The sequence below is a fragment of the Peribacillus frigoritolerans genome (genome assembly GCF_004358755.1).
GTDB lineage: Bacteria > Bacillota > Bacilli > Bacillales > Bacillaceae > Bacillus_P.
This window is the reverse complement of sequence record NZ_SMZY01000004.1, coordinates 173,015-288,357: the sequence shown is the minus strand read 5'-3', so window position 1 is coordinate 288,357 and position 115,343 is coordinate 173,015. Positions and strand designations below refer to the sequence as shown.

Annotated in this window: 114 protein-coding genes and 3 pseudogenes (2 of these 117 running past the window's edge); 94 read left to right on the top strand and 23 right to left on the bottom strand. The window is 41.6% G+C overall.

All coding sequences use genetic code 11. The features are described from left to right. Positions 1-1,262 carry the 5' portion of a sensor histidine kinase gene (locus E2R53_RS19090; RefSeq protein WP_165971040.1) on the bottom strand. 439 nt of this gene lie to the left of the window's left edge, so only the first 1,262 of its 1,701 coding nucleotides appear in the window; the start codon lies at positions 1,260-1,262; the stop codon falls past the left edge of the window. Between the two features lie 243 nt (positions 1,263-1,505). Between E2R53_RS19090 and E2R53_RS19085 the strand changes: the two genes are divergently transcribed. The 12 genes from E2R53_RS19085 to E2R53_RS19030 all read left to right on the top strand — a co-directional run bounded on the left by E2R53_RS19085 (position 1,506) and on the right by E2R53_RS19030 (position 14,654). After that, complete coding sequence (locus E2R53_RS19085) at positions 1,506-2,474, top strand: ABC transporter permease (RefSeq protein WP_286166308.1); 969 nt, start codon at positions 1,506-1,508, stop codon at positions 2,472-2,474. A gap of 15 nt (positions 2,475-2,489) precedes the next feature. After that, positions 2,490-3,401 (top strand): carbohydrate ABC transporter permease, encoded by a 912-nt coding sequence (locus E2R53_RS19080; RefSeq protein WP_286166307.1) that lies wholly within the window; start codon positions 2,490-2,492, stop codon positions 3,399-3,401. A 20-nt stretch (positions 3,402-3,421) separates the two neighbouring features. Then, complete coding sequence (locus E2R53_RS19075; RefSeq protein ID WP_133313339.1) at positions 3,422-4,960, top strand: extracellular solute-binding protein; 1,539 nt, start codon at positions 3,422-3,424, stop codon at positions 4,958-4,960. A 103-nt stretch (positions 4,961-5,063) separates the two neighbouring features. Then, complete coding sequence (locus E2R53_RS19070; RefSeq protein ID WP_133313338.1) at positions 5,064-5,696, top strand: YesL family protein; 633 nt, start codon at positions 5,064-5,066, stop codon at positions 5,694-5,696. Between the two features lie 87 nt (positions 5,697-5,783). After that, complete coding sequence (locus E2R53_RS19065; RefSeq protein WP_435796803.1) at positions 5,784-6,509, top strand: ThuA domain-containing protein; 726 nt, start codon at positions 5,784-5,786, stop codon at positions 6,507-6,509. Between the two features lie 196 nt (positions 6,510-6,705). After that, entirely contained in the window at positions 6,706-7,641 is a 936-nt protein-coding gene (locus E2R53_RS19060; protein ID WP_133313336.1) for a glycerophosphodiester phosphodiesterase, read from the top strand. Positions 7,642-7,724: 83 nt separating this feature from the next. Beyond that, positions 7,725-8,015 carry an Asp-tRNA(Asn)/Glu-tRNA(Gln) amidotransferase subunit GatC gene (gene gatC, locus E2R53_RS19055; protein WP_133313335.1) on the top strand — a complete coding sequence of 97 codons (291 nt, stop codon included), beginning with the start codon at positions 7,725-7,727 and terminating at the stop codon, positions 8,013-8,015. A 16-nt stretch (positions 8,016-8,031) separates the two neighbouring features. After that, positions 8,032-9,489 (top strand): Asp-tRNA(Asn)/Glu-tRNA(Gln) amidotransferase subunit GatA, encoded by a 1,458-nt coding sequence (gatA, locus tag E2R53_RS19050; RefSeq protein WP_133313334.1) that lies wholly within the window; start codon positions 8,032-8,034, stop codon positions 9,487-9,489. A gap of 11 nt (positions 9,490-9,500) precedes the next feature. After that, positions 9,501-10,931 (top strand): Asp-tRNA(Asn)/Glu-tRNA(Gln) amidotransferase subunit GatB, encoded by a 1,431-nt coding sequence (gatB, locus tag E2R53_RS19045; RefSeq protein WP_133313333.1) that lies wholly within the window; start codon positions 9,501-9,503, stop codon positions 10,929-10,931. Between the two features lie 174 nt (positions 10,932-11,105). Then, on the top strand, positions 11,106-12,017 hold the full coding sequence (locus E2R53_RS19040; protein ID WP_133313332.1) for a diacylglycerol kinase: 912 nt from the start codon (positions 11,106-11,108) through the stop codon (positions 12,015-12,017). A gap of 83 nt (positions 12,018-12,100) precedes the next feature. After that, positions 12,101-13,480 (top strand): 23S rRNA (uracil(1939)-C(5))-methyltransferase RlmD, encoded by a 1,380-nt coding sequence (rlmD, locus tag E2R53_RS19035; protein ID WP_133313331.1) that lies wholly within the window; start codon positions 12,101-12,103, stop codon positions 13,478-13,480. A gap of 166 nt (positions 13,481-13,646) precedes the next feature. Next, positions 13,647-14,654: a tRNA dihydrouridine synthase gene (locus E2R53_RS19030; RefSeq protein WP_165971039.1), complete on the top strand. Its 1,008-nt coding sequence runs from the start codon at positions 13,647-13,649 to the stop codon at positions 14,652-14,654. A gap of 219 nt (positions 14,655-14,873) precedes the next feature. Here the strand turns inward: E2R53_RS19030 and E2R53_RS19025 are convergent, their stop codons facing one another. Continuing rightward, complete coding sequence (locus tag E2R53_RS19025) at positions 14,874-15,836, bottom strand: helix-turn-helix transcriptional regulator (protein ID WP_133313329.1); 963 nt, start codon at positions 15,834-15,836, stop codon at positions 14,874-14,876. A gap of 106 nt (positions 15,837-15,942) precedes the next feature. On the opposite strand from E2R53_RS19025, the gene E2R53_RS19020 reads away from it, so the two are divergent. Then, positions 15,943-16,422: a GyrI-like domain-containing protein gene (locus tag E2R53_RS19020; protein ID WP_133313328.1), complete on the top strand. Its 480-nt coding sequence runs from the start codon at positions 15,943-15,945 to the stop codon at positions 16,420-16,422. 18 nt (positions 16,423-16,440) lie between these two features. Continuing rightward, positions 16,441-16,905 carry a phage tail protein gene (locus E2R53_RS19015; protein WP_133313327.1) on the top strand — a complete coding sequence of 155 codons (465 nt, stop codon included), beginning with the start codon at positions 16,441-16,443 and terminating at the stop codon, positions 16,903-16,905. A gap of 447 nt (positions 16,906-17,352) precedes the next feature. Here E2R53_RS19015 and E2R53_RS19010 read toward each other — a convergent pair whose 3' ends face one another. Continuing rightward, positions 17,353-18,243, bottom strand: a complete 891-nt coding sequence (locus tag E2R53_RS19010) for a manganese catalase family protein (protein ID WP_133313326.1) — start codon at positions 18,241-18,243, stop codon at positions 17,353-17,355. Between the two features lie 24 nt (positions 18,244-18,267). Further along, a complete protein-coding gene (locus tag E2R53_RS19005) occupies positions 18,268-18,477 on the bottom strand; it encodes a YuzF family protein (RefSeq protein ID WP_070879510.1) in 210 nt (69 codons plus the stop codon). 919 nt (positions 18,478-19,396) lie between these two features. Between E2R53_RS19005 and E2R53_RS18995 the strand changes: the two genes are divergently transcribed. After that, positions 19,397-19,792, top strand: a complete 396-nt coding sequence (locus E2R53_RS18995) for a VOC family protein (protein WP_133313325.1) — start codon at positions 19,397-19,399, stop codon at positions 19,790-19,792. A gap of 63 nt (positions 19,793-19,855) precedes the next feature. On the opposite strand, the gene helD is transcribed toward E2R53_RS18995, so the two are convergent. Further along, complete coding sequence (gene helD / locus E2R53_RS18990) at positions 19,856-22,195, bottom strand: RNA polymerase recycling motor HelD (RefSeq protein ID WP_133313324.1); 2,340 nt, start codon at positions 22,193-22,195, stop codon at positions 19,856-19,858. A 382-nt stretch (positions 22,196-22,577) separates the two neighbouring features. Next, positions 22,578-24,065: a DHA2 family efflux MFS transporter permease subunit gene (locus E2R53_RS18985; RefSeq protein ID WP_286166305.1), complete on the bottom strand. Its 1,488-nt coding sequence runs from the start codon at positions 24,063-24,065 to the stop codon at positions 22,578-22,580. 959 nt (positions 24,066-25,024) lie between these two features. Between E2R53_RS18985 and abc-f the strand changes: the two genes are divergently transcribed. Both abc-f and E2R53_RS18975 read left to right on the top strand, forming a co-directional pair. Continuing rightward, positions 25,025-26,923, top strand: coding sequence for a ribosomal protection-like ABC-F family protein (abc-f, locus tag E2R53_RS18980; protein WP_133313323.1), 1,899 nt, complete (start codon positions 25,025-25,027; stop codon positions 26,921-26,923). Positions 26,924-27,059: 136 nt separating this feature from the next. Continuing rightward, positions 27,060-27,500 carry a cell wall hydrolase gene (locus E2R53_RS18975; RefSeq protein WP_133313322.1) on the top strand — a complete coding sequence of 147 codons (441 nt, stop codon included), beginning with the start codon at positions 27,060-27,062 and terminating at the stop codon, positions 27,498-27,500. A 246-nt stretch (positions 27,501-27,746) separates the two neighbouring features. On the opposite strand, the gene E2R53_RS18970 is transcribed toward E2R53_RS18975, so the two are convergent. The 3 genes from E2R53_RS18970 to cidR form a co-directional block, all read right to left on the bottom strand. Beyond that, entirely contained in the window at positions 27,747-28,121 is a 375-nt protein-coding gene (locus E2R53_RS18970) for a hypothetical protein (RefSeq protein WP_286166304.1), read from the bottom strand. An 11-nt stretch (positions 28,122-28,132) separates the two neighbouring features. After that, positions 28,133-28,651 (bottom strand): acyl-CoA thioesterase, encoded by a 519-nt coding sequence (locus tag E2R53_RS18965; protein WP_133313321.1) that lies wholly within the window; start codon positions 28,649-28,651, stop codon positions 28,133-28,135. Between the two features lie 249 nt (positions 28,652-28,900). Next, entirely contained in the window at positions 28,901-29,797 is an 897-nt protein-coding gene (cidR, locus tag E2R53_RS18960) for a cidABC operon transcriptional activator CidR (RefSeq protein WP_070879518.1), read from the bottom strand. 226 nt (positions 29,798-30,023) lie between these two features. Between cidR and E2R53_RS18955 the strand changes: the two genes are divergently transcribed. Both E2R53_RS18955 and E2R53_RS18950 read left to right on the top strand, forming a co-directional pair. Further along, positions 30,024-30,536, top strand: a complete 513-nt coding sequence (locus tag E2R53_RS18955; RefSeq protein ID WP_133313320.1) for a DUF1456 family protein — start codon at positions 30,024-30,026, stop codon at positions 30,534-30,536. 6 nt (positions 30,537-30,542) lie between these two features. Further along, positions 30,543-31,250 (top strand): M48 family metallopeptidase, encoded by a 708-nt coding sequence (locus E2R53_RS18950; protein ID WP_133313319.1) that lies wholly within the window; start codon positions 30,543-30,545, stop codon positions 31,248-31,250. A 123-nt stretch (positions 31,251-31,373) separates the two neighbouring features. Here the strand turns inward: E2R53_RS18950 and E2R53_RS18945 are convergent, their stop codons facing one another. Both E2R53_RS18945 and E2R53_RS18940 read right to left on the bottom strand, forming a co-directional pair. Further along, positions 31,374-32,285: an endonuclease/exonuclease/phosphatase family protein gene (locus tag E2R53_RS18945; protein ID WP_133313318.1), complete on the bottom strand. Its 912-nt coding sequence runs from the start codon at positions 32,283-32,285 to the stop codon at positions 31,374-31,376. A gap of 422 nt (positions 32,286-32,707) precedes the next feature. Beyond that, the gene (locus E2R53_RS18940; protein WP_133313317.1) at positions 32,708-33,370 is read right to left on the bottom strand and encodes a YesL family protein; all 663 of its coding nucleotides are present in this window, start codon (positions 33,368-33,370) and stop codon (positions 32,708-32,710) included. A 335-nt stretch (positions 33,371-33,705) separates the two neighbouring features. Between E2R53_RS18940 and E2R53_RS18935 the strand changes: the two genes are divergently transcribed. From E2R53_RS18935 to E2R53_RS18885, 11 genes are all read left to right on the top strand, one after another. Then, the gene (locus E2R53_RS18935) at positions 33,706-35,280 is read left to right on the top strand and encodes a vanadium-dependent haloperoxidase (protein ID WP_133313316.1); all 1,575 of its coding nucleotides are present in this window, start codon (positions 33,706-33,708) and stop codon (positions 35,278-35,280) included. 148 nt (positions 35,281-35,428) lie between these two features. Further along, positions 35,429-36,358 (top strand): ABC transporter ATP-binding protein, encoded by a 930-nt coding sequence (locus E2R53_RS18930; RefSeq protein ID WP_133313315.1) that lies wholly within the window; start codon positions 35,429-35,431, stop codon positions 36,356-36,358. After that, positions 36,355-37,443, top strand: coding sequence for an ABC transporter permease (locus E2R53_RS18925; RefSeq protein ID WP_133313314.1), 1,089 nt, complete (start codon positions 36,355-36,357; stop codon positions 37,441-37,443). Before E2R53_RS18930 ends, E2R53_RS18925 begins: the two co-directional genes overlap by 4 nt. Positions 37,444-37,475: 32 nt before the next feature. Beyond that, positions 37,476-38,138 (top strand): O-methyltransferase, encoded by a 663-nt coding sequence (locus E2R53_RS18920; RefSeq protein ID WP_133313313.1) that lies wholly within the window; start codon positions 37,476-37,478, stop codon positions 38,136-38,138. A 217-nt stretch (positions 38,139-38,355) separates the two neighbouring features. Continuing rightward, entirely contained in the window at positions 38,356-39,435 is a 1,080-nt protein-coding gene (locus tag E2R53_RS18915) for a cyanophycinase (protein ID WP_133313312.1), read from the top strand. Between the two features lie 137 nt (positions 39,436-39,572). Continuing rightward, the gene (locus E2R53_RS18910) at positions 39,573-40,007 is read left to right on the top strand and encodes a GNAT family N-acetyltransferase (protein ID WP_133313311.1); all 435 of its coding nucleotides are present in this window, start codon (positions 39,573-39,575) and stop codon (positions 40,005-40,007) included. A gap of 225 nt (positions 40,008-40,232) precedes the next feature. Next, complete coding sequence (locus E2R53_RS18905; RefSeq protein WP_133313310.1) at positions 40,233-41,651, top strand: sucrose-specific PTS transporter subunit IIBC; 1,419 nt, start codon at positions 40,233-40,235, stop codon at positions 41,649-41,651. A 13-nt stretch (positions 41,652-41,664) separates the two neighbouring features. Next, positions 41,665-43,131 (top strand): glycoside hydrolase family 32 protein, encoded by a 1,467-nt coding sequence (locus E2R53_RS18900; protein ID WP_133313309.1) that lies wholly within the window; start codon positions 41,665-41,667, stop codon positions 43,129-43,131. Positions 43,132-43,181: 50 nt separating this feature from the next. Further along, positions 43,182-44,192, top strand: coding sequence for a LacI family DNA-binding transcriptional regulator (locus E2R53_RS18895; RefSeq protein ID WP_133313308.1), 1,011 nt, complete (start codon positions 43,182-43,184; stop codon positions 44,190-44,192). Between the two features lie 80 nt (positions 44,193-44,272). Next, entirely contained in the window at positions 44,273-45,967 is a 1,695-nt protein-coding gene (locus E2R53_RS18890; protein ID WP_133313307.1) for a glycoside hydrolase family 13 protein, read from the top strand. A 144-nt stretch (positions 45,968-46,111) separates the two neighbouring features. Further along, positions 46,112-46,534: a DUF1801 domain-containing protein gene (locus E2R53_RS18885; protein ID WP_133313306.1), complete on the top strand. Its 423-nt coding sequence runs from the start codon at positions 46,112-46,114 to the stop codon at positions 46,532-46,534. A 38-nt stretch (positions 46,535-46,572) separates the two neighbouring features. Here the strand turns inward: E2R53_RS18885 and E2R53_RS23380 are convergent, their stop codons facing one another. Then, on the bottom strand, positions 46,573-46,749 hold the full coding sequence (locus tag E2R53_RS23380) for a hypothetical protein (RefSeq protein ID WP_165971038.1): 177 nt from the start codon (positions 46,747-46,749) through the stop codon (positions 46,573-46,575). A 105-nt stretch (positions 46,750-46,854) separates the two neighbouring features. On the opposite strand from E2R53_RS23380, the gene E2R53_RS23375 reads away from it, so the two are divergent. The 8 genes and pseudogenes from E2R53_RS23375 (at position 46,855) to E2R53_RS18845 (ending at position 53,826) form a co-directional block, all read left to right on the top strand. Continuing rightward, entirely contained in the window at positions 46,855-47,001 is a 147-nt protein-coding gene (locus tag E2R53_RS23375; protein WP_165971037.1) for a hypothetical protein, read from the top strand. A 101-nt stretch (positions 47,002-47,102) separates the two neighbouring features. After that, positions 47,103-47,630: a signal peptidase I gene (gene lepB / locus E2R53_RS18880; RefSeq protein ID WP_133313305.1), complete on the top strand. Its 528-nt coding sequence runs from the start codon at positions 47,103-47,105 to the stop codon at positions 47,628-47,630. A 402-nt stretch (positions 47,631-48,032) separates the two neighbouring features. After that, the gene (locus E2R53_RS18870; protein ID WP_133313304.1) at positions 48,033-48,497 is read left to right on the top strand and encodes a DUF2243 domain-containing protein; all 465 of its coding nucleotides are present in this window, start codon (positions 48,033-48,035) and stop codon (positions 48,495-48,497) included. Beyond that, positions 48,490-49,281 (top strand): cytochrome c oxidase assembly protein, encoded by a 792-nt coding sequence (locus E2R53_RS18865; RefSeq protein WP_133313303.1) that lies wholly within the window; start codon positions 48,490-48,492, stop codon positions 49,279-49,281. The genes E2R53_RS18870 and E2R53_RS18865 overlap by 8 nt, the downstream gene beginning before the upstream one ends. A gap of 16 nt (positions 49,282-49,297) precedes the next feature. Further along, positions 49,298-50,107: pseudogene (locus E2R53_RS18860) on the top strand (NAD(P)H-hydrate dehydratase). A gap of 425 nt (positions 50,108-50,532) precedes the next feature. Then, the gene (gene proC / locus E2R53_RS18855) at positions 50,533-51,375 is read left to right on the top strand and encodes a pyrroline-5-carboxylate reductase (RefSeq protein ID WP_133313302.1); all 843 of its coding nucleotides are present in this window, start codon (positions 50,533-50,535) and stop codon (positions 51,373-51,375) included. 48 nt (positions 51,376-51,423) lie between these two features. Further along, on the top strand, positions 51,424-52,539 hold the full coding sequence (proB, locus tag E2R53_RS18850) for a glutamate 5-kinase (protein WP_133313301.1): 1,116 nt from the start codon (positions 51,424-51,426) through the stop codon (positions 52,537-52,539). A gap of 18 nt (positions 52,540-52,557) precedes the next feature. Further along, a complete protein-coding gene (locus E2R53_RS18845) occupies positions 52,558-53,826 on the top strand; it encodes a glutamate-5-semialdehyde dehydrogenase (protein ID WP_133313300.1) in 1,269 nt (422 codons plus the stop codon). 233 nt (positions 53,827-54,059) lie between these two features. On the opposite strand, the gene E2R53_RS18840 is transcribed toward E2R53_RS18845, so the two are convergent. From E2R53_RS18840 to E2R53_RS18830, 3 genes are all read right to left on the bottom strand, one after another. Next, the gene (locus E2R53_RS18840; protein WP_133313299.1) at positions 54,060-54,674 is read right to left on the bottom strand and encodes a TasA family protein; all 615 of its coding nucleotides are present in this window, start codon (positions 54,672-54,674) and stop codon (positions 54,060-54,062) included. 71 nt (positions 54,675-54,745) lie between these two features. Further along, positions 54,746-55,291, bottom strand: a complete 546-nt coding sequence (sipW, locus tag E2R53_RS18835; protein WP_133313298.1) for a signal peptidase I SipW — start codon at positions 55,289-55,291, stop codon at positions 54,746-54,748. After that, on the bottom strand, positions 55,260-55,832 hold the full coding sequence (locus tag E2R53_RS18830; RefSeq protein ID WP_165971036.1) for a DUF4047 domain-containing protein: 573 nt from the start codon (positions 55,830-55,832) through the stop codon (positions 55,260-55,262). Before E2R53_RS18830 ends, sipW begins: the two co-directional genes overlap by 32 nt. A gap of 234 nt (positions 55,833-56,066) precedes the next feature. Between E2R53_RS18830 and E2R53_RS18825 the strand changes: the two genes are divergently transcribed. The 24 genes and pseudogenes from E2R53_RS18825 (at position 56,067) to E2R53_RS18715 (ending at position 74,717) form a co-directional block, all read left to right on the top strand. Beyond that, positions 56,067-57,779 (top strand): M4 family metallopeptidase, encoded by a 1,713-nt coding sequence (locus E2R53_RS18825; RefSeq protein WP_133313296.1) that lies wholly within the window; start codon positions 56,067-56,069, stop codon positions 57,777-57,779. Positions 57,780-57,971: 192 nt separating this feature from the next. Further along, positions 57,972-59,219, top strand: coding sequence for a helix-turn-helix domain-containing protein (locus E2R53_RS18820; protein ID WP_165971035.1), 1,248 nt, complete (start codon positions 57,972-57,974; stop codon positions 59,217-59,219). A gap of 138 nt (positions 59,220-59,357) precedes the next feature. Further along, on the top strand, positions 59,358-61,787 hold the full coding sequence (locus E2R53_RS18815) for a carbohydrate binding domain-containing protein (RefSeq protein ID WP_133313294.1): 2,430 nt from the start codon (positions 59,358-59,360) through the stop codon (positions 61,785-61,787). A 355-nt stretch (positions 61,788-62,142) separates the two neighbouring features. Next, complete coding sequence (locus tag E2R53_RS18810; protein WP_133313293.1) at positions 62,143-62,463, top strand: WXG100 family type VII secretion target; 321 nt, start codon at positions 62,143-62,145, stop codon at positions 62,461-62,463. 46 nt (positions 62,464-62,509) lie between these two features. Next, positions 62,510-62,668, top strand: a complete 159-nt coding sequence (locus tag E2R53_RS23370) for a hypothetical protein (protein ID WP_165971034.1) — start codon at positions 62,510-62,512, stop codon at positions 62,666-62,668. Positions 62,669-62,695: 27 nt separating this feature from the next. Then, a complete protein-coding gene (locus tag E2R53_RS18805) occupies positions 62,696-63,943 on the top strand; it encodes a hypothetical protein (RefSeq protein WP_133313292.1) in 1,248 nt (415 codons plus the stop codon). A gap of 18 nt (positions 63,944-63,961) precedes the next feature. Continuing rightward, positions 63,962-64,759 (top strand): hypothetical protein, encoded by a 798-nt coding sequence (locus E2R53_RS18800; protein ID WP_133313291.1) that lies wholly within the window; start codon positions 63,962-63,964, stop codon positions 64,757-64,759. 14 nt (positions 64,760-64,773) lie between these two features. Next, positions 64,774-65,325, top strand: a complete 552-nt coding sequence (locus E2R53_RS18795) for a DUF5381 family protein (RefSeq protein ID WP_206197408.1) — start codon at positions 64,774-64,776, stop codon at positions 65,323-65,325. A 508-nt stretch (positions 65,326-65,833) separates the two neighbouring features. Beyond that, entirely contained in the window at positions 65,834-66,103 is a 270-nt protein-coding gene (gene gvpA / locus E2R53_RS18790) for a gas vesicle structural protein GvpA (protein ID WP_070879557.1), read from the top strand. Positions 66,104-66,143: 40 nt separating this feature from the next. Next, positions 66,144-66,629 carry a GvpT/GvpP family gas vesicle accessory protein gene (gvpT, locus tag E2R53_RS18785; protein WP_286166299.1) on the top strand — a complete coding sequence of 162 codons (486 nt, stop codon included), beginning with the start codon at positions 66,144-66,146 and terminating at the stop codon, positions 66,627-66,629. A 27-nt stretch (positions 66,630-66,656) separates the two neighbouring features. Further along, on the top strand, positions 66,657-67,124 hold the full coding sequence (gene gvpQ / locus E2R53_RS18780; RefSeq protein WP_133313290.1) for a gas vesicle protein GvpQ: 468 nt from the start codon (positions 66,657-66,659) through the stop codon (positions 67,122-67,124). A gap of 19 nt (positions 67,125-67,143) precedes the next feature. After that, a complete protein-coding gene (gvpJ, locus tag E2R53_RS18775; RefSeq protein WP_133313289.1) occupies positions 67,144-67,404 on the top strand; it encodes a gas vesicle protein GvpJ in 261 nt (86 codons plus the stop codon). A gap of 85 nt (positions 67,405-67,489) precedes the next feature. Then, entirely contained in the window at positions 67,490-67,753 is a 264-nt protein-coding gene (gvpO, locus tag E2R53_RS18770; RefSeq protein ID WP_133313393.1) for a gas vesicle protein GvpO, read from the top strand. A 28-nt stretch (positions 67,754-67,781) separates the two neighbouring features. Next, a complete protein-coding gene (gene gvpN / locus E2R53_RS18765; RefSeq protein WP_133313288.1) occupies positions 67,782-68,705 on the top strand; it encodes a gas vesicle protein GvpN in 924 nt (307 codons plus the stop codon). A gap of 14 nt (positions 68,706-68,719) precedes the next feature. Further along, positions 68,720-69,484, top strand: coding sequence for a GvpL/GvpF family gas vesicle protein (locus tag E2R53_RS18760; protein ID WP_133313287.1), 765 nt, complete (start codon positions 68,720-68,722; stop codon positions 69,482-69,484). Between the two features lies 1 nt (position 69,485). Continuing rightward, complete coding sequence (locus E2R53_RS18755; protein ID WP_133313286.1) at positions 69,486-69,749, top strand: gas vesicle protein GvpG; 264 nt, start codon at positions 69,486-69,488, stop codon at positions 69,747-69,749. A 4-nt stretch (positions 69,750-69,753) separates the two neighbouring features. Then, the gene (locus E2R53_RS18750; protein WP_133313285.1) at positions 69,754-70,563 is read left to right on the top strand and encodes a GvpL/GvpF family gas vesicle protein; all 810 of its coding nucleotides are present in this window, start codon (positions 69,754-69,756) and stop codon (positions 70,561-70,563) included. 18 nt (positions 70,564-70,581) lie between these two features. After that, complete coding sequence (locus E2R53_RS18745) at positions 70,582-70,851, top strand: gas vesicle protein (RefSeq protein WP_101568588.1); 270 nt, start codon at positions 70,582-70,584, stop codon at positions 70,849-70,851. Then, the gene (locus E2R53_RS18740; protein ID WP_133313284.1) at positions 70,823-71,107 is read left to right on the top strand and encodes a gas vesicle protein K; all 285 of its coding nucleotides are present in this window, start codon (positions 70,823-70,825) and stop codon (positions 71,105-71,107) included. Before E2R53_RS18745 ends, E2R53_RS18740 begins: the two co-directional genes overlap by 29 nt. Positions 71,108-71,136: 29 nt before the next feature. Beyond that, complete coding sequence (locus E2R53_RS18735; RefSeq protein WP_070879567.1) at positions 71,137-71,469, top strand: gas vesicle protein; 333 nt, start codon at positions 71,137-71,139, stop codon at positions 71,467-71,469. Then, positions 71,469-71,972 (top strand): annotated as a pseudogene (gvpT, locus tag E2R53_RS23865) (GvpT/GvpP family gas vesicle accessory protein); the annotation flags it as partial. The gene E2R53_RS18735 and the pseudogene gvpT (E2R53_RS23865), both read left to right, overlap by 1 nt. A gap of 366 nt (positions 71,973-72,338) precedes the next feature. Beyond that, a complete protein-coding gene (gvpU, locus tag E2R53_RS18725) occupies positions 72,339-72,752 on the top strand; it encodes a gas vesicle accessory protein GvpU (protein WP_133313282.1) in 414 nt (137 codons plus the stop codon). 259 nt (positions 72,753-73,011) lie between these two features. Beyond that, the gene (locus E2R53_RS18720; protein ID WP_286166298.1) at positions 73,012-73,671 is read left to right on the top strand and encodes a 5-bromo-4-chloroindolyl phosphate hydrolysis family protein; all 660 of its coding nucleotides are present in this window, start codon (positions 73,012-73,014) and stop codon (positions 73,669-73,671) included. Continuing rightward, positions 73,668-74,717, top strand: a complete 1,050-nt coding sequence (locus E2R53_RS18715) for a toxic anion resistance protein (RefSeq protein ID WP_133313281.1) — start codon at positions 73,668-73,670, stop codon at positions 74,715-74,717. The genes E2R53_RS18720 and E2R53_RS18715 overlap by 4 nt, the downstream gene beginning before the upstream one ends. A 33-nt stretch (positions 74,718-74,750) precedes the next feature. Here E2R53_RS18715 and E2R53_RS23365 read toward each other — a convergent pair whose 3' ends face one another. The 7 genes and pseudogenes from E2R53_RS23365 to E2R53_RS18685 all read right to left on the bottom strand — a co-directional run bounded on the left by E2R53_RS23365 (position 74,751) and on the right by E2R53_RS18685 (position 82,168). Beyond that, a complete protein-coding gene (locus tag E2R53_RS23365; protein WP_165971033.1) occupies positions 74,751-74,900 on the bottom strand; it encodes a hypothetical protein in 150 nt (49 codons plus the stop codon). Continuing rightward, positions 74,900-76,351, bottom strand: a complete 1,452-nt coding sequence (locus E2R53_RS18710) for a carbon starvation CstA family protein (RefSeq protein WP_133313280.1) — start codon at positions 76,349-76,351, stop codon at positions 74,900-74,902. The genes E2R53_RS23365 and E2R53_RS18710 overlap by 1 nt, the downstream gene beginning before the upstream one ends. A 174-nt stretch (positions 76,352-76,525) precedes the next feature. Next, complete coding sequence (locus E2R53_RS18705; RefSeq protein WP_133313279.1) at positions 76,526-77,254, bottom strand: LytR/AlgR family response regulator transcription factor; 729 nt, start codon at positions 77,252-77,254, stop codon at positions 76,526-76,528. Beyond that, positions 77,241-78,991: pseudogene (locus tag E2R53_RS18700) on the bottom strand (LytS/YhcK type 5TM receptor domain-containing protein). Before E2R53_RS18700 ends, E2R53_RS18705 begins: the two are co-directional and overlap by 14 nt. 115 nt (positions 78,992-79,106) lie before the next feature. Beyond that, a complete protein-coding gene (locus E2R53_RS18695; protein ID WP_133313278.1) occupies positions 79,107-79,481 on the bottom strand; it encodes a hypothetical protein in 375 nt (124 codons plus the stop codon). 121 nt (positions 79,482-79,602) lie between these two features. Beyond that, the gene (locus E2R53_RS18690) at positions 79,603-81,117 is read right to left on the bottom strand and encodes a UDP-N-acetylmuramoyl-L-alanyl-D-glutamate--2,6-diaminopimelate ligase (protein WP_133313277.1); all 1,515 of its coding nucleotides are present in this window, start codon (positions 81,115-81,117) and stop codon (positions 79,603-79,605) included. 88 nt (positions 81,118-81,205) lie between these two features. Continuing rightward, a complete protein-coding gene (locus E2R53_RS18685) occupies positions 81,206-82,168 on the bottom strand; it encodes a D-2-hydroxyacid dehydrogenase (RefSeq protein WP_133313276.1) in 963 nt (320 codons plus the stop codon). A 211-nt stretch (positions 82,169-82,379) separates the two neighbouring features. Here E2R53_RS18685 and E2R53_RS18680 point away from each other — a divergent pair, with 211 nt between their 5' ends. The 12 genes from E2R53_RS18680 (at position 82,380) to nadE (ending at position 92,245) form a co-directional block, all read left to right on the top strand. Continuing rightward, a complete protein-coding gene (locus tag E2R53_RS18680; protein WP_133313275.1) occupies positions 82,380-82,670 on the top strand; it encodes a hypothetical protein in 291 nt (96 codons plus the stop codon). A 74-nt stretch (positions 82,671-82,744) separates the two neighbouring features. Next, the gene (locus E2R53_RS18675) at positions 82,745-82,975 is read left to right on the top strand and encodes an excisionase family DNA-binding protein (RefSeq protein ID WP_070879744.1); all 231 of its coding nucleotides are present in this window, start codon (positions 82,745-82,747) and stop codon (positions 82,973-82,975) included. 140 nt (positions 82,976-83,115) lie between these two features. Beyond that, positions 83,116-83,544: a YwqH-like family protein gene (locus E2R53_RS18670; protein ID WP_133313274.1), complete on the top strand. Its 429-nt coding sequence runs from the start codon at positions 83,116-83,118 to the stop codon at positions 83,542-83,544. After that, on the top strand, positions 83,545-83,805 hold the full coding sequence (locus E2R53_RS18665; RefSeq protein WP_133313273.1) for a YwqI/YxiC family protein: 261 nt from the start codon (positions 83,545-83,547) through the stop codon (positions 83,803-83,805). Positions 83,806-83,817: 12 nt separating this feature from the next. Then, positions 83,818-85,746, top strand: a complete 1,929-nt coding sequence (locus E2R53_RS18660) for a ribonuclease YeeF family protein (RefSeq protein WP_133313272.1) — start codon at positions 83,818-83,820, stop codon at positions 85,744-85,746. A gap of 15 nt (positions 85,747-85,761) precedes the next feature. Continuing rightward, positions 85,762-86,454, top strand: a complete 693-nt coding sequence (locus tag E2R53_RS18655) for an SMI1/KNR4 family protein (RefSeq protein WP_133313271.1) — start codon at positions 85,762-85,764, stop codon at positions 86,452-86,454. Positions 86,455-86,672: 218 nt separating this feature from the next. Beyond that, positions 86,673-87,698, top strand: coding sequence for a pre-toxin TG domain-containing protein (locus E2R53_RS23860; protein WP_435796802.1), 1,026 nt, complete (start codon positions 86,673-86,675; stop codon positions 87,696-87,698). 202 nt (positions 87,699-87,900) lie between these two features. Next, the gene (locus E2R53_RS18640) at positions 87,901-88,674 is read left to right on the top strand and encodes an NUDIX hydrolase (RefSeq protein ID WP_133313270.1); all 774 of its coding nucleotides are present in this window, start codon (positions 87,901-87,903) and stop codon (positions 88,672-88,674) included. Between the two features lie 54 nt (positions 88,675-88,728). Continuing rightward, positions 88,729-89,277 (top strand): cysteine hydrolase family protein, encoded by a 549-nt coding sequence (locus tag E2R53_RS18635; RefSeq protein WP_133313269.1) that lies wholly within the window; start codon positions 88,729-88,731, stop codon positions 89,275-89,277. 19 nt (positions 89,278-89,296) lie between these two features. After that, complete coding sequence (locus E2R53_RS18630; RefSeq protein ID WP_133313268.1) at positions 89,297-90,769, top strand: nicotinate phosphoribosyltransferase; 1,473 nt, start codon at positions 89,297-89,299, stop codon at positions 90,767-90,769. A 27-nt stretch (positions 90,770-90,796) separates the two neighbouring features. Beyond that, positions 90,797-91,411, top strand: a complete 615-nt coding sequence (nadD, locus tag E2R53_RS18625) for a nicotinate (nicotinamide) nucleotide adenylyltransferase (RefSeq protein ID WP_133313267.1) — start codon at positions 90,797-90,799, stop codon at positions 91,409-91,411. A gap of 12 nt (positions 91,412-91,423) precedes the next feature. Then, positions 91,424-92,245, top strand: coding sequence for an ammonia-dependent NAD(+) synthetase (gene nadE, locus E2R53_RS18620; protein WP_133313266.1), 822 nt, complete (start codon positions 91,424-91,426; stop codon positions 92,243-92,245). Between the two features lie 604 nt (positions 92,246-92,849). Here the strand turns inward: nadE and E2R53_RS18615 are convergent. Further along, a complete protein-coding gene (locus E2R53_RS18615) occupies positions 92,850-94,520 on the bottom strand; it encodes a glutamine--tRNA ligase/YqeY domain fusion protein (RefSeq protein ID WP_133313265.1) in 1,671 nt (556 codons plus the stop codon). Between the two features lie 230 nt (positions 94,521-94,750). Between E2R53_RS18615 and E2R53_RS18610 the strand changes: the two genes are divergently transcribed. The 20 genes from E2R53_RS18610 to E2R53_RS18515 form a co-directional block, all read left to right on the top strand. Beyond that, a complete protein-coding gene (locus tag E2R53_RS18610; RefSeq protein ID WP_133313264.1) occupies positions 94,751-95,767 on the top strand; it encodes a Bug family tripartite tricarboxylate transporter substrate binding protein in 1,017 nt (338 codons plus the stop codon). A gap of 129 nt (positions 95,768-95,896) precedes the next feature. Then, on the top strand, positions 95,897-96,349 hold the full coding sequence (locus E2R53_RS18605; protein WP_133313263.1) for a tripartite tricarboxylate transporter TctB family protein: 453 nt from the start codon (positions 95,897-95,899) through the stop codon (positions 96,347-96,349). A gap of 24 nt (positions 96,350-96,373) precedes the next feature. Continuing rightward, positions 96,374-97,900 (top strand): tripartite tricarboxylate transporter permease, encoded by a 1,527-nt coding sequence (locus tag E2R53_RS18600; RefSeq protein WP_133313262.1) that lies wholly within the window; start codon positions 96,374-96,376, stop codon positions 97,898-97,900. A 54-nt stretch (positions 97,901-97,954) separates the two neighbouring features. Continuing rightward, positions 97,955-99,562: an ATP-binding protein gene (locus E2R53_RS18595; protein WP_133313261.1), complete on the top strand. Its 1,608-nt coding sequence runs from the start codon at positions 97,955-97,957 to the stop codon at positions 99,560-99,562. After that, complete coding sequence (locus E2R53_RS18590; protein WP_353653485.1) at positions 99,546-100,235, top strand: response regulator; 690 nt, start codon at positions 99,546-99,548, stop codon at positions 100,233-100,235. Before E2R53_RS18595 ends, E2R53_RS18590 begins: the two co-directional genes overlap by 17 nt. Before the next feature lie 187 nt (positions 100,236-100,422). Further along, positions 100,423-100,749 (top strand): hypothetical protein, encoded by a 327-nt coding sequence (locus E2R53_RS18585; RefSeq protein ID WP_286166294.1) that lies wholly within the window; start codon positions 100,423-100,425, stop codon positions 100,747-100,749. A gap of 48 nt (positions 100,750-100,797) precedes the next feature. Beyond that, positions 100,798-102,120 (top strand): hypothetical protein, encoded by a 1,323-nt coding sequence (locus E2R53_RS18580; protein WP_133313258.1) that lies wholly within the window; start codon positions 100,798-100,800, stop codon positions 102,118-102,120. Further along, positions 102,113-102,517 carry a hypothetical protein gene (locus tag E2R53_RS18575; RefSeq protein ID WP_133313257.1) on the top strand — a complete coding sequence of 135 codons (405 nt, stop codon included), beginning with the start codon at positions 102,113-102,115 and terminating at the stop codon, positions 102,515-102,517. Before E2R53_RS18580 ends, E2R53_RS18575 begins: the two co-directional genes overlap by 8 nt. Next, positions 102,514-102,918 (top strand): SseB family protein, encoded by a 405-nt coding sequence (locus tag E2R53_RS18570; RefSeq protein ID WP_133313256.1) that lies wholly within the window; start codon positions 102,514-102,516, stop codon positions 102,916-102,918. The genes E2R53_RS18575 and E2R53_RS18570 overlap by 4 nt, the downstream gene beginning before the upstream one ends. Positions 102,919-103,157: 239 nt before the next feature. Next, complete coding sequence (locus tag E2R53_RS18565) at positions 103,158-103,406, top strand: hypothetical protein (protein WP_133313255.1); 249 nt, start codon at positions 103,158-103,160, stop codon at positions 103,404-103,406. Between the two features lie 384 nt (positions 103,407-103,790). Further along, positions 103,791-106,505: a GTPase domain-containing protein gene (locus tag E2R53_RS18560; protein WP_133313254.1), complete on the top strand. Its 2,715-nt coding sequence runs from the start codon at positions 103,791-103,793 to the stop codon at positions 106,503-106,505. Positions 106,506-106,654: 149 nt separating this feature from the next. Continuing rightward, positions 106,655-107,488, top strand: coding sequence for a hypothetical protein (locus E2R53_RS18555; protein WP_133313253.1), 834 nt, complete (start codon positions 106,655-106,657; stop codon positions 107,486-107,488). A 129-nt stretch (positions 107,489-107,617) separates the two neighbouring features. Then, positions 107,618-108,598 (top strand): glycosyl hydrolase family 28-related protein, encoded by a 981-nt coding sequence (locus E2R53_RS18550; RefSeq protein WP_133313252.1) that lies wholly within the window; start codon positions 107,618-107,620, stop codon positions 108,596-108,598. Positions 108,599-108,868: 270 nt separating this feature from the next. Then, a complete protein-coding gene (locus E2R53_RS18545; RefSeq protein ID WP_133313251.1) occupies positions 108,869-109,789 on the top strand; it encodes an NAD-dependent epimerase/dehydratase family protein in 921 nt (306 codons plus the stop codon). Positions 109,790-109,823: 34 nt separating this feature from the next. After that, positions 109,824-110,567 carry a YveK family protein gene (locus E2R53_RS18540; protein WP_133313250.1) on the top strand — a complete coding sequence of 248 codons (744 nt, stop codon included), beginning with the start codon at positions 109,824-109,826 and terminating at the stop codon, positions 110,565-110,567. Next, on the top strand, positions 110,560-111,198 hold the full coding sequence (locus tag E2R53_RS18535) for a CpsD/CapB family tyrosine-protein kinase (RefSeq protein WP_133313249.1): 639 nt from the start codon (positions 110,560-110,562) through the stop codon (positions 111,196-111,198). The genes E2R53_RS18540 and E2R53_RS18535 overlap by 8 nt, the downstream gene beginning before the upstream one ends. A gap of 45 nt (positions 111,199-111,243) precedes the next feature. Further along, the gene (locus E2R53_RS18530; RefSeq protein ID WP_133313248.1) at positions 111,244-112,704 is read left to right on the top strand and encodes an oligosaccharide flippase family protein; all 1,461 of its coding nucleotides are present in this window, start codon (positions 111,244-111,246) and stop codon (positions 112,702-112,704) included. Then, positions 112,694-113,950, top strand: a complete 1,257-nt coding sequence (locus tag E2R53_RS18525) for an O-antigen ligase family protein (RefSeq protein WP_133313247.1) — start codon at positions 112,694-112,696, stop codon at positions 113,948-113,950. The genes E2R53_RS18530 and E2R53_RS18525 overlap by 11 nt, the downstream gene beginning before the upstream one ends. Continuing rightward, a complete protein-coding gene (locus tag E2R53_RS18520; RefSeq protein WP_133313246.1) occupies positions 113,951-115,006 on the top strand; it encodes a glycosyltransferase family 4 protein in 1,056 nt (351 codons plus the stop codon). It abuts the gene before it with no gap. Between the two features lie 49 nt (positions 115,007-115,055). Beyond that, positions 115,056-115,343, top strand: the 5' portion of a protein-coding gene (locus E2R53_RS18515) for a glucosamine inositolphosphorylceramide transferase family protein (protein WP_133313245.1). 1,383 nt of this gene lie beyond the right edge of the window; the window shows 288 of its 1,671 coding nt (coding positions 1-288); the start codon lies at positions 115,056-115,058; its stop codon lies off the right edge, out of view.

The window sequence follows — 115,343 nt, the reverse complement described above, 5'->3', positions numbered from 1 at the left end:
ATATGGTCTAATTCCTTTTCTAATCTGACAAAATTCTGATCAGTCTGAAATAAATATCTGAAGTATTTTGAGGTAGATAGGGACATCTGTTTTATTTCTTGCACCAGGTTCATTTCGGCCATGCTGTATATAGTAGTTAAACAATTTAAGTAAAAATGCGGCTTTATCTGTAATTTCATAAAGTCTATTTGAATTTGTTTTTTTTCAAATTCTTGTTCATAGACATTTATTCTTAACTTCTTCACTTCCGATATTAAATTTTTAAAATGCTGGCTTGCTTCTTCCAGTTCAAGAATATTGCTTTTTTCAAAGTCAATGATTTCATTATTTTTATTAATCACAGACAGATTTTTTGAAAAGGCTATTACAGGATTAAAGACTTTCTTTTTTATATACAAAATAACCAAAAATAAAATCAGACTAATGCAGATGGTTGCCGAAATTAATGAGAATTGTGCAAACATTACCTTTTCAAATGCACCAAAATGATCGATGCTGACATGCATAGAAAAAGGAAGGGATGTGATGTCGCTGGTGAAATTCAGGTTAGTGGTAAGAACGGAATTGTTTTCGAGATTTTCTTTATTCTTAGTAGAAGAAGTTAAAAAACCGTGCTGTTCATTTTCTATGATGATTTCTCCGTGTTTTCCTAAATTTATTTCGTTCAAGGGTTTTAACAAATCATCAACAGAAATAAGAGAAATGAACATTCTGTTTTTATATTCTAATAAATGGTACAAATAGAACGTGTTATTAATCTTCAAAGATGTCCATGTGTATAGGTTTTCATAATTATTTCTTGTGATTTTCTCTGACCAGAAAAAGTTTTTCATTTTTTTATAATCTGAGTAGGATAATTTGATTGGAGAGCTATTAAAAAAATAGTTCTCTTTTTTTAATGCTAAAAAGAATTGATACTCTTTCCCTGTTGAATACTGAAAATCATCTACTCGTGACCTGAAATCCCAGATGCTTTTGGGAAGCTCAGACATGTCCTTGGATTCTTCTATTTTTTCAATTAGAGGGTCGTGCTTTACTGTCCAGATCATGAAGTGATCAATAGCATTTAATTTCTGCTGGGTTTCCTTTATGTAGAGGTTTATGGTATTGGATATATTTTCAATGTTTTGTTGCCGTGTAATGGAAATGGTGTACGAACTAACGAGAATATTGATCAGGAAAATAATCATTAAGATGATTAAAAGTACTTTTAAGTAGTGCATGACAGACCTTGAAGCAGAGTTGTGTTTACCGGAATGCATGATGTAACCTCCCATTAGCAACTTAGTATTCATTATAAAGATTAATAATGTCTTTTCTAGTAAAATTCAGTCAGGAAAGTGGCTGAATTCATGAGAAAAGACTGAATACTGCTATTTTTTCTGAATAATTGTTCAAATAAGCAATCAATTACCTGAATAGTAGTATGGAATCACCTGTTTACAGCTATTTGTTTATGAATGCGCTGTCATATAATGATGATTATAAACAAAGGAGGGGGAAAGTTGGAGAATAAAATCGCAACAGAGAATTTTCCTGAAACATCAGTTAGAGTAAAGAATGAAAAGGCTTCAAACAGGCTGAAAAATCTAAAAAAAAGCGGACCGCTATATGTATTGCTGCTGCCCTCAATGATTTTGCTCATTTGCTTTACGTATCTGCCGATGTATGGAATTATAATCGCGTTTAAAGATTATTCGCCTGCACTGGGAATATGGGGAAGCCCTTGGGTTGGTTTTAAGCACTTTGTTCAATATTTTAATTCTTATCAGTTTGAACTTACGATCAAAAACACTTTAAGCATAAGTCTGTACAGTTTATTGGTTGGTTTTCCACTGCCGATTGCACTTGCTATATTGTGCAACCAGATACGAGTAGGGATGTTCAAGAAAGTGTTTCAAGTTACAACCTATCTGCCCCATTTTATCTCCACAATGGTTATGTGCGGCATGATATTAATTTTTCTATCGCCAAGTAACGGGATGATTGCTAACCTGTTAAGCCTGATCGGTATTGAAATGCCCAATATTTTGTCTAAGTCTTCTTTATTCAGCAGTGTTTTCGTTTGGAGTGACGTATGGCAGCATGTAGGCTGGGACAGTATCATATATCTGGCTGCTCTTTCAGCTATTAATCCAACTTATTATGAAGCTGCTACCATAGATGGGGCCAGCAAAATGCAAAAGATTATCTATATTGACCTGCCGCTATTATTGCCAACGGCGATGATTCTATTAATTTTAAGAGCCGGGGGACTGCTGAGCGTTGGCTTTGAAAAAGTGCTTTTATTGCAAAATCCTATGAATCTAACCGGCAGTGAAGTTATATCAACATATGTATATAAGCTTGGGCTTCAGAATTTCCAGTATAGCTTGTCTACAGCAATCGGATTATTTAACACGGTCGTCAGCGTTATTATCTTATTATCGGTAAATTGGCTCTCTAAAAGACTTACAAAAACCAGCTTGTTATAGAAAGAGGGAAGGAATTTGAGAAAAAAAGGCGTTGGAACAGCGCGTAAGACTAAGAAGCATTGGAAGGATCGCTTTTTTGATTTTTCTGTATACGGAATAGCGATTATGATGATGATCCTGATTATCTATCCTTTGTGGTTTATTGTAATCGCTTCCTTCAGTAATCCATCTGACGTGGCTAATGGAAATGTATGGTTCTGGCCAAAAGAGTGGAAATTAGATGGCTATATTGAATTAATGAAACAGGAAATGATCTGGCGCGGATACTTAAACACTATTTTCTATACTTTAATCGGTACATTTATCGCTTTATTTGTAAACATTCCTGCCGGATATGCCTTATCAAGACAGGATTTATTTGGAAAAAAGATTATCTCAATGTTTTTTATTATTCCTATGTTTTTTGGAGGAGGCCTAATTCCTACCTACCTTGTAGTAAAGAATTTTGGACTAATAGACACTTTCTGGGTACTGGTATTACCATTCTCTGTTTCGGTTTTCAACATTATCATCGCAAGAACCTTTTTTAGAAACAGTCTTCCTGAAAGCCTGTGGGAAGCAGCCCAAATAGATGGTTGCGGAACAATCAGATATTTTATAACAATGGTACTGCCTTTATCCAAAGCTATCCTTGCAGTTATCGGGTTATGGACAGCGGTGGGAATTTGGAATTCGTGGTTTGATGCCATGATTTACATTTCAAATGAAAATCTTCAGCCGCTTCAGCTGGTATTAAGGAGAATTTTGATAGCAAATGAATCTATGCTTGGGACAGCCTCAGGTGAATTGGCATCAGAACTTCGCAGATTATCGGAAATGATGAAATATGCAGCGATTGTTGTTTCAACACTGCCTATTATGTGTCTATATCCGTTTTTGCAAAAATACTTTAATCAAGGTGTCATGATTGGCTCTATTAAAGAATGATTAAAAGAGGGGGATTAAAAATGAGTAAAAGAAAATGGGGACTGCTTTTAAACCTGACAATAGCAGCAAGTATTGCTGTGGGATGCACAAATTCTCCATCTAATTCAAATTCTAAAGATGGCGATGGCGATTATAAAATTGCCACTGTTCGCTGGGGCGACTGGGGAGACGAATTTTTAAAAGGCTTTGTAGAGGAAACGGAGAAAAAGGCAGGAATAAAAATAGACTGGGATGTCTATCAAAATAGTGAATGGGGAGATAAAAAATCCTTGCTGCTGGCAGGAGGGGACTTACCTGATGCCTTCTTTGGATCATTGGCTCTGAGTGATGCAGATGTTGCAAAAAATACAGGGGTGTTTATCCCTTTAGAAGATTTAATTGAAGAAAACATGCCTAATTTAAACGCGGCGTTTAAAGAAGATCCGGCATTGCGCGCGATGGTCACTTCTCCTGATGGGCATATATACAGCTTGCCTAAAAAACTGCCATTAAGGCCTATTGCAGGTAATTCAATGTTCATTAATCAGAAATGGCTTGATAACACAGGGAAGTCTATGCCTGAAACCTATCAAGAATTTTATGAAGTACTAAAAGCATTTAAAGAAGAAGATGCTAATGGGAACGGAGACCCCAATGATGAAATCCCCTATGGCGGTGGAATAATGGAGTTTCTTTTGCCATTTGGGTTACCTAAAGGAGCTTATTCTTCAACCATGACCATAAAAGATGGAAAACCGGTATATATTCCTACAGAGGAAGCCTACCAGGAAGGGATTGAATGGATGCATAAAGCGTATAAAGACGGGCTGATTGATCAAGAAACATTTACACAGGATGCATCAATGGCTGATTCCAAACGTAAAGGCGATGAGGGCTCTTTAGTTGGTGCAGCTAATGGATGGACACCTGATGCCGCGTTTGGGCCGAATGCGGAAGAATATGTGCAAATGCCTGCATTAGAAGGTCCAGATGGTGAGCGGTACGTTATGACAGATGCGCCTGTTTACTCAAGGAATGAACTCATGATTACAAATAAAGCTGAGGACCCTGCAAAGCTTTTAAAGTGGGCTGATCAGTTTTATACAGAAGATGCAAGTATTCAAACATTCTACGGTTCGTTTGGGACAGGAGTAGAAAAGCTGGATGACGGAACATATAAAGTGCTGGATGCCCCGAAGGATGAGTCAGCAGATATATACGCTTGGATTCATTCCTTCAGGGATTTTGGTCCCAAATATGTAAGTGAAGGGTTCAATAGTAAAGTGACTCTCCCTAAAAACGGGGGTGACGGACTGAAGCTCGAACTTGACAAGCAGATTAATCAATATGCTAAAGAACAATTCCCGAATGTCGTTTATACAGCAGAAGAAATAAATCGCTTAAGTGCTTTAGGTACAGACATTGACTCTTATATTTCCTCTATGCAATCTAAATGGATTGTTGAGGGAGGCGTTAGGAAAGAATGGAAATCCTACATTTCACAGCTTAATAAGATGGGGCTTAAAGAATACTTGAACATTCAAAAAGATGCATATAAGAGATATCAGAAAAACCTTTAAATCTATTTAAACTCGCAAGAAGTGAGGGACGGCCGGCTTAAAGATACTTTAATCCGGCTGATTTTTTATCCGATTGCAGCAAACACACCGGGGAGCTGAAGAGATGAATCAACTTCTGAATTTTAACAATCCATTAGCTAAGATCTTATCTAAAATAGTGGATATAGTCATTTTAAACCTTCTTTTCATCTTATGCTGTCTTCCGCTAATAACCATTGGACCCTCTATTACTGCGTTATATGCTGTCTCTCTGAAAATGGCAAAAAATGAAGAATATCAAATAATAAAAACTTTCAAGAAAGCTTTTGCCGAAAATTTCTTTCAATCTTTCATGATATCTATGTTCCTTCTTGCAGGCGGCATAGTTCTTTATATGGATTTTCTTTTTTTAAATCAATTTAATGGTGTTTTTCGCTTGTTCCTTTCGAGTGTACTTGCGGTCTTCGGATTGATCTATGTAAGCCTGATGCTTTTTTTGTTCCCGTATTCAGCGGGATATCGTAATTCAATAAAAAATTTGATTTTAAATTCATTAGTAATCGGTCTGCAAAATATCTTTTACACTCTTCAAATAGTCACTCTTACTTTAGTTCCGGCAATCTACTTTATCTCTTCACCTATGGGATTATTGACAGGGATATATTTTGCGACATTTGGAGGCTTTGCTTTGCTTGCGTATCTCAAATCTTTCTTGTTTAATAAAATGTTTTCAAAATATGAACCATCCTCCTGCTAATAAACCAAGGAGGTAGAGAATTCTGATTTAAAGAGTTATTGATACTGAAACATATAAAAAAATTAGAAGAATTACAGGAGGAGAATAATGAAGGTAACAATATGGAATGAAAATCGGCATGAACAAAAAAATCCGTCAGTAAGAGAGGTATATCCAAATGGAATCCATGGTGCCATTTCTGAGTTTTTGCAGGATGCTGGATTTAATGTTATTACAGCCACCCTAGACGAGCCGGATCATGGATTAACCACAGATGTGTTGGAACAGACTGATGTTCTTATTTGGTGGGGGCATATGGCTCATGAAGAAGTTGAAGATGAGATCGTGATGAAAGTTAAACAGCGAGTTTTAGAAGGAATGGGTCTGATTGTTCTTCATTCCGGGCATTTCTCAAAGATTTTTAAAGAATTAATGGGTACAACCTGTGATTTGAAATGGCGTGAAGCAGACGAAAGAGAACGATTATGGGTCGTATCACCAGGTCATCCAATAACTAAAGGAATCAATGAATTCATTGAATTGGAAAAAGAAGAAATGTATGGAGAGCACTTCGATATTCCAGCTCCTAATGAATTGGTATTTATGAGTTGGTTTGAAGGGGGAGAGGTTTTCCGAAGCGGGTGCACATATTACCGCGGGAATGGAAGGATATTTTATTTTAGACCAGGGCATGAAACATATCCGACTTATTATCATACAGAAATTCAGCAAGTCATCATTAACGCTGTCAATTGGGCTAAACCTTTAAACAGACGCCTTCCGATCTATGGACAATCACAGCCTTTAGAAAAGATTGCGGGCAAAAGTATTTAAGGGAGCAGTCTGAAGGCGTGGGCCATAGGAATATCAAATATTAGTTAAATAATACAGATGTATATGGATAGGATAGATTGATTTTCAATCTATCTTATTTTTTGTTAGTGAGTGTTAAATAAAACTCATAAGTTTAATAGCCAAACCAGCATTCACGTGTTATAAAGAAACTATAACAACAAAGGAGGTCAAGCTTATGCAAACCTTCCCGCAGCCCGCCAGGAAAAAGAAAGCCACATTCAAAATCACCGCCGCCATCCTCATCACTGTACTGCTCTTTTTTATCATGATTCAATTTATCCCTGTCACCCAAACCGAAAACCACTCCTTCCTAAAAAAAGGCAAGCGTCCGCTGATTATCGCGCATCAAGGCGGAGACGGCATGGCTCCAGGCAACACGCTGGCAGCCTTCTCGCTATCTGAAAAACTAGAGGTAGACATGCTCGAAATGGACGTCCATCTCTCCAAAGACGGAGAAGTGGTTGTCATTCATGATGATACTGTTGACCGCACAACAAACGGAACCGGCTCAGTAAAAGACATGAGTCTAGAACAGCTTAAGCAGCTGGATGCCGGCTATCACTTCGTCGGACCGGACGGAACTCATCCTTATAGGAATAAAGGCGTTACCATCCCAACCATGGATGAGATTTTCACCACTTTCCCAGGCTACCCGATGACCATCGAGCTGAAAACCGCCGACCTGTTATTGGCAGACAAAATGGCCGATCTGATCAAAAAACACAACATGACCGACAAAGTCATCATCGCCTCATTCTATGACGAAGCGCTGAACTACTTCATCGAAGCATCCGACGGCAAAGTGCCTGTCAGCTCGCCATCTGAAGCAACACGCAACTTTGTCATTGCCCATAAGCTGTTCGTTGAACGCCTGATTCCCATGAACAAATACACGGCAGTGCAAATCCCAATGAGGGCAAGCGGTCTTGATCTGACTTCCGAGAGAATCGTCAAATCACTGCACAACCGAAACATCGCTGTGCAATACTGGACGATCAACGATGAAGACAGTGTGCGAAAGCTGGTTGAAATCGGCGCGGACGGGATCATGACGGATCATCCGAACTTTGTGAAAAAAGTGCTGGATCAGGAATACGGAGAGGTGCAATAATTGCGGCCTTTTGTTGCTTTAATGCACTGACTTTTGATATCATCAGAGTATTGTTTGCACGAGATTTAACGGAGGTGGAGCACATGTCACGCATTTCAAAAGAAGAAGTGAAGCACGTTGCGAATTTAGCCCGCTTGGCTATAACTGAAGAAGAAACAGAAATGTTCACAAATCAATTGGACGCGATCATCACATTCGCCGAGAAGTTGAATGAACTTGATACAACAGGCGTTGAGCCGACAACACACGTATTAGAAATGAAGAACATTCTGCGCGAAGACAAAGCAGAAAAAGGATTGCCAGTAGAGGATGTCGTGAAAAACGCTCCTGACCATAAAGACGGATACATTCGCGTGCCGTCCATTTTAGAATAAGGAGGGAGCAGCCACTATGTCATTATTTGACCACAAACTGTCAGAGTTAAAAACACTTTTACATAAAAAAGAAATCACCGTAACAGACCTTGTTGACGAATCGTACAAACGAATTCATGCCGTCGACGATCAAGTGAATGCCTTCCTTACATTAGATGAAGAAAAAGCACGTTCCTACGCAAAGGAACTGGATGAAGCGATCGGAACGCGCGATGAATTTGGTCTTATGTTTGGAATGCCGATCGGCGTAAAAGACAACATCGTCACGAAAAACCTGCGCACAACTGCGGCTAGTAAAATCCTTGAAAACTTCGACCCGATTTATGACGCAACCGTTGTTCAGCATTTGAAGAAAGCGGAAGCTGTCACAATCGGAAAATTAAACATGGATGAATTCGCAATGGGCTCTTCAACAGAGAACTCAGGCTACAAAGTCACGAAAAATCCATGGAATCTTGAAACCGTTCCAGGCGGATCAAGCGGCGGCTCGGCTGCAGCAGTTGCAGCTCGCGAAGTACCATTTGCCCTTGGATCAGATACAGGCGGATCGATTCGCCAGCCGGCAGCCTTCACAGGTGTCGTTGGACTAAAACCTACATATGGTCGCGTATCGCGCTTTGGACTGATCGCATTTGCATCATCTCTTGATCAAATTGGACCATTAACAACAAATGTTGAAGACAATGCCTTCCTGCTTCAGGCCATTTCAGGCGTAGATAAAATGGATTCTACGTCAGCAGACGTTGAAGTGCCTGACTTTTTATCTGCATTGACTGGCGATGTAAAAGGCCTCAAAATCGCCGTGCCGAAGGAATACCTGGGCGAAGGTGTCAGCGAAGAAGTAAAGCAGTCTGTCCTTGATGCGTTAAAAGTATTAGAAGCACAGGGTGCTACATGGGAAGAGGTATCTCTGCCTCATTCAAAATACGCGCTCGCTACTTACTACCTGCTGTCTTCATCAGAAGCATCAGCAAACCTTGCACGCTTTGACGGCGTCCGTTACGGCTACCGTTCAGACAATGCGAAGAACCTGATCGAATTGTACAAGCAGTCCCGTTCAGAAGGCTTCGGCGATGAAGTCAAACGCCGCATCATGCTAGGAACATTCGCACTCAGCTCAGGCTACTATGACGCTTACTACAAAAAAGCACAGCAAGTCCGCACACTCATCAAAAAAGACTTTGAAGATGTGTTTGAAAAATACGATGTCATCGTTGGACCGACAACACCGACTCCTGCCTTTAAAGTAGGCGAAAAAACAGATGATCCGATGACAATGTATGCAAACGATATTTTGACAATTCCGGTGAACCTTGCAGGCGTACCTGGAATCTCCGTGCCTTGCGGATTCTCAAACGGATTGCCGCTTGGCCTTCAAATTATTGGAAAACATTTCGACGAAAGCACAGTTTACCGCGTTGCACACGCATTTGAGCAGGCAACCGACCATCATAAAGCAAAACCTGAATTGTAAGGGGGGAAATCATGAACTTTGAAACGGTCATTGGACTTGAAGTCCACGTTGAATTAAAAACAGAATCGAAAATTTTCTCAAGCGCACCGAACCATTTCGGCGCTGATCCAAATACAAACACAAGCGTGATTGAGCTTGGCTATCCAGGCGTTCTGCCGGTACTGAACAAAGAAGCCGTTGATTTCGCCATGAAAGCTGCAATGGCTTTGAACTGTGAAGTTGCGACAGATACGAAGTTCGACCGCAAGAACTATTTTTACCCGGACAACCCGAAAGCTTACCAGATTTCCCAGTTTGATAAGCCAATCGGCGAGCACGGCTGGATTGATATTGAAGTGAACGGCTACAAGAAACGAATCGGCATTACCCGCCTTCATTTAGAAGAAGATGCTGGCAAGCTGACACATACAGGCGACGGTTATTCTCTTTGTGATTACAACCGCCAGGGAACACCGCTGATCGAGATCGTATCAGAGCCGGACATCCGTACACCTGATGAGGCTTACGCTTATCTCGAAAAGCTGAAAGCGATCATTCAATACACAGGCGTATCAGACTGTAAGATGGAAGAAGGCTCACTCCGCTGTGACGCCAACATCTCCCTTCGCCCGGTCGGCCAAGAGAAATTCGGGACAAAAGCAGAGCTGAAAAACCTGAACTCGTTCAACTTTGTCCGCAGAGGCCTTGAGCATGAAGTGAAGCGCCAGGAGGAAGTTCTTTTATCAGGCGGCATCATCGAGCAGGAAACACGCCGCTTTGACGAAGCAACGGGAAAAACACTCTTGATGCGCGTAAAAGAAGGATCTGACGACTACCGCTACTTCCCGGAGCCGGACCTTGTGTCGCTCTACATTGATGACGAGTGGAAAGAGCGCATTCGTTCAACGATTCCTGAGCTTCCGGATCAGCGTCAAAAGCGCTACGTCGAAGAGCTTGGCCTGCCATCTTATGATGCACAGGTCCTTACTCTGACAAAAGAAATGTCCGATTTCTTTGAAGCGACAGTGGCAAAAGAAGCAGACGCTAAGCAGGCTTCCAACTGGCTGATGGGTGAAGTGAGCGGCTACTTAAATGCTGAAGGCAAAGAGCTTCAGGATGCAGCTCTTACACCAGAAGGACTTGCAGGCATGATTAAGCTCATCGAAAACGGCACAATTTCAACGAAAATCGCGAAAAAAGTGTTCAAAGAGCTGATTGAAAAAGGCGGCAATGCCGAACAAATCGTTAAGGATCAAGGACTTGTCCAAATCTCTGACGAAGGCACGCTCCGCAAAATCGTGAACGAATCACTGGATGCGAATCCGCAATCCATCGAGGACTTCAAAAGCGGCAAACAAAAAGCAATCGGCTTCCTTGTCGGTCAAATCATGAAAGCAACAAAAGGCCAGGCGAACCCGCCGATGGTCAACAAACTTTTACTAGAGGAAATTCATAAACGATAAAACCAAGAGACGGCGCCGCGAGTGAACATCACGTATGGCGCCGTTGTTTTTATCCGGCTTTGGCTATACTAGTTCTAGGGTTTGCGTATCTAACAAAAAAGGTGTAGTATAATTGATGGTTTGTTAGATACAACAAATCATGGAAATACATTCTAACTTAGGATGATGGGGAAAATGAAAAGAGCAAGAATAATCTATAATCCAACATCAGGGCGCGAAGCCTTTAAAAAACAATTACCTGAAGTTCTTCAGAAATTTGAAATAGCCGGCTACGAAACGTCATGCCACGCAACAACCTGCGAAGGCGACGCCATCCAGGCAGCGAGAGACGCAGGCGAACGAGGCTTTGACCTTGTCATTGCAGCAGGCGGAGACGGCACCGTAAATGAAGTTGTAAACGGCCTTGCAGACCTTGAAAAAAGACCTCAGCTTGGCGTAATTCCCGTTGGAACAACCAACGACTTTGCGCGTGCGATCGGAATCCCGCGCGACAATATCTTAACAGCAGTAGACTCCATCCTTGCAGGCGAAGCAAGAGCGATCGACATCGGACGCGTCAACGGCCACTACTTCGTCAACATCGCAGGCGGCGGACGTCTCACTGAACTCACATACGAAGTCCCAAGCAAGCTGAAAACCGTACTTGGCCAGCTCGCTTACTACCTGAAAGGCATCGAAATGCTGCCTTCCATTCGTCCGGCAGAAGTAGAAATTGAATACGACGGAAAGCTGTTCAAAGGCGAAATCATGCTGTTCCTCGTATCACTCACAAACTCTGTCGGAGGCTTTGAAAAGCTTGCGCCAGACAGCAAGCTGAACGACGGCATGTTCGACCTGCTGATCTTGAAAAAAGCAAACCTTGCCGACTTCATCCGGGTCGCAAGCCTTGCCCTCCGCGGTGAACATATCAGCGACAGCAACATCATCTACACAACTGCAAACCGAGTGAAGGTCATATCCGCTCAAAAAATGCAATTAAATCTAGACGGCGAATACGGCGGCGATCTGCCGGGCGAATTCGTCAACATGTACCGACACATCGACGTCCTCATGCCGCTTGCAAAAGCCCAGTCCATGGACGAATAGAAACTTGGCCCAGCGCCAAGTTTTTCTTATGTCTGCAGTATGTTAAAATGAAAAAAATCAGTAAACCATAAAGGAAGATATCTATGACTAAGGTGACCCCGCCCGTACAAAAAAACGAATACTACGACGTGACCTTTGAAGACCTGACACACGACGGATCAGGCGTTGCGAAGATCGAAGGCTACCCAATTTTCGTTCCTAACGCCCTTCCAAACGAAAAAGGCCAAATCAAAGTCACAAAAATAAATAAAGGCTACGCATTCGGACGCCTGGTCGAGCTGCACGAAGAAAGCGCACAGCGCACCGATGCCCCATGCCCGATCTATAAACAATGCGGCGGCTGCCAGCTTCAGCACTTAAGCTACCAAGGCCAGCTCGATTTTAAACAGAAACAAGTAAAAGAAGTACTAACAAGAATCGGCAAGCTGAACTTAGACAACGTCACCGTACACCCGACACTTGGCATGGAGGATCCATGGAACTACCGCAACAAGGCGCAGGTGCCAGTCGGAGAACGCGAAGGCGGACTAGTAGCCGGCTTCTACCAGCAGCGCTCCCACGAAATCATCGACATGGAGCAATGCCTCATCCAGCAAAGCGAAAACGATGAAGTCGTCGCAGCCATCAAGACAATCGCAAACCGTCACGGCATCCGAGCCTACGATGAAAAGAAAAACAAAGGCTGGCTCCGCCATATCATGGTCCGCTACGGCATTGTCACAAAGGAAATGATGGTCGTCTTCATCACCCGAACACCCGATTTCCCAAACAAAAAAGCCATCATCGACGACATCACATCCCAATTCCCAGCCATCAAGTCCATCGTCCAAAACATCAACCCAAAACGCACAAACGTCATCTTCGGCGACCAAACAACCGTGCTCTGGGGAGAAGAATACATCTACGACTACATCGGGGACATCAAGTTCGCGATATCGGCCAGATCTTTCTATCAGGTAAACCCTGAGCAGACGAAGGTTCTTTATGATAAAGCGCTGGAGTATGCAGACTTGAGCGGTGAAGAATCAGTTATCGATGCGTACTGTGGCATTGGGACAATCTCTTTGTTCTTAGCTCAAAAGGCTAAGAAAGTTTTCGGTGTGGAGATCGTTCCTGAGGCCATTGAAGATGCCAAACGCAATGCAGTATTGAACGGTATTGAAAATGCTGAGTTTGCAGTCGGTGAAGCTGAAGTTGTCATTCCGAAGTGGTATGAAGAAGGAAACGCAGCAGATGTGATTGTGGTTGATCCGCCTCGTAAAGGGTGCGATGAAGCCTTGCTGCAAACGATTTTGGATATGAAACCGAAGAAGGTTGTGTATGTTAGCTGTAATCCAGCAACTCTTGCACGTGATTTAAAAGTGCTTGAGGACGGCGGATATGCAACAGTGGAAGTCCAGCCGGTGGATATGTTTCCACACACGACACATTGTGAAGCGGTCGCGTCTTTAAAATTGGTCTAATAGAAAAAGCAGCTGAGATAGAAACATTCTATGCCAACTGCTTTTTTATTTGGTTTTCCAAAAATTTATAAATAAGCAGAGATTGATAATCAGGCAGGAAACATGATATAAGTGTAAAAGAATATTTTTTACCGGAAGTTTGACAGTGAGAGGATTTGAGTTTGACATGACCAGTAATTTTTGGCGTGATCTGCCGAAGCCATTTTTCGTACTTGCCCCAATGGAGGACGTGACAGATGTTGTTTTCCGTCACGTAGTCAGTGCAGCCGGCCGTCCGGATGTATTTTTCACCGAATTTACAAATTCGGACAGCTATTGTCATCCAGAGGGCTTGAAAAGTGTGCGCGGCCGATTGACGTTTACAGAAGATGAACACCCAATGGTGGCACATATATGGGGAGATAACCCCGACTATTTCCGTCAAATGAGCATTGGTATGGCGGAGATGGGTTTTAAAGGAATTGATATTAATATGGGCTGTCCTGTCCCGAACGTGGCATCAAGAGGAAAAGGCAGCGGCCTGATTCTCCGTCCGGACGTCGCGGCAGAACTCATTCAGGCAGCAAAAGCAGGCGGACTGCCTGTCAGCGTGAAAACAAGACTTGGCTTTAAGAAGGTAGACGAGTGGGAGGAGTGGCTTGGGCATATCCTGAAACAGGACATTGCGAACCTTTCCATTCACTTGCGCACAAGAGACGAAATGAGCCAAGTCGATGCGCATTGGGAGCTCATCCCGGAAATCAAAAAACTGCGTGACCGCATCGCACCAGACACGATGCTGACCATCAACGGCGACATCCCCGACCGCCAAACCGGGCTGCAGCTTGCAGAACAATATGGAATTGACGGAGTCATGATCGGGCGGGGGATCTTTAAAAATCCGTTTGCTTTTGAAAAAGAGCCAAAAGAACACAGCAGCAAAGAATACCTAGACCTTCTGAGACTGCAGCTTGATCTTCAGGATCAATATGCAGAAGAAGTGCCGCGCTCCGTCACAGGGCTGCACCGCTTTTTCAAAATCTATGTCAAAGGATTCCCTGGCGCTGCTGAACTGCGGAATCAATTGATGAACACGAAATCGACGGATGAAGTGAGGGCAATGCTTGATAACTTTGGAAAGAATGTTGATGGGATGGGACGGGACAGTGAAATGATGTCATTCTCAAAAAGTTAGAGAACACATCAACTCATTTTTAGTTATTTTATTCAGCATTATGTTCTTTTGCAGCCGGCACCTTTTTTTAATCAAGTGAACAAGTTCCTAAGAATGTAATATACCCGACAGCACACCAGATATTTGGTGTGGTGTGTGGCACAGATGATTTTGAAAAAAAGGCAACTATCTCTTATGAGACGTTGCCTTTTTACGTTTCTCCATTAGCCTAAAGTACTCCTATGATCGATACAAGTGTAATCTCTCATGTAAAACCTCGAAGACTTCCTCTGGCATTTGCCTGACCTTGACATCTGAACCTAGAAAAAGCAGCCAATTGGTTATTTCGGTCAGTTCTTTAACCTTATTCACATTGATAAAAGTCTTTAAAATGGCTGTGGTTTGGTATGGATTCGTATAGGAGAGTGAAATTTTAAAAGGGTGGTATTTTTTGAACTGGGCAATTGCGCTTGGGCCAAGCTCAAGGACAAGGTTGACGGCTTGTTCCTGCTTACTTAGCTTTTCTAAGATCTTTTTCTTGCTGACTCTTTTTTTCGCTGGGTAGGGTTTGACATCTGTGAGATGGTCGACAGGAATGATCTTCTTTTTTTCTTCTTTTAAGTCAAAGCCTTCAATCAGCCATGCGCTTTTTTCACGATAAAGGTGCAGGATATAAATAGGATATGACATTGTTTCCTTCTCTTCTTTAATGGAAATAAATAAATAGCTGCCTGTAAGTAGGGTTTGGATGAGTGTTTCTAACATGGGATGTGGGAGGTCAGACAGATCAAGCAGGTCGGGGTTGTGGGGATTGGTCCCTTCAAAAAGCAGGATTTGATTTAGAAGAACAAGATCATCCTGCTGGTTTTTGGATAGGAGGCCAAGTAATTTTTCAGCTAAAGACTGACGGCTCTTCAGGTAGGGAAGCTGCTGGTTTCTTGTGGCCATAAAGGCAATAAACAGTGCTTTGACCTCATTGTTGGTAAAGCGTACATCGGGCAGGACGGAGTTGTGCATGACAAAATAACCCCCATCTCTTCCAACCTCAGCCACAAGCGGCATCCCCATGGCCTCAATTTCTCTAATATCTCTAATGGCTGTCGAGCGGGAAATGTTAAACTCCTGCATGATTTCAGAAATGGTAAAGCGGGCGCGGTTGTTAATATATCGCATGATGATGTTGATCCGTTCAACTTTTTTCATGAGGGGCTCCTAAACAGTATCGTTTTTTGACATGATTTAAGACTATGATAAACCTAGCAAGACAATAATACAAATCATTGAAAAATGCAGAAAAGAGGTATGGGAAATGGCAAATTATACACTGGAAGAAAAAGAAGGCTTTACCGTAATCGGTCTTGGAACTGAGCTAAAAAGCGATTATACAGACTATGCAGGCATACACAGGGAAAAGTTCGAATTTTGGCAAGCCGTCAGCCAAGATGGAAGGCTGGATACTTTAAAATCCATGGCCGCCAATGACTATGTTTTTGCTGTGAACGAAGCGGTAAATAACAAAATGATGCATTATGCAGGCGTCATGACAGAGGAACCTGCACCAGAAGAAGCGAGAGTGATTCAATTTCCTAAAGGGGAATACGTGGTGGTTAAAGGCGAAGGAAAGTCAGCTGATGATTTGAATAACCAGCTTGCTGCTGTTGGCTTTGGTCAAGTCCTTCCAGAAGCAAAGGATGTTGCCTATGTTGGCGGACCAAATGCAAGTGTTGAGATGGAGCATCGAAACGGCATGATCTATGGTGAAATGTGGATTCCTGTTGTCAGGAAATAATCAAAAGGAGGGATGGCAATGTCCTGTATCGTTGATTTTAAAAATGTGTCTGCGGCTGGTTTAGAGTCTTCGCCTGCAGCAGGAGCGCTTGCTGGTTTACGGGCAAATGAATCCCGTTACTTTATGAACAAATTCAAACACGAATTTGCGGTTGTACCAGCGAGCGAAAGCCAGGGGACACTCGATTATGTGAACCGGATTTTAAAGGAAGAACGTGATATCGAGTTTGCGGCCAAACCGTTGGAAACGTCTAGGTTTCAAGTGGCAAATATTAAATTTGCCTACGTCTTTTACGAGGATGGTCTCGCGGTTAACGTCATGTATACCGTTGATGATCAGAAGAAACGGGCAGTGGGCTTTAAGCTTTCTGAGGGAATGGAGATACCAAAGGAGTTAGAAGGCAAGTTTAAGTTTGCCAGACAGAAGTCTAAACTCGCTGGAACCATCAGGGGCTCGTTTTTTGTCATCAAAGGAGAATATTAAGGCAGAGATGTACAGTGGAACGGAAAACAATTTTATTGAACAGGAAGATAAATAAATTCACAGCATACCGCCAGTATTGCTGCAAACACTTAAGGCATGTGGAGTGCTTTTCGCTGCTTGTAAGTAAAGATAAATAAAGAGGTAACAGTGAGTAGAGGGCCTTTCCTGATTGGGGAGGCTCATATTTATGGTCATGAACTACAGAGACTAACATAACTGACATCTTTGCTGCCAGCGTAAAAAGTAAAATTTTCTATCGTCTTCTAGTGAGTTAAGTTTCCAAGAATAATAAAAAAACAAGGGAAAATTTTCATAAGACGACTTCAAACTGATTCTATTTAAGTGTCAACTTGGATTGTTGAAGTATAAATGAAAATAGCGAACAGTGGCTGTTTCCGTTCGCTAAACAAATCCAAGTTTTATTATATTTTTCCTGCAAAAAATCCATTATAAATTTTCCATTAGACGTTTTTTGATTAATTCATAATCGTCCTTAGTAATACCAGGAGCAAATTCTTCAGGTAAATCCTCTAAGTCTGGAATTGGTCCGCCTTCAGGAGTACCAATTTTCACTTCAAGCGGTTGCCCATTTTCCGGATTTGTTCCTTTCCAAATCATTCCGATATCCCTGTATTCTGTTTCGCTCCATGTGAATAGCACATTGCTTAAGCCTTTTTCTATGAACGGTTTGGCATAATCAAATTTTGAGTTATCAAGATTTGGAATTGGAAGCATTTTCGTCAAGTCTACCCCTGTAGCAATTTCGATTGCTTTCGCATAGGCGAGGATATGTGTTCCTCCACGAACAAGCAAATACCCAATCATGGTTCTTGCAACTGGGTGATCAGTCATCTCATAAACTCTCATTTTATGTGTACGTGCACCAATTTCCAGAAAAAAGTTATGTGTTAAATCTAAAACCAGATTTCCGCTATTAAAAACATTATCACCAGTCCAAGGTCTTCCCATTGAATCACCTGGTATAGCCGTTTGAGCTGTAGAAATAAAATGGTGGGTGTTTCTCGCATCCTTCCCATTTTGAAGTGGAGTGATATCTGGATCCCCTGGAAAAGTATTCCCTACCGATAACAAATTAATCGTATTAGAAACAAGTTCTACATGACCAAATTCTTCTGCTGTAATGCTTGCCACTAACTCATAGAATGGTTTTAGCTTTTTTTTATTTCTGAAGTTAAAAGACTGAAACATATAGTTATTTAAGGTAGACATCTCCCCAAACTTGCCGCCCAAGAGCTCTTGTACTGCTGCTGCTGCATTCATATCGCCGTGTGCGGGTATAGGAAGTTCAATTGCCAATTTATTTATTCTTTTAAACATTATTTCCCCTCCACTTCCTTTTTGTTAACCAGGAAAAACCCAAATAATTTGCTGGGTACGAATAAAAAAGGGAGTTTCGTTAGATTCGACAACAATGTGATCTGGCATTACATTTTTCAAGGAGCCACGAACGCTGCCTCTTATGGTTTGAACAGTAACCATTTTACCAACAATGGTTGTTAATGTCTGATAAACATAGGGATCATAAAAGCTTAACAGGTTGTTGTTTGTCATTTAGATCCTCCTTCTAAAGTCATTCTTAATGAGTATATGTTTCTCGATATGAAAAAAGACTGAAAAACAATTGTTCAATTGGACTCTTTTATGCTCAGTTTGGTTCTCCGGATGCCATGGCGCCGTTCATTAGCTATGACACGACAAAGGTGGTGAAGGTTGAGTAAGAGAATCGTGATTAATCCGTTGGCGCGCTGATTAGCGGCATTTGCTCTCAGCCCACTCGATGGCTTCATTCCGTGCTTTAGAAGATGCTTTAAACTTGAACAAGGAAAATATTTACGAGACATCTTTCATTGTTGTGAGTTTTCACAAAATCATATCCGCCTTTTTTATCAGTAGCTTACCGTTTATCCACTTGCCAATTTACATGAATATCAAACTTTAGACATCTCAGCGCTTTCAATCATTAGATGGAATGGGTGGCAGTATGTTTCTTTATGCTACTACTCTGTCACCAACTAGCTGAAGTAGCTTATAAATATAAATGATATAACGCCGGAGTTGCTACATAACTTTATTCATTAAAATTAGGTGAAGTAAAACAAGGATCTTACCATTACCGTTTTTCTAACCCTTATATGGTCAATTGAAGTAGTGACCAGAAGTCTACACATGCGGAATGTGCGACAAAGCTCGTTTTAAATTATGAAGCAGAAACCATTAAAAGGTTCCTGCTTTTTTTCATTGAGATTATATGTAGGATTTAAAGGTTGATTACCCTTTAGGCAGCAGGTGTTTTTATCTTTATGATGATATAAACGATACTTATGTGTTACGTATAACAGGAGCCTTAAATAAAAATACGCAAGACTTCTGTAAGAAAATGGGGCCAAACATTGAACTTGGGTAAGAGATTGATTTACTATAAAGAAGTATTATGAAAATCACCATAAATTATTGCATATGGGAGGTACTCATGGGCAGATTAGTTCACTTTGAAATTCACGTAAACGACATGGAACGCGCAAAGAAGTTTTATGGAGAGGTATTCGGATGGACATTTCAGGATTGGAGTGATTATGCAGGTCTGCCTTACTTCGGAGCAGTGACAGGCGACGAGAATGAACCGGGAGTCAATGGGGCTTTGATGCAGAGACAAGGTCCTTCTCCAGAACCAAACCAGCCGTTAAACGGGTTTTCCTGTACAATGGGAGTGGAAAATTACGATGTAACGGAAGCAAAAATTATCGAGCATGGCGGCAAGGTGGCATTGCCGAAATATGCGCTGCCCGGAATGGCGTGGCAAGGGTACTACCTTGATACCGAAGGCAATATCTTTGGGATTCATCAGCCTGATGTGAATGCGAAATAGGATTCATGATAAAAAGGAAGGAAGGGCAGAATGTATGCCTCTCCTTCCTTTTTTACTATTCCTTTAAGTTGAACCCTGAATCAAACTCTCCCTCGATGCCTCCTGCAAAAAAGCACACGGTTCACCAACACTGTACAGCTGCAAGTGATGCAGCGCCCGGGTGCAAGCGGTGTAGAACAATCTGCGGAGGCTCTCATCGCCGTATACTTGCGCGGATGCGTCATAAATGATGACGGCGTCGAATTCGATGCCTTTAGCCAGATAGGCTGGGATGACAACGATGCCCTGCTCGTATTCAACTGAGCCGCTTTTTACAAGCTTAATGTCTTCGATGTTTCCCAATGCATTGAAGGCCTCGCTGCTTTCGGCAGCGCATTTGCAGATGATTGCAATCGAATGGTACCCTCGCTTCTGAAAGTCTGCGACTTTGGAAGCGATGCGGCGGCGCAGCTCTGCACGGTCGGATACCTGTGTCAGAACAGGCATCTCGCCGTCGCGTTCGAAAGAGGCAATCTGTTCGCCGTTAGGTACGAGTCTCCGAGTGAATTCGGTTATCGGTTTAGTGGATCTGTAGCTTCGGTTTAAGAGAATTGCTTCTGTTTCATCGGGTCCGTATAAGCCGGTAAGCGGGTGGAAATCGGACATTTCGCTAGCATGAACGAAGATTGCCTGGTTAAAGTCCCCGAGCACGGTCATCTTTGCCGAAGGAAATAAACGTTTCAAAAACTCGAATTGGAAAGGAGAATAATCCTGTGCCTCGTCTACAAGGACGTGCTTAATCGAGGTATTTGTCTGAAATCCCTGAATCTGCTCTTTCAAATATAAAAATGGCGGAGCATCTTCATAAAACAGTTTTCCTTCATCAAGCATGTTCATGGTCATCTGGCAAATATCCTTCCACTCCTCAGGTGTTTTCGCCTTAATCCACCTGTTGATGCTCGCCGGGTTTGAAAAAAGCTGCCTATAGATGGCTGTAAAGTCGACGAAACGAAGCGCCTGCACCCATTTCCGGAGCGGCTTCAGCTTCTTGCGGACAACCATCCGGCCGAGCACCTTGATCTCTTTTTCGTAATCATCAAGCGTGTCTTCCGAACCCTGTTTTTTCTCTAAGTAGGCAAAAGCCTTTTGATACTCATCTTTGCTGAGGAGCTCAATTTCTTCCTGTACCCACGGCTTCAATAGCTCGGCTTTTTCCATTTCATCGATTTTTCCACTCAGCCATTCCTGAAGCTTCTCAATTCTGTTGGAAAAGCGGATAGAGGTATCGGTGCTGTAAAATCTATCTTCAATTTGTTTGGCGGAGACGAATGGTTTTCCTCTGAATTTAATCCCCTTAAATATCATGCCGGATTCTTCAAGCGATTGGCTGTATGCTTTTACTGTCTCGAAAAACAGTGCTGATGCCTTGAATCGGATGCTTGCAGTCCTTGTCCGGTGGGCAGGGTCATCTGCCGCAGTCAGCACATATTCCAATTGCTCATAAGGATCCTCGACTTTAAAGGAGCCGCTAAGCCGGTGGTACAAATATTCCTGGAACGTAACCTGCTGCATGTTTTCTTCGCCAAGCTCAGGCAGGACGTTGGATACGTAGCTGTTAAACATCGAGTTAGGAGAGAAGAGAATGATCTGATCAGCCTTCAGACGATCCCGGTACTTGTAGAGCAAGTAAGCGATCCGCTGCATAGCAGCCGATGTCTTGCCACTGCCTGCAGCTCCCTGGACAATCAGCAGTCTGCCCGATACATGCCGGATAATCCGGTTTTGCTCCTGCTGAATGGTGGCCACGATGCTGTGCATATGTTTGTCTGTCCCTTTACCAAGCACCTGCTTTAAAATCTCGTCTCCAATGGTAAGACTCGTATCGAACATCGATTCGACAACGCCTCCGCGGATGATATATTGCCACTTTTTCTCCAGATTGCCTCTGATCACGCCTCCTGGAGTCGTGTATTCAGCAGGACCGGGCGGATAATCGTAGTAGACACTCGAAACCGGAGCGCGCCAGTCATAAATCAGAAAATCCTCGCCGCTTGAATCTGTAAGCGTTGAGATGCCGATATAGACTCTTTCAGCTTCCTGAGTTCCTTCTTCCGTGAAATCGATACGTCCAAAATAAGGCGTTTTTTGCATACGCTGCAGGACAGACAGCCGGCTTTTGGCATGCCTGTGGGTGCTCTGGCTTACAGTCAGCGCCTGCGCCTGCTGCCTTAAGCCGATGATTGTCTCAAGATAGTCGTCAAACGTATCAGTGTTTACCTTGACCTCATCCCAAAAGTGCCTTTGAATATGGACCACTTCACTCCGGCGCCGGCCGGCTTCATCCTCGAGCTTGCCGATCTGCTCCGAAATGGTCCCGGTCACCTGATCCAATCGTTCCTGCTCCTGCCGAAGGTCATTATTCATTCAAAGCACTCCTTTAAAAAAAATTGAAAAATAAGGGTTGACTGAAGAGAAGTTTTGTTGTAAGATTATAATAGGGATAATTTTATATTATTATATACTAAAAATGTATTTCTATAGTAATATATCACAGCTTCCCGTTTTTATCAATGTATACTTTAACAATGAAATTGACGGTTTTTACTAATACATATTAAAACAAGGCGGGCAAAGGATTAACTTTGCCCGCCTTGTTTTAATATGTCATTCTCTTGCAGATTTCTCAGGTCAATATGAAAGGCCTTTTTATTTCATATAAGGATCGTTTAAAAAGGGCCAAACCCTTGTTGTTTTGCCAGGGAATAAAACCATAGATTGCCTGCCCTGATAATAAGTTACTTCTTTGTCAGTTCGCAGTACCTTGCTTCATTTTCAAACTCTGTTCTTCAGGCACAGCCCGTTTGATAAACAATGAAACGATCCATGCGATGGCAACTAGTCCGAATGCAAACAAGAATGCACTTTTCATGCCGGAAATCATAGCTAGAATTTGTAAGGTAGCCGCGTCTTCCTTAATCAGCGTACTTTCCATAAAACGAGCAGAACCATTGGTCATGATAGAGACAAGCAATGCTGTCCCGACTGCGCCGGCAACCTGTTGGAGCGTACTGATAATGGCCGTGCCATGCGGATATAAGGGAGGCGGCAGTTCGTTCAAAGCGTTGGTCATAATTGGCATCATGACCATTGAAATCCCAAGCATTAACAGCGTATTAAAAATCATAATCGTGCTGTAGGAGGTTGACACTGTGATGAAGGCGAATTGCCACAACGTATTCGCGACCAGCCCAAGCCCGATAAGCGCAAGCCACTTGGCACCAAATTTATCAAATAACCGGCCGGTAATGGGTGACATGATTCCCATGACAATTCCGCCCGGCAGCATGACCAAGCCTGCCTTCAACGGACTGTAGCCTAGCGCATTCTGGAGAAAAATCGGCAGCAGCATCATCGCGGAAAACATTGCCATCATGATAATCATCATAATGACCGTTGACATCCTGAAAATGGTGTATTTAAATGTCCGTAAATCCAGCAGCGGCTGTGTAATCGTCAATTGCCTCCAAGTAAACATAGCTAAAGCAACAACGCCGATTATTAGCGGAATAAGAACTTCATAGCTCGACCAGCCACCCTGTCCTTCACCGGAACTGCTGAATCCGTACACAATCCCGCCGAATCCTAAGGTTGAAAGGAGAAGCGAAAGCGGATCGATCTTTGGTTTACTTGTCTCCGTCACATTTTTAAGCTTCATAAATGCAAAGATAATCACTAACAGTGCGATCGGCAGAACCCCGTAAAAAAGAACCCGCCAGCTGAAATGCTGTACAATGATTCCTGATAGCGTGGGTCCAATCGCGGGAGCAAACGTAATGACAATTCCAATGGTCCCCATTGCCGAACCCCTTTTTTCTATAGGAACGATTGAGAATACCACATTAGTTAGTAAGGGAAAGAGCAGTCCGGTACCCGCTGCCTGAAGCAGCCTTCCGAATAAAAGCATTTCTATTCCTGGTGAGATAGCCGCTACAAATGTCCCAACCGTAAACAATCCCATAGCTCCAAGGAACAGGGTTCTTGTCGTGAACCGCTGAATCAAATAAGCGGTGACCGGGATAAGGACACCGATAACAAGGAGATAACCAGTAGTCAGCCATTGCGCCGTGCTCGGCTCAATTCCGAAGTCATCCATAATTTTGGTTAAGGCAACATTAAGAAGTGTTTCATTTAAAATGGCTACAAACACACCCAGAATCATAATTATGACCAGTAAAAAGTTTTCTTTGCTTCCGAATGTTCCTGCGTTTTGAGCCGATTCATTTTGATTTTTCAACGTCTTTCTCCTTTCTTTTCAAAATGCATACCTAACAGATTGCTGCATCAACGTTGGGAAAGTATCAGCCTGCTTTCCGTCCATATTCATTTATTATTGCCAAACACAGAACAAATATTCGCGTTTATAGTACCACATAAAAGATTCCTCTGCCAATGATGAAACAGAGGAAATTGGGGATTTAAATTAAAAATTATTTTAGCGGGCAAGAAGTGGTTTATTCAAGTGGAAAAGGTTTTTTTCGAAAATGAAGAAAAGCGTGGGAAAAGGAAAGAGTTTATTTTACCAGCGAACGAAAGAAAGCAGGTTTGAGCGGGATAGAAAGCAGAAACTATTTTGCAAATGAACAAAAAAAGGCAAACCACAAAAGGATAATTGGTTGGATTATCAGAAGATCATATATACAGATAATTCTTAATCAGTCCATGTGGAGTGTATAGCAGTTCTAAAATTAGCATTAATAGCCTTTTATGAATTTTTTTAATGTTTTAAAATCATTTGCTGAAAAATATTTACATATTTATCTAAAAATGAGACAATAAAACAAATCTCAAAGGAGGAAAGTAACCATATGATGCCATCTTATTGCTAATTCATGTCCAGATAAAATTCATACGAATTTTATAACGAGTATAAAAATTTGCCTGATTAACAGGTTTATTTGGTTATGCTCTTTATGGAATGTTGGCAATGTAGAGGATCGCTTACTTTTCTAAAATTGAGATGATGCGGGTTGGCTGTTTGTTTAAACAGCAACGCTGATACAGGCATGTTTTGTAATTTTTTTTGCAGACGCCTGCTTATTTGAGTTTACCTGAATCATAATCACGGACGATTTTAGGCTGTAAGAAGAGACATCTTCTTGCGGCCTTTTTGCATATAAAAAATGAATAGTAGCTGTCTTCTTTGCCCTGTCCATAGACGGCGTAACTCACATAATCATGAAAGAAGGGGATTTTGTGTTTGAGTTGACGTTACAGGGTGTTAAGAAATATATGGAGGCTACGCTTGTGCTGAGGGATATCAGCTTTGAGGTGTATGCTGGAGATAAAGTTGGGATTGTCGGAGCCAACGGAAGCGGCAAAAGTACGGTTCTGAAGCTGATTGCGGGACTTGAGAAGATGCATTATTATCCGGGGTATCCGCAGACGTCGAGTCCCGGGTATGATGAGGGGCTTATCCACCGGCCGAGTGGAGCGACGATGGCGTATCTTGAACAGATGCCGTCGTTTCCTGAGGGGCTGAAGGTGATTGATGTGCTGAACATGGCGTTTGAGGATGTTCATGCGATTGAGAAACAGATGCGCGACTTAGAGGAGCAGATGCAGACACTAACGGATACTGCCCTTGAGAAGGCCCTGATGAAATACAGCGAGCTTGTCCAAATGTATGAAGGGGAGGGCGGCTATGAGATTCAGGAGAAGCTTGGGAAGGTGTGCACGGGGCTGAAATTCAACGATGCTTTTTTGAATCAGGACTTTGATTTGCTTAGCGGCGGGGAGAAAACGACGGTCATGCTTGGGAAGCTGCTGGTGCATGATCCGGACATTTTGCTGCTGGATGAACCGACGAACCATTTGGATATGGATTCGCTTGAATGGCTTGAAGGCTATTTGAAGGGCTACAAAGGGATTGTCATCATCGTCTCCCATGACCGTTATTTTCTGGACCATGTTGTGACAAAAATCGTGGAGATTGAGGACATGGAATCCATCACGTATAAGGGGAACTATTCCTCGTTTGTGAGTCAAAAAAAAGAAAACATGCGGATTCAATTTGAGCATTTTCGGGAGCAGCAAAAGAAAATTAATTCCATGGAAAGTACCGTAAAGGATCTCAGAGACTGGGCGATTCGGGCTGACAACAACAAGTTCTTCAAACGGGCTGCGAGCATTCAGAAAAAGCTTGCGAAGATGGAACGGATTGATAAACCGGTCTTTGAAAGGCGGAATATGAGGCTGAACTTCAAGCAGGCCGAACGTTCCGGAAATGAAACGATCAAAGCGGCCGGTCTCTCGAAAAGTTATGCGGATAAAGTACTGTTTAAGGACGCTGAGTTGATGATTCGCTACGGGGAGCGAGTGGGTCTTATCGGCGGGAACGGCAGCGGGAAAACAACCTTTTTAAAAATGCTGTTGGGAGAAGAGCAGCCGGATGCCGGTACGGTTGAAGCAGGTGCCAACGTCATGGCCGCCTATTTGCCGCAGAAAATTACATTTAAAAACGAAGATCAGACGGTGCTGGAATGCTTCAGGGAGGATATCTCAATTCCGGAGGGCAAGGCGCGGGAGTATCTGGCCAAATTCATGTTTTACAAAAATACGGTCTTCAAGAAGGTAAAGCACTTGTCAGGGGGAGAGCGAATCAGGCTCAAGCTTGGGATGCTGCTTTTCCAGGATGTTAATTTATTGATCCTGGATGAGCCGACGAATCACCTGGATATTGATTCGATTGAGACCCTTGAAGAAGCGCTGGAAGAGTTCGCAGGGACGATTTTCTTTATCTCGCATGACCGGTATTTTATTAATAAGATCAGCCAGCGAATCGTTGCGCTGGAGGACTGTGCATTTAAAAGCTACCTTGGAAATTATGATGAGTATAAGCGGGAGAAAGCAAAGCAGATCGCTGAACCGCAAATGGTGAAAAGCAAGAGACAGAGAGTGGAAACTGTAACTGATGAGAACTTAAAGGCTAAGGCGCTGGCCAAGATCGAACGTCTTGAAAAGGAGCTGGGCGCGCTCGAGGCAGCTATGACAGATGAACTTGAGTATGAAGAACTTAGCAGCATGTACGAGCTGAAAGTGATAATGAGCAAGCAGCTCGATGAGGCGCTGGAGGAATGGGTCGGCCTTGAGTAAGAAAAAGAATGAAGTACACAGATCAATTTTTTAATCAGGATGAATGTACGTCTGGATTCAGGCTCATCTTTCATTATTTTATTAACAATGACATCAATATGAGCTATTGTTCATACTATATTTTTGGGGTGAAAAAATGCCAAGAGTACAATACACAGATTCAGACGTTGCCTTAATGGCCAGGATGATGAGAGCGGAAGCCGAAGGTGAAGGACAACAAGGGATGTTATATGTTGGAAATGTCATTGTGAATCGCCTTAGAGGAAATTGTATAGACTTTAAAAACTTGAGAACCATTCCACAAGTCATTTATCAAGTGCAGGGAGGGAATTACTCTTTTGAAGCAGTTCAAAAAGGAAATGTATTTTATAATAGAGCGAGATCGGTTGAAAAAAGATTAGCAAAAAAGAATTTGGATTTTTGGAGAGAGCATCCGGCAAAATTTGCTCTATGGTATTTTAATCCATATGCTCCATGTCCTCCAACATGGTATGATCAGCCTTTTTCGGGTCAATTTAAAAAACATTGCTTTTATGAGCCTAAAGCAGGGACATGTGATAATGTTTATTCTGGATAAGTTTATTCTGATTTTTCCTGTAAAATTACCTGCGATGCCAAAAAACAAAATTTTCAGGTGCTCAGTACGTTAGTTTAATATGCATTAAGGGTAGTATACATGAAGTTATTTCACATCTGCAAAACACCTTACAATGTGCACATTAAAGCTCGTTTTCAACAAAAAAAGGGTACAAATTGCTGTGCAATTTCGTACCCTTTTTTTCGTCTGAATTATGATTCCTGCTTTTTAACATTTTTAGTCATATTACTTAATAATAGAAGCGCCTACCAATGATTCAGGTGTCATGCCAAGTATTAATTGACTGATTTTTGAGTAACCTGTATTTCTGTATTCAGAAAAAGTTTGTTTCAGTACTGGGAAATCAAGGTCATTTTTTAATTTTTGCAATTCTTTTTTATACAATTCTAAAACCGATCCATATGCAAATTTCGGGGTATATGCACCAGGATCTTCATTCATAATTAAACATCCCAGGTAATGGTATTTAAATTGAAAGGCACGAGTAAGAAAAACCATATCCAACAATTTTTCAAAAAGGTCTGGATAGTCTTTTTTTAACTTCTCAAGGGCTTCTTTAGTATCTTTCAATTCATCAATACTAGATAAAGTGATCATCATACTTCCTCCTCTTAATTATCCCAAGGTTTATCCAATGAAATATACGCAGCTAATTCTTTACTTTTCTGTCTTCTTAATTTGCGCATTTCTGCTCTTTCTTTCCCTGTTTCGTAAAGAAATGCTTCTTCTTCTGTTTCAGGAATGATACTCGGAACTTCTACAGGCCGTTTATTTTCATCTAAGGCTACAAAAGTCAGAAATGCTGTAGCAGCAATTCGGCGCTCGCCATTCATCATATCTTCGGCAATCACCTTACAAAAGATCTCCATTGAGCTTTTCCCTGTGTAGGTTACAAACGATTCGACACAGACGGAATCTGTTTGATGAATAGGGCATAAGAAATCGATATGGTCAGTAGATGCCGTTACGCATTCTTTCACTCGAGAATGTCTGCGGGCTGATAAAGTTGCGGCGTCATCGAGCTTTTTCATCAAAACTCCGCCAAACAGTGTATTATAGTTATTTAAATCGCATGATAATACTTGAGCTGTATTAATAATGCGGCTTTCTTTTGCTTTTTTTGCTTCCATTAAAATGCTTCCTTTCATGAATGGATGCTAGTTAGTAAATACTATATCCACGTGATTAAAGGTTTTTTTTTTACCTAAAACAAGTGTACGCCGCGCTCGATTGTAAGTAAAATGGTTATATTTTATCCGAAGCATAGCTTTTATCTATGTAAATGCTTTCAATGATTCCGTTTATAAATAGGAGATTATAGAAAAAAAGACGGTTCATTTAAAAATGAACCGTCTTCCTAGAATATGGATCATAGAAAATTAATCATCTCTAAATCCCTTTGTGAGCTGCTCTTTCGTGAACTGCAGCCATTCTTTTGCAGCGTAAGAAAAGTATTGATTTTTGCCCCAGATAATCGCTAAGTTCCAGCTGATTGACGGGTTTACTACTTTAACCGACTTTACATTTGTATTTAGATTATCGCAGATACTCTCAGGCAAGAGAGAAATTCCAAGTTTGGAAGCAACCATTTCCTCAATGAAAGACTGCTGTGAACTTTCAGAGATAATATGCGGATTAAAGCCTACACTGTTACAAGAAAGAATAATTCGATCGTTTAAGACAAAGTCCTTATTAAACAAAATAAAAGATTCATTAGCCAATTCCGCTAATTGGACTTCCTTTTTTTCTGCTAATCGGTGTGAAGGGTGAAGGATGAGCTTAAGGTCTTCTTCCATAAAAGAGAAATGGTCGAAGATGTCGTTCTTAGTCGGAAGAACAATGATCCCAACATCAAGAAGATTGTTGGTCACATCTTCTTCTATTTTTTTTGAACCGTCTTCTACTAATTGAAAGGTAATCCCGGGATATTTTTCGTGAAAGCTGCTGATAATTTTCAAGAAAAAATGCGCATAAAATATTGGCGGCAATCCAATACGAATATGCCCTTTTTTTAGCCCAGTCAGGTTGTCCAATTCCGTTTCTAAATTATTAAAAGCTTTGTCAATTAATTTTGCCTGCTCCAAAATGATCTGTCCTGCATCGGTCAAGGCTAATTTCTTCCGGGAGCGGTCAAAAAGTTCAACTCCGAGCTCCGTCTCAAGATTTTTAATCATTTTACTAATAGTTGGCTGGGTGATAAATAAATGTTCCGCCGCACGGGAAAAACTATTAAAATTCGACACCTCTATAAAATATTGTAAATGTTTGATATCCAAAATCGTACACCTGCTTGTGGTTTTAGGTTATGTTTACACTTTGATTGGAAATAACAGATATTCTATATAGCTAGCAATCCTATCCTTTGCTAAGTATATCCTATTTCTTGGTAAAAAAAGAAGCAGTGAAGTGAAAGTAGAAAGTGAAGTAGCCATTCACTATAAGAGTGGTTTAAAATGTAGTGACAGGTTTTGATGGAACTGCACGCTAATAGGAGGTTTTAAGATGGATAATAACGATATTTTAATTCGATTAAGATATGCACTTGATCTGAAAAATACAGAAATGGTTGAGATTTTTAAGCTTGGCGGGATTGAAGTGGACAGGCAGGATTTGCCCAAGATCCTTACAAAATCAAAAGACAACTACGATGATGAGATTGATGAGGATGAAGAGAACATTAAATGCGATAATGTGATGTTCGAATCCTTTTTAAATGGCTTCGTTACATTTAAAAGAGACAAACAGGAACCAAAGCCGGGTCAGCCTGAAACACCGGAACTGACTTTGGGGCGAAGTGCCAATGTAAACAATCTTCTTTTGAAAAAAGTGAAAATTGCCCTGGCGATGACAAGTGAGGACATGCTTGATGTGTTCGACAAAGCTGGCATTCATGTGACAAAAGGGGAATTAGGCGCTTTATTGCGTAAAGAAGGCCATAAGAATTACAAAGAGTGCGGAGATAAATTCGCGAGAAACTTCTTAAAGGGATTGGCTGTAAAATACAGAGGAGCTTAAGTGAGTATGATTCATACATACTCAGGCGAAACCATCCAGTATGAGGTTGCGTACAAAAACCGAAAGTCCATTGGCCTTCGGATGGACCAATATGGGAATGTAGAGGTCCTGGCTCCGAAAGGAACATCCGATGAACGTGTGCTTCAGGCTATAGAGGAAAACTGGGATCTCATACAGGCAAAAGCCAAGGAAATGAAGGAACGGCTGCTTGGGCCGAAAGAGAAGGTTTATGAACATGGAGAGAGGTTTCTTTATTTGGGAAGGGACTATCCGATCCAGGTTGTTCATGATGAAACCATCGAGCAGGATCATGCCGTGTTTAAAGGAGAAAAGCTGCAGATCTATGTAAAGCAGCTTGAGGATGAAAAAATCAAACAGGCTCTGAAACGATTCTATTATCAGCAATGTAAAACGATTGTCGAAAAGAGCATCAAGTCCTACCAAAGCAACTTTAAAATGAAGCCTCGTTCGGTTCGTATTGTGGACAGCAAAAAGAACTGGGGCACCTGTGATGCCAAGCAACAGCTGACCTTTAACTGGAAGCTGGCCATGGCGCCGCAGAAGGTAATCGATTATGTCGTCGTCCACGAAATGTGCCACATGGTCCATCTGAATCACGACCGGTCTTTCTGGCGTTTGGTTGGGAAGATTATGCCGGGGTATAAGGAGCAGGAGCATTGGCTGGCTGTGTCGAGTTGGAAGATGACGGTTTAGTATAAATAGCCAGAGAGAAAAAGAATTGGAAGTATGCATAATATGTTTAGATGAGTTACTTAGAAATTGATAATAAACAAGAAAAACGATCAGCCCTGATCGTTTTTCTTTTAGTCTTTTTGTTTATTTATAGTTCATAGTTAAATCCGTTATAACAGGATAATGATCGCTTGGGAATTGTCCATTCTTTTGGTAGTTAATAATTTCAATTGTTTTAGCTAAGATGTTTCCTTTTGCAAGAATCCAATCAATACGTCTTTCAGGACCTTGTCCAGTAGGATCGTTAAAGCCGTTGAATGTTCCAAGATCTTCGTTCACGCGAGTTTGGGCTGTATCCCAAAGATCACTGAACGCTCCGTCTTGTGTAAGCGTTTGATGCGGAAGACTAGTAGGACTAGTGTTGAAATCTCCTGTTAAGATGACGGGTAAATCCGGATTGAATTCTTTTGTTTTTTCTAAGATTAGTGAGGCACTTTTTTCTCTGGCTTCTGGTGATTGATGATCAAAATGCGTATTTACTACATAGAACTGCTGGTTGCTCCTTTTATCAAGAAACTTTGCCCATGTGACCATACGTGGAATTTGGTTCCCCCAAGACTTTGATCCAATAACTTCTGGGGTATCCGATAGCCAGTAGTGATCATATTCAAGCGGCATATACTTATTTTCGTTGTAGAAAATAGCTGAGTATTCGCCTTTGCTTCCGCCTTCACGACCTAGGCCAATCCAATTGTATGTTGGCAGCTGGTCTTTTAGATCTTGAATTTGCTGATAGACAGCTTCTTGAGTTCCAATGATATCTGGCTGTTCCTTTTGAATAAGCTTCTTGATGGCAGGAACCCGCTCGGTCCATGTATGCGGGGAAGGATCATTGCTGTTTAAATATCTTAAATTGTAAGTCATTACCCTTAAGTCTACCTCGGATGATTGCTTGGATTTTTCTGCAGCTGAAACATTTTGCATTCCTGAAAACAAACTGCTTACCATGGCGAGTACCATTGCCGCGAAAAAAATAGGTATTAATCCTTTTTTCAACTGTTTTCCCTCCTAAGTATGTATGCTTACCTACTAAGCATAACGTCTGATTGTAAAATATATGTATTAAAGGGAATAAACTTTGTAAAGAGAATATGAGTGATAAATACTCTTGATATGTCAAGGATCTGACTGTTGAATTTAGGAGATTAGTTTTATAGATGTGAGAGATTTATTTCCTAGAAAAATTTACAGAGGTTTTAATATGTTACGTCAATTTAACAGAATATAATTTTTCAATCCAGCTCAGTGTGCGTATCGAGTATAGTACTTATTGCGAAATCAAAAAGGGAAGCAATCGTTTTCCGCCTAAGTGGGCAAAGTTCTGCAAAGCAGTGTCAAAAGTAAGCAAAGCGGATTTTCACTAGATTTCAAATCAAAAAGCCTGCCTTCAAAAGAAAGCAGGTTTCCATTCTTACCTTTCAGGCAGCCTTGCGAAAAACAAAAAACGCTACCAAAGCCCCTAAACTCCCCAATCCAAGCAGGACCAGAACAGGAAACAGGCTTGTGCTTATGTAGAACAGAATTCCAACCCCAGCCGCAATACCAACTGTATGTACTGGCTTTCCGAGCGAGAGCAGCATAGAGTTTTTAAGCGATTGGAACAACTTCAGATGAAAGTGCACCGTGTTGGAAAAGAAGTGCAGAGTAAAAACAAACATGAATATGCCTGCTGCCAGGAAAAGATAGTAGAGCGGCGAGTTGGCGTTGGCAAAGTAAAAGTAGTCGATGACTAAGATAATCCAAAGTGGAACAATAAGCAGGCCGCCGGTCATGCTGCGGACGTAGTTTTCTTTGTAGAAACTCCAAAAGGAACGGATCAGCGGAACTTGGCTGTCCGTGGTCACCCATTTGCGCACGATGCCGAAGAGTGCGGTTGTAGCCGGGAACAGGATAAATGGAGCAAAGAACGCAATGGTCAGACCGTTGACTATTAGGCCAGCTGGTTCTTTAATTGCAAATAGATTGAAAGTTAAGTAGACGATAGGCAGGTTGAAGAAAAGCCAGACGATGTTGGCTGTAAAGATCCTGGTGATCCATTCGGTTATAGTGTAGAGCTGCTGCGGCAATCCTCCGAGTTTCATTGATATCCCCCTGTTGCTTGAAAACGTTTTTCTCTTATCATATCATAATATATTTTTTCGTTTGTGCTAAGGATCAGTTTCTAATTTCTGGCTTAGAACCGCTCATGCGTATGGGTACATAGGGATTTTTTCAATAGCTCTGCGAAAAAAAACGCTGAGAAAGCACCCCCGACGAAAAAAAAGTTAACCATTCCTTCAAAATGATATAAATCCCCTAATCCAATAGACTATACATTTCAAATACCTTTACATAACTTGAAGTTATAACAGGATTCTTGTGAGTTTTAAACTGTATTGAAAATTTATAAGGAACCTACTTTGAGAGGTATGATGTAATGGAAAAACCGAAAAGATTAAGTGCAAGTGGCAGTAAGTCGCATTCCAAAAAGAAATCATGTCAAATCGGACCCTTTTCACAGAAGAAACGGCGGGATGAAGTACTGAAGTTACGTATGAAACAAGCAAAGTATTTTGATAGACATTACCGTGCTCATCGATGTAACGGAGATGAGGAGCTTTATCCAAATAAAATCGGAAACTTTTCTAAAGCATTGCCCCATAACCTGCTTGGGGAGGCAGACAAAAAAGCATATAAAACCTTGAAGAAGGCACTAACATCAGGAAAACCCGAAGATTTCGAATCGATCCTTATGGGCAATGTTGTGAAGCTTGCAAATCCTCAGGCTGCTTATGCATTTGATCTGGCGGGTCCTGATAGTCATCAGTTAAGCATAGCTGTTCCTCCCAGGTTCAGCAGTGCGTGGCAAGCGGGTGAAATGGTGGAGCTTTACTGGAGAGCAATCACCAGAGATGTCCCTTTTTCAGATTACGATCAGAACCCACTGATAGTGGAAGCGGCCGCTGAGCTTTCAAAGCTGTCTGATTTTAGGGGGCCAAAAGAGAGTGGAGCGGTTACGAGTGGAACCTTGTTCAGAGGGAATACACCTGGAGAACAAACAGGGCCATTGATTTCTCAATTCCTTTGGAAGGATATTCGGCAAGGGATTAAAACTGTAACACAGCAATACTATACCCCAGTGCCTGGTGACGATTACCTGACATCGTACAACGAATGGGAAGCTATTCAGAATGGCCACCTCCCATCTTCACGTAATCATCTTGATTCTGTCCCAAGGTATATCCGGAGTGGCAGAGATCTCGGAGAATGGGTTCATCAAGACTATTCATTCCAGGCTTTTCTTAACGCTTGCTTAATATTAATCACTTATGGACAAGGAGCTCTTGATCAAGACAATCCTTATCTTCATTCAAAAACTCAGGGTGGCTTTATTACCTTTGGGTCCGTGCATATGCTGGATTTCATCACAAAAGCAACTAGAAATGCGTTGGAAGCTGCATGGTTTCAAAAATGGTTAGTCCACCGCAAACTTCGGCCAGAGGAGTTTGGAGGCTTTGTTCATAATCATCTAACTGGTGCTTCATACTACCCTATTAATCAAGAATTGCTGGATTCTAATGCTATAAAACATATAAAAAGAAAATTTGGAACGTACTTGCTGCCAATAGCTTATCCGGAAGGCTGTCCGACCCATCCTTCATACCCTGCCGGACATGCAAGTATTGCCGGAGCTTGCGTTACAATCCTCAAAGCTTTCTTTAATGAATCCTTCGCCATTCCAAATCCAGTGGCTGTTAATTCTGATGGTACAGCCCTCATCCCTTATGCCGGCCCAACCTTAACAATAGGTGGAGAATTAAATAAACTTGCCTCTAATATCGCACATGGACGAGATACAGCGGGTGTTCACTTTCGATCTGACGGAGTTGAAGGTCTGAAATTAGGTGAATCAGTGGCCATTGGCATTCTACAAAGCTATAAGAAAACCTATAATGAAACGTTTAAAGGTTTTACCTTTACAAGATTTGATGGGACGAAAATAACTATTTAAGAGCCGAATTTTGTTTTGGCTCTTTCTTTAATTAAGTACGATGCATTGTAGAGAAAAGAAAGGGATAAAGCCCTCCCGCAAAGAATACATACCTATATAAACAAATCTGGGGCAGCGGCAAAACTGTCTCATTTTGGAGTGTGAAAAAATGAGTGAGCAGGAACGAATTATTACCGTGAATAGCCTTGTGAAAAAGTACGGCGATTTTACTGCGGTCAATGGAATTGCTTTTGACGTGTATAAAGGCGAAGTATTTGGAGTGCTTGGCCCGAATGGTGCAGGGAAGACGACGACTTTGGAGATGCTGGTCGGACTGAGGAAGCCGGATGGCGGTTCGGCTGATATTGGCGGGTTTGATGTGGTGAGGGATTTGAAGAAGGTGAAGGAAGTGATTGGTGTCCAGCTGCAGTCGACGACGCTATTCGAGCTTTTAACGGTGGAAGAGATTCTTCATTTGTATGCGAGTTTTTATAAAAAACAGATTCCGATTCTTCAGCTGATTGAGGATATGCTGCTTGCGGATAAAACGAAGAGCCGGATTAAAAGCTTGTCAGGCGGCCAGAAGCAGAGGCTTGCGATTGCGCTCGCGCTTGTCCATGACCCGTTGATTATTTTTCTGGATGAGCCGACGACGGGACTTGATCCGCAGGCTAGAAGAACACTGTGGGATATTATTTTCAATCTGAAGGAAAAGGGAGTTACGGTTGTTTTGACAACGCATTACATGGATGAAGCCCATGTGCTTTGCGACCGGATCGCCATTATGGATCAGGGAAATCTGATTGCACTCGATACGCCGGCCGAGCTTGTCCGCAGTCTTCACTCTGAAAATGCGGTGGAATTTCGTTTTGAGGAAGAAGCAGCAGAGATGGATCTCACTCAAATTGAGGGCGTCAAGCAGGTTGGGAGGCAGAAGGATGCAACCATTCTCTATACGGATAATCTTCAAGCTACCTTAACGAGCCTCATTCAAACGGCTGCAGACCGGGGGTTGAAATTGGCAGATTTACAGATTCGGACGGCAACACTTGAGGACGTCTTTATCCATATGACGGGAAGGAGGCTGAGGGAAGCATGAGGGCATATTGGCAGTTAACGCTAACTCAGCTGCGTATTTTTCTCCGTAATCGCCAGGTCTTATTCTGGACGCTATTGTTTCCGATTTTTCTTATGGTTATGCTTGGTTCGTTTCTTGGAGGCGGGAACAGCATGTCGGTGACGGTTGGAGTTGTCGATCAGGATCAATCCGGTGAATCGAAGGCATTTGTATCCTCATTAAAGAAAAATAAAGCGATGGAGCTTGAAATGGAGTCGAAGGAGGACAAAGCCTTCAGCGAGGTGAAAAAGGGAAATCTTCAAATCTTGATTGTGATTCCAAAAGGTTATGGTGAAGAGCTTGATCAAGAGTCTCCTTTCAAACTCCCAGTCTATTATGACGAAACAAATACCGCTGTCTCGCAGCTTGGACTGCAGCTTGTAAATGGAGCGGTTGATCAGATCAGCAAAGAAAAGGCAGATTACAAGCCTGTGGTCGTCACCGAGGCGAAAGGAATTGAAACGCTGAATCTGCAGTATATCGATTTTCTTGTACCGGGAATTGTGGCGATGATGATTATGAGCAACAACATGAACGGGGTGGCCGGGCAGATCGCAGCGTGGAGAGAACGGGGGATTTTAAGAAGAATGCAGGGGACGACACTTAAAGCATCGACCTTCATTGCAGCTCAGATCACAGCACGCCTTATGCTGAATGGTTTGCAGGCACTGCTTGTCCTTGTCATAGCCCAGCTTATTTTCGGAGTGGCTGTGCGCGGATCCTGGCTGACACTGATCGCTTTTGTTATTTTAGGTACCCTTGCCTTTATGGCGATTGGATTTATCATTGCCGGAATTGCAAAAACACCGGAAAGCGCGGCACCGATCGCAGGATTCCTTTCCTTCCCAATGCTTTTCTTAGGAGGCGTCTTTTTTCCGATAAAAAATATGCCGGATTTTCTGCAGCCGATTGTCTATGTGCTTCCAATTTCCCATTTGAGCCATGCATTAAGGGAAGTTATGAACGTCGGAGCATCCTTTTTGGCACTTGGAACTGAAACGCTGATTTTGGGATGCTGGGTTGTGGGAGCTTTTATCGTGGCGAGCTTTACGTTTAAGTGGGAATAAGAACCAGAACAAAAGATAAAGGAGACGATCATATGACGACACCGGCAACTTGGAAAAAAGCAGACGATTATTTTATTTCTAAACTTCATTCATCTGACCCGGATATGTCTTATATCCTTAAGGCAAACGAAGAGGCGGGACTGCCTGAGATTGATGTGGCGCCTAACCAGGGCAAGCAGCTTTATTTGCTTGCGAAGATGAAGGGTGCGAAAAGGATTCTTGAAATAGGTACGCTCGGCGGCTACAGCAGTATTTGGCTCGCGCGTGCGCTGCCTGAAGACGGAAAGCTGATCACGCTTGAATATGAAGAGAGGCATGCGAAAGTTGCCATGGAAAATATGAAAAAAGCGGGTCTTGATCATAAGATTGAAATCGTTGTTGGGGCGGCGCTTGATACGCTGCCGGCACTTCAGGATCAGGAACCATTTGATTTTATCTTTATTGATGCGGATAAAGTCAATTATCCAGGCTATTTCGAATGGGCAATGAAGCTTTCTAAACCAGGAACCGTTATTATGGGAGACAATGTGGCCCGCGGCGGTAAGGTCATCGTTGAAAACAGCGGAGACGAGAATGTGAAAGGTATCCGAACGCTGATGGATTTGCTTTCAGAGGAGCCTGAAATCGAGGCGACGGCTATTCAAACGGTCGGAAGCAAAGGGTACGACGGATTTGTGCTTGGGATTGTCAAATAAAAAGGGTAAAGCTGCTGAACAATGGCAGCTTTTTTTTGTCAAAAGAATAAAAATAATTGGTTGATTAGGTTCTTATTTAGTTTTTCCAACGACCAAAATCATCCAAAAAGAAAGTCTCTAGTAGCGAAACTCTTGATAATCCTGCTTGTTTTCTTCTTGGCACATATCTTGCATATTATTTGTTTGAATTTTCAAAAAAGATAATAGGAGGAATGAAATGAAACGAGTAAAAGATTTGCGAGTGGCCGGGAAGAAGCTATTGATTTGTGCTGCATTAATAGGAGGATTTACGGTTTCGGCACCTCAGGGTTCAGCAGACGCTGCTGCTTCACCGTATACTCTCTACACCACTGGAAGCACGGCGGATAAAGTAACAACTACTTCATTTGGTCAGGTTTACATGGGAGGAAGCACAGATGTCGACAAAGCATTTGAATGGATGATTCAAAAGGCAAACGGGGGAGATTTCCTTATTCTCCGAGCGACCGGTACTGACGGCTACAATCAGTATGTATATGATCTGGCTAAGTCCATAGGAAAACCTCTTAACTCGGTTAATACTATCGTGGTAGACAATTTAACACAGGCAGGCTCGGATTCCTCGCTCATCAACAGAATTAACAAAGCAGAAGCTATATTTTTCGCAGGTGGAAATCAGGCGGATTATGTGGAGTTCCTTGAAGGCTCTCAAGCTTTAACCGCCTTGAACAACCGAATTCAAACTGTTCCGTTTGGCGGCACAAGTGCGGGTGCCATGATTCAGGGAGATCATATTTATGATGCCATCTCTGCAGGATCAAGAACGCTTGACTCTGTTACTGCACTTACTAACCCTTACAGCTCTCTCATTTCCTTTACAGACTATCTGATTCAGACTCCGCACAATAACAACATCCAAACTGACACGCATTTTGAGCAAAGAGACCGTATGGGAAGATTGCTCACTTTCATGGCTCGCAACATACAGGACGGGGAAGAAACCGGTACATCTGCTAAAGGCATCGGTCTGAATGAAAAATCGGCGCTCCTTGTTGAAAAAGACGGAACAGCCAAAGTGGTTACTCAGCCTGGATCAGTGAATGCGGCTGTTTACATGGCCAAATCCAATCAGGCGCCAACGAGATGTGTAAGCGGAAGCTCGCTTACATATAATAATATTTCCATCTACAAGCTGACTGATGGAAACACGTTCAATCTCTCAACATGGACAGGGTCAGGTGGCCTTTCTTATACGCTGAATGTCAATAACGGCACGATCAGTTCTTCAACCGGCAAGGTATATGGAAATACACCTTAATCGATAAGCAAAACAAAGAGTCAAAGTTTCTTTGGCTTTTTTGTTTTTTTCGCAGAAAAAAAACAAAAAGAAACAGGAACTTGGCATCTTTAAAAAGAATTATTAAGAAACATATTAAATAGACAGGGAGACAGCATATGACTTACTACATTTTAAAAGAAGATAGTCCGTACAGCAAAAACATCGTCAATCAAAAACTCTATGAGTATAATTCCCTGCACTTTCCGGAGGATTTAAACGGCAGGTATGAGGAAGTTAACTTGTATCTCAAAGATGAAAATGACATGGTCCGCGGTGGGATTTTAGGAGAAATCTGCTGGAACTGGCTTGAGATTCATACCCTGATGATCGATGAGGACCTGCGTCATTCAGGCCACGGATCAAAGCTTCTGGCAGAAGCTGAAAATCTGGCTAAACTTAAAAAATGCGACTTTGTAAAAGTCGACACCCTCAGCTTTCAGGCCGTGGATTTTTACAAAAAGCACGGGTACGAAGTGTACGGCACACTTGATGGAGTTGGAAGAGACTTTAAGCACCACTATTTGAAAAAGGATTTATCAGTCAATAAATAATAATAAGCTAGTTGAAGTCAGCCAGTAGTTGGCTGGCTTCCATGCTGTATGGGATAAGTTTAAGAAAGTTTCGTTCAGTCTTCATAATCTGTTTGACAACGGTTTCATGATAACTTACAATAGGTTCATAGTTTATGTAAAGCTTTACATAAAGTTTAAAAATCCAGTAAATTATTTTTTTATGAGAAAATGTAAAGCTTTACATTTTAAGAGGGAGAGACGGATATGGATTACAAACAAATAGCAAATGATGTATTAAAAGCCGTCGGCGGCAAGGATAACGTAGCGGCTGCCGCGCATTGTGCCACAAGGCTGCGCTTAGTGCTGAGAGACGAGTCACTGGTTGACGAAAAAAAGCTTGAAGAGATAGATGCAGTAAAGGGGACCTTTGCAACTGAGGGACAATATCAAATTATTATCGGGACAGGCACAGTGAACGAAGTACACAAAGAGTTTGCTGCTATGACCGGTATTAGTGACATGACAAAAGAGGATGTTAAAAAAGCAGGCACAAAAAAGCTAAATCCTGTTCAGCAATTTGTGAAGATGCTTTCAGATATTTTTATTCCAATTTTGCCGGCAATCGTGGCTGGTGGTTTATTAATGGGGATCTACAATATATTTTCTTCTCCTGATTTGTTTTTTGAGAAAAAATCATTGATTCAGGTATACCCTAATTTAGCGGATTTAGCTTCTATGATAAATACATTTGCAAACGCTGCCTTTGTGTTTTTGCCGATTCTAATCGGATTTTCGGCTGTTAAGAGATTTGGAGGAAATCCTTATCTTGGAGCTGTCATGGGTATGATTATGGTTCATCCTGATTTACTGAATGGATGGGGTTATGGCGGTGCGGTCACTGAGGGCGACATTCCGGTGTGGAATATCCTCGGACTCGAAATTGCGAAGGTTGGCTACCAGGGAACGGTGCTTCCTGTTCTAGCTGCCTCTTATGTGCTTGCAAAACTTGAAAACTTCTTCCGAAAATGGATTCCGGCAGCATTGGATAATCTTCTTACTCCGCTGCTTACAGTTTTGGTTACTGGTGCATTAACATTTACGATCATCGGGCCTGTTATGCGTACAGGCGGTATGCTGTTAACAGACAGCTTAGTCTGGCTGTATTCAACTCTTGGTCCAATTGGTGCCGGATTATTCGGACTTGTTTATGCACCAATTGTCATTACAGGTATGCACCACAGTTTTATTGCGGTTGAGACACAGCTGCTTGCTGATATCGCGAAAACGGGAGGTTCATTCCTGTTCCCGATCGTCTCGATGTCAAACGTCGCTCAGGGTGCAGCGGCACTTGCCGTCTTGTTTATAACAAAGAATGCTAAAATGAAAAGCCTTGCCTCTGCATCAGGACTATCTGCCCTTCTTGGAATTACAGAGCCTGCGATGTTCGGGGTGAACTTGAAGCTTAGATATCCTTTCTATGCTGCATTAATTGGTTCAGCTGTTTCATCAGCTTACATTACGATTTATCTTGTGAAGTCTGTAAGTCTCGGACCTGCAGGTATTCCTGGGATTATTGCGATCAGCTCTGGAGGAATTCTTCATTTTATTATCGGTCTTATGATTTCAATGGCCGTTACTTTTATTGCAACCATCCTCTTATCAAAGAGATTTGGAGATAAATAAGGAGGAATGACGGATGTGGACAAATGAACAGCGATACCGCCGTTTCACGGATCAGCTGCCGGGTGAAATAGAAGAATTGAGAGGAAAGGTGTCAAGCAGTCCTTGGCGCCAATCCTTTCATATTCAGCCTGATACAGGGCTTCTGAATGATCCGAACGGCTTTTCATATTTTAAAGGAGAGTATCATTTATTTTATCAATGGTTTCCATTTGGGCCAGTGCACGGCATGAAGCATTGGTATCATATGAAATCAAGCGATTTGGTGCATTGGGAAGAGGCAGGTCTTGCACTTGAGCCTGAGTCTTATTTCGAAAGCCACGGCGTCTTTTCAGGAAGCGGTCTCGCTCATGAGGAGAAGCTTTATTTGTTTTATACAGGCAACACCCGTGACGATGATTGGATCAGAACACCTTATCAATGTATGGCTGTCATGGATAAAAATGGGGAGATCAGCAAATTTAAGGATGCGGTGATCAAAGGAAGTCCAAAAGGCTATACCGAGCATTTTCGCGATCCGAAATTATGGAAGGCGGGAAATTTCTTTTATGCAGTGATAGGCGCACAGCGTGAAAACCTAACAGGAACCGCTCTATTGTACCGTTCTGAGAACTTGAGAGAGTGGGAGTTGATCGGGGAGCTGCAAATAGATTTGAAGGAATTTGGATTTATGTGGGAGTGCCCTGATTATTTTGATATCGGAGATCATGGAATCTTTCTTTTTTCCCCGCAAGGATTAGAGGCAGACGGGGATCTATATAATAACATTTACCAGTCCGGCTACATGGCTGGATCTAAGCTTAATCTGGAAACAGGGGTGTTTACACATGGACCGTTTCTTGAACTTGACCGCGGTTTTGATTTTTATGCGCCGCAAACGATGCTGGCCCCTGATGGAAGACGGATTTTAATCGGCTGGATGGGCCTTCCCGACGTAGAGGACCCGGCTGCAGAGGGTGGATGGAGTCATTGTTTGACCATCCCAAGGGAGCTGTCTTTTCTGAATGGGAAACTTCTGCAGCAGCCTGTCAAAGAGCTTGAAAGTCTGAGAGGAGCGAAAGCTGAAATCAAGGATGTTTTGGCTGATGGGCACAAAGAATACCAAAGCTTCACAGGTAAAACGTACGAAATGATTCTTGAATTTGAAAATAAAAGTGCGGTTGAATTTGGCGTTGAACTGAGGACTCGTCACAACGAGAAAACCGTTGTAAAATATACAGATAAAGAAAAGAAAGTGATTCTCGACCGTTCCTTGTCAGGAGCACCCGCTGGAGTGGAATATGGTACAGTAAGGAAGACTCGTCTCGAATCACACAGGATCAAATTACATATCTTTGTCGATGTCTCATCGGTAGAGGTGTTTGTTAATGATGGAGAAGAAGTATTTACGTCAAGGATTTATCCTTCCTCTGACAGTGAAGGCATTCGATTTTTCGCTGCAGGCGGGGAAGCAAATTTTAAAGCTGTAAAGTGGAACTACTAAGGTCTGCTGCCTCATCCCCTGAGGTTGCAGCGGTAATTGGGTGATGAGGTTTGAAAAAAGACATAAATATCAGTGAAGTGGCTAAAAAAGCAGGAGTTTCAATTGCTACTGTTTCCAGAGTATTTAATAATTCCGGGCCAGTCAAAGAAAGCACCAGAAAGCTCATTGAGAGCATTATTGAAGAAACTGGCTATCTGCCTAACATTCTCGCGCGGGAATTGGCAGAGAAAAGGACGAATTTAATTGGCATGATCGTTCATAACCTGACCGGGGAAGGGATGGCGCGCACCATTCAGGGAGTCAGCGACATCCTTGAAGAACATGCTTTTAATCTCTTGATGACGTGTTCGAACGGCAACTTTGAGAGTGAGAAGAAGCATTTTGAACTTCTCCGCTTAAAAAGAGTGGACGGCATTCTTTTTGCCACAAGAAACTTCACAAAGGAGCACAAGGAGATCATTGATAAACTTCCGATCCCTGTTGTCGTCCTGCTCCAGGATACAGAAAAGGAGCAGATTCCCTGTGTGACGTTCGCCAATTATTCAATGGCAAAGGAAGCAGCAGAAAACCTATTGAAGCTTGGTCACCGTTCGTTTGCGTATATTGGCGGACCAGAGCATTCGGCTAATGCAAACGAAAGGAAGGCTGGTGTCATGGATGCCTTAAAGGGCGCTGATATTGACATCAACAGCATACCTGCAAGTACAGGGAATTATCATATTGAATCAGGTTATGAGGGAATGGAAGCCATTATAAAGTCCGGAAAGAAATTCAGTGCCGTCATCGCTGTTAACGATGGGATGGCGATAGGAGCGATGAATTGTTTGATGGACCATGGATTTTCCATACCAGAGGACGTTTCCGTTCTTGGACTTGATGATACCGTTCTCGCAAAGGCTTCAAGACTGAAGCTCTCAGGTGTCCATTATTCCTACACGAAGCTAGGGGATGAAGGGGCAGCGCTTCTGCTGAAACAAATCCAGTCTGAGAGCAGCTTTTTTGAGAAAAAAGTGATTCCATATAAAGTGAATCTCAGACAATCTGTCAGATTAATGAACTGAAAACTGAAACTGCCACCAGCTTGGCAGTTTTTAAATAAACTTAATGTAAAGCTTTACATTTTGTGGAGGAGTAGATTTAAATGAGTAATAAACAAGAACAATGGTGGAAGGAAAGCGTTGTCTATCAGATTTATCCAAAGAGCTATTATGATTCAAATGGGGATGGAATCGGAGACATCAAAGGCATTATTGCAAAGCTTGATTATCTTCAGGAGCTGGGCATTGATGTTATATGGCTTTCTCCTGTCTATCAATCTCCTAATGATGATAATGGTTATGATATCAGTGATTATGAAGCTATCCTTGATGATTTCGGCACAATGACTGATTGGGACGAACTATTGAATCATATGCATAGCAGAGGAATGAGGCTTGTGATGGATCTTGTGGTTAACCATACATCTGATGAGCATACCTGGTTTGCGGAAGCAAGAAAATCAAAAGACAATCCGCACCGTGATTATTATATCTGGCGTCCGCCGTTTGACGGAAAAGAACCGACAGACTGGGTTGCATCTTTCGGCGGATCTGCCTGGGAACTGGATGAGGAAACAGGTGATTATTACCTGCACATGTTTTCCAAGAAGCAGCCTGATTTGAACTGGGAAAATCCTGAGTTAAGAGATTCTATTTACAAAATGATGAAATTTTGGCTCGATAAAGGAATCGATGGTTTCCGTATGGACGTCATCAACATGATTTCCAAAAAAGAAGTACTGTCCTCTTACGAAGATTACGAGAATCAAAGGGCGAAGTTGAAGGACTATGCCTTTAATGGCGAACGGGTTCATGACTTCCTGCAGGAAATGAATAAGGAAGTCCTCTCCGATTATGACATTATGACAGTAGGAGAATGTCCAAAAGTCACGCCTCATGAAGCAAAGCTCTATACAGATGAAGCCAGAAAAGAATTGAATATGGTGTTTCAATTTGAACACATGGGCCTTGATAAAATAAAAGGCAAATCAAAGTGGGATTTGAAGCCTTTAAGCTTATTGGACTTAAAAGAGAATTTGTCCAAGTGGCAAAAAGAGCTTGAGAATACAGGATGGAACAGCCTTTATTGGAACAATCATGATCAGCCGAGAGTGGTGTCCCGTTTCGGCAATGATAAAGAATACCGGGTCGAATCAGCTAAAATGCTGGCGACGCTGCTCCATATGATGAAGGGAACTCCTTATATTTATCAGGGCGAAGAAATAGGGATGACGAATGTCAAATTCAATCAGATTGAAGAATACAAGGACATTGAAACCCTTAATATGTATAAAGAACGTGTTCTTGAACAAGGCAGGGATCAAATGGAGATCATGGATGCGATACATAAAAAAAGCCGCGACAATGCACGTACACCAATGCAATGGAATAACAGCAAGAATGCCGGCTTTACTGAAGGAAATCCATGGATCAGCGTTAATCCGAATTATCCGGAGATCAATGTTGAGCATTCATTGCAGGATCCGGACTCTATTTTCCATTATTACAAAAAGTTAATAGACCTCCGCCATACGCATAAGATAATTGTTTATGGAGGATATGACCTCTTATTGGAGAATCACCCAGCTATTTTTGCTTATACAAGAACGCTTGGGAATGAAAGGCTGCTTATAGTGAATAACTTTTATGCAGTAGAAGCTGAATTTCTTTTACCGGAAAATCTTCCTTATAAAGCCGCGGAGCTATTCATTGCAAATTATCCTGTTGATGAGAGTGAACCAATCTCTCGTATTATGCTTAAGCCTTACGAATCACGCGTGTACAAGCTTACTCTATAGATAGACCAAAAAACCTTCCGGCTGGTTTTCGGAAGGTTTTTTCATCAGGTTTACAAAGTTCGATTATCTGAATGGTTTTAAAAGGATATTATGTAAAAATAGAGAATGAGTAAGAATGTTGCCAGAAAAAGGAGAGATCTATAGATGTACGAGTTGAAAACTAAACAAACCGACGCCAGTGTCATTGAATTCATTGAAAATGTCGATCACCCTAAAAAGCGCGAGGATGCCTATCAATTATTGGATATCTTTACTGAAACCACTGGCTTCGAGGCTAAAATGTGGGGACCAAGCATCATTGGCTTCGGTTCGTATCATTACAAATATGCGACGGGTCATGAAGGGGATGCACCGCTTGTCGGCTTTTCACCGCGTAAAGCAAAAATCAGCCTTTACTTTGCACCCGGTGAAACGAAACGCGATGAGCTTTTAAAGGAATTTGGCAAGCATACGACAGGTAAGGCTTGTGTCTACATAAATAAGATAGCTGATATTAATGTGGATGTACTGAGAAAGCTGATTCGGCAGTCTGTCACTTTTTTAAAGGAAACATATCCAGATCAGTAATCAGCAGTGGCGGGCCTTAATAAAAGGTCGGCCTTCTTTTATTCTCCGCTCTGCTTTGAAGATCTGATGGCAGACAAAAAATAAGCAAATCCGGCACAGAAGAAAAGAAAGATAATGAAGCTCATGAATGGCGGTGCATAAATTCCTCCAAAACACTGAAGAAAATAAAACAAAAAGCCGAATGAAAAATAGATGGCTGACGCAATATGTTTCATAAAGGACATCACTCCATATCTATGGCATGATATAGATATATTCCCTGTATTTTGAAACTTTCCGCTTTGAACTCTCGTAGATAGTCATATAAGGAGCGGATGAAAATGAGTGCTGAAAAAAAGAATCAAACGGGTTTGGCCCTTGGCATTGCACTTGGTGCAGGTATTGGCATTGCGCTTGATAATATTGGAATGGGAATTGCCATCGGGATTGTTTTTGGAATCGCATTAGGGTCTTCCAAAAAATCGTAACGTGAAATGATATGAAGGGTTGAACTGGTTAAAGCTTAATTTTTTTATGCTGACTGCGTCTTTTTAAGGGAAAAGCAGTCGAGCCGATTGGAGGGACAGCAATGAAAGATAATACAAGAAAAGAAGTATGGAGCTGGATCAAATCCATCGTATTTGCCGTCGTGATTGCATTGATCTGCAGAGAATTTCTGTTTGCGCCTGTTGTGGTGGAAGGAAAGTCCATGCAGCCGACGTTTCAGGATCAAAACCGGCTGATTATCTTTAAGACAAGCGGCATTCAGCGTTTTGATATGGTCGTTTTTCACTCGCCAGAGCCAGGAAAGGATTATATCAAGCGTGTCATCGGACTTCCTGGTGATACCGTTGAAATGAGACAGGATACTTTGTACATTAACGGAAAGAAATACGATGAGCCTTATTTGGCTGCATCTAAAAAGAACCTCCCGTATAGTGAACAGCTGACGGAAGACTTTCAGGTTATCGTTCCCGAAGACGCCTACTATGTGATGGGAGATAACCGACGCCAAAGCAGGGACAGCCGCGAGATAGGCCCGATTTCTGAAAAGGAAATGATTGGCGAAGTAAAGCTGCGTTTTTTTCCATTAAATCAAGCAGGTATTCCTGAATAGATCCGGTCACCTCTATTGCACCTGAAGAAGTGGAGGTTTTTTTTTTATAAAATTGACAATCCAAGGTTCTTCATTTACCTTTTGTTGTTGAAAATTGATCATCTGTCCGATGCCTCTGAGAAAAATCATGGATTTCTTCTTTTTACTTATGCCTTCAGCGCATAAAGCCCTCATGCGGCTTGTCTGCAAGGTAAGCAGACAGGCGAGGGTGAGCTGACACAAGGAGAACCTGACTTAAGAAAGTCAGGTTTTTTAATATGCTGTCAATGAAATGAAAGTCTTTGATTTTTTCTGTTTCAAGAACCATAATACATGTCAAAAGAAGGATTATCATTTATAGCGTTTACAGGAGGAAAGGAAAGGGAATTTTTGAGATATGATCTTATTTAGAAGGAGGCTCTTATGGATACTGAAGGTTCAAATCGCTATAACTATTTATCGCGGAATGTCTGGTCCGGTCTTTTATTTGGTCTTGGTCTGGTCGCTTTTATTGACGAAACCATCTTTCATCAGCTTCTTCACTGGCATCATTTTTATGATAAATCGACAACAGATATTGGCTTGGTTTCGGATGGCCTTTTTCACGCGTTCAGCTGGCTTGCGACAATTGGAGGGTTATTTTTGTTTGCGGACCTCAGACGCCGGAATGGCTTATGGTTAAAGAGATGGTGGGGCGGCGTCTTATTTGGAACAGGCACATTTCAATTGTATGATGGCACCGTTCAGCATAAGCTGATGGGGCTTCACCAGATTCGCTATGTTGACAATGTGTACATATATGATTGGATCTGGAATATCATTGCAGCCTTGATGCTGATTACCGGCATTATTCTCATCATCCAGACAAAAAAGCGGAAGGATGACTAGAATGCATCATTCCCATCATGCAATCGGAATCGGACCACAATTGCTTATGGCCCTGCCATATGTTATGGCTTTGGTTTTGTATGTCGCGGCTGTCTTGATCTCTAATCGCAGCCGCAGAAAGTGGCCTCTTTACCGAACTGTTTTCTGGTTTATTGGGATTCTTTGCGCAGTTGCTGCTGTGAGCGGTCCTCTAGCTAATCGTGCCCACATGGATTTCACCGCGCACATGCTCGGCCACTTGCTTCTCGGCATGCTGGCGCCGCTGCTTATGGCTCTTGCCGCACCAATGACACTCTTTTTACGAGCCTTAAAAGTGAACCAGGCAAGACGGCTTACGGGTTTGTTAAAAAGCGTTCCAGTCCGCGTAATAAGTAACCCGGTTACGGCTGCTTTATTGAATGTGGGAGGTCTTTGGGTCCTCTATACAACGGATTTATACGGAGCTATGCATCAGAACATCCTGCTCCATGTCGTCATCCATCTTCATGTTTTTTTAGCAGGTTATTTATTTACAGTATCTATGATTTACATTGATCCGGCGCCGCATAGGACGAGTTATGTTTATCGTTCAATTGTCTTGGTGCTTGCATTAGGAGGGCACGGAATCTTGTCAAAATACATCTATGCTCATCCGCCAAACGGAGTGCCGGCAGATCAGGCTGAAGCTGGCGGTATGCTGATGTACTACGGAGGAGATGTGATTGATATTGTGCTTATTTTTATCCTCTGCCTTCAATGGTACAGGGCTGCGCGTCCTCGTATCGGGGAGCTATCCTTAAATTAGAAATGAGGTAATCTGCATGACTTCCTTTTGGACAGAAGAAAACGTCAAATCGACTCTTCCTAAAAGAGAAACTTCAGGTCACAAAGGCACGTACGGAACGGGTCTGCTTTTAGCGGGAAGTGAGGACATGCCTGGGGCTGCGCTGCTTTCAGGTCTTGGTGCGATGCGAAGCGGGATTGGGAAGCTTGAGATTGGCACAGTTGAAGAAGTCATTCCTTATGTTGTCCCAATTTTGCCGGAAGCGACTTATTTGAAAAATGGGTTGAAGAAACTGGAAGATGACAAAGCTGATTTGTCCAGGTACAAAGCGATTGCAGCAGGACCTGGCATAGAGCCAGCTGAAGAAACGGAAAAGGCCATTAGGATTGCCCCGTCGTGCTGGATGCTGGGGCGCTATCTGAGAGAACGTATAAGAAAAGAAAATCACCTGTTATTCTGACTCCGCATCCAGGAGAGTTTTCAAACATCACGGGTGTTGATGTCAAAGAGCTGCAGCAAAACCGCCCGCACCTTGCCTCCGTATGGGCGAAGAAGCTTGGTGTGACGATCGTTCTAAAAGGGAACGAGACGATTTGCGCTTTTCCGAATGGGGAAGTCTGGGCAAATCCGACAGGGAACAGTGCGCTTGCAAAAGGCGGCACTGGCGACACATTAACAGGGATGATGCTTGGAATGCTGTGCTGCCATAAGGAAGCATGCCGTCTTAAATGCTGTTTACCTTCACGGAGCATGCGCAGATAAATGGTCAGAAGAGAGGTCGGCACATACGATGCTTGCCCATGAATTAACGGAGCTGCTTCCTGAGGTTTGGAAGCGGTTTGAATAATTCCATATTAAATAGAGCTTGATAAAGAGTGTCCCGTCATAAGAATGAGGGCACTCTTTTTTGAATACTTTCTATTTCCGGCCGAATCCTTTCTTTTTCAACAGATTTACTTGCCCTAATTTGCCCCTTACTTGCCGGAATGGCTAAAATACTTTCCTTTTTCCAAGCGTCTCCTAGCCCAGCAAGGCCGTTATCTCTTAAAACCGAAATCCAAATATCCGCAAATATCCCGATTACAGCCGATTATTCCCGTTTAAAACGATTCGCTGATAGGTAACCCATAAATGATAACGCTTCCTTTCACTATCTCGGCCTATTCCGTATGAATGATCTGTATTCCCTTGAATCTCTCTCTCAGCATGTTACGATAGTAACCGTTGAAAAAAACGAACGGACACGAATAGAGATTCTTGAGGGGGCTCATTATGTTAAAAGAAAAAACAGTTGCGTTTTTAGGTGCAGGTTCGATGGCAGAATCAATGATTTCAGGGATTGTACAAGTCGGAAGCATCCCTGCAGAAAATATTTATGTAACTAATAGAAGCAATCAATTGCGTCTTGAAGAAATGAATCATGTTTATGGGGTGAACGCGGTACAGCTGGATGCACTGCCATATGAAGAAATCGATTTGTTTATCCTGGCGATGAAGCCGCAGGGTGCAGCAGATGCACTTCGGTCACTGAAGGATAAAGTAAGAGCGGATCAGGTTGTGATTTCTGTTTTAGCTGGTATTTCTACAGAGTATATGGAAGATCATTTAAACCTGAATCAGCAGGTTGTGCGCGTGATGCCGAATACGTCCAGCATGATCCAGGAATCCGCTACAGCGCTAAGCACTGGAAGACATACAGCTATGGATAACGTGCTTGCGGTCAAAGAACTGCTCAGCTGTATGGGAAAAGTCTTCTTAATAGAAGAAGAGCAGATGGATATTTTCACAGGGATTGCAGGAAGCGGTCCGGCTTACTTCTATTATTTAATGGAGCATATGGAGCAGGCGGGCGTTGATAAAGGGATGGACGAAGAGATGGTCCGCGAGATTGTTGCACAAACCATTCTTGGCGCAGCCAAAATGATTATGGCGAACGACGAAGCACCGGCAAGTTTAAGAAAAAAAGTCACTTCACCAAATGGAACGACAGCATCAGGACTTGAGGCATTGCGGAAAAATAATGGCGGAGAAGCCATTTCACAGGCGATTCATCATGCGGCAAAACGTTCGAAAGAGCTGAATGAAGATATGGCAGGAGCATTGGTGACGTCTTAACCCGAATGTACTAGATAAGGTTAAACACATATTCTCAGGAGGGATAGGATGTTGAAGGAAGAGAAACAGATAAAAAGAGTTGTTATTAAGATCGGAAGCAGCTCGCTGACAAGTATGCACGGCGAGGTAAGCCGCAGAAAGCTTGAGAAGCTGGCAGATCAGATTGTCGAACTCAAGGATGCCGGCTATGAAACGGTTGTAGTTTCTTCAGGAGCAGTGGCAGCGGGATACCGCAAGCTTGGATGCATTCAGCGGCCATCAGCGCTGCCTGAAAAGCAGGCAGCAGCTTCCATCGGACAGGGTCTGTTAATGGAATCTTATTCAGAACTCTTTTTATCTCATGGATACGTTGCTTCACAGCTTTTGATTACAAGAAGCGATTTTTCCGATGAAACACGCTACGGCAATATGAAAAATACGATGAATGTCCTGCTTGAACGCGGCATTATTCCGATCGTAAATGAAAATGATACAGTAACAGTCGACCGTTTGAAATTTGGCGATAACGATACGCTTTCTGCGAAGGTCGCAGCGTTGATTGGCGCAGATTTGCTGATTATTTTATCCGATATCGATGGTCTTTATGATGATAATCCAAACAGCAACCCGGATGCCAAGCTCCTTGAAAAAGTGGACGCCATCACACCGGAAATTGAAGCAGCAGCCGGCGGATCAGGAAGCGCAGTCGGAACAGGCGGCATGAAGTCTAAAATTGCAGCCTTTAAGATTGCAATGGCATCAGGCATTCAATCTTACTTAGGAAAATCAAGCACTAGAGATATCTTGATGGATGCTGTAAACGGAACAGCGAAAGGCACGTATTTTGAGCCGAAGCCAAATGCGTTCAATCTTGATAAGAAAAAACAATGGATCGCATTCCATTCCGGTCCTGAAGGAAAGATTATGATTTCGAATAAAGCGAAAACAGCCATTATCGATAATCAGCGAAACATTTATCCGATCGATATACAGGAAGTGAATGGACGCTTTAATGATGGCGCGGTCGTGACAATCCTTGATGAAGACGGTGAAGAATTCGGTCTAGGCAGAATCAATTTTTCAACAGAAAACTTAAAAAGAGATATTCAAAATGAAACAACGGCAGTGATTGATCAAGAGACATTTGTTTGCTCTCTCGATTTTTCAATAAAGGTGCCAAGCTAAAAACGAACTGGAGGCGTTTTGATGAGTATTGCAGCTCTTAAACCAATGACGGTGGAAGAACAGGCAATCACAGCGAAAAAAGCACAGAAAACATTAAGCTTGTTAACGACAGATGAAAAAAATGAAGCTATCCGAATTGTTGCAAATGAATTAGAAAAAGAATACCAAGTGATTTTGGATGCGAATAAAGAAGACTTGGATAAGGGAAGAGAAAAAGGGTTTGATGAGGCCTACATGGATCGTTTGGCTCTTAATCAAGATCGTATCGGCGATATTGCAGATGGTCTGCGTCAGGTAGCAGATCTTCCTGATCCAACTGGGGATGTTTTGTCAAACTGGACTCTTGAAAACGGCTTAAAGGTAGAAGAAGTTCGCGTTTCTCTCGGCGTCATCGGCATGATTTACGAGGCACGCCCAAATGTAACGGCAGATGCGGCAGGACTTGCGCTTAAATCAGGGAATGCGATTGTCCTGAAAGGCGGCTCGTCTGCTCTATCATCTAACCAAAAGATTGTTGAAGTGATGCACCGTGCACTTGAGAAAACGAAAATTCCGAAAGAAGCCGTTCAGTTTATCGCTTCAACGGATCGAGCGGCAACACAGCAGCTTTTCACAATGAAGGAGCATATTGACGTTCTGATTCCAAGAGGCGGCGCTTCTTTAATCAAGGCGGTTGTTGAAAATGCAACAGTACCTGTTTTAGAGACTGGAGTAGGAAACTGCCATCTATATTTTGATAAAGAAGCTGGCGCGGATAAGGCGCTGAACATTCTTATCAATGCCAAAACAGACCGTCCTGCAGTATGTAATGCAGCGGAAACACTGATTGTTCATCGTGACTGGCTTCTTGAAAATAAAGAAGCACTTGCAGAAGCTGTGAAAAAGCACGGCATTACCATTCACGGCGATAAGGAAGCAGCCGATGCTCTTCCAAATGTCATTCCTGCAAATGAAGACGACTGGGCGGGCGAATATTTAAGCCTGGATCTTGCGATTAAAACAGTGAGCAATCTTGATGAAGCTATTGATCATATCGATCAGTACGGAACAAAGCATTCAGAAGCAATCATTACAGAAAATGCGGAAACCGCTAAGCGCTTCATGCACTTAGTCGATGCAGCAGCCCTTTATCATAATGCTTCTACAAGATTTACAGATGGCAGCGCGCTTGGATTCGGCGCAGAAATCGGCATCTCCACTCAAAAGCTCCATGCACGCGGGCCGATGGGCTTGCCGGCGCTGACAACGATTAAATATATGATGACGGGGAATGGACAAGTTAGGTAAATATTGAATAGCACTATAAAACGCCCGATTTCTAATTGGGCGTTTTTACTTGCCGCTAACCGGTCTCTTCCGGGTATTTGAGCTCTATGGTTACCTTAGTTAAAGAATTTTTTGGTTTTAGATCCTCATACAGCCTCTATGATTACCTTCCGGCTTTGTTAACTAATGTTAAAATAACAAAAAGGATACCAATTGCTGCGCAATTTGGTACCCTCTAAGATTTTTACCTTTATTTAGTTATTGCTCTCATCCGTATCATCATAATAAGTTCCTGCGCCTTGCTGTGCATTGAAGTTCCAGTTAACTTGAAGCTTGTCGCCCTGGAATTGATTTTGATCCTGTCCGTTGTCCACAAACTCAAACAGAACGAAGATTTTTTCTTGGCCGCCAGCAGGTATGCCGTCAGGTTTTGTGGTGCTGCCGACGAACGTATCAATTTGAGTTAAGTCTGGTGTCTGGTTTTTAAGATCGGCAAGGGTTGTTTCCACGACTGCATTTGTTGCGCTGCTCGTGTTGTACATAATCGTAACTTTAATGTGTTTGGCGAGATCATCTGTGTTGTCGCCTTTCCAGTCTTCTACAGAATACTGAGTATTTAATAAGACTTTATGGATGTCTAATGTCCCGTTGTTTTCAAGAGTGAATTCACGGTACACTTCATCTCCTGGTTTAATGTTGTTTACGTTGACAACAAGATTCGGGTTAACGCCAAGATCCAATGTTCCTGCTGCAAAAGTATTTTTCGTTTCTACTGTGTCACTGAAGTACGCAAAGGTTCCTCCGCTGACTAAAGATAGTCCAAGTGCTGCCGTCATAACCCCGCTGCTTATTTTCTTAACAAAACTCATTTCTTCATCCCCTTTAATTGTTATGTAAGCAAAATTTATTAAACTCATATGTAATGTGATACATAGGAGATCTAACCGGCTTTTGTCAGTTCCATTTCCTTTACTGCCGTGAAAATCGTGCGTAATGCAGAGAGTATCAGCAGAGCTCCTGGAATGATTAATAGAAGAGCTGATCCCGCTTTTGTGTTTGCATAATTCATTGCGTATCCCGCATAAGGAATTGTAAATCCGCTGTATTCCCCAATGATTTGTCCAGGCTGCACAGTCCACATATCAGGGCCGTTATTATTATCACCCTTTGTTTGATACGTTGCTTGTCCATTTTGATCGATAACTTTGATGACTCTGTGGGTAATCAGCTTCTCGTCCATTTGGAAGGTAATAATATCGCCTTTTTTATAAGTGGACGGATCTTTTCCAAGTTTGATGGAGATGACAGACCCTGTTTGGAACACAGGCTCCATCGATCCTGATAAGACAGCTTTCAATTGATGGCCCATAACTGAGGGCTCTCCGCCGGTCAAGCGGGAAGAAAGAACGATGAAAGCCAAAGAGCAGATGATCAGGATGAATAACCCGCTCAGACTATTTTTCACTAGTTTCGTTATCACTTTCAGCTGCCTCCTTTTGGACGGATACCTGATTTTCCATCTCTTTTATCTGTTTAACAAGAGAAGTTTGAAATTCTTTTATCCGCTGATAATCAATGTACTTTTCTGCTTCTTTTATAATTTTGCCGACGGCTTTTACCCCTTTTGCCACGTAATCTAGTGGTTTGCCGTTTTCTGAAGCGGACTGCTGCTGATAGGAGAGCAATTCTATATAGAGGCTGTCCAGTTCTTCCTGTCCGGCAGCCAGCTCGTCTTCAATGGCATCAAGCTCGGTAAGCGTTCCGTGTAATTCTTCCAGAGTGCCGTCTTCTGACTGTTCAGGGATGCGATTGTATGATTGAATCATCTTCTCTCCGATTTGCCGGGCTTGTTTTTCCTTTAGCTGAACTCCCTCTGGGAAAATTAAGGCTGCCGAAATGGTTAGCGGAGCTGGTGCAGTCTGGCTGGTGAAAGCAGCTTCTGTTTCGCCGATCAGCTGTGTTCCTGCATAAAATCCGATACAGCACAGGCATGGCAGCGATAGTAGTTTAGGCAGTATTCCTTTCATTTCCGAAACCTCCAGGACAAGCATTGTGCATCTGCCTTAATTATTACTGAATGATCCGAAAATTGTTATGGGGTTATTTTTACAGGAAAAGAACATAGGATTTTGTCGTTTTTCATCATTTCTTGGGAAATAGCGCAAAAACAAGGTATGAAAATAACCCAATTGACTTAAATGAGAATATTCCCAATAATTCAAATTGTTACAGCAGCACAATTCGAATAAGGGGTGAAGGATTTGAAAAGGAAAAACAAAGGGAAAAAAGCCGTGATACCAGCAGTATTAGCTTTATCCGTTGTGCTGGGCGGGATCGCACTGCCGACAGCAAATGCACACGCCGCTGAAACAACGGTTCTGTTTGAAGCGGAAGGGTTAAGTAAACAAGCGGTTGTTAAAGCATTTCTTCAGTCTAAAGTAGCGGATTCCGGAGCTCGTTCAGCAACAACATCCGGCGAGCAGTTCAAGATTATCAGCGAAGAGGCAGATCCGGCGACAAATACATATCACGTGCGTACGGTTGAGCAATACAACGGCATTCCTATCTATGGATCTGGTCAAAGTGTTGCCCTTGATGCAGAAAACAACGTGTATGCTTCGTTTGGAGATGTTACGCAAAAATTAGCCCGTACAATCATACCGACTGAGCCTGTCTTATCAAAAGAGGAAGCAGTGGAGATTGCAAAAGAAGGCGTGGAATCGGAAATTGGGGAAGTTAAGGGTTATGACGGCATTGATTCCGAATTAACGATCTACAAGCATGAAGGAAAATACTACTTAACTTACTTGGTCAAAGCTTCTACTTCCATCCCTGCTCCTGGTTATTTCCATTACTTCGTTGATGCTTTAACTGGAGATGTAGTGGAGAGTTTTAATGCTGTTCATGAAGCGGATCTGCCGTCTGTTTCTCCGGTGAATTCAAGAGGCCTGGATGTTACCGGTACGATGCAGTCGTTTATTGCTGTGAAGGATATGGCAAGTGGGACAAGCTACTTGCACGGGGCTGCTGCTTCTGGAGGGAATGTGGTTGACGTTCACACTTTCAGCGCGAAGAGATTGGGGGAAACTCCGTTTCTACTACTCTCTGCTCTTTTTGGATATACAGGCCAAGAGGTCACAACAAAGACCAGCTTCTTTGCAGATCCAGCCGCTGTATCTGCACATGTCAACTCGATTAAAGTAAATAATTACTATCAAACCATGCATAAGCGCAACAGCTTGAATGGAAATGGCATGAAGCTTGTCAGCACTGTTCATATTGGGGAGAAATGGAACAATGCTGCGTGGAACGGAAAACAAATGCTGTACGGAGACGGTGACGGCGTTCAGTTCAGCTCGCTTGCAGGAGGACTTGATGTGGCAGGGCATGAAATGACACATGGTGTGATATCTAATACAGCCAACATGACGTATCAGGATGAATCCGGCGCCATCAATGAATCAATTGCAGATATTTTCGGGGCATTGGCAGAGATGCATGCAAGTGGTTCCGCAAGCGCACCTGAATGGGAGATGGGTGAGGACATCTTCACACCAAATAAACCTGGTGACGGTGGCCTGCGCTCACTAAGTGATCCGACGAAAACAAAGCTGAGCACAGCCTATCTGCCTTCAGGGCATTATCCTGATCATTACAATGACCGCTACTTAGGCACTTTAGACAAAGGCGGAGTCCATATTAACAGCAGCATCAACAACAAAGCAGCCTACCTCATCTCTGAAGGCGGCGAGCACTATGGAATTACTGTAACAGGCATCACTCGCCAAAAAACAGAAAAAATCTACTACCGTGCTTTAACGAAATATCTCACTCCATCATCAGGCTTCAAAGAAATGCGCCAGGCTGCGATTCAGTCAGCAAGAGATCTTTATCCAGACCGCAGCGGCCAGCCATCTGCTGAAACAAAAGCTGTCATTGCAGCGTATGATTCCGTTGGAGTTCCGGCTGAATAATTTCTGAAAAAACCATGGACTTCTGTCTATGGTTTTTCTTTGAATAAATTCTGGCAATTTCATAGTGTGATGGTCATGTTCAGAAGTTTTCAAAGATGTGTCTAAATCCTCATCCCTCAAGCAGGAAAAACGTCGTAAAATGGTTACATTTATATAGATGTTTTTTACAGACGGGGATAGGGAGAGATGTTCATGCTAGAAGGAGAAATTATTAAATTTTACCGAAAAAGAGCAGGACTCACACAAGAACAATTGGGTAAAGATATCTGCACCGCTACACATGTAAGCAAAATTGAGAGGGGGCATACACAGTATTCAGAGGAAATCATTGATTTATTTTCTGCCCGCTTACATATTGATATTAAAAAAGAAATCGAAAACCTCCAAAACATAGAGAAAAAGCTCCACCAATGGCATTCGTCCATCATCATGCTGAGAAAGAAAGAAGCGGACAAAATCAAAACAGAACTCGAACGGCTTCCCTTTATCAGCTCCTCAAATCATGGCTTCTTCTATCAAATGCTGCTTGCAAGATATTACATTTTGAACAAAGAAGGGGAAAAAGCATGTACCATCGTTCAGCATATTCTCAAGGAAAATCCCCAGTCTTCACCCTACGAGAGAAATCTTCTTCAGCACGTGATTGGGTTGTGCTATCTGGAAAAGTACAACAATTTCAGCAGTGAAAACCGGAATAAAGCAATCGAAGCGATGAAAGGCATTCAGCCGGAGGATTACCCGAACAGAGAATACCATTATCATTTGGCTGTCGCGTATCACTGGGTTGAATCTAAAACGATGGCCTACCTTCATGCTGAAAAAGCCCTTCATTTTTTTAAAGAAACAAATAATTTTTTCCGTGCGATTCAGTCTGAAGCTGTTATGCTTTTGCAAAAAGAAAGTGCGACCAAAGCTGAATTTGATCTTAAAATAGCGCGTTATCATCAATTAATTGAGGATTGCGATGCGATTTCAGCTGATGAAATCAAAGCGATGCTTCTCCACAATGCCGGACTTGAATGCTTTAAAAGAAAAGAATATGCTTCTGCGCATCCATTTTATAAAAGGGCTCTTAAAATGGCGGATAAAAACAAGGTTATCTATCTGAACAGGCTCTACAATTATGCAGACAACTGTATGGAAGGCAAGCTCATTCCTCAAAAATCTTTGCTTAAAATGGCTGAAGACGGGCTTGCCTCAGCGAAGAAAATGAACAGCACCCTGTATAAAATTCTCTTTACGCTCCTTAGCTACAAGATAAAGAATGCGTTTGAAGAGTATTATTTATATATTGAAGAGAGCGGTCTGCCTTTTTTTCAAACGAACAATCAAAAAACAATGATTGATAAATTCGGAAAACAGCTTTATACCCATTACACAGAAACAGAACAGTATGAAAAAGCAGTCCGGATTGCGGATGGCTTTATTCAGCAGCAGTAAAAGTGAGGTGCCCGCGCAGCTCCTTTTTTTCATTTCTAAAATATTGCGCCCTTATACAAAATTTCATGTCTGAAGAATGATGAAAAGTCACGCTAAACTAAGTGTAGGTTCATCATTTTTTAGGGGGAGGGAAAGAATTTGAAAAAAGGAATTGCGATCATGATGTGTGGTTTGCTCATGCTTTCAGGCAGCATTTATGCCCAGGCAGGAGGAACCGAAGAGAAAAAAGGAGAAGCGATGAAGAAAAAGCAGTGGTCACTTGTTTGGTCAGACGAATTCAGCGGAACCGAGATTGACAGAAGCAAATGGAACTTTGACTTGGGCAACTGGATTGTTGATGCTGACGGGAATGGAATTGCATCAGGCTGGGGAAATAACGAGAAGGAATTTTATACGGACTCAAAAGAAAACGCTTACACCGAAGATGGGAAGTTGATTATTAAAGCAAAGAAGGAACAAACATCCGATCAATTCGGCACGTATGACTATACGTCGGCTAAGGTGAAAACAAAGGGACTGTTCAGCCATAAATACGGACGCTATGAAATCAAGGCGAAGCTTCCTGCTGGAAAAGGACTGTGGCCGGCGATTTGGATGCTTCCCGAAGAAGATAAGTATGGTTCATGGGCTGCTTCTGGAGAAATTGACATTATGGAGTCCTGGGGAAGCAGGCCAAATCTTGTAGCCGGAACAATCCATTATGGTGAAGGCTGGCCGAACAACAAATACACAGGCAAGGAATATCATTTTAAAGATAACAGCACAGTCAGCGACTGGCATACGTATGCCCTTGAATGGGAGCCTGGCGAGCTTCGCTGGTATGTAGACGGTGAGCTTTATCAAACTCAAAACAAGTGGTACTCAAAAGGAAAAGACAATGCGGCGAATTTCGCCTATCCTGCGCCATTTGACCAGAATTTCTATTTAATCATGAATCTTGCAGTCGGAGGCTGGTTTGACGGAGATCCGGATGCGTCAACAACGTTTCCTCAGCAAATGGAAGTCGATTATGTCCGCGTGTTTGACTTGAAAAATGGAGACTATGCTGACCCAGTTGAGCCGAAGCTTGAACCTGTCGAGCTCCCCGCAAATGCGAAGCAGCCATTGGCAGATGGAAACTTCATTTACGATTCAGCTTACGAACAGCCGATTACGGATGTTGCTGCAGGGGAAGTTGCTTTGAACAAGGAATATTGGAACTTCGTTCATCTTCCGGACTTTGGAGGAGCAGGGGCGGTTTCGGTTGAACAGGTATCGGGGATGAATTTAGCCAAAACCTCGATTTCTAACCCTGGAAGTCAGCTTTACTCTCTCCAATTGATTCAAAACCTTTCTCTTGGACAAGGAGGGAAATATAAAGTCAGCTTTGATGCAAAATCAACTGCTCCCCGCAGCCTGATGGTGAAAGCTGGAGCCGGTCCTGACAGAGGCTGGGTCAAATACTCGAATGAAGAGTCCTTCAACCTGTCTGATCAGCTTCAGTCCTATGAATTTACCTTTGACATGCTAAATGAAACAGACATTGAGGCACGGCTCGAATTTAACTTAGGCGGAAATGGGACAAATCCTGTGTGGATCGGAAATGTCAGAGTGAAGGATATAACCGGCGAGGCACAGGATGAGAACGCCTCAAAGCAGCCGCTTCCAGACGGCAACTATATCTACAACGGAACATTTGATCAGGGACGCATGGACCGGATGATTTTCTGGCATGTAAAAACAGATGATGCTAAAGCAGAAGCGAGCGTTGACGAGAGCTCAAGAGAACTGAAAGTGGACATTAAAAAATCTGGCAAGAGCTCTGAGTCTGTTCAGGTTTTACAAAAAGGGGTTCAGTTGATCAAGGGAAATGAATATAAGGCGATTTTTAAAGCACGGGCAACTAAACTCAGAGACATTCAGCTGGATATCCGGAGCAAAGACGGCACTGTCAGTTATTCAGAACCTAAAATCGTTCAGCTTTCCTCAAAAATGGAAGAAAAAACGGTTGAATTTACGATGACGGATGAGCTCAGCGATCTCGAAGGCCAGCTGATTTTCAACTTGGGAGGAGCTAAAGGAGATGTCTTCCTTGATGACATTGTCCTGCTTAAAACGACAGATAAAATCGACTATGGAAATATCGATTTGTTTCCATTGAAAAATGGCGATTTCAGTAACAGCTTAACCTCATGGGGTTCCTATATCCACTACGATGCAGCGGCTATGATTGCTGCTGACAGCGGTAAAGCTGAGATTGCCATCACAAATGAAGGCCATGAACCGTGGAGCGTCATCTTGCAGCAGGAAAATATGAAGCTTGCTAAAGGGGCAGTTTACGAAGTATCCTTTGACGCACGTTCTACTAAGCCGCGCGAGGCAGAGCTTACGGTAGAAAATGTGCAATACACAAGGTTTCTAAGTGAAAAGCTTTCCTTAACCGATGAAATGCAGACATATTCTTTTGAATTCACGATGCCGTCTGATGACATTGCTGCGATGAAGTTTTTGTTTGGAAAGACGGTGGGTTCTCCACTTGGAGCTCATGCAATAGAAATTGATAATGTGGTACTAAAAGTAAAGCAATAAATAATGAAGCAGAATCTCAGGTGGTGAGATTCTGCTTTTTTTGATGAAAATGGAAATTTTTATAAAAATAGGTTTATCTCTTTATGGGCGGGTGGTAATAGATAATTGGGATATTTTTCTTCTAATTCATCATTACTAAGTCCTAATGATTTCTCCGTAAGAACTATTGTCTATCTAAACCAGTACTTTTCTCGCGCTTTTGCCTGAACAATCAGTCTTAGAAAATGTTACTGGAGACTTATGGAAATTGGAAATTGAATCTAGTAACATTTTCTTATATGTGCAAAAAAGGAATCATTCTGTAGAGATATGTAGGATATACATAGAAAAACGCAAGAAAAGAAGAGGTGAAACTATGAATTCCGAACACGTCAGAGCCCTTGCAAGGGTGTTTCAGGAAGCTTCAGATTCCGTGAAAGACAAGGAAGCAAAATTGCTTCAAGACATTAACAATAATGCAGCTACATGGAGCGGTAAAAGCAGAAACAAATTTGATTCCGCTATGGACGAAGCCCAGATCCTGTTCCAGCGACACTCCGACAACCTCTACAACATCAGCCGCGAGCTCGAAGCCGCCGCCGCCTCTGTTGACCGGGTAAGGGAAGAGATTGAAAGACAAGAGGAATTAGAGCGGCTTGAGAGAATTCTCCGTTTGAAGAAATTAGATGTGCAGTAGGAAGGTTCTTTAAAATAATGACAAAATTTTAACTATGAGGTGAACAATGAGCCATCAACATGATCATGATCCAAATTATAATCGCAAAAAGAAAAAAGAAGAGAAAAAAGGAATGGATGACGGCTGTGTTCCAGGGTGTATCGATTTCTTTCTTCTTCCGTTTCAAATCGCTATTTTAGGCTATCAATTTTATCAATTAATATAAGTATTATTGGAAAAGGAAGGAGTTCCTATGGCTAATAAAATTTCAGTAGAACCGGATAAGCTCGATCACCTTGCCAATTCATTTGTTCACAAGTTATCAGATGTTGAAGAAGAATATAAACTGCTGCATATTGAGCTTGCCAACTTGATTATGAGTGCTCCCCCCGAATACAGCCATTGTTTTTATGGAGTGGGAGATTCATGGAATACAGGGAGCGCACTTGTAAGTCACCTAAGCGATATGGAGCAGGATGTCAGAAATACAGGGAATAAATTTGCAGAAGCTGATAACTTAATCGGCCAGCTTTACAAACTTCATGAGAAGTACGGGGCTTTAACTGCCATGGGGGCATTAGTAGGGAGACAGGCTACATTTTATGGTCTTGGATTAACACAGTTTGTTAAAAATACAGATCATTTATATTCATTTAGACATATGAGCGTCTTGCAGACTTTATCAGATGTAATCGACGATTCAAAGTACCGCAAAGTAGCCAGAGGGTTTTTGAAAGTGAGTTTTCTTTCTCCGCGATACAATTCTTCATCTTTTGCAGACCTGGTTCATAAAAAATATGCAAAGTATCTTCCAGATGATGTAGTGAATTATACAAATGACGCCAAAACGTTTGTGAGGGGTTTAAAATACAACACGTTGAATGCTTCAAAAGTGTCATCTTTTGCAAAATCGGGGCTTAAATTCGCAAAAACCAATGCATTGACAACAGTGGCAATTACAGGTGCGATGGAAATGGGAGGAATGGGCCTCAAGATATCAGAGAACTACGCTAAATATGGGAATGATCCGGACGTCTTAAAACGTGAAAATGCAAAGGCTGTTGGAAATGCCGTCAACAACACTGCTGCTATAAGTGGAGGAGCCATTGCGGGTGCAGTGGTTGGAGGGGCAGTTCTCAGCGTTTTTGGCCCTGTAGGAACAGTTGTAGGTGCATCTGCAGGTTCTTTTGTCGGCGGACTAATCGGTGAAAAAGTTGCAAAATATACAGCTGGATTTAGTGAAAAAGCAGCCATGGTATTTGATGACCAAATTCAAGGCGGCATTAATGTGTTTAAAAGCGGTTTTGAAAAAGCCGGAAAGGCAGTGGATACGTTAAACAGCGGCGTAGATTTTTCCAACAAACAAATAAAAGAAACATTTGCAGATCCTGTAGGCAAAGTAAAAGATATCGGCAAAGGTCTTTCAAAAGCAAAAGACACCGCTGAATCTCTTGTAAGCGGGGCTGGAAACTTTCTAAAAGGAAAATTCTCATTTGGTTAAGGAGGTTAAGGATGACTTATGAATTCTATACAATTAAGTATTGAAGAACTTATTTTTTCTTTTTACAGTGAGGGGTTATATGAGCAAGGAATGGGATTAAAGGATACGTATTTCCCAAATATAAAAGAAGAAGATTTAAAGTTTATGCTTGAGATAGCATCCCGTTCTCTATTGGCTAAAGACATGGTTAAAGAAGAAGACAAACAGTATTATTTAAAAGAAGAATATGCAGAATACATTCATGTTCTAAACTCTGCTGACAGTACCCTAAAAGGATCTAAATTTTCCTTTGATCTTGCCCATGAAGAATCCGTCACGTACCATCTAAAACAAGGAAAAGTTTATTCACATCAAATGCTGCATGATCATCAGGTACATGCAATTATGGAAGTAGAAGAAGAGAGCGCTGTTAAAGATCTAAACACCTTTTTTCAATTGATTTCATTAGAATCTGACAAAAGCGGTGTCTTGTTTTCTTTAACTGATGCTGAGTTTGAGGGGCTGCTTGAAGTAGCAAGTCAACAAATTAACGATCCTCAAAACATCGTGAAGAATTTTTCTGCTCTGCAAAAAAACCATGATTTTGCACAACTAGTTACAGACCTAATAAAAAGAAAAGGGAAGATGGACAGTTTCCTGTATCTAAAATATGATGTAAATAATAGCCCTGATCTTGTTGATATTACATTTTTTATCCCTGGGCAAAATTGTTCGTGGGTTCTGACCAGATCACAGCTTCAGGGACTAGATGTCAGAGAAGCTGATAAGAGCTTCATTCCTGGCCTTCTTGAAAAATTAATCACTGTATCTGCTTAAAGAGGAGGATTTCTTTGCTAAACCTGCAAAAAGAAAACAACAGCGTCAAAATAAAAGGCTCCAAATTTATGTATGTGTGGATGCTTCTTGCTACCTTTGGAGGGCTTGCAGCTTGTTTCTTTCTCATCATAAATGGCTTTAAATTCGATTCAAAATACTCGTTTTTTTACCTTGGAGGAGGCTTTTTGCTTTTTCCAATCTTTCTATATCTTACACTATGGTCACTTCCGGGGTTTGTACCGGGAAAAACGCTGCTTGTACTGACAGAAGGATCAAGCGGCTTCATTATGACAAAGAAAAACAAAATTCCCTTTTCAAATATACGGAGAATCCGTTTTGTAAGAAATCCGCTTAACCTGATAAATGATATCGTCATTGAAACATTTCAGGGTGAGGTAAGCAAAATCCGGACTTACAATTTAATTGACGACACAGACTTTGCCATTATGGTAGATCAATTTATTTATCCGAATATGAGAGAAGATGCAAAGGAAGTCTGGGACCGTCACGTGAACTTGAGTGAATTGTTTGAAGATGCAAAATATGAGCGGAAGATAGACGTTTAGTCTTTATGAAATAGAATGGGATTGTCCAATAAGTCTCTAAAATGTAGCAGGCAGGAAAAACAAATGTTAATTTCCTGCCTGCTTTTTTCTGTAGGCTCATTTCGTAAACTTAGTAGTGGAGCGGAAAGGAACGAACAACATTTTAATCGAAAACAACAATTTTTGTGATAACAGACTTTTTGGACACCCCGTATTCCAACCGAATACGGTTTTTTTTTCACCCCCATAACGAAGAAAAATCCTCTCTGGATCACTTTGTAATCACCTTGTAACAAAATTGACTTTTTTGTCTTAAATCTCTTTAAAATCTTCTGAAAATGGCGGCAGTTCAGCATTTTTTGAAGAGGTTTTCGAAATATGGACAGGAAATAATAGAAAATGATGGAAAGCAATTTCATCTATTATCCAACTCATGTTTTAACTGATGTTTTATAAGGTATATCCCAAGTAACAAAGCGATTAGGGCTTGCCCAAATTTACATCGTCAATGAAAGGAGCTAATAAAGAAATGAGTATTCAAAAAAGTAATGACAGTTCGAGTTTAGCGGAAGTTATTGACCGGATTCTTGATAAAGGAATTGTAATTGATGCATTTGCCAGAGTGTCGCTTGTAGGAATTGAAATTTTAACGATTGAAGCACGGGTTGTGATTGCCAGCGTCGACACATGGCTGCGATATGCAGAGGCTGTCGGATTGCTGCGTGATGAGGTGCAGGAGGAAGGTCTTGCAAATCGTCAAAAGAATGAACGGAACACACAATCAGCTTTTAACTTTTAAATAAATGAATCACTACTATATATAGAAATGGGGATAAATCATGGCGAGTAAAGATAAGAAAGAAAAAATGGAAAATCAAGAAGAATCAAATCAGCAGGAAGAACAGAGTCAAGATGAGAAGCAGCACAACTCCTTAAATTATGCCATTTTAGGCGGAGTCGTTGGAGCAGGTATCGGATTGCTTTCAAGTCCTGAGACAAGCAAAAAAGTGTTTAACAGTCTTGGGCAATCAGAAGTAGTAAGAGTTGCCGGCAAGGAATTGAGAAGAACGGCGCAGGAAATCATTACTGAGCAGGCAATGGTTGCACTCAGACAGACAGCAACGGGCTACCTTGATAAAGGAAACTTAAGCAGCCTGCTTGCTCCGAAAAAGAAGAAAGAATCTGCTCCAGAACAGGAGAAAGGTGAAGAAAAGGAATTAGACTCTTCACAGTATGATGAGCTGAAAGAAGAAAATAAAAACATGAATGACCAGCTTCAGCGCATTGAAGAAATGCTGAATCAGCTGATTGAAGCAAAGAAATAAGTGATCTGCCCTGAAAGGGGTGATTAGATGGATAAAATGAAAAAAGCCGCTTTAAAAGCTGGGAAAGAAATCATTAAACATACGCCTGAACCTATTAAAGAAAAGGTTGAGAATAAGGTGAAAGAAAAGGCGAAGGAAAAATTCGTCGAGAAAACAGAAGAAAAGCTGCAGGAGAAAGCAAATGCAGCTGCTGAAAAGCTCGGCCATGCTAAAGACGAGAACGCAGATAAAGTCCATGGCAAAGCGGAAGAAGCAAAAGAGAAGGTGCAGGATGTCCTGCTGTCAGTAAGAGACAAGCTTGGCAATGTAAAAGAAGCAGGAGAAGACTTTCAAGAGAAGATTTCTTCTAAAGACGATAAGAAAAAAGGTAAAGGCTATAAAGGCATCAAAGGCGTCAATCAGATTAAAAGCTCCACAAATCTAAAAAGCTCTACGAAGATCAAAAGTTCCAATGACATTAAATCTTCAACAGATATTAAAACCATTGGATCTTAACTGAGAGGAGAAAAAAGAAATGTCGATTCAAAAGAGCAACAACAGTTCGAGTTTAGCAGAGGTTATTGACCGGATTTTAGATAAAGGGATCGTAATTGACGCATTTGCAAGAGTCTCAGTTGTAGGAATTGAGATTTTAACGATTGAAGCACGTGTCGTAATTGCGAGTGTTGATACATGGTTGCGTTATGCAGAGGCTGTAGGTCTTCTTCGTGATGACGTTGAGGATAAAGGTCTCCCTGCTCAATCGAATGAAAGAAGTTCACAGTTTAGTATTTAAGTAAAACAACTGGCATGGAGCCGTTCTTATAATGGCTCCTGCTTCTTACCTTGTAACGGCTGAAGGAACAATCGGAGGCGACACTATGGCTATTAAAGATATTTTGAAAAACGTAAACGACTTTTTCAGCGAACATGTAGCACCGCCGCACAAAATCACTTCTGTTGAAGCGATGGAAGAGGGCTGGAGAGTTACAGTTGAAGTAATCGAAGAAAAAGAATATATGAAAAAATACGCAAAAGATGAAATGCTCGGAACCTATGAATGTCAGTTAAATAAAGACGAAGAAGTGATTTCGTTTAAGAGGCTGGACATTCGGTACCGAAGCGCAATCGGCGTGGAACAGTAAGGGATGAGCGGGCAGGAGGCAAGAAAAGATGACAGTCTTAAAAGAAAAAGTAAAAAAAGATGCAAGAGCATTGATACAGGACGATGAGACGAAGGATATTCTCAAACGTTCGCTGCAATACTTGAAATCCGGATATTCTGTTCATTTTACAGGCCCCTCAGGTGCAGGAAAAACCTCCCTTGCGCTTGCTCTTGCTAAAAAAAGAAAACGGCCGGTCATGCTTATGCACGGAAATCACGAATTAAATAACAAAGATTTAATCGGAGATTTTACAGGGTATACGAGTAAAAAGGTCGTCGATCAGTATGTGAGATCTGTTTATAAAAAAGATGAAAGTGTCAGTGAAATGTGGAAAGACGGACGGCTGCTTGAAGCAGTTAAAAACGGTTATACGCTGATTTATGATGAGTTCACCAGATCACGCCCTACTACTAATAATATTTTCTTATCGATTTTAGAAGAAGGTGTCCTCCCGTTATACGGCTCTAAATTAACTGACCCATTTGTCCGGGTTCATCCCGATTTCGCAGTTATTTTCACCAGCAACCCTGCTGAATATGCAGGCGTTTATGATACGCAGGATGCCCTGCTTGATCGCTTGATTACAATGTTCATCGATTATAAGGATGTTGAACGCGAGACGATGATCGTAGCTGAAAAAACAGATGTAGAAGAAAACGAAGCAAGAGGGATTACAACTCTCGTTACGAATTTGCGGGAAGCATGCTCAAACGATAAGAATAATGGTCCTAGTCTAAGAGCTTCGATTATGATTGCGAAGCTTGCGTCAGAACAGGATATTCCAATAGATGGCGAAGACGAGGATTTTCAAAGCTTATGCATCGATATTTTGTGTCATCCAATCAGCAGATGCCTTGATTCGGATAACGCCAAAGCAGATGCAGAAAAATTAATTATAGATGAATGCAGCAAAATGGACGTCTTGGATTAGAGGAGTGTTTGATAATGAGTGAACAAGAAATGGGTATTTATATTTTCAGCGGAATTCAAACGACAGAAGATGGCGATTTTGGAACGGTCGAAATTGAAGGCGAAGAGAGGGAAACCTTTACGATTCGCTATAAAGATGCAGCGATGGTTGCGGCCGAGGTTCCAATGAAAATCTATAATCCGAATCGTCAAAATTTAATGATGCATCAGCATGCAGTTGCCGAAATTATGAGCAAAAATGATACAGTCATTCCAATCAGTTTCGGGAATGTGTTTAAATCCAAAGAAGATGTGAAAGTTCTATTGGAAAATCTGTATCCTCAGTTTGAAAAGCTTTTCCCGGCAATTAAAGGCAAGATTGAAGTCGGGTTGAAAGTGATCGGCAAAAAAGATTGGCTTGAGAAAAAAGTAAATGAGCATCCAGAGGTAGGGAAAATATCCGCATCTGTGAAAGGCAAGTCTGAAGCGGCCGGTTACTATGAACGCATTCAGCTTGGCGGCATTGCTCAGAAATTATTTGCTGATCTGCAGAACGAAGTAAAAGCAGAGGTATTCACCCCGCTTGAAGAAGCAGCTGAAGCCGCTAAAGCAAATGAACCAACTGGCGAAACCATGCTTTTAAACGCAGCATTCTTAATTGACCGTGATTCTGAAGAGCTATTTGATCAGAGGGTTAATGAAGCACATGAAAACTGGAAAGATAAAGTCGATTTTAACTACAGCGGTCCATGGCCTGCATACAACTTTGTGAACATCAGGTTAAAAGTAGAGGAAAGCTGACATGATTCATAAGTTGGTTACCGCGCCAATGAATCTCGTAGTTAAAATCGGGCAAAAGGTTCAGGAAGAAGCAGAGAAAGAGTTATATGATCTTCCAACCATTCAGCAAAAATTGATCCAGCTCCAAATGATGTTTGAGCTTGGCGAGATTCCAGAGAAAGCTTTTCAAGAAAAAGAAGATGAGCTTTTGATGAGATATGAAATCGCCAAGCGCAGGGAAATGGAAGAGTGGGATAAGCTGACGAAACCAAGAGACGAGGGATAAGCAGATGGGCGATTTGATTTATTTATATGGATTGATTCCAACTGAAGAAGCGGCAGCACATCAATCGTTTCCATCTTTCACAGGCTTTGATGGTGAACGAAAGCTGTACACCATTCCGATCGACAATGTCACCGCAGTTGTTTGCAAACTGGATTCTGATCATTATTCAGAAGAAGCCATTAAAGATAAGATCGACAGTGATATGGATTGGCTGCAAGAAAAAGCGTTCCATCATCATGAAACGGTTGCTGCCCTTTATAAAAGCTTTACGATCATTCCGCTGAAGTTTTGCACGATTTATAAAAATGAAGAAAGCCTGCAGCAAACCATTCAATCCAATCAAACAAGGATTGAAGAAACTCTTTCTAAGCTTAAGGGAAATGAAGAATGGAATGTGAAAATCTATTCAGATGATAATGAGCTGAAGAAGCAGGTAAGTGAAAATAATGAAGCGATTGAAGCGAAGAAGCAGGAAATAAGTGAACTTCCCCGCGGAAGACAATTTTTCGAAAAGAAGAAGATTGATAAGCTGATTGAGAATGAGCTTGAAAATGAAAAGAATCGAGTTTGTGAACAAGTGCATGAAAAGCTGAAGGAGCATTCGCTTCACGCAGCTATTAAGAAAAATTGGAGCAAAGATGTTACAGGTCTAAAAGAAAACATGGCCTGGAACAGCGTATTTCTTCTTCCGATTCCGAATGTGGAGAGTTTTCTGGAAGAAATGAAGCAGTTTGAACAGGAACTTGGCGGCACTGGCTGGAGATTCGAAGCTACAGGCCCATGGCCGGCGTACCATTTCTCCAGTTTTTCATAGAAGTGAGGGATCTGACAGATGTCTCTTAGAGAATCAGTAGAAAACAAGGATATAGCACTTATTGATATTTTAGATGTCATTCTCGACAAGGGTGTGGCGATCAAAGGTGATTTAATCATTTCGATAGCAGGTGTAGATCTTGTGTATTTGGATCTGAGGGTGCTGATTGCTTCAGTTGAAACGCTTGTTCAATCAAAAGCAGGCAACCGGAAGCCCGTCACATCGGATCAATTCGATAAGCAGAGGGAGGAGTTAGTTGATGCAACAGGCCAGCCAAACAAATGGTAGAATCCAGCTTGATCCTGACAATGCCGAACACGGACTTGCGCAGCTAGTCCTGACAGTCGTTGAACTTCTCCGGCAAATTGTCGAACGTCATGCGATGCGGCGGGTGGAGGGCGGAATGCTGACGGACGAGCAAATTGAAAATCTGGGTGTTGCCCTGATGAACCTTGAAGAAAAAATGGAAGAATTGAAAGAAGTCTTTGGCCTTGATGCCGAAGATTTGAATATAGATCTCGGTCCTTTAGGCAGCTTGTTATAACCTAACGCGGCCACTTGGAGGGACATGTAATGGCAGTCCAAACTACTGGACAATCGAGCTCGATTGTAGATGTACTTGAAAAGATTTTGGATAAAGGGGTCGTCATCGCAGGCGATATTACCGTCGGAATTGCGGATGTCGAACTGCTGACAATTAAAATCCGCCTCATTGTCGCTTCTGTTGATAAAGCAAAAGAAATCGGCATGGACTGGTGGGAGAATGATCCTTATCTAAGCTCCAAAGCGGAGAATAACAACACAAAAGCACTGGAAGAAGAAAACAAGAAATTGAATGAACGATTAGAGCTGCTTGAAAATCAGCTTGGCTCAAATCGTTTAAATACAGCTAACCAACTAAAATAATGGAGGGATTTACAATGGCAGAACAAACAAAATTAGACAACACACAGGTGGAAAATCAAAAGGGAAATACGAAAGCAGAGAACGCGAACAAAGAGAACTCAAATAAAGAGCAATCAACTCAAGAAAAATCTTCAAGAAGAAGCGCACCAATCAAACGCACAGTTGCAGGAAGTATCCTTGGAGCAACAGTTGGATATCTGGCTACACCAGAAAACGGAAAGAAGCTGCTTGCCCGTATTGATACAGATGAATTAAAAAGCAAAGCTGCAGACTTTGGAAAAGCAGCAAAAGAAAAATCATTCCAAGGTGCTTCAAGCTTAAAATCATCAGCTACTAATCTATTCAAAAAAGACAAAACGAAGTCAGAAGATGCTGATCAAGAAGAAGCTGTGAATCATTCATCAGAAGAAGAAACTTCATCTTCGAATTCAAATGAAGATTTCGAAGCATTAAAGCAAGAAAACGAAACTCTTCAAGAACGTCTTCAGCAGCTTGAGGAAAAAATGAACCAATTAAGCGGCCAAAGCAGCACAGAAGAAGATGATGAAGAGGACGACGAAGAGGAAGAAGAAACACCAAGCAAGAAGAAAACAAGCAAATCAAAGGCTGAATCTGATGAATCAGATGAAGACGAAGATGATGATAGTGATGATGAAATTGAAGAAGACGAAGAAGAAGAAGAAATGATGTACGATGGCAAAGATGAAGTGAAAAAGCCGCAAAAAAAATCAGCACGCGGAAGAAAGCCTAAGGCTTCAAAATCTGCAAAAGCAAAAAATGAAAAAGATGAAGAAGAATCAGAAGATACTTCTCTAAGCAGCGACGATGACACATCATCTTAACTGAGAGCGAAAGGAGGAGACGTGGAGATGAGTACAGCAACAGCCTCATCAAAAGACAGTGTACTTGAGTTCTTTGTACAGGCTTCAAATAAACACGGCTTTGCGCTGGACATCACGTTAAACGTGAACGGTGCCGTCATTTCAGGCACAATGGTTTCCGCTAAGGAATACTTTGATGCACTGAGTGAAACGTTTGAAGACGGCAGTGAAGTCGCACAGAAGTTAAGCGAGCAATTATCTCTTGCAAGCGAATCCGTTGAATCAAACGGGGATGCTGAAGCCCATTTCATTCATTTGAAAAACACGAAAGTGTATATTGGGGACAGCAAATCCACCCCTTCCAAAGGACAAATCCTCTGGAGAGGCAAATTAAGCGAAATCAATGGATTTTTCCTTGGGAAAATTTCAGATGCGAGACCAGCAAGCAAGAAATCAGAATAAATACAAACAGCCGGGAGCCAATTCCCGGCTGTTTTTTTATGGAGAAAATCTATGGTTTGAAGTGACATCTCGTGCCATCCTTCAGCCTCTCTAAGCCTCAAGCCCTATATCTCCTACTATTGCCGACCAATAGAAAAATCGGCAGCAATGATGTATATTAATGATAAAGGATTATTTTCCATTTTTATCCCGCCAGGACTGAAACCCCTTCCTATATACATACGTATTAAAATAGAGACTTTATGTTAGGAGTCGATTGATGATGAATCCCTTTGTGGCATTCAGTGTCCGGATGCTTGCGGCCATTCCGGCTGCAGGGACAGTCGGGACTGTGAGTTTAATCGGTTTTGATCAGCCTTTATTAGCGGCAGCTGCTTATTCGCTCGCAGGTGGAGCCTCTGCTTATTCAATTGCTTCAGTGAGTATGAACTCCAGGTTTTTAAAGAAAAATTCCCTTACCCGCAAAGATTATAAATACATTAAAAAACAGCTTGAGGAAGCGAAGCCTAAGATGGCCCGCCTGCAGAAGACGCTTTTAACTATTCGCCATCTTCCTTCTTTAAAAGAGCGAATCGAGCTTGTGCGTGTTGCCAGAAGAATTTACAGCTTAACAATAAGAGAGCCGAGACGTTTTTACAAAGCGGAGAAATTTTTCTTTTCTCATTTGGATTCGGCTGTGATGCTCGCTGAGAAATACGTTTTCCTGTCCTCACAGCCTAAGAGAAATTGGGAGCTTGAGAAATCATTAAATGAAACGAGAAAAACATTAAACGATTTGACGCGTCTGATTGAACAGGATTTGTACTCAATGGTACAGGATGATGTCGATGAGCTTAATCTTGAAATCGATGTAGCCAAACATTCCATTAAAACGAATCAAGACACGAAACATCTTGATGAAAGCCGGAAATTTAAATGAATGAAATTGATTTTTTTCAGCAAATAAACACAGCCCGGCTAATTGACGTGCTTTCTGAAGAGGAAAAAATAAGGGCACACGAGCTGGCCAAACAGATTAACCCCAAAAACCATGCGTTATTAGTAGCATTCGGACTGCCTGCACAATCCAAGCTGTTAGCTTTCTCAACTGTCATGCTTGAGCAGGTGCAGCGAAAGGATATCGGGCAGGTTGGCGAAATCCTCGACGAATTCATGAAAAACCTGAATGAGGTTCGTCCTGACGATTTACAGCAGGAAGAAACCTCATTTTTAGCGCGTCTGTTTGGTAAACGAAAGAAATCCATTCAGGAAGTCCTCTCCAGATTTCATAAAACAGGGGCACAGATTGACAGAATCAGCGTAAGACTTGAGCGCAGCAAAAATATGCTCTTATCTGATATTGTGATGCTAGATAGACTTTATGACAATAACAAAGACTATTTTCACTCACTGAATGTGTACATTGCAGCAGGAGAAATGAAGCTTGAGGAACTGCACAACAAAACCATTCCTGAACTTAAAAGAGAAAATGCAGATTCGAGTGATCCTATGAAGCAGCAGGAATTGGAGGATCTTCTTCAATTTGCAGATCAATTGGATCAGAGGCTGTATGACTTGAAAATCAGCAGGGAAATAACTATTCAAAGTGCACCTCAAATTCGCATGATTCAAAAAACAAATCAAAAGCTGGCTGAAAAAATTCAATCCTCCCTCGTAACAGCCATTCCGCTTTGGAAGAATCAGGTGTCCATTGCACTGACTCTGATCAGACAAAAGAGCGCTGCAGATGCTGGAAGGAAGATTTCTGAGCCAACAAATGAACTCTATCAAAAGCAGGCCGCGGTCATTAGCGGAGCGAAGCGCAGCATGTTTGATTTAGATACGCTGAAAGAAATACAAGAAAACCTTCAGGCTTCCATACAGGAAACGATGAGAATCCATGTGGACGGAAAAAACAAACGCGAGGAAACAGAAGCTGAGATTATGGCAAGAGAAAGCGAACTAAAGCAGAAGCTTCAGGCATGAAAAAAGCAGGAACCGTTATTGGTTCCTGCTTTTTTACGTAAGGATCACAGCAAGTATCCCGCCTGCGATCACCAAACTTCCTGCAATTTTCAATCGCAATGGAGCACGATCTGTTCCCTTGCGATTCAGCTTTTCTTCTTCCTCATTAACTGTTTGCCTGAAATTCGGACTGCAGCAGCCCATTATGATACCTGCTTCCAGCCTGAAACGTCATCTTCAAGTGGAAGGTTATTGGCTCTTGCTTTCTTAGCTGCGATATAGAAAGTAACGATAACCGCAATCGTAGCAATAGCTGCCCCAATGTAGGATGTTGTCATTGATAATCCGAATCCGATTGGTGCATTCAAGATGTAAGTCACCGTTACCATCGTCATGAAAATTCCCGGAATCATGGCAATCCAGTAGTTTTTCTTGGCGATGAAAAGGTACATGGTGCCAACCCAAAGCGCAATAACGGCTGTCGATTGGTTTGCCCATGAGAAGTATCTCCATAGAATCGTGAAATCAATTTTTGTCAGAGCAAAAGAGATGACGAACAATGGAAGTGCAATCCATAAACGGCTTGACATTTTCTTTTGAGAAATATTGAAGTAATCAGCAATAATCATACGTGCACTTCGGAAAGCCGTGTCTCCTGATGTAATCGGCAGGATAATAACGCCAAGTACGGCAAGTGTTCCTCCGATTGCTCCAAGCATAAGAGTAGAAGCTTCACTTACTACTGCCCCAGGTCCGCCTTCTGCAAGCAGCTCGTTCAAGCCTGTGCCGCCGTCAAATAAGCTCATTGCTGCAGCAGCCCAAATCATCGCAATGACACCTTCAGCAATCATCATGCCGTAGAAAATCTTGCGTCCCTGTCTTTCATTTTGAGTTGTTCTTGAGATAATCGGCGTTTGCGTAGCATGGAAGCCAGACAGCGCCCCGCAGGAAATCGTCAAGAACAGCAATGGAAAGATTGGAATATTATCAGGGTGAAGATTAGCAAGCGTAAGCTCTGGAATTGGAGCGCCTGTAACGACCAAACCTCCGCCAACACCAATCGCACTGATTAAAAGCAATGCGCCAAAGATCGGATAGAATCTTCCGATGATTTTATCGATAGGAAGCAATGTCGCCAAGATATAGTAAATAAAGATTGCTGCAAGGATAAGTCCCATTGTTGCCCAGCCGTTCATTAAACTGTAAAGCAGCCCGGCTGGTGCTGTAACAAACACGGTTCCTACTAATAAAAGCAAAAGAATCGCGAATGCGTTTACAACATGCTTCATCACTTTTCCTAAAAACTTACCGGCAAGCTCAGGTAAATGAGCCCCTCGGTTGCGAATAGAGATCATGCCTGTTAAATAGTCATGCACGGCTCCTGCAAATATACAGCCGAACACGATCCAGAGGAAGGCAACCGGCCCATAAAGCGCTCCCATAATTGGGCCGAAAATCGGACCTACACCAGCAATATTCAGCAGCTGAATCAATGAATTTTTTTTCGTGTTCATCGGCAGGTAATCAACACCGTCCTGATGAGTAAAGGCAGGAGTCGTTCTGCCCTCGTTTACACCGAACACTTTTTCAACAAATTTACCGTACGTAAAATAACCAACAATTAAAAGGACAACACCTGCCAGAAATGTATACATAGGAACCCTCCTTGAATAATCAATAATGTATGCGTTTACATAAGTATAAAGGACCACAGGGAGTTATGGACGTTTTGTGTACAAGATGCAGAAATAGAGGGGTAACATGCAGAAATAAAGGATTTAGATGCAAAAAAAAGAAAGCAGGAGTTTTCCATGCTTTCTCAAAAACCATTATATCTCCAGCCGCTCCCGCAGTGACTTCACATAATTCCTGCTGACAGAAAGCATCTCCTCGGTTCCTTCGAGTTCAAGCTGATAGGCCCCATTGAACCACGGAGTGAGCTTTGCCACATAATCCAAATTGACAAGGTAGCTTTTGTGGATTCGAAAGAAACAGTACGGGCCTAATCGGGATTCTAAGTCTTTTAATGGTGTTTTTGTATCAAAGCTTTTTGTCCTTGTAATGATTTTAGTAACTTTTTCATCGCGGTACATATATAAAATATCCTTTGGTTCTAGGTAGATGATTTCTCCTTCAACCTCTAGGGCAAGCTTCCCGGGTGTTGTACTTTTCTCGGAACTCTTGGCCTGAATCAGCAACTTTTCCATTCTCTGCACAGTTTGCTTTAGCTGCTCTTCATCATAGGGCTTCAGTATATAATCGATTGCTTCGTATCTGAAGGCTTCTGCCGCAAATTGAGGATAGGCTGTCGCAAACACAATCAATGGGACTTTCTTTAATTCCATCAGTGATTTCGCCGCTTCCATGCCGTTCATTTTAGGCATTTCAACGTCTAAAAAAACGACGTCAGGCTGAAGCTGAAGTGTTTTCATGACGGCAGCTTCACCTGTATCGGCTTCTCCAATGATTTGGATTGATGAGAATTCACTTAATAAATGTTTTAATTCGTCGCGGCTGTACCGTTCATCATCCGCAATGACGACTTTAATTGTCTCCATTTGTTTTTTCCTCCGTATGCGGAATCGTAAAAAAGATCTCTGTTCCATGACCTGACACACTTTTCACCTGAAGGGCAGAAGTGCTGCCGAATATCATGGTTAATCTTCGGTTGACGTTATACAGACCAAGACCTGATCCATGTGCAGATTGCACGGTTTCTTTCCCAATCTGTCTGGCCCGTTCTGTACTCATTCCATGTCCATTATCTTTTACGTTTACGCAGGTTTTTCCGTCTTTTCGATGTACGGTAATGGTGATCACCAGTTTTCTTCCTTATCCTTAATGCCATGCTTGACCGCATTTTCCACAATAGGCTGCAGGCTCAAAGGCGGGATTCTTACAAAGAGTGCATCATCATCGATTTCATAATGAACCGACAGCTTGTCAACAAAACGCGTTTCCTCAATTGCAAGGTAAGCTTTTATATGCTTTAGCTCCTGCTCAAGTGTGGTCATGACAATGGTGGTAGCGTTAAGGTTGGATCTTAAAAAATGTGACAGAGAGACAAGAAGCTTTCTTGCTTTTGCAGGATCTATCCGGATCAAAGAGACAATCGTGTTTAATGAATTAAAAAGAAAGTGAGGACTGATTTGGGCTTGAAGTGCCTTGATTTCAGCTTCTTTAGCGAGCTGATAGGCTTTATCCGCTTCAGCGATTTCAAGCTGATTGCCAAGCAGGCTGCTGAGGCCGGTAATCAGCTCCATAACAATATCCGTAATTTCTTTTTTAGATTCAAAATAAAATTTCATCGTGCCAATCGTTTCCCCGCGCTGCTTAAGCGGTGCGATTACAGCGGCACCGAGCGGACACGTTGCTTCTCTGCAATGAATGGTTCTGTCACTGGCAATAATCAGATTACCATTACGAATCACATCTTTTGTTATTTGTGTTTGAATCGGGCTGTTCACACGGTGATGATCATTTCCGAGACCGACATGAGCCAGAATTTCGGTTTTACTTGTCATCGCAACAGCGCTTGTCTTAATTTCCATATGAAGAATTTGGCAAACTGCCTGAGCCGATTGCGTATTCATGCCGCCCCGAAGATAGGCGAGTGTTTGATCGGCGATTCGCAGTGTTTTTTGAGCCTGCAGGGCACCCGCTTTTTCTTCTTCATTCACTACATTTTTTATGATGAGAAGAAATAGAGCGGAACCGAGACCGTTTGCAAGAATCATTGGCACGCCAATCATTTCGACAAGCACAAGCGCTTTTTCAAACGGCCGTGATACGAGCAGAATGACCGCCATTTGAATGGTTTCAGCTAAAGCTCCTATAAGAAAAGCGGAAGAAAGCTTAACCTGAGCATTCTTTTTAAAGAAAGCCCCTGCCAAAACTCCAGCAATAATAGAAGCAAGTCCACAAGAAAGAGCGGTAAATCCTCCAAGAGTAAAGCGATGGATCCCCGCAATCAGCCCTGCTCCTATGCCGACCTTATAGCCGCCTAAAAGCCCGGCAAGCACGACACCGATGACTCTCGAATTAGCAATGGCTTCATCAGAGGCAAGCCCTGAAGCCCACCGGTTAAACTCGAGTGTTTCTGTGCTCAGTGACAAGCCTGAATAAGTGCCGATGATTCCGAAAAAGCCAAAGAAAAGAATGGCTGTATACTGCTGGCTGCGGTTTAATTGGTCCTGATAGATCATGCTTCTGAAAAAGCGGAATCTCGTCAGAATAAATGCGATTGTTACAATAATACTGAGCCGTTCGAGCATTGTAATCAGCAGTTCAAACATACATTTGCTCCTTTTTGGATAAAAGAATATGTTCTTATTCTAATGGAATGCAGGCTTTTTACAAAGCAGAGGGTTTTTGGCACACAAAAAAGCAGCGAAAAGGCTGCTTTGGCTATTAAAACCCGTCTTCAGCTGTAAACGGAATGTTGAGTCTGTTTTCGACTGCACGAAGGCGCTGGTTTAAGCGGTTCAGACGTCTTGTGTGACGCTCGACGACTTGATTAAGACGAGTCACTTCTTGATTTGTCTGGTTAAGCTCTCTTCTAAGATTTCTGATTTCCTGGTTTTGTCGATTAATCTCACGTGATTGCTGCTCGTTTTGTCTTTCTAACGCATTAATTCTTCTTTCAAGCGACTGAAATTGAGGCGGCTGACGATCTGGATCGAATTGGTCCTGCACTTGCTGCGGCTGATAAGGGTTGTATTGATAATTCATATAATAGTCTGTTTGCTGAGGGACATAACCTTGATAAAACTGATATGGGTTCATGTGGGCTTCACTCCTTTGTGTCATGTTACTTAAATAGCCTATGTAACAAGATGAGGAGTGGCAGGGCAGATGCCTATAGACAGCCTAATAAATTTCTGGAAGCAGCAAAAAGCCATGAGCTTTATGCTTCAAGCTCATGGCAGTCATGATAATAAGATTGGTAATGAGATTCGATGATTTCCTCGTCTGAATGAGGAATTTCTTTGCCTTTTACAATTTGCGCTCCATTTATACAGCCGCTGGTAAGGAGAATGATGTCATCTGGTTCACCTGCTGCCAGAGAAGCGATGACTCCTTCTTTACGAGTGAGGGCTGCTTTGATGTTTGGCGCTTTCGGCTGCGAAAATCCTTTCATCACTTGATCAATGATGATTTGAGGATCATGATTGCCGGGGTGGTCTACCGTTACAATGACTTCGTCTGCATGTCCTTCAATGGCTGCGGCCATCTTAGGCATTTTATTAAAGTCGCGGATGCCGATTCCTGCAATCATGACAATCAGACGGTTGTATTCCATTTTCTTTACTTCTTCCACCAGACGGGTAAGTGCAACAGGTGTGTGGGCATAATCCAGAATGATTTTCTTGTTGTCCGGCCCGGTAATAACCTGGAAGCGTCCTTCTGGGCTTTCAAGCAACGGGAGGACGCGCAGAATATCTTCCATTTTGTAGTTGAATAAAAGGGCTGTTCCAATCGCAGCAAGTGCGTTGGCAATGTTATAGGTTCCGAAAATAGGAGCTGTTGCCTGATGAATCTTCCCATTATAAGAAAGATCAAAAGTAGTTCCTATATCGGAAAATTGAATGTTGTCGGCACTGATATCAGCCCCGCTTACCGGAGACAAGCTATAGGTCATTTTTTTTCCGCTGTATGTTTGTGCAAGCTCAAGCCCCATATCCATGTCATCAAGATTAATAACAGCAGATTTTGCCTGGTCAAAAAGAGCCAGTTTGCATTTTTTATAATGATCAATCGTTTTATGATATTCAAGGTGTTCTTCAGAAAAGTTAGTAAGAATCGCTGCATCAAATTCGATGCCGTGCACTCGTTTTTGGTCTGTTGCGATGGAGGAAACCTCCATCACAGCTGCTTTATCGCCAAGCTCCGTCAAATCATGAAAGATTTGATGAAGATCGGTGGATTCAGGAGTTGTCGGTGTGCTCTTTTTATATGACAGCTTATGTGTAGACGCCCATATTCCAGTTGTTCCGATTGAACCGGCTGGAAGATCTAACAGCGTCAGAAGAGAGCGCACATACGCCGCAACAGTCGTCTTTCCATTGGTTCCTGTAACCCCTATGGTTTTAAGTTTTTCATCAGAATGATTATGAAACCTTTTTGCAAAAAGAGCCATTGTTTCTCTAACGTCTTCTGCAAGAATGAAAGTATGATCAGGATAGTCGCGGCTCAGCTGCCCGAGCTTTTCAAAGCTCGTTCCGATAACGGCAGCTGCGCCGTGCGCCAGTGCCTCATCAATATACTGATGACCGTCATGCTCCTCGCCTTTCATGCTGAAAAAAAGGGCACCGGGCTTGACCTGTTTTGAATGAAAAGCAAGGCTTGTTATGTTTTGAGAGGCTTGTCCGAAAATATGCTGCAGAGTAAGGTTTTCTAGTTGATCAAATTGTATAATCATTCGTGTTCCTCATTTATGATTCTGGATTTGAATTAGTCTTTATATTTTCCAATACAAGCGCTCTTCCTATACTAAAAATTTATAACAATCAGTATCCTTTTTTATAATCGACTAAGTTTATCGAAGGGGTGTCTCCCGTTAGATACTGCTTCAAATTAGGAATCAGAATGGTTTCTGCAAGGCGCTTGTTGTAGTATTCTGTTGAACCGGATGTATGCGGGGTAATAATCACATTTTCAAACTCCCACAAGAGACTCTTTTCCCCAAGCGGTTCATTTTCAAACACATCAAGGCCTGCTCCTGCAATTTCTTTTTCCTGAAGCGCTAGTATGAGATCTTCCTCAGCCACAGTCTCGCCTCTGCCAATATTAATAAAGAAGGCAGAGGACTTCATTTTTTTAAACTGCTCGTATTTGAAAAGCTGATGAGTATCTTTTGTAAGCGGCAATGTTACGGCCACATAATCACACTGAGGAAGGACATGATCCAGCTGATCACTTGTATACATTTTATCCACAAACTCTGCAGGCTTGCCCGAATGGCGCACACCAATCACGTTCATGCCAAACGCTTTGGCGATCTTAGCTGTTTCCTGGCCAATCGCTCCAACTCCAATAATGCCAATTGTTTTTTCGTGAATCTCGAGCTTCATATCAGCATGATGCCACTTCCGTTCGGCTTGGTTTCTAACATACGTATGTATTTTTCGAGTCAGCCCGAGCATAAGGGCAAAAATCGTTTCTGAAATTGGGAAAGCGTGCACACCGTTTGCGCTGGTTAAGAGAATCTCTTTCTCATTAAGTGCTTGAAGCGGCATATTATTGACTCCGGCACTCCAGGACTGGACCCATTTAAGCTTTGAGTCCGCTGCAAGGCAATCTTCTTCCATCTCTTTTTTCCACCCGGCAATCACTTCAGCATCCTTAAGGTGATCCTGCCAGACGGATTTGTCTCTTCCTGCGATAATTTCCCAGTCAGGAATGATAGCTGTTATCTCATTGATGTGTTTTTGATCAAGATCTTGTGCGATGATAAGTTTTCTTTTTGTCATGATTAATCCTCCCAGTAATGTTCGTATGAAGTTAATATTATCAGAAAATTCGATTTAGCTATGCATGGGAAGTTTTATGGGAACTATATACATTTCTTTCTGTCTGATTTTTTAAAAAATATAGTTTTTCCGCGTGAAAATTGGGTAAAGAGTTAGGAGGGAAAATTTCCTAGTTTCGGAACTATTAGATAATGAGGTGATTTTCAAAAAAATGAAGATACTTCAAGAGCGTTTTTATCCAAGTGTCAGCAGGGTTCTGGCTTTAGCGGGTGATCATGAGAATAACCCTCAGTTTCTGATTGGCTATGACGTGGAAGGCAATCAGTTATTTCATGTAAGATGTCCAAATGGCTATTCCTTTCTCTACTTGTCATCGCATCTAAGCGCTGATGTAGCCGTTGTTTGCGGGATGGAAAATCATCAATCAGAGTCCTGGCCGGATTTTTATTTTTCTGTCGATCACGAGAGCGGAGCATTGAACCGAATTTGCCGTGCTAAATGAATGCGGCTTTCCTTTATTGCATAATCCAACTATAATAATGGATACCAATTATGCAGGGAAAGCGGGAATTGAACATGTATCTTACAGTTAAAGAAACAGCTGAGCATTTGTCCATGCCGGAAGCGTATATTGAAAATCTGATTTTGCAGAAGCAAATCAGAGCAGTTCATGACGGAGAGCAGTATTTGATCAACAAAGAGCAGTTTACGACACATTTGGAACAGATGGAAAAATACAAAGAACAGCTGGAAGAGTGGCTGAGCAAACCAATTCCCGAAGACATTGACATCAAAGATGAAGATTAAAGAAGTGCACACTCTGCACTTCTTTTTTGTAGGAAAAACATGACCGCTGTCAAATTAAAGCCATTGGTCCTATTCAACCGTGCTACTATCTACCTTATACTATAAAATATGGAAATTAATTCAGGTCAGAGGTGATCAAAATGGGTTTTTCGGAAATGCTGAATCAAATTCACGGTGCGATATCCTATCAATCTTCGGAACTGAACGACCAGATTAATAGACTTCAGCGTGCTAAACAGCAGATTGAACATGAACAGATAGAATGCATGAATGAGATGCGCAAGATTCTTGATCCCGAGCTTGATCATTTATGGAAAGGGTCAAGAGCGGATGATTTTCATGAAGACCGCAATGAAGCTTATAAAGTGATGCGTCATATTGCAGATGAAGATTATGATGCTTATAAGCAGAGAATTCAGTGGAAAATTACCTCTCTTGAAATCGACAGAACGGTCTTAAATGCAGTCAGCGGACTAGCGCATGAAGCAGACAAGCTGCTGGCCGTTGGCGAGGATGCATTTGAGGAGCTTGGAAACAGAATAGACGATTTAAAAAGGCGGTTGTTTTAAATGACCCAAATTAAACTGAATCATGCCGAGATGATGAAGCAGCTGGATGAAATTAAGCGGGCATTGGATGCCTTAGTTTTAGACGGACCAGAAGATGCCGGCCAAAACAAGCTTGACTTCACGGTTAAATGGCAGGAGCGGGAGGAAATGATTCATCAATTTGTCTCGCAGTACGTAACGATTGTCCAGAAAAATGTAGAAGATACGCGTGCAAATGTGGATTCATTGAAAGAACAAGATGAAGCGATTGTCCACAGATAGGACAAAAGGGAGGTGGCAGCGATTAAAGTTTACGAAGCAAAAACGTTAGTGTCGGCAACGGAAAAGAGAGCCAGGCAATACGAAGAGCTGAAGGAACAGCTGAATCAGCTGAAAAAACAGTTTTTAGATATCGTGAACTCTGGTGATGAATTCCAGGGAAAAGGGGCAGAAGCAATAAAAGGCTTTTATTCTGCACAAGTCGATGTTGTGGAAGCCTGGATGAGACTCATAGATAAAAATATCGCTTTTTTCAAAGGGATTCCCGGTGATGCGGAAGATGCAAAGCTCTCAGGCGATACCTTTGTCCAAATGTCCTTTATAGAAGAAAATGTGCCGCGTGCTCAAAATCGTGCGAAGGAAATGGTCCATAGCCAGCAGGATGCTCTTCAGTCCATCTTTCGCAGTATTGATGATCTTGTCCCGCTGCATGTTTTTTCAACCGACACATTCGAAGACCACATGGCAAAAGCTGAAAAAGAACGCTCCCAAACGATAGACGCGGTTAATCAGCTCGATCAGGCGCTGACAGAAGAATACGCCATCTCAGAAAACGATCAAAGCTACCTGGTCGGCCTGTTCGGTCAGCTGCTCGAGTCCTCAAGACAGGGCAGCACCATCACACCCATCAACTTCGATGCAAAAGCCTACCAAAACAGTGAAATCTACAAAATGAAAAAGGACATCGAAAACAGCTCCAAAGAATATCTATCCTTCAAGAACGACCAGGCGGAAGCAAGAAAACAAGCAAAAATCGCCGAGGAACTCGAAAACCGCCCATGGTACGAAAAACTCTGGGACACCACCAAAACCTTCACCGGCGAAGTTTCCGGCTACTATGACTACAAACGAGCCACAGAAGGTGTCGACCCCATCACAGGAGAAAAGCTTACAGATGCCCAGCGCATCGCAGCCGGAGCCATGGCAGCAGCCGGCTTCATCCCGGTCGTCGGCTGGGCAGGCCGGGCTGCCAAAGGCGGAAGCGCGATCTATAAAACGGTTAAAGCCTATAATGCGGCAGACCATGCGCTTGATGCTTACAAAACCTCTAAATCATTTAGCACGCTCCAGAAGACGGAGATGGGGATTTATGGGCTGGTGTCGGCTAATGGGCTGGGTGAGGCTGTTTTAGGCAAAGATATGTTTGGGAATCAGCTGACAGACCAGCAAAGGCAGCAGAGTCTTATGCAGGCTCTTGGAATTCTGGGAGTTGGCGGTGCGGCTTATGGATTGGATAAATTGGCTGCGAAGAATGGCGGATTGTTGAAGGGGCCGTATAGTAATAAGTTTGTTAATAAGCAGATAGAAAACGCGAATGCTATTTTAACTAACATTGGAAAAAGAGTAGGTAATTTTCAGGTTCCTGTTAGGATAAAGGGTGAGGCCATTGCGACTAACACTGGGATAAATATGAATGTTTTTAATGTGGAAACTAAGGCATTAAGAGATGTGATGATGCAGGCTAAATCTGTTAAAATGAAAGAAGGAGTTACAGATAAAAAGTATGCACATACTGAAAGAAAAATATCAGATGACTTATATAGAAAACTAAGAAAAAAAACGCCTACTGAAGAAATTAGAGATATGGTTAACAAAGATGTTGAACTGCCTATGCCTGATCCGGCAATTCCAGGAAAAATGATAACCACCCGACTCGAAGCCGATCACATTGTATCCATGGATATAATCTCGAAACTTAATGGATTTGATAACTTGAGTTATAATCAGCAGTTAGAAGTTTTGAATAATATTGAAAATTTTATAGGTTTAAGTAAAACAGCAAACACTTCAAAAGGGTCAAAATCTTATTCTGAGTGGACTATTTATAAAAAAGAGAATATAGAAATTGATCCTATATTCAGAGAGAAAATGATGAAAAAAGAAATTGAACTTGAAATAAAGTTGCAGAAACAAATAGATGAATTTTTAAAGGATGATTCATAAAGGAGATGAGAGGTTTTGGAAAAGGTAGATTATTTAAAGAAATATAATAAAAAGATTCAAATTATTGACCTTGAAAATACAATTAACACCAATTTTGATAATATACCTAGTCTATGGGTAGATGTATTTATGGAAAAAGACTTTAAAAGGCAAGTTGAATTGCTTTTAGAAAACTGGACTAAACATCTAGGCTCAGAGCTGTCTAATACGATAGCATATTTGAAAAGTAATCTTATAGATTTAGATCTTTTAGAAAATGAAGGGGCTTACTCAATTCTTTACAGTATAAAGAATTCTGAAGGCCGTATTTTATATTATGAAGGAAAGAACCCGAATAATCATTTTCACAACAAGTCACTGATAAATAATTGGGACAAGATATCTACTTCAATAAGAACCTTTTATGAAAAAATACATGATGGATTTTACTATTATGCGAGTGAGTCAATGGGGCTGGTGTCATTAAATTCCGTTACCTACCTTGATGAATATGAATGGGGAATACTTGATGAAATAGATGATCCTATAAAGATTAATTTACAAACATCATATGGATTTTTCAGTAATGGAATGGGTGGCTATGTGGTTTTTGATTTTGAAAATGGTCAAAATGATAATGCTGCACTCTGGTGGAATGATGAGTATCCTGATTACAATATCAATTTCTGGGATGTAGTAGATGAGTGGATAGTTGTTGGTTTTGAGTAAGGAGCTTAATACGAAGTAAGTTTCATAGCTATTAAAGCCTCAATGAAGGGGGCTTTTTTTATAGTTTTATAGGTAAAGCGTGCAATAACATGACTCTTGCCCAGCAAAAGAAAACATGGAGCGGGGACTTATTAGGGACATCGTTAACAGCTCCAAAGAACCTGAACAAGCAGCAGTAGCCAGAAACTGAAAATCCCCTAGGAACTCGAAGCACGCCCGTGGTACGAAATACTCTGGGACACAAAACCTTCACCGGCGAAGTATCCGGCTACTATGACTACAAACGAGCCACAGAAGGCGTCGACCCCGTCACAGGAGAAAAGCTCACAGATGCCCAGCGAATCGCAGCCAGAGCCATGGCAGCAGCCGGCTTCATCCCAATCGTCGGCTGGGCAGGCCGGGCTGCCAAAGGCGGAAGCGCGATCTATAAAACAGTTAAAGCCTATAATTCGGCAGACCATGCGCTTGATGCATATAAAACCTCTAAATCATTTAGCACGCTGCAGAAGACGGAGATGGGGATATACGGGCTGGTGTCGGCTAATGGGCTGGGTGAGGCTGTTTTAGGCATAGATATGTTTGGGAATGAGCTGACAGAAGAACAGCGCAACCAGAGTCTGTTTAATGGTTTTGCTATCTTGGGAGTTGCGGGAGCAGGCTATGGAATTGATCGGTTGGCTGCGAGAAAAGTTCCAACTACTAAGCCTCCATACAGCAATAAGTATGTACAGGAAAAACTTGCAGTTGCGCAGCACACGCTAATAACTATTGGAAGTAGGATTGGCGATTTACCAATACCTGTAAAGGTCAATGTTCAAGAAATGAGAACGAACACAGGGTTTGGTGTGAAGCAGATTTATGTGGAGACGAAGTCAGTTCGGGATGTTATGCAGATGAGTAGTTCTGGTAGAATGGGGAGTACAGATACGGTTACTCCTAATCAAGCAAATCGACTTATACCTGGTAAACCTGGTCATACTAATAAAGGAAACTCTACAGAATTGGGTAAGAATTTAATGGAGTCTATGGGCTTTCCACGTTCATTAAATTGGAAAGGATATCAAGCTCAGCATATCATTCCTAAAAACTTATATAATCATCCCATTATTAAAAAGATTGGAATGGAGATGGATCATAGTTCAAACGGGATTTTTCTCCCTATTCCTCATGAAGAAGTAAGTGCGTTATCTCGGCATAGAGGATTTCACAGCGATCTAGATGATTTTCTAAATAATAATAAATAAATAAAACTGATGAAACTTTTCCAATAGTAACTAATCATTAACCTTGAAACCTAACTGCTTTCAAGGTTTTTTTCGTAAATATAATAAAAACCATTTCAAAAATTCCCCACATAATTCATTGACACCCTCCCAAAAATAAAGTATAAATAAATTAACAATTAACAACTTGTTAATTAAAAATGAATTAAGGAGCCAGTTAGTCATGTCAAACGATGAAGCTCTTAAGAAATACGATATAAAAAAATACAGGACTCCTGATGGATACACTTCAGATATTTGTGTGTTTACGATTGTGTCTGAAAGCGATGGCGAGTATAAGCCGCCGCTGATGGATTTGAAGCTGATGCTGATTCAGCGTGCTGCGCTTGATGCAGAAGGGAATCCAAATATTGAGGCAAGCAAGTGGGCGGTTCCGGGCGGATTTGTTCAGGATGATGAGTCGGCGTTTGAGGCGGCTAAGCGGGAATTGGAAGAGGAAACGAGTGTTTCCGGTGTTCATGTGAAGCACTTTGGCGTGTATGATAAGCCGGGACGCGATCCGCGCGGCTGGATTATCTCGAATGCTCATTATGCGATTGTTCCTGAGCATTCGCTGTCTCTTAGAAAAGCTCAGGATGATGCTGCAGAGGTAGAGCTTTTCTCGATCAACGATGTTTTGAAGCTGGATCTTGCGTTTGATCACAGGGACATTATTGAGGATGCTATTAAAATGATTAGGAATGATCTTTTGCAGACGACTGTGGCAAAGAATTTTCTTCCTGAATTCTTTACATATTCGGAGCTGCAGGCGGTGCTGAAGACGGTGACAGATGATCCTGCCATTGCAAGTGATCAGTCTTTTTCAAGGAAAATTAAGACGCTGCCATTTATCAAGGAGGCAGAAGGAAAGACATCAAGGACGTCAAAAAAACCGACGCAGCTTTATACGTTTGTCGAGATGGATGTTGTCAAACCGATTTATACAGCACGTTATTAGATTTGATAATTAACAATTCATTAAGTGTTAAATACTATAGGGGAGTGGACATTGATGAAAAGAGCGTTAATTAACATTGACTATACGGTGGATTTTGTAGCGGATGATGGAGCCCTTACTTGCGGAAAGCCTGGGCAGGCGATTGAGGATGAGATTGTAAAGCTTACGGAGTCATTTATAGATGCAGGAGATTATGTGGTTTTTGCCATTGATATGCATTATGAGAATGATGAGTTTCATCCTGAAAGTGCTTTGTTCCCGCCTCATAACATTGAAGGAACAGCTGGCCGCAGACTTTTTGGGAAGCTTGAAGATGTTTATGAGCAGAATAAAGAGAAAAATCATGTACAATGGATGGATAAAACAAGATACAGTGCGTTTGCGGGTACGGATCTTGAAATGAAGCTCCGCGCACGGGGCATTACAGAAATCCATCTTGTTGGGGTTTGTACGGATATTTGTGTGCTGCATACGGCAGTTGACGGTTTTAATAAAGGCTTCAAAATGGTTGTTCATGAAAAAGCAGTGGCAAGCTTTAATCCTGATGGCCACGCATGGGCGCTTTCTCATTTTAAAAATAGCTTGAATGCACGGGTTGAATAGACAGATGGAGGTTCCTTTGATGAAATACACAGACGACAGTTTAATGCTTCATACGGATCTTTACCAAATTAATATGGCTGAAACGTACTGGGAAGATAACATGCACAACCGGAAAGCTGTGTTTGAAGTCTTTTTCAGAAAGCTGCCGTTCAGCAATGGCTATGGGGTTTTCGCCGGTCTTGAACGCATTGTCGAGTACTTGCAGAGTTTTTCCTTTACAGAAAGTGATATAGAGTATTTAAGAGATGAATTAGGATATAAAGAAGATTATTTGGAGTATTTAAAAGAGGTTCGCTTTACTGGAAATGTGCGTTCAATGGTTGAAGGAGAACTTGTTTTTGCAAATGAACCGATTCTTCGCATCGAGGCGCCGCTGGCAGAAGCTCAGTTGATAGAGACTGCTTTGCTTAACATTGTGAACTATCAAACATTGATTGCGACGAAAGCGTCACGCATCAAGCATGTAGTAGGCAATCAAAGTGCGATGGAGTTCGGAACACGCAGAGCACATGAAATGGATGCGGCAATTTGGGGAACCAGAGCTGCTTATATCGGCGGGTTTGATGCGACATCAAACGTACGCGCTGGCAAAATGTTTGGCATTCCTGTTGCAGGCACACATGCTCATGCATTAGTTCAAGCTTATCGTGATGAATATACTGCTTTTCATAAATATGCTCGCCGTCATAAAGATTGTGTTTTCCTTGTCGATACGTATGATACGTTAAAATCAGGGGTTCCAATCGCGATTAAAGTGGCAAAAGAGCTTGGCGACAAGATAAATTTTAAAGGAATTCGCCTTGATAGCGGGGATCTTGCTTATCTGTCAAAGAAAGCAAGAAAGATGCTGGATGAAGCAGGATTTACTGAGACGCAGATTATTGCTTCGAACGATTTGGACGAAAATACAATTATCAACTTAAAATCACAAGGTGCGCAAATTGATTCATGGGGAATCGGCACGAAGCTGATTACTGCATATGATCAGGCTGCTCTTGGTGCTGTCTATAAATTAGTATCCATTGAAAATGAAAACGGGGAAATGAAGGATACTATTAAAATCAGCGGAAATCCTGAAAAAGTGACGACGCCGGGGATTAAAAAGGTATACCGCATCATTAATTCCGTCAATAAAAAATCAGAGGGCGATTATATTGCGCTTGAGGATGAAAATCCGCAGGCAGAGGAGCGCTTAAAAATGTTCCATCCGGTTCATACGTTCGTCAGCAAGTTTGTAACGAATTTTGAAGCGAAGGAACTGCACCGTGATATTTTTGTTGATGGAAAATTAGTTTATAACCTTCCTGAGCTCCAGGAGATTCAGGACTATGCAGCTCAAAATATGGATGTCCTATGGGATGAATATAAGCGGACGATGCACCCTGAAGAGTACCCGGTCGATTTAAGCGAACGCTGCTGGGAGAATAAGATGCGAAATATCGAAGAAGTGAAATCAAAGGTTAAAGACATGATCGAACAGGGAAACAACTAAAAGAGGGACGATGGGAGAGAAGCTCAAGTGGGGAAGATAGGGATTTATGGTTCATCGTTTGATCCGATAACAAATGTTCATTTATGGACGGCAAGCACCGTTGCACATCGCTGCAGGCTGGATAAAATCATCTTTCTGCCTTGTTCAAACAAACGGAAAGATAAACTGATGAAGACATCTGATTTGCACCGCTGGAATATGCTTGAGCTTGCTCTTAAGGGAAATGATAAGTTTTTGGCTGATGATCATGAAATTAAGCAGGAAGCCTGGAATGTCTATACGTATTACACGCTGGAGCATTTTAAAAAGAAATACCCGAATGATGAAATTTATTTTATTATGGGTGCTGATTTGCTTGTTGATATCGCAGAGGGCAAGTGGAAATATGATCAGGAACTGATTTCAAGCAATAAATTTATTGTGATGGCCAGAGAAGGCATCGATATGCTCCGGACGATTTCCCGTTCCCCAATTTTGCGGAATCATGATGACGGCTCAACTTTTCACTTGATTGATAAGGGTCTTGCAATGGAAATCAGCTCTACATACATCCGCGATGAGTTTTCAAAAGGCGGGGAGCCGCGCTACCTGCTGCCTGATGCTTGTTATGAATACATTAAAAAACATTCTTTATATCAATAGGAGGAATTTTTGATGAGCTTGCAAGAGAAGATTATGAGTGATTTAAATGTTAAACCTGAAATTGATCCGAAGGCTGAAATAAGAGAACGCATTGAATTTTTAAAAGACTATGTGAAAAAAACAGGTGCTAAGGGATTCGTTCTTGGCATCAGCGGCGGTCAGGATTCTACATTGGCAGGCCGTCTTGCACAGCTTGCTGTTGAAGAATTGCGCAGTGAAGGAAAAAGCGATGCAAAGTTCATTGCGGTCCGCCTCCCTCATGGTGTTCAGCATGATGAAGATGATGCGCAGCTGGCTCTGAAATTCATCAAGCCGGATCAATCGATCACGTTTGATATTAAAACGACGGTTGATTCCTTTGAAAAGCAATATGCAGATGCCGTTCAGGATGAGCTGAGCGATTTTAATAAAGGGAATGTGAAAGCAAGAACACGCATGATTACACAATATGCGATTGCAGGACAGGCTGGACTGCTTGTCATCGGTACAGATCATGCTGCAGAAGCTGTCACAGGGTTCTTTACGAAGTATGGGGACGGAGGAGCAGATCTGCTTCCTTTAGCTGGTCTCACTAAGCGCCAGGGCAGAAGCGTGCTGAAAGAGCTTGGAGCAGAAGAAAGATTATACTTGAAGGTTCCGACTGCTGACTTGCTAGACAATAAACCACAGCAGGCTGATGAGACAGAGCTGGGTATTACTTATGATGAACTTGATGATTACTTAGAAGGAAAATCAGTGTCAGAAGAAGTCGCTTCTAAAGTGGAAAAGCGCTACTTAATGACTGAGCATAAACGCCAACTGCCAGCGACCAAGTTTGATGGATGGTGGAAATAAATAAGGAAAAGCAGCCGTCATTTTTGCGGCTGCTTTTTACATTTGTCTATGATTGAGGAAAATGGAATCATAGCGTACATTTGATTCCATTTTCCTTCGCCAAAATCAAAATGGAGGAATCATAGCGTTCAAATGATTCCTCTTGAAATGTTTTTCGATTTGGGCTGTAAAATTCGAAATAACGGCTGAAAGTTTGCGGAATTTGGCTGATAAAGGGTCCTTCCGGGGCTCCACACTTTTTTATTTTTTCATTTTGTAGCTCACTGCCTGCAAAATAAATAGTTTTTCCTGTACACTCAGCATTCTCCAGCTGCCTGCCTTGATTTTCATGATTCTTCGTCCTCCTTTCTGCTTAGTATTTATTTTGTATATCCTTAATTTTTCTTTGTTAGTACGTTTATACCGCGAAAAAATAAGATTAAAACCATCCAAATCTCTGCAATGTTCGGGTTGGACTTTGACTGGATTTGTAAAAAGAACGGTCCAGACGACGTCATTCATCTGTATTGGACAAGCTTTTCTCGATCGTCCTATCGAATGCTGAAGAACATTTCATCAAAAAAAGACCTAAATTTTGAAAAAATTTAGGTCTTTTCTATGTTTATTATAATTTGAACGAGCTCTTTAGAGAAACAATCCGGTTGTAAACAGATTTTTCAGGTGTTGAATTCTTCGGATCCACGTTGAAATACCCGTGTCGGAAGAATTGGAATTTGTCCTGACCCTTTACGTCCTTCATGTTTGGTTCTACAAAACCTTGAACGACTTCTAAGGAGTGTTCATTTACGTAATCAAGGAATGTTTTTTCTTCTGCTTCCTCTTCGCTTTTCTCCGCTTCCAGGTCTGCGTCAAGAATCAGCGGCTGATAGAGACGGAATTCTGCAGGAACGGCATTTGCAGCATCTACCCAGTGAATGGTGCCTTTTACTTTGCGGCCTGTAAAGCCTGACCCGCTTTTCGTTTCAGGGTCGTATGTGCAGTGCAATTCAACGACATTTCCGTTTTCATCTTTGATGACTTCTTCACATTTAATGAAGTAAGCATGTTTCAGGCGCACCTCGTTGCCAGGGAAGAGACGGAAATATTTTTTCGGAGGATCTTCCATGAAATCGTCCTGTTCGATGTAGATTTCTCTTCCGAACGGGATTTGGCGTGAGCCCATTTCAGGCACTTCAGGATTGATCTCTGCATCAAGCATTTCTGATTCGCCTTCAGGATAGTTTGTAATCACAACTTTAAGCGGCTTAAGGACACCCATTGTACGAGGAGCTTTCAGCTTAAGATCTTCTCTTGCGAAGTGCTCGAGCATGGCTTCGTCAACAGCTCCGTATCCTTTAGACACACCAGTTTCTCTTACAAAATTCCGGATGGCATCTGATGTGTATCCTTTTCTTCTAAGACCTGATACCGTTGGCATGCGCGGGTCATCCCAGCCGTCTACAAAGCCTTCGTCAACGAGCTGCTTCAGCTTGCGCTTGCTCATAACGGTGTTCGTGATATTTAAGCGGCCAAATTCAATTTGCTGAGGCTTGCTTTCCATTTCACATTCTTCGACAACCCAGTTGTATAAAGGACGATGATCCTCAAATTCTGTTGTACAGATGGAATGAGTCACGCCTTCAATCGCATCTTCTAACGGATGGGCGAAATCATACATCGGGTAAATGCACCAAGTATCTCCAGTATTATGATGAGTCGCGTGTGATACGCGGTAAATAACAGGATCGCGAAGATTCAGGTTTGGTGACGTCATGTCGATTTTAGCCCGCAGCACCTTGCTGCCTGTTTCAAATTCGCCTTTTCGCATTTTATCGAACAGCTCAAGGTTTTCTTCAGCGGAACGATTTCGGTACGGGCTTTCTTTTCCGGGCTGAGTCAATGTGCCGCGGTATTCGCGGATTTCATCAGCAGTCAGATCATCTACGTATGCTTTGCCTTTTTTAATTAAAAGAACAGCGCGGCTGTACATTTCCTCAAAGTAGTTTGATGCAAAGTGAAGCTCATCCCATTCATAACCGAGCCATTTCACATCTTCTTTAATGGAGTCTACATACTCCTGATCCTCTTTTAAAGGGTTCGTGTCATCAAAACGCAAATTGGTTCTGCCGCCAAAGTCATCGGCAAGTTCAAAGTTAATTAAGATTGATTTTGCATGGCCGATATGAAGGTATCCATTCGGCTCAGGCGGGAAGCGGGTGATGACCGTTGAATGCTTTCCGTTCTCCAAGTCCTCTTTTATGATGCTTTTGATAAAGTTTGACGAGTTATTTTCCAATATTTATCGTCCTTTCTTCTATGTAAACTTCATTATATCCATAAATCATCAGTTCATTTTACAATTATATGTTTCCCGAGCCATTTATTCAAATGAATTCAGCTGTTATTTCACCCGTGAACAAAAAGGACAAAAAGGAACTAAAGGTTTTTATGCTCTTTACTTGTATAAACTATATTTTTTCAGAATCCTCTGTAAAATTAAGAAAACGCTTACAAAGGGGGATGTATATGTTCGGATTTAAAAAAGTATCCATGATCATTTGTGCAGGCGCTCTTGCATTAAGCTTAGGTGCCTGCAGCAGCGGTGAGAAAGCAGCTTCCGGCAGTACAGGCTATCCAACAAAGGCTTTAACGGTTGTCGCGCCATCAGGTGCCGGAGGAGGCTGGGATTTAACGGCGAGGTCATTCGTGAAGGTCTTGAGTGAAACCAAGCTTGTAGATCAGCCGCTCACAGTTGAAAACAAACCTGGCGGAGGCGGAGCGGTATTCATGGCCGAATATGCCACACAGGATGTTCAAAATAATGACCGGCTATTTGTCAATTCGCCTCCTGTTATTATCAATAACCTGAAAAAAGAAGGGAACAGTCCGTACGGGTACAAAAATACAACACCGCTTGCTCAATTGACGAAGGATTACGGGGCAATTGTTGTGAAAGAAGATTCAAAATACAAAGACCTTAAATCCTTATTGGATGATGTGAAAAAAGATCCGGGCAAGCTTACTTTTGCAGGAGGATCTGCACCAGGTTCGATGGACCACCTGATTTCGATTCTTCCTGCTTATGCAGATGGAGCGGATCCGACAAAGTTAAAATATGTTTCCTATGATGGGGGAGGCGAGGCCATTACAGCTCTTCTCGGAAACAATGCTGATGCGATCGGAACAGATGTATCAAGTGTGAAAGAATTCTTAAAGGCAGGCAAGGTTAGAGTTCTGGCAACAACAGCACCCGAGCGGCTTCAAGGCGAGCTTAAGGATCTTCCAACTGCGAAGGAGCAGGGAATTGACGCTGAATTCACCATTTGGCGCGGGGTATTCGGTCCAGCGGAAATGTCTGATGAAGCCTTTAAATACTGGGAGAAAACAATAAAAAATTTAGTCCAGTCAGAGGAATGGAAAAAGGAAGTCGAAACACAGGGATGGGAAATGGAATATAAGAATGGCGGGGACTTTAAAACGTTTTTAGAAGAGCAGGAAAAACAAGTGCAGACCTTGCTTGAGGCTGTTGGAATGGCGAAATAATTACAGGCTTCTTCTTGCTTCAAGTTTTAAGAAAGAATAAAATTCAGCGTTTCTATGTCTTGCAGCAGCGCCTAGATCTTCAGTCAGAACAAGGCGCTTCCGCTTTTCTTACAGGAAAGGATGATTCACATGTCAATCCATTTTGACAGGGCAGCAGCCGTTTTGTTTTTAACGGTCGGATCGCTCTTTATGTACGGCAGTATGCAGATCGCAGAATCTTCATATGGAAGTGTTGTCGGGCCTAATATTTTTCCGTTCTTTCTCGGTGCAATCCTTTTTCTGCTAAGTCTGCGTTTATTTTATGAAACCCTTCATTATCAAAAGAAATACGGAAAAAAGGAACCTTTGCAGATCAAAACATTCATTATTATTTTCGCTGCAGCCTTGTTTTATATTGCGCTGCTGGAAACAATCGGTTACGTCATCACGACATTTGTCTTCCTATTCATATGCTTTCAAGCAATGGAACGGGGGCAATGGGTGAAATCAATCGTGATATCTGCTTGTTTTTCTGCGGGAATCTATTATTTATTTGTTGTTGTTCTTAAAGGAACCCTGCCGAGCTTTCCGGTATGGTTTTAAGGAAATGAAAGGAGGAAAAGCACAATGGGAACTCTTGATTATCTGCTGCAGGGCTTTCAGTCAGCCTTCATTTGGTATAACATCCTCTTTGCTTTTGCAGGGGTCCTGATTGGGACAGCGGTGGGCGTTCTGCCTGGAATCGGGCCGATGAGCGGCGTAGCCCTTTTAATACCGGTCACAGCTTCTATGACTGGGGGGCTGCCGCCGGAACAAGCGGCAACAAGCGCCATCATTCTGCTTGCAGGGGTTTATTACGGAGCCATGTACGGAGGCTCCACAACGTCTATTCTTTTAAATACACCTGGGGAATCATCCTCTGTTGTCACTACACTTGATGGCTATCAAATGGCAAAGAACGGCAGGGCGGGAAGTGCACTTTCCATCGCTGCAATCGGCTCTTTTTTTGCCGGAATTGTCACGCTTATCGCCCTTATCTTATTGGCAAAGCCTTTATCAAGCGTAGCCATTAAGTTTGGACCGGCAGAATATTTTTCACTGATGCTTCTTGGCATCGCAGCAGTCAGCGGTCTGGCAGGAAAATCGGTGACAAAGGCTCTCATCATGACAATCACAGGTTTATTGCTCGCAACGATTGGAGTGGATAATGTATCAGGAGTTGCCAGATTTACATTCGATTTCCCATGGCTTTATCAGGGCATTGAATTTTTAACGATAGCTGTTGGCTTATTTGCATTAGGCGAGGTTTTCAAGACGGTCCTTGAAAAAGAAGAGGAAGATGCGGAAATTGCTAAAATCAATAACATTTTACCTTCTAAAGATGAATTGAAGGAATCAGCAGGTCCGATTGCAAGAGGTTCATTTTTAGGATTTTTCATCGGGATACTGCCGGGCGCCGGTGCTACATTGGCTTCATTTTTTTCGTATATCATGGAAAAGAAAATCAGCAAGAATCCATCGAAGTTCGGCAAGGGTGCGATTGCTGGTGTGGCTGCGCCTGAATCTGCGAATAACGCTGCATCTGGCGGCGCGATGATTCCCTTATTAACGCTTGGCATTCCGGGATCTGGGACAACTGCGATTTTGATGGGTGCCCTAATGATGTACAACATTCAGCCGGGTCCGCTGCTTTTTGAAGATCATCCTCAAGTTGCATGGGGCTTAATTGCAAGCATGTTTATAGGGAATGTTATGCTTCTTGCATTAAATATGCCGCTTGTTAAAGTGTTTGCTAAAATCATTCAAACACCGAAAAAGTATTTGATTCCCATTATTGTCGCCATTTCCATTTTTGGTGTATACGCGGTGCAGGTCTCAGTCTATGACTTGCTCCTTCTCCTTGCATGCGGTGTACTCGGCTACTTTTTGACAAAAAATGATTACCCAATTGCTCCTCTGGTGTTAGGCTTGGTTTTAGGTCCAATGATAGAAAACAATATGAGAAGGGCGCTTACTATTTCAAATGGAGAGTACAGCATTTTCTTCTCACGCCCTCTTTCCATCTCCTTTTTGATTCTTACGGCACTATGGCTGCTGATTCCTGTTTTGATGAAAAAACGGGGGAAGGATGTCATCATTAACGTAGAAGGCTAAAAAACTCCTTTTTTATAAGGAGTTTTTTTACTATGATTAAGCAGAGGTGAATGAATGCGATTACATACTAAGCTGATGATAGGGATTTGCCTGGTAGTGGTCTTGATGGCAGGGATATTTGAATTAACGTTTAAATCCATCATGGAGACCAATTTGAAAAAGGATAAAGGAATGCAGGCACTGTCTGTTGCCGAGACGATCGCTTATATGCCTGAGATCGGGGAAGCTTTCTCAGCAGAAAATCCGTCTGAAATCATTCAGCCGGTCGCAGAGAAAATCCGCAAAGAGGTGGGGGCGGAATTTATCGTCGTAGGAAACCTTGATGAAATCAGGTATTCACATCCTGATGTGGATCGATTGGGCGAAAAAATGGTGGGCGGAGATAACGAAGAGGTATTTAAAGGAAGAACCGTCATCTCTGAATCCATCGGAACCCTTGGGCCATCCCTTAGAGGAAAAGCACCCATATTTGATCTGAACAATCAAGTAATTGGAGTCGTTTCTGTTGGGTTTCTTCAGGAGGATATCGAAAAAGAGCTGACAAGTCTTGAACATAAAATCTTATTTTTTACGATCATCATTTTAATAGGCGGAATTATTTCGGCATTATTAATCTCTTTAAATATAAAAAAAGCCATATTCGGCCTTGAGCCGCGTGAGATTGCATGGATGTATCAGGAAAAGCATGCTATTTTAGAGTCCATTCATGAAGGAATCATTGCAATTGATACAGATGGGAAAATCACGGTGGTAAATGAAAATGCCCATAAAATCCTGCAGATTCCAAATGAGGTCCTGTTAAGAGGAAAGCGGATTGAAGAGATTATTAAAGATACTCATCTGCTGCAGGTGGTTGATTCCGGACAAGCTGAGTACGATCAGGAATTTATCATTCTGGAGGACGTTTTCGTTGTAAACCGCATTCCTATTTTTGATAAAAGAGGGGAAGTTATTGGCGCTGTAGCGAGCTTCCGGAATAAATCCGAGCTGTCACAGGTGCTGAAGGAACTGTCCCACGTAAAAGCATATGCGGAGGGTTTAAGAGCGCAGACACATGAATATTCAAACAAGCTGTATACACTCCTTGGACTTATCCATTTGGGTTCTTACAAAGAGGCGATTGAGTTTATTTCAAAAGAAGTAAATGTCACACAGGGATTTATTGGCTTCATCATGAGAGAAATTCCCGATCCTATTCTCGCGGGATTTATTTTAGGGAAAATCAGTCTGGCAAGCGAATTGAAAATACAGTTTTCCATAGATGAAGGAAGCAGCTTTCAGGATGTTCCGGACTCGCTGAATCGTGATGCATTAATCACCATTTTTGGCAATCTGCTGAATAATGCATTTGAAGCTGTCAGAGAAAAAGAAGATGGTGATAAAAAGGTATCGCTCTTTTTAACAGATCTGGGCAAAGAATTGATTATTGAAGTTGAAGACAATGGACCAGGTATAGAGGAAAAACATTTCGAGCGCATATTCCAGCAGGGGTTCTCTACAAAGAGCAGGGACAAAAATGCAGGCATCGGACTGAGTCTTGTTCAGCAGGCTTTGAAAAAAACGGGAGGAACGATTACGTTTTCATCGAAGAAAGAAGAAGGAACTGCATTTACTGTAGCCATTCCAAAAAGCAGGGGGTATGATCATGAATCAAGCCATTGAGGTGCTGATCATTGAAGATGACTTAAGGATTGCGGAGATTCAAAGAAGATTTCTTGAGCAGATTAAGGGATTTCAAACCATCGGAATCGCTGCTGATTATGCTGAAGCAAAAAGCTTGATTGATATTTTAAAACCTGATTTAATCCTCCTTGATGTGTATTTTCCGGATATGAACGGATGCGATTTATTAAAAGAAATCAAGCAGCTTGATAAGCAGACAGATGTCATTATGATAACAGCTGCCCGGGAAATTGAAACCGTTCAGGAAGCCATTACAATCGGAGTGTTTGATTTTATTATCAAACCTGTTGTTTTTGAGCGGTTCAAGCAGTCCTTAAAAAGATACGAAGACCACTACCGCAAGCTTGAAGCAATCAGATCGGAAAACAAAATCATGGGTCAGGAAGAAGTGGACAAGCTTCTGTATAAGCAGCAGGACATTTATGAAAAGCCCATGCTCCCAAAAGGAATCGATAAACTGACGCTGATTAAAGTCATGGAAGTGCTGGATGCGGGACAGGGACTAACGGCTGAAACCGTGGCAAAGCAAATCGGCGTGAGCCGGACAACTGCAAGGAGGTACCTTGAACATCTCATCTCCGAGGAGAAAATTGCTGCTGATTTATCCTATGGAACAATTGGAAGACCTGAACGAGTTTATATCCTTAAATAAGGTCATTTAATCGGAATAAAAGGCATGAAGTTTTCAATATATTCTAATAGTAGGAAAGGATAATTTCTTTTCTAGTCATATTCGCCTACGTGTAAAAATAGTTTAATAGATAGTTGCCGGATTCATCCCCATATTTTAACATAACTATAAGATGCTTCTAAATCAGGAAGAAGGACGTGGAAAGAACTTGTTGGATACGATCGAAGACTTCTTTGAAGACTTGGAGAGAAAGAGAAAGCAGGCCGAATACAACCGGGATGCAGATGAACTCGAAGCATACCTTGCTGCTATTAAGAATGCAATGGGTACGTTTGATGACGGCGTTTATCATTTTAATAACATTCATCAGCAGTATGCAGATGAATGGACCGGCCAGACAAAATTAGCCTATGAAAGTATTAGAGATGACATTCGTGTCACTTATCATCATATATACGAAATGAAGGATGAGCTTTTTCAGGAACTCAGAAATGAAATCGGAAGGCTTAGGGAACTTGCTGCTGGCCTCGCCTGATACAGCGCTGCAAATGGTTTAAAGGGAAAAAGGAGAGGTAGACCGCATATGGAAATTAAAATTAGACCGGAAGAACTTGAAGATTTCGCGCAGCGCATTGAGCAATCCCGTTCTTATACGGGAGATGCACTTGATCTGTTAAACTGGGAATCTGCCAGACTGCGCTTTACCTCTGTTGCACGTGTAGACAGGGCTCTTGATCTTCAGGAAGAGATCCGTCATCTGGTTAATCGGTTTCATACACTGACGCAAGATGCAAAAACATTAATTGAAAACACCGCAAATGGCATGAGAGAAGCAGATGAGGCCGCCAAATCGTCTGCTTCTTCGGGCTGGGGCGGTTTTTTCTCCGGTCTGTGGGATGGTGCTAAAAATGGGCTTACAGATGCCTGGGACGGGCTCGTATCCCTTACAGAATGGGAAACATATGAAGCTATGTGGGATGCCATCATTCACCCCCTTGAAACCCTTGAGTCCATGTGGAACACGCTCTCAGAAGCCTGGGAAACAAAAGTAATAAATGGTGATGTATACAGCCGGACGGAATTCTTTACATATGGTGTCGTCTCTATTGGACTTGGTCTTCTCGGAGGCAAGGGAATTGATAAGCTGGGAAAAGCTGCGAAGCTGACAAAAGTTCCAGATGGGACATCCTCTAAGCCGAAAGTTGCGACCGAGACTCACGGGATGGATACGAGTTTTGATTATGCAAAGCTTTCGCAGGGGAAAGGGTTTGCAGCGGAGATTGATTCGGTGCTTGGTGAAGCAGGGCTTTTAAAGGACGAATTCTTAACCCTTCAAGCCCAATATTACAAGGATTTAACGCCTGAGGAATTGGACAAAATGCATCAAGTCCGGGAAGCTGTACCGGCTGTCAATGGTTCAACCGTTTTGCAGAAGGTCATTGACCAGGATAAGCTAGAGCTGTATTTATCTGGTCAACTTACAGACGTAGGGGGATGCATAGCGAAGATGGATGATGTCAGCGACATTACATCGTCTGCAGATATGTACAATTCCTTGCGGATGGACTATCCGAACACACCGTTTTCACCTGACAAAGAATACGCTGTGATCCGATTTACAACAGAACAAAGCGAACGGCTAAAGATACCATATGCAGAAGAGCTTAACAGCCCTCATGCAGCAAAGCCTAATGAATATATCAGCTATCCTCAAACAGGGCATGGATTTACAGCGGCTGAAAATGGTAAGATTGTCCCTGAGTTTGAAACGATTTATGGAACTAACGCGAGACCAAGCGCCGGTGAAATCTACGTTGTTAAAGACGGCGCAGAAGAACTGGTTGGAATCTATGATAAATATGATCAAAGATTTTACAGTATAGAGGAGTTAAACAGTCATGATTAAAAAAGGAGAATACGGCATCTATAAAGGGAAAGAGTATTCAATCATCCCTGAAGGAAGCGGAAAGGTCACTTTGCGCACGCGTGACAAAGCAGCTCAAGGAGCGGGATTTCAGGCAGCAGGATTGAAGAAGAACATTTTCATTAAAGAAATTGCTCAATCTGAATTAGAGAATGCCTATGAGTATAAACCTTATGCCATCTATAAAGGCCGGGAATTTATTGTGGAAGGCGTCAATGAGGCAGAACGGACAGTCATCTTGAAATCCATTGATCCAAACACAGTAGATGATCATGGATTTTCATCACTCGGAAAATATGAGTATATAAAAACTGTTGATTTTGAAGAAGTAAGCATCTCAGAGAAAAAGAGCCCGATTTTGGGATTCGGAGAAAAATGAGCAATCCATTCAACACCTTAGAAAAAGCTTTGATTGATGCCATGAGTCACAGCGATAAAATAGCTGACTTTTACGAAAAACTCGGGAAAAGTACGATTTGGCTGATTAAAAAGCAAACAAGTGAACTAGATGCCGATGGACAAGATGTATTATTTTCGCTGAAGCAGGTTCAGATAATGGAGAAGAAAACCCGGAAGCTATTGCCTGTCTTTTCTTCAAAATTTCCAATCGAGAAAATGTTCAAGAACAGTACAGCCATTGCTGTATCCTTTCAAGAAGTGCTTAACCAGATAGATGGACAAACAGGGATTATATTAAATCCGGACACCCCGTTATCAAAGCTGCTTATTCCGCAAGAGCTAGATATGATGAGAAAGAAACAGAACTTTTTTAAAGGCTGAGTTTTATAGAAGAGTTGGCATGGTAATGATATTTGGAATTAGGGAGGAGGTTAATCCTCTCTTTTTCTTTTAAATAGGGGCGGATGCTACATGATTAAAAAAGGGAAGTATGCGGTGTATAGAGGAAAAGAATACTCTATTATTGCAAGGAACAATCAAGTGAAATTAATATCCAGAGACTCCTCAGATATATATTGAATGGTTTCGTCATCAGTTCAAAAAGTATTACAGGTGTTTATGTGAAGTCTGTCGATAAAGAAGATCTTGATGATGCTTATGAAATCATCCCATCAACGTTCTATAAAGGATTTGATTTTGGCATCATCGGTTATGATAATGAGAGCCAGAAAATCATTCTTATGACAAGCAATCCTGAGGCATGGAAGAAGCTGAACCTGGAAACCCATTCCAAGTACGAGTATACAGTATGTATTCCTTTTTATGAGTTGGATGTATTTGAAGAGAGAGTGTCGATACTTGGGTTTTAGTTTCAAAGATAAATAGAAGGTTTTAAAATCTCGGAAAAAGGCACCATAGAAAAGGTGTCTTTTATTATTTTCAACAGAAGGTTCGGAAACGAATTAGCTTATTTTACCTGTAAAATAAGTCTTTAGAATCACTCGACCACTATATAAGGAAAAATTATCCTTTTAATTACCGGTGTTTGCCATTAATTCAATGAATTCTGGATAATACATACATCTAAATTCCAACTTAAAGCCCAGTGAGATATCATTGTTTATTCCAACTAGATCCTTTGTAGTGTAAAAACGGTCAAAACGGGTATACACAAATAAAGCATTCTAAATGCATCTTTTGATAGAATAGACTATTATAGATAAGTTTCTAGTGTACGTTAGGTGGAGGATAAAATGACAAACGATAAACAGTTGATTCATAAAGCATATTTTGAAAGGTTTATGGAAGACAGTGCTTCCGCTCAGCCGGTACAGGTGCTCGGCGAACTTTATTTCGAGGAGCAGGCAAAGGAAGTATATGATCTGTCCTTTATTCGCTTCGCGCAGGGCGAGGTCTATTTTCACAACAAAGATTATGAGACAGCTATTTTTAAGTGGGAAAATATCAGCAATGAATTAGAGCCATGGGCCAAGAAAAATATTGCGGACTCTTATTATGCGCTTGGTCTTCTTTCAGCTGCAGAGGATATTTACACATCCATTCAAAGTGATTCGAAGACTTTGAAGATGGAAGTGGCGCTTGAATTATTTTCACTCTATTTAGTAAGGGACAAGATTGAACTTGCATATAAGGTCATTAAAAAGGCACTGGATATAAATTCTGATTATCCGAATGTAACGGATCTTGCCCGATCTTTCTATGAGGATCAGCAGGATTGGAAGAATGCCGTGGAGCTTGCTGTAAGTGAGGGCATGCGGACGGAATCGCTGCAATGGTTTGAGCTGCTGGATGAATATGTTCAAGCAGGATATACGAAATCGTTTGATCCGGAATATTTTTATCAGCCGCTTATTTCTCTGTTCCGAATCAATCAAAAATCATTTCAGAAAGTTACGGCTTCCTTGTGGGAAAGCTACCGCCATGAAGACTCTTACTTATCATGGCTGAAAACCGTTAATACCATTTTCCTTAATGTTGAAGTGCAGCCGTTTGAATCATGGACGAAGATGTCTGATATTCATCAGAACACTTACTTAAGTGTGATTAATGGCACTTATTTGGTAAAGGATTTAGAGGATATCGTTCCTGTCCTATTATCAAACTGGCAAAAGCTTGCAAATCAGTCAAAAGCGTTATTTGCGGCAACTGCTGTGCTTGCATGGAGTGAAATTTTCCCTTCAGCAATGGATGCGGAGAGTCTTAAGACAGCTGAAAAGCTGATCTTTAATTCTGAACATGACAGCATCAGTCTTGAATACAGCCTGGACTTATTTAAATCTCTTGTTGCTTGGGCTGAAAACAACCATATCGAAGTGGGCTATAAAAAGAAATGGCTTGTTTCCGGGCTTTCGGATCTAAATACATCCCATCTTTTAATCAGCGGCACTTCTGAAAGCGGCAAATCTGATTTTATTAATCATATCCTTCACGAAAATCTGGTCAGCCGCACGGGTTCACCTGTATTTGTACGATCTGAAGGTGATTTGGCGGAGATGAATGAAATTACTGATGCCGGCATCAAAAGGATATCTGATAATCCCGAGTATCAGGAATCAGAAAATACGTGGATTGAAGTGAAGTGGCCATCTGCTCTATTAGAAGAAAACAAGACGGTATTCTTGCATACACCTGAACTTGACCGTCTTGGAGATGTAGAACAAACAGCTGAATTTCTTCCGATATCAGACGGAATGCTATTTGTCCTTGATAAAAATACGCCTTTTAACGAGCACGAGCTTGAACTGCTGATGAAGCTTCAGGAATATGCTGTTGATACACCGTTTCACTTTATTCTGAATCACTCATCTGAACAGTGGAAATTGGCAGAAGAGCTGCAGGGAACCATCAACCAGTTCTTCCCGCAGTCTCAGGTTTTTGCTTTTTCACCTGATCATCTTAATGGATTGAAAGAATTCTTAAATACTGTTTTCAGCAGATCGGATGCAAAGCTTGAAGAGAAACGCACGGCAAAACTTCTTTATTTCATTCGCAAGACACTCACGGATCTTTTGAACAAACGGGTTCAAATGGAGAATCGATTAGTAGAGTCGGTGAAATGGAACGAGGATATCTTAGTAAGACTGAACGGTTTCATGAATCATTTAAGAGACGTGGAGCAGGAAAAGGCAAAAACCATCTCAGCTTCCTATCGTGAAGTAACTGCCGAGATGAAAAGAGACATGGCTGTGCAGCTGCCGAAAATATTGCGCAGCTGTTCAGCTCATATCAGCGAAAACAGTGATTTCAGCCAGATTCACATCACATTAAACAAGAAAATGAATGAAGAAATAGACGCGTATGTTCATCAGAACCTGATTCCAAAGTTTCAGACAGCTCTCCGGGAATGGCTTGCACAATCAAATGAAGAGCTGAATGAAAGTCAGGCATATCTTGATGAAATGAGCCTATCTTTCAACGGTTTATACGGCGTAGAAAAAATGAAGCTTCTCTGCGATTTTAAAATCATTGAAGACTGGCGCCGGGATTTAAACCGAATGACAAGCAGAGCGGATGTTGACGAGCAGAATATCCTGCTCAGATTCAAGCCGACTGAATTCCTGCTGAAAAGTGCAGGAAAACTGTTCGCTGCGATGCCTCAAAATAAATCAATGCTGTACAACCAATATAAAAAATATGTTGAAAGCAAAAACTACGAGGACACAGCAGAAGAAATTTCAAAAAAATTCTTCCTCGAATTCGGCTTATTTGAAAAAGCTCTAAAAGCGGACATCATCATGTTCTTCCAAAATCCGATTCTGTATGTAGAACAGACTATTAAAGAATCAGAAAATGAAATTGCAAGTTCAAAAGCAACGCTTGAGAAAATGAAAGCAAGTCCTGAAATCTATTACGATCCATTGCGCCTCTTCGAAGTAAGACTCCTTCAATATGAATTTATGGTGAAGGCGAATGAGGAAAATACGTATTCTCATAACCTGAATAAATAGTCGTTTTTCTTTGCCCGCTGATTCTATTAGCGGGCTTTTTCTTCTATAAAAATACGTAGCAATCAGCAGAATTCGACATAAAATAAAGTAATACTTCGCTGTGAGATTAATAGTACGGCAAAGTAACAAATTATACAGGACGTGAACATATGAGTGTGTTGGTAGAAAATTTTCAGGGCGCGAACGATTCAGCCAAAATACAGGCAGCGATTGATTATGCAAAGAACAATGCAGATAAGCTAGTGGAGCTTGGAAATAGGGAATATATTATTACGGGTCCAATTGTGATTAAAGAGGGTGTCAAACTATTATTCAATTACGGTTCCCGTTTCATTGTCTATGGTAACTTCCGCGTCATTGAGCTGCAAAAAAATGCATCTCTTTCAGGTGCTTATATCGCAATAGATGATTCAACATTTAATTCAGTTGTGATTTATTTGGACGGAAAGTACAAATACTACAACACCTGGAACAAATCAAAAATTGAAAACGTAAATATCATAAATTGGAGTGAGAGTTATAAAGGAACAGGCCTTTCTCTCTACTCAAACGGCACAGGTCATGAAATTTCCTTTGTCAACTTCGAAAATATCAATTTTGCAGGACTCAATACAGCAGTAAAGCTTCAGGCAGTCAAACCTGCCAGCGGCTACAGCTGGGTGAATGCAAACCGTTTTGTCAATTTCTCAATTGATGATTGTGTGAATGCAGTCGTATTGACTTCAAGCGAAACGATTCCAAATGAATGCAGCGGCAATCAGTTTGTAAATATGCAGATTCAGCCTTCAGGTATGACGAATAAATTGTTAACGATTAATGGGCAGTATAATGAATTTAATGGAGTTGCATGGGACCTCCAGCTGATTACACATACTAGACCAATTGTTGAATTTACCGCAGCAAGCTCATACAATACAGTGAACTTCATGAGTATTCCTGTTGAAAAAATGCTAGACAGAGGACGCTTTAATAAGAAAAATTGATCATCTTCTTAAGTGAATTGACAGCTGACAATTCACTTTTTTATTTTTTCATAGAGAGAATATTGAAGGAAATGAGCCTGTAAAAGAAGAAATCATTGATGTTGGTCAAGATATAGAAGGAGGAAGAAAATGGCGATAAAGAAAGTGCTTTCCCTATCAGTGCTCTTCGTTTTAGTTATAATCACAGTCCTATTAGCTGTACAAATATTTGGTGATAAAAAGAGCCGTGAAAGGGAGGAATATGTGAGCGCCAGTGATTTTGGAGCTGATGGAGAAGACCTTGAGGATGATGCCAAGGCTATTCAAAAAGCGATTGATCACAGTCATTCTTCTAAAATAGGCAAAGTCAGACTGACTGGCAATCATCACTATGTGATAAAATCAGGTTTGCATTTGAAAGAAGGAGTCGAATTAGAACTCGGACAAAATACAAAGATCTATGTTGAGGGGAATTTCCGGGCGATTGTGCTTGAGAAGAATGCTTCTATAACCAATGGAATCATTGAGGTGACCAACGCTGAGTTCGATTCGGAGGTCATTTATTTAAATGGCAGGGAAAAGTTTTGGTCTGCAGAGAGAACAAGAGTTCACAACGTGGCGATAATAAATTCCAGCGGAAGCAATAAAGGCAAAGCTATAAATCTTTATGCGAAAGGACCCAATCATTTTATCAGTTTTGTCAATTTTTCAGAAATAAACATAGCAGGCTTTGAATATGGAATCTATTTGAAGTCTGAAAAGCCTCCAGGTGATGAATACAGCTTTATAAATGGGAACCGATTTACAAATATTACTCTGGACAATTGTTTGACCGGCATTGCCATTGACAGTTCTATATCTGTTCCTAATGAGAGTACAGGAAACCAGTTCACAGGGATTCAAATTCAATTGACGGAAAAAACGGAGAAAGCAATCTATGTAAGCGGCTCTGACAACTATTTTGAAGCGATGATCTGGGATCCGCATGAAATCGATCAAACTGTTTCTTTGATAGAGTTTTCCCCTGAGTCAATGAGAAGTTATCTTCGGACAAATCTTGAAAGCGACTATATTGAAGATAATGGAGAATCCAATAATCTTACTTATTACAGCGCAATCGAAAAAAACTAATTGCTAAGTTTAACTTCCTGAAATTCGGGAAGTTTTTTAATTACAAACTTTTTAAAGAACGATATTACCAGAAATGTTCTTTATAAAATACGAATTATTGAGCAAATAAGAGAATGAAGGAGATACTGAACGTAATCGTTCTTAAATGAGAATAAATAACCGGATACAGAGTTTTCTATTTAGAACGAAAGAGATTATACTCAGTTTATAGTTCGCTAAAAAGAACAAAATAATGATCTTTTATGCCATTTAGACTAGGGAGTGAATGAAGTGAAAGTATTAGTTACGGGCGGGGCGGGATTCATTGGGTCACATATTGTAGATGAATTATTGGAGAAAAAGTATGAAGTTGTGGTTATTGACAATTTAATAACCGGGCAAGAAAGCAGAATACCGAACGGTGTGAAATTAATCAAGGCAGATATAAGAGAATCCTTAGATTCAGCCTTCATGTCAGAAAAGCCTGATGTGGTCATTCACCAGGCAGCTCAAGTTTCGGTGGCAAATTCTACATTGCAGCCGTTATATGATGCTGATGAAAACATCATGGGAACAATTAATTTATTGAATTTATCTGTTAAATATAACATCAAGAAATTTATCTTTGCTTCGTCCGCTGCAGTATATGGAAACCCCGGTCAATTGCCTATAACTGAAAATCATCCCCCGCAGCCTATTTCATTTTACGGATTGTCTAAGCTGACTGCTGAATCATATATAGAGTTATTTTCAAAATTTTATGGCCTATCATACGCTATTTTAAGGTATTCAAATGTATATGGAATGAGACAGGATGCAAATGGTGAAGCAGGCGTCATTGCAATCTTCAAAGAAAAAATATTGTCAGGAAAAAATCCGAATATTTTTGGAGATGGACATCAGACAAGAGATTTTGTTTTTGTAAAAGATGTCGCAAAGGCAAATGCAGCAGCTGTCACTTATGGAGAAAATGGTATTTATAATATCAGCAGCAGTTCTCAAGTAACGGTTCTTGATATCATTCAGGAATTTGAAAGTAATTCAAACTTCCATGTAACACCTTTGTTCTGTGATGCAAGAGAAGGCGATATACGAGATAGTGTCTTATCGAATGATAAAGCAAGATCAGAACTGAAATGGTCACCGGAGGATACGATCAGATCCGGATTAAAAAAGACAATCGATCACGACGAAGCTGTAAGCATCCGCTAGAAAAAATTTGAAGGAAAAAGGATTGTAGGAGGCTATGATGGACGAAAGAATAGATTTAAAGAAATTCTTAAAAATTATCAGAAAAAGAATGATGATCATTGTTCTAACTGCAATCAGCCTGCTTGGATTAACGGCTCTTATGACAATCTATGTCATTAAACCAACCTATGAGGCAACGGAATATATTCTCGTAGGGAAGCTTCAAAAAGTAGATGGAGAATATAGTGATACACAGGATATTAATAGACTGCTTGCATCATCAATTGACTTTATTAAAAGCCCGATTGTTCTCAATACAGTCGCGGAAGAATTTAATTTGAGCGATGAAGATAAGCTTGAAGAAAAAATTATTGTTCAAAACAGCAAGGATTCTCAAATCATCAATATTGTCGTGAGAGACAGCGACGATGAATTTGCAAAGGATCTTGCTGGTTTTACTGCAAGTACATCTGTGCAAAAAATGAATGATGTCTTCAAAGTGAATGATATTAAAGTTTTGAGAGATGGAGAGACTCAGGTAGTGAGAATCAGCAATCCCATTTTAAACTTGGCAATCGGTCTCTTTTTGGGAGTGTTTTTCGGTATTGCTCTTGCCATGGTAAGGGAGTATTTTGACGATTCAGTAAAGGGTGTAGATGAGATCGAACAATCGCTCGGACTTCCGGTAATAGGACAGGTTCATTTGAAGGCCAAGCAGCACATGAAATTCACCTATAAAAAGCAGCAGAAGAAACAGGGCGAAAATAAGATACACGGCCGGGGGGATGTAAGTGTTTAATTTACGCAAATCTTCAAAAATTTCTAATGTGAGCTTAGATTATAGTCTGTTAAGCAGCGAACAAATTAGAATGATCCGTATGAATGTCGAAAATGCTTTAAAAAAAGACTCGTTTATTTTAATGGTCACCTCTCCTGACAAAGATGAAGATGAGGCTTTACTATCTTCAAAACTGGCTATTGCTTTTTCAGAGCAAAAAAAGAGAGTTCTCCTTGTCGATGCTAATCTCCGCAATCCATCCATACATTCTTTATTTGCTGCAGATAATACAAACGGACTGGCAAATGCCGTTTCTCAAGGCAAAAAAATGCGGATGTATACAAAGAACACGTTCATTGAGAATTTATCTATTTTGCCTGCCGGAACTGTTTCGGAGAACACTCCGAATGTATTTGTCAGCCGTAACCTGGAAGAATCACTGAATGGCTGGACGGCAGAATTTGATGTAATCATTATCGAGGCACCGGCATTCTTGGAAAGATCTGATACTCAAATAGTAGCAGAGCATTGTGATGGAATCGTTTTAGTAGTTAAGGCAAACAAGACAAAAAAAGAAAAAATCGTGAAAACGAAAAGTTATTTAGAAAGAGCAAAGAAGAGTATTGTTGGAGTCATCTATCAGACAGGGTAAAAAAATAATACGCAGTTTTGGTCATTAAGTAAGGTGGTTAGCTAAGTGGGGAAAACTCAAAGAAATTCTATTGCTAAAAACATCCTGCATTTGTTTTACAGCACGGCACTTTCCAGCGCTCTCAATGCTGCTGCGCTGATTATTCTGGCATACTACCTTCAATCCCACAATTATGGATTGTTCAGTGTAGCTTTAGCGTTTGCGATGATTATGGGCTATTTTACAGATGCAGGCCTCAGCGATATCGTACTGCGGGAAGGTTCAAAAGATGAGGTGGATGTTCCTGCCCTTATTGCTTCTTATATAAAATTAAGAGCGGCATTAATGTTTGCTACTTTCATGATTGGTTTTCTTTTTATTAATTTAACCTACGATTCTAATCCGGAATTAATAAAAACAGCGTACTTTCTGATTATTCCCATGGTAATAGGCATCGCCATGCAGAGTATAGGCACAACGTTTTTTCAGTTGATTGAGAAGATGCAGTATTATGGAGCCATCCGAATCATATCTGCTTTCATGCTGATCAGTACAGTTTCTTTAGGGATGGTCTTTTCCTTAAATCCTTATGTTATTTGTTTTCTATATGGTTTTTCTTATTTTTCAGCTGGCCTGGTTGGAGTTATTCTTGTAAGGAAAACGATAAATATTCCATTAAGAAGTCAATTTCATAGAGGAATTTTACATGGAATAGGCTCATTTACAATCGGCGGACTGCTGTTTGTCACCCTTCCTCATTTAGGGACTCTTATATTAGAGAAAACTCTTACATTAACAGAAGTTGGACTGTTTGCAGTTGCTTACCGGATTCCCCAGGCGCTTCAGCAGCTTCCGTATATTGTAGCAGGAGCTTTTTATCCGGTATTATTCAGAAACTTTAATAGCCTGCAGCTGAAAGAGCATTTAAGATTAAGCACCCTGCAAATAAAAGTAACCGTTCTTCTTGGGGCAGCTATTACTGTACCGGTCTATCATATGTCAGATTTCATTGTCACACGCTTATTTGGCGAAGGCTGGATAAATGCTTCCACTCCGTTAAAAGTCTTGGCGTTAATGCTGATACTTCAGTCTGTCAGTATTTCATTGGCGGATGGATTAACAACTAGGGGACTGCAATTCCAGCGTACCTTGATTCAGTTTCTGGCATTGATTATCGGAGCCGTTTTATACTTCTATTTCAGTAAACTGCATGGTGTAGTTGGTGCCGCTTTTGCAGGAATTGCTATAGAAACAATTGCATTATTAGGTTTTTGGCTGATGATCCCCAATCGCTATCACTTGGCTGTTAAAGCAATTGTTCCTTACCTGATCTTTATTGGGGCAACCATTTTTACTGCGGACTATCTGCTTCATTCCTACTCCATTCTTGCAGCTGGATTCAATCTTCTGATTTTGTCTGCAGTGCTTATAGCTGACAAAGAATTATATGGAAATATAAAAACTTTTTTAGCAGAAAAATGGAAAAGAAAACAGTGGGAGGGCAAGGAGGCAGATCATGGAATATAAGCTGAATTCTCATCTTCCTGCAAACAAAACAGTACTGGTTGTTTTTCTCCTTATTACATTAGGAAAGTTCGGCATAGATTTAGGGTTTTCTTTAAAACCCTATATGATTTTTCTGATGTTATTTGTCATCATCCATGTTTCAGCTTTTTATTTTGAAAAACTACAGATCTTTGAAATAGCACTTCTTGTATTTTATATGACATACAGTTTTTCGGGTGCATTCTCATTATATCCTTCCTCAAGTCTGCGCATCATATTGGGCATTTCACTCTATCTTGCTTGTTACTTTATTTTGAAATCTATTCTTAGGAATTCAAACGACTCCATCATTGAAAGATCAATAGCGAATGTAGGAATCTTCTTTAATATAACGAGCCTTCTTCTTTATATAGCTGGGTTAAAGACACTTTCTTTAGGGAGTGATGAAGGGGAAAGGATTTCTCATCTGGGAGTCATGGTGGACAGAAGCTATCCCAGATTAATCGGTCTGCTGCAGGATCCTAACTTTTTCGTCTTTTACAATACCATCTTTTTTGCCTACTTTTTATGCAATGCGAATACGCTTAAAAACAGATTGGGATTAATCCTATGTCTTGTTACAAATCTATTAACCTTTTCAAGAGGCGGTTTATTGGCGCTCATCATTATCTTTACCATATACATTTTATTGAATAACCTGGTAAAGCAATTTCAAATCCTTCTGGGATTGGCAGCGTCATTAGCCATTATTGCTTACATTGCAATTGTACAGCTCAAGTTCGATATATTCGGGATACTGGATTCCCGCATTAACGATTTTTCAAATGATGGGGGAAGCGGAAGGTTTGAACTATGGGGACGTGCATGGGATTACTTTTCATCAAATGTTGTGCTGGGTATAGGAGCCTTTAATTTCTCAGATTATAATTCTTTTCAATATCAAGATACTTTGACAGTCCATAATACCTTTTTGGATATCTTATCTGAATCTGGGATCCTCGGTTTTTCCTGCTATCTATTATTTATTTCATTCGTCATTTTTCAGCTGATTGAAAGCAGGGTTTATAAGAAGAAACCATACCTTTTTTTAGCTTTTATAGGCTTTGTTTTTCAAATGGTCTCTCTATCCGTCATTATTAACGACATCTTCTTTATGTATCTGGCTATTCTCTCTATCTATTTAACGAATGAAAAGCAGAATCGTGTAAAAGAGATCGAGAGCAAAAATGACGATAATATGAGTTTTACAAAGGAAGTGATTCATTAGATGAATGTTCTCATTATGACAGACAAACTTATTACAGGAGGGGCTGAAAATTATTTTTGCAGTTTAGAGAATCAGCTGACCCATCCCGATTTAACCATTTTTTCTGCAGCTGCACCAGGAGAGCTGTACCCGAAAATAAAAAACAAAAACCACTTTATTGAAATGAAAAGAAAGTCTCATATGTACAATTTGCTGTTAATTAAAGAGAAAATAATGAACCATAACATTGATATCGTCCATGCAAACAGTTTGAGAATGGTTTTGTACACAATCGTTTGCAGCTTTTTGGCAAAGAGGAAAATGAAACTGATTTATACAAAGCATAATGTAACAGCTTTAGAAAAAAAGCTTCCAGGGCTTTTTTGCAGGGTGATCAATAAATTTGTTGATAGAGTCATTACGGTGAGTGACTTTGAAAAAAACAACTTAATGGAATTGGGAATTAAAAAAGAAAAAATTAGAACCATTTACAATGGAGTCAATCTAAAGCAGTTCAAATTTAATAGAAAAGATGGGCAGGAAATAAAAAAAGTAGGGATTCTTGCAAGACTATCAGTTGAAAAGAATCATGAATTGTTTATAGAGATCGCTGATAAATTAAAGCATCATCCTGACTTGATGTTTTACATTGCAGGGGATGGTCCTGAGTATGCCAACATTCAAAACAAAATTGCCGAACTGAATCTGCAGACGAAAGTGAAGCTTTTAGGAGCGGTAAACACACCTGAAAAATTCATTAGAGAGATGGATGTTTTGCTTCTAACATCTGAAAGAGAAGTGTTTCCTATGGTCATACTAGAGGCCATGGCAGTTGGCACACCTATTATCTCTATTGATAGGGGCGGTATAAGAGAAGCGGTCAGAGACCATTCAACCGGTTTTCTCATATCTGATCACTCAGCAGAGGATTTCAGTTCCAGATTAATCTACCTTGCAGAAAACAAAAGTGTTCAATCTGATGTCATTGAAAATGCAAGAAAGCGGGTAACAGAGGATTTTACTTTAGAAAAAATGCTTGATCATACACTAGATGAATACCTGAAATATGCTCAGTAAGTTCAGACAAAAAGTGTATGGCTGTAATACGGTTTGAGGGGGTGAGCGGATGCCGGATCAAAAAGTCCTGCGTTTTGGAATTATATGCCAATATTCAAAAATCGAGGATTGGAAGCTTAGAAGTATAATAGACATGCAAAAGAAACGACAGGCCGAGCTCAGTCTTATCATAAAACCAGCTAGAATAGAAAGCAGTGAACGCAAGAAACGTATAATGGCCCCATCTGTTAAAAAACGGTTCAAGAGTTTACAGCTTCAAGATTTGCTCAATGAGTACAGCGGCATACCCGTTCTTGATTACCAGGATGATCATCATAGCAATGAGCAAGTAAGAAAA

Bases quoted from the DNA above. Each gene is read 5' to 3' on its own strand.
- E2R53_RS18965 (WP_133313321.1), bottom strand. From the start codon at position 28,651: ATGGAAGCAAAAAAAGCAAAAGAAAGCCGCATTATTAATACAGCTCAA.
- proC (WP_133313302.1), top strand. From the start codon at position 50,533: ATGTTAAAAGAAAAAACAGTTGCGTTTTTAGGTGCAGGTTCGATGGCA.
- E2R53_RS18930 (WP_133313315.1), top strand. From the start codon at position 35,429: ATGAGTGAGCAGGAACGAATTATTACCGTGAATAGCCTTGTGAAAAAG.
- E2R53_RS18570 (WP_133313256.1), top strand. From the start codon at position 102,514: ATGAGCAATCCATTCAACACCTTAGAAAAAGCTTTGATTGATGCCATG.
- E2R53_RS18925 (WP_133313314.1), top strand. From the start codon at position 36,355: ATGAGGGCATATTGGCAGTTAACGCTAACTCAGCTGCGTATTTTTCTC.
- E2R53_RS18755 (WP_133313286.1), top strand. From the start codon at position 69,486: ATGATTCATAAGTTGGTTACCGCGCCAATGAATCTCGTAGTTAAAATC.
- E2R53_RS19070 (WP_133313338.1), top strand. From the start codon at position 5,064: ATGAATCAACTTCTGAATTTTAACAATCCATTAGCTAAGATCTTATCT.
- E2R53_RS18710 (WP_133313280.1), bottom strand. From the start codon at position 76,351: ATGTATACATTTCTGGCAGGTGTTGTCCTTTTAATTGTTGGTTATTTT.
- E2R53_RS18590 (WP_353653485.1), top strand. From the start codon at position 99,546: ATGAATCAAGCCATTGAGGTGCTGATCATTGAAGATGACTTAAGGATT.
- E2R53_RS18595 (WP_133313261.1), top strand. From the start codon at position 97,955: ATGCGATTACATACTAAGCTGATGATAGGGATTTGCCTGGTAGTGGTC.
- E2R53_RS18680 (WP_133313275.1), top strand. From the start codon at position 82,380: ATGAAGATACTTCAAGAGCGTTTTTATCCAAGTGTCAGCAGGGTTCTG.
- rlmD (WP_133313331.1), top strand. From the start codon at position 12,101: ATGACTAAGGTGACCCCGCCCGTACAAAAAAACGAATACTACGACGTG.
- E2R53_RS19005 (WP_070879510.1), bottom strand. From the start codon at position 18,477: ATGACAAACAACAACCTGTTAAGCTTTTATGATCCCTATGTTTATCAG.
- E2R53_RS18670 (WP_133313274.1), top strand. From the start codon at position 83,116: ATGGGTTTTTCGGAAATGCTGAATCAAATTCACGGTGCGATATCCTAT.
- E2R53_RS18600 (WP_133313262.1), top strand. From the start codon at position 96,374: ATGGGAACTCTTGATTATCTGCTGCAGGGCTTTCAGTCAGCCTTCATT.
- E2R53_RS18720 (WP_286166298.1), top strand. From the start codon at position 73,012: ATGATGAATCCCTTTGTGGCATTCAGTGTCCGGATGCTTGCGGCCATT.
- E2R53_RS18520 (WP_133313246.1), top strand. From the start codon at position 113,951: ATGAATGTTCTCATTATGACAGACAAACTTATTACAGGAGGGGCTGAA.
- E2R53_RS18575 (WP_133313257.1), top strand. From the start codon at position 102,113: ATGATTAAAAAAGGAGAATACGGCATCTATAAAGGGAAAGAGTATTCA.
- E2R53_RS18690 (WP_133313277.1), bottom strand. From the start codon at position 81,117: ATGATTATACAATTTGATCAACTAGAAAACCTTACTCTGCAGCATATT.
- E2R53_RS18935 (WP_133313316.1), top strand. From the start codon at position 33,706: ATGGAAAAACCGAAAAGATTAAGTGCAAGTGGCAGTAAGTCGCATTCC.
- E2R53_RS18630 (WP_133313268.1), top strand. From the start codon at position 89,297: ATGAAATACACAGACGACAGTTTAATGCTTCATACGGATCTTTACCAA.
- E2R53_RS18870 (WP_133313304.1), top strand. From the start codon at position 48,033: ATGGATACTGAAGGTTCAAATCGCTATAACTATTTATCGCGGAATGTC.
- E2R53_RS18810 (WP_133313293.1), top strand. From the start codon at position 62,143: ATGAATTCCGAACACGTCAGAGCCCTTGCAAGGGTGTTTCAGGAAGCT.
- nadE (WP_133313266.1), top strand. From the start codon at position 91,424: ATGAGCTTGCAAGAGAAGATTATGAGTGATTTAAATGTTAAACCTGAA.
- E2R53_RS18915 (WP_133313312.1), top strand. From the start codon at position 38,356: ATGAAACGAGTAAAAGATTTGCGAGTGGCCGGGAAGAAGCTATTGATT.
- E2R53_RS18665 (WP_133313273.1), top strand. From the start codon at position 83,545: ATGACCCAAATTAAACTGAATCATGCCGAGATGATGAAGCAGCTGGAT.
- E2R53_RS18740 (WP_133313284.1), top strand. From the start codon at position 70,823: ATGCAACAGGCCAGCCAAACAAATGGTAGAATCCAGCTTGATCCTGAC.
- E2R53_RS18900 (WP_133313309.1), top strand. From the start codon at position 41,665: ATGTGGACAAATGAACAGCGATACCGCCGTTTCACGGATCAGCTGCCG.
- proB (WP_133313301.1), top strand. From the start codon at position 51,424: ATGTTGAAGGAAGAGAAACAGATAAAAAGAGTTGTTATTAAGATCGGA.
- E2R53_RS18745 (WP_101568588.1), top strand. From the start codon at position 70,582: ATGTCTCTTAGAGAATCAGTAGAAAACAAGGATATAGCACTTATTGAT.
- gvpQ (WP_133313290.1), top strand. From the start codon at position 66,657: ATGGATAAAATGAAAAAAGCCGCTTTAAAAGCTGGGAAAGAAATCATT.
- E2R53_RS23365 (WP_165971033.1), bottom strand. From the start codon at position 74,900: ATGGGCTGCTGCAGTCCGAATTTCAGGCAAACAGTTAATGAGGAAGAA.
- gvpO (WP_133313393.1), top strand. From the start codon at position 67,490: ATGGCTATTAAAGATATTTTGAAAAACGTAAACGACTTTTTCAGCGAA.
- E2R53_RS19065 (WP_435796803.1), top strand. From the start codon at position 5,784: ATGAAGGTAACAATATGGAATGAAAATCGGCATGAACAAAAAAATCCG.
- E2R53_RS19040 (WP_133313332.1), top strand. From the start codon at position 11,106: ATGAAAAGAGCAAGAATAATCTATAATCCAACATCAGGGCGCGAAGCC.
- gvpU (WP_133313282.1), top strand. From the start codon at position 72,339: ATGAGTACAGCAACAGCCTCATCAAAAGACAGTGTACTTGAGTTCTTT.
- E2R53_RS18675 (WP_070879744.1), top strand. From the start codon at position 82,745: ATGTATCTTACAGTTAAAGAAACAGCTGAGCATTTGTCCATGCCGGAA.
- E2R53_RS18610 (WP_133313264.1), top strand. From the start codon at position 94,751: ATGTTCGGATTTAAAAAAGTATCCATGATCATTTGTGCAGGCGCTCTT.
- E2R53_RS23370 (WP_165971034.1), top strand. From the start codon at position 62,510: ATGAGCCATCAACATGATCATGATCCAAATTATAATCGCAAAAAGAAA.
- E2R53_RS18970 (WP_286166304.1), bottom strand. From the start codon at position 28,121: ATGATGATCACTTTATCTAGTATTGATGAATTGAAAGATACTAAAGAA.
- E2R53_RS18955 (WP_133313320.1), top strand. From the start codon at position 30,024: ATGGATAATAACGATATTTTAATTCGATTAAGATATGCACTTGATCTG.
- E2R53_RS18800 (WP_133313291.1), top strand. From the start codon at position 63,962: ATGAATTCTATACAATTAAGTATTGAAGAACTTATTTTTTCTTTTTAC.
- E2R53_RS18890 (WP_133313307.1), top strand. From the start codon at position 44,273: ATGAGTAATAAACAAGAACAATGGTGGAAGGAAAGCGTTGTCTATCAG.
- E2R53_RS18905 (WP_133313310.1), top strand. From the start codon at position 40,233: ATGGATTACAAACAAATAGCAAATGATGTATTAAAAGCCGTCGGCGGC.
- E2R53_RS18635 (WP_133313269.1), top strand. From the start codon at position 88,729: ATGAAAAGAGCGTTAATTAACATTGACTATACGGTGGATTTTGTAGCG.
- E2R53_RS18885 (WP_133313306.1), top strand. From the start codon at position 46,112: ATGTACGAGTTGAAAACTAAACAAACCGACGCCAGTGTCATTGAATTC.
- E2R53_RS18760 (WP_133313287.1), top strand. From the start codon at position 68,720: ATGAGTGAACAAGAAATGGGTATTTATATTTTCAGCGGAATTCAAACG.
- helD (WP_133313324.1), bottom strand. From the start codon at position 22,195: ATGAATAATGACCTTCGGCAGGAGCAGGAACGATTGGATCAGGTGACC.
- E2R53_RS18735 (WP_070879567.1), top strand. From the start codon at position 71,137: ATGGCAGTCCAAACTACTGGACAATCGAGCTCGATTGTAGATGTACTT.
- E2R53_RS19060 (WP_133313336.1), top strand. From the start codon at position 6,706: ATGCAAACCTTCCCGCAGCCCGCCAGGAAAAAGAAAGCCACATTCAAA.
- E2R53_RS18865 (WP_133313303.1), top strand. From the start codon at position 48,490: ATGACTAGAATGCATCATTCCCATCATGCAATCGGAATCGGACCACAA.
- E2R53_RS18715 (WP_133313281.1), top strand. From the start codon at position 73,668: ATGAATGAAATTGATTTTTTTCAGCAAATAAACACAGCCCGGCTAATT.
- E2R53_RS18830 (WP_165971036.1), bottom strand. From the start codon at position 55,832: ATGAAAGGAATACTGCCTAAACTACTATCGCTGCCATGCCTGTGCTGT.
- E2R53_RS18605 (WP_133313263.1), top strand. From the start codon at position 95,897: ATGTCAATCCATTTTGACAGGGCAGCAGCCGTTTTGTTTTTAACGGTC.
- E2R53_RS19025 (WP_133313329.1), bottom strand. From the start codon at position 15,836: ATGAAAAAAGTTGAACGGATCAACATCATCATGCGATATATTAACAAC.
- E2R53_RS18685 (WP_133313276.1), bottom strand. From the start codon at position 82,168: ATGACAAAAAGAAAACTTATCATCGCACAAGATCTTGATCAAAAACAC.
- E2R53_RS18920 (WP_133313313.1), top strand. From the start codon at position 37,476: ATGACGACACCGGCAACTTGGAAAAAAGCAGACGATTATTTTATTTCT.
- E2R53_RS18820 (WP_165971035.1), top strand. From the start codon at position 57,972: ATGCTAGAAGGAGAAATTATTAAATTTTACCGAAAAAGAGCAGGACTC.
- gatB (WP_133313333.1), top strand. From the start codon at position 9,501: ATGAACTTTGAAACGGTCATTGGACTTGAAGTCCACGTTGAATTAAAA.
- gvpT (WP_286166299.1), top strand. From the start codon at position 66,144: ATGGCGAGTAAAGATAAGAAAGAAAAAATGGAAAATCAAGAAGAATCA.
- gvpN (WP_133313288.1), top strand. From the start codon at position 67,782: ATGACAGTCTTAAAAGAAAAAGTAAAAAAAGATGCAAGAGCATTGATA.
- gatA (WP_133313334.1), top strand. From the start codon at position 8,032: ATGTCATTATTTGACCACAAACTGTCAGAGTTAAAAACACTTTTACAT.
- E2R53_RS18640 (WP_133313270.1), top strand. From the start codon at position 87,901: ATGTCAAACGATGAAGCTCTTAAGAAATACGATATAAAAAAATACAGG.
- E2R53_RS18840 (WP_133313299.1), bottom strand. From the start codon at position 54,674: ATGAGTTTTGTTAAGAAAATAAGCAGCGGGGTTATGACGGCAGCACTT.
- gvpA (WP_070879557.1), top strand. From the start codon at position 65,834: ATGAGTATTCAAAAAAGTAATGACAGTTCGAGTTTAGCGGAAGTTATT.
- gatC (WP_133313335.1), top strand. From the start codon at position 7,725: ATGTCACGCATTTCAAAAGAAGAAGTGAAGCACGTTGCGAATTTAGCC.
- E2R53_RS18525 (WP_133313247.1), top strand. From the start codon at position 112,694: ATGGAATATAAGCTGAATTCTCATCTTCCTGCAAACAAAACAGTACTG.
- E2R53_RS19015 (WP_133313327.1), top strand. From the start codon at position 16,441: ATGTCCTGTATCGTTGATTTTAAAAATGTGTCTGCGGCTGGTTTAGAG.
- E2R53_RS18550 (WP_133313252.1), top strand. From the start codon at position 107,618: ATGGCGATAAAGAAAGTGCTTTCCCTATCAGTGCTCTTCGTTTTAGTT.
- E2R53_RS19075 (WP_133313339.1), top strand. From the start codon at position 3,422: ATGAGTAAAAGAAAATGGGGACTGCTTTTAAACCTGACAATAGCAGCA.
- E2R53_RS18910 (WP_133313311.1), top strand. From the start codon at position 39,573: ATGACTTACTACATTTTAAAAGAAGATAGTCCGTACAGCAAAAACATC.
- E2R53_RS18975 (WP_133313322.1), top strand. From the start codon at position 27,060: ATGCCAAGAGTACAATACACAGATTCAGACGTTGCCTTAATGGCCAGG.
- E2R53_RS19020 (WP_133313328.1), top strand. From the start codon at position 15,943: ATGGCAAATTATACACTGGAAGAAAAAGAAGGCTTTACCGTAATCGGT.
- E2R53_RS18995 (WP_133313325.1), top strand. From the start codon at position 19,397: ATGGGCAGATTAGTTCACTTTGAAATTCACGTAAACGACATGGAACGC.
- lepB (WP_133313305.1), top strand. From the start codon at position 47,103: ATGAAAGATAATACAAGAAAAGAAGTATGGAGCTGGATCAAATCCATC.
- E2R53_RS18540 (WP_133313250.1), top strand. From the start codon at position 109,824: ATGATGGACGAAAGAATAGATTTAAAGAAATTCTTAAAAATTATCAGA.
- E2R53_RS19030 (WP_165971039.1), top strand. From the start codon at position 13,647: ATGACCAGTAATTTTTGGCGTGATCTGCCGAAGCCATTTTTCGTACTT.
- E2R53_RS18940 (WP_133313317.1), bottom strand. From the start codon at position 33,370: ATGAAACTCGGAGGATTGCCGCAGCAGCTCTACACTATAACCGAATGG.
- E2R53_RS18705 (WP_133313279.1), bottom strand. From the start codon at position 77,254: ATGGAGACAATTAAAGTCGTCATTGCGGATGATGAACGGTACAGCCGC.
- E2R53_RS18560 (WP_133313254.1), top strand. From the start codon at position 103,791: ATGACAAACGATAAACAGTTGATTCATAAAGCATATTTTGAAAGGTTT.
- E2R53_RS18950 (WP_133313319.1), top strand. From the start codon at position 30,543: ATGATTCATACATACTCAGGCGAAACCATCCAGTATGAGGTTGCGTAC.
- E2R53_RS18580 (WP_133313258.1), top strand. From the start codon at position 100,798: ATGGAAATTAAAATTAGACCGGAAGAACTTGAAGATTTCGCGCAGCGC.
- E2R53_RS18555 (WP_133313253.1), top strand. From the start codon at position 106,655: ATGAGTGTGTTGGTAGAAAATTTTCAGGGCGCGAACGATTCAGCCAAA.
- E2R53_RS18695 (WP_133313278.1), bottom strand. From the start codon at position 79,481: ATGAACCCATATCAGTTTTATCAAGGTTATGTCCCTCAGCAAACAGAC.
- E2R53_RS18805 (WP_133313292.1), top strand. From the start codon at position 62,696: ATGGCTAATAAAATTTCAGTAGAACCGGATAAGCTCGATCACCTTGCC.
- E2R53_RS18750 (WP_133313285.1), top strand. From the start codon at position 69,754: ATGGGCGATTTGATTTATTTATATGGATTGATTCCAACTGAAGAAGCG.
- E2R53_RS23375 (WP_165971037.1), top strand. From the start codon at position 46,855: ATGAGTGCTGAAAAAAAGAATCAAACGGGTTTGGCCCTTGGCATTGCA.
- E2R53_RS23380 (WP_165971038.1), bottom strand. From the start codon at position 46,749: ATGAAACATATTGCGTCAGCCATCTATTTTTCATTCGGCTTTTTGTTT.
- gvpJ (WP_133313289.1), top strand. From the start codon at position 67,144: ATGTCGATTCAAAAGAGCAACAACAGTTCGAGTTTAGCAGAGGTTATT.
- E2R53_RS19010 (WP_133313326.1), bottom strand. From the start codon at position 18,243: ATGTTTAAAAGAATAAATAAATTGGCAATTGAACTTCCTATACCCGCA.